This window comes from Herbidospora daliensis (assembly GCF_001570585.1).
Classification (GTDB): domain Bacteria; phylum Actinomycetota; class Actinomycetes; order Streptosporangiales; family Streptosporangiaceae; genus Herbidospora; species Herbidospora daliensis.
Genome location: NZ_BBXF01000004.1, coordinates 109341 through 221917 on the forward strand (window position 1 = coordinate 109341; position 112577 = coordinate 221917).

Annotated in this window: 114 protein-coding genes and 2 tRNA genes (2 of these 116 cut by a window edge); 62 read left to right on the forward strand and 54 right to left on the reverse strand. The window is 70.3% G+C overall.

All coding sequences use genetic code 11. The features are described from left to right. Positions 1–216, forward strand: the end of a protein-coding gene (locus AW274_RS20770; RefSeq protein WP_062435103.1) for a dihydrolipoyl dehydrogenase family protein. It extends 1116 nt beyond the left edge of the window; the window shows 216 of its 1332 coding nt (coding positions 1117–1332); its start codon lies beyond the left edge, outside the window; it ends in the stop codon at positions 214–216. A 4-nt stretch (positions 217–220) separates the two neighbouring features. On the opposite strand, the gene AW274_RS20775 is transcribed toward AW274_RS20770, so the two are convergent. Then, on the reverse strand, positions 221–1375 hold the full coding sequence (locus tag AW274_RS20775; protein WP_157520584.1) for a DUF3110 domain-containing protein: 1155 nt from the start codon (positions 1373–1375) through the stop codon (positions 221–223). A 77-nt stretch (positions 1376–1452) separates the two neighbouring features. Beyond that, entirely contained in the window at positions 1453–3459 is a 2007-nt protein-coding gene (locus AW274_RS20780) for a ScoMcrA-related endonuclease (protein ID WP_062435108.1), read from the reverse strand. A gap of 112 nt (positions 3460–3571) precedes the next feature. Here AW274_RS20780 and AW274_RS20785 point away from each other — a divergent pair, with 112 nt between their 5' ends. Both AW274_RS20785 and AW274_RS20790 read left to right on the forward strand, forming a co-directional pair. Next, complete coding sequence (locus AW274_RS20785; RefSeq protein ID WP_062435111.1) at positions 3572–4294, forward strand: DUF2071 domain-containing protein; 723 nt, start codon at positions 3572–3574, stop codon at positions 4292–4294. Continuing rightward, a complete protein-coding gene (locus AW274_RS20790; protein WP_062435114.1) occupies positions 4291–4668 on the forward strand; it encodes a hypothetical protein in 378 nt (125 codons plus the stop codon). Before AW274_RS20785 ends, AW274_RS20790 begins: the two co-directional genes overlap by 4 nt. On the opposite strand, the gene AW274_RS20795 is transcribed toward AW274_RS20790, so the two are convergent. The 4 genes from AW274_RS20795 to AW274_RS20810 form a co-directional block, all read right to left on the reverse strand. Next, entirely contained in the window at positions 4669–6306 is a 1638-nt protein-coding gene (locus AW274_RS20795; protein WP_062435117.1) for an alpha-amylase family protein, read from the reverse strand. It abuts the gene before it with no gap. Between the two features lie 86 nt (positions 6307–6392). Further along, positions 6393–6596 (reverse strand): cold-shock protein, encoded by a 204-nt coding sequence (locus tag AW274_RS20800; RefSeq protein WP_030455889.1) that lies wholly within the window; start codon positions 6594–6596, stop codon positions 6393–6395. Positions 6597–6757: 161 nt separating this feature from the next. Continuing rightward, complete coding sequence (locus AW274_RS20805) at positions 6758–7699, reverse strand: aminoglycoside phosphotransferase family protein (protein WP_232320206.1); 942 nt, start codon at positions 7697–7699, stop codon at positions 6758–6760. 11 nt (positions 7700–7710) lie between these two features. Further along, positions 7711–9072, reverse strand: coding sequence for an NsdA family TPR-like regulatory protein (locus AW274_RS20810; protein WP_232320207.1), 1362 nt, complete (start codon positions 9070–9072; stop codon positions 7711–7713). 345 nt (positions 9073–9417) lie between these two features. On the opposite strand from AW274_RS20810, the gene AW274_RS20815 reads away from it, so the two are divergent. From AW274_RS20815 to AW274_RS20825, 3 genes are all read left to right on the forward strand, one after another. After that, entirely contained in the window at positions 9418–9708 is a 291-nt protein-coding gene (locus AW274_RS20815; protein ID WP_231515630.1) for a hypothetical protein, read from the forward strand. A 330-nt stretch (positions 9709–10038) separates the two neighbouring features. Then, positions 10039–11379 (forward strand): cysteine--tRNA ligase, encoded by a 1341-nt coding sequence (cysS, locus tag AW274_RS20820; RefSeq protein ID WP_063813521.1) that lies wholly within the window; start codon positions 10039–10041, stop codon positions 11377–11379. A gap of 3 nt (positions 11380–11382) precedes the next feature. Then, a complete protein-coding gene (locus AW274_RS20825) occupies positions 11383–12318 on the forward strand; it encodes a nucleoside hydrolase (RefSeq protein ID WP_062435125.1) in 936 nt (311 codons plus the stop codon). Here the strand turns inward: AW274_RS20825 and AW274_RS20830 are convergent. Beyond that, the gene (locus AW274_RS20830; protein ID WP_062435129.1) at positions 12275–14386 is read right to left on the reverse strand and encodes an NACHT domain-containing protein; all 2112 of its coding nucleotides are present in this window, start codon (positions 14384–14386) and stop codon (positions 12275–12277) included. The genes AW274_RS20825 and AW274_RS20830 overlap by 44 nt on opposite strands. A 92-nt stretch (positions 14387–14478) precedes the next feature. Between AW274_RS20830 and atzF the strand changes: the two genes are divergently transcribed. The 4 genes from atzF to AW274_RS20850 are packed head-to-tail and all read left to right on the forward strand — an operon-like array spanning position 14479 to position 19516. Beyond that, a complete protein-coding gene (gene atzF, locus AW274_RS20835) occupies positions 14479–16152 on the forward strand; it encodes an allophanate hydrolase (protein ID WP_063813523.1) in 1674 nt (557 codons plus the stop codon). 45 nt (positions 16153–16197) lie between these two features. Then, positions 16198–17727: a circularly permuted type 2 ATP-grasp protein gene (locus AW274_RS20840; protein WP_083974598.1), complete on the forward strand. Its 1530-nt coding sequence runs from the start codon at positions 16198–16200 to the stop codon at positions 17725–17727. Next, positions 17724–18701, forward strand: coding sequence for an alpha-E domain-containing protein (locus tag AW274_RS20845; RefSeq protein WP_062435132.1), 978 nt, complete (start codon positions 17724–17726; stop codon positions 18699–18701). The genes AW274_RS20840 and AW274_RS20845 overlap by 4 nt, the downstream gene beginning before the upstream one ends. Beyond that, positions 18698–19516, forward strand: coding sequence for a transglutaminase family protein (locus tag AW274_RS20850; protein WP_232320208.1), 819 nt, complete (start codon positions 18698–18700; stop codon positions 19514–19516). The genes AW274_RS20845 and AW274_RS20850 overlap by 4 nt, the downstream gene beginning before the upstream one ends. A gap of 162 nt (positions 19517–19678) precedes the next feature. Here AW274_RS20850 and AW274_RS20855 read toward each other — a convergent pair whose 3' ends face one another. Then, the gene (locus AW274_RS20855) at positions 19679–20785 is read right to left on the reverse strand and encodes a glycosyltransferase family 4 protein (protein WP_062435137.1); all 1107 of its coding nucleotides are present in this window, start codon (positions 20783–20785) and stop codon (positions 19679–19681) included. Between the two features lie 67 nt (positions 20786–20852). Here AW274_RS20855 and AW274_RS20860 point away from each other — a divergent pair, with 67 nt between their 5' ends. Then, the gene (locus AW274_RS20860; RefSeq protein WP_232320209.1) at positions 20853–21647 is read left to right on the forward strand and encodes a PIG-L family deacetylase; all 795 of its coding nucleotides are present in this window, start codon (positions 20853–20855) and stop codon (positions 21645–21647) included. A 1-nt stretch (position 21648) separates the two neighbouring features. Here the strand turns inward: AW274_RS20860 and AW274_RS20865 are convergent, their stop codons facing one another. Next, positions 21649–21948 (reverse strand): helix-turn-helix domain-containing protein, encoded by a 300-nt coding sequence (locus AW274_RS20865; protein WP_062436162.1) that lies wholly within the window; start codon positions 21946–21948, stop codon positions 21649–21651. Continuing rightward, positions 21941–22282, reverse strand: coding sequence for a type II toxin-antitoxin system RelE/ParE family toxin (locus AW274_RS20870; RefSeq protein ID WP_083974600.1), 342 nt, complete (start codon positions 22280–22282; stop codon positions 21941–21943). Before AW274_RS20870 ends, AW274_RS20865 begins: the two co-directional genes overlap by 8 nt. A 137-nt stretch (positions 22283–22419) precedes the next feature. Between AW274_RS20870 and AW274_RS20875 the strand changes: the two genes are divergently transcribed. Together AW274_RS20875 and AW274_RS20880 are read left to right on the forward strand one after the other, a co-directional pair. Then, entirely contained in the window at positions 22420–23481 is a 1062-nt protein-coding gene (locus tag AW274_RS20875; protein WP_062435145.1) for a lysylphosphatidylglycerol synthase domain-containing protein, read from the forward strand. Positions 23482–23576: 95 nt separating this feature from the next. Beyond that, entirely contained in the window at positions 23577–26906 is a 3330-nt protein-coding gene (locus AW274_RS20880) for an ATP-binding protein (protein ID WP_062435148.1), read from the forward strand. Positions 26907–26910: 4 nt separating this feature from the next. On the opposite strand, the gene AW274_RS20885 is transcribed toward AW274_RS20880, so the two are convergent. The 3 genes from AW274_RS20885 to AW274_RS20895 all read right to left on the reverse strand — a co-directional run bounded on the left by AW274_RS20885 (position 26911) and on the right by AW274_RS20895 (position 28945). Next, positions 26911–27378: a hypothetical protein gene (locus AW274_RS20885; protein WP_157520590.1), complete on the reverse strand. Its 468-nt coding sequence runs from the start codon at positions 27376–27378 to the stop codon at positions 26911–26913. A 5-nt stretch (positions 27379–27383) separates the two neighbouring features. Further along, entirely contained in the window at positions 27384–28403 is a 1020-nt protein-coding gene (locus tag AW274_RS20890; RefSeq protein WP_062435154.1) for a DUF4331 family protein, read from the reverse strand. A 77-nt stretch (positions 28404–28480) separates the two neighbouring features. Next, positions 28481–28945, reverse strand: coding sequence for a hypothetical protein (locus AW274_RS20895; RefSeq protein WP_157520593.1), 465 nt, complete (start codon positions 28943–28945; stop codon positions 28481–28483). Positions 28946–29076: 131 nt separating this feature from the next. Here AW274_RS20895 and AW274_RS20900 point away from each other — a divergent pair, with 131 nt between their 5' ends. Then, positions 29077–29574, forward strand: a complete 498-nt coding sequence (locus tag AW274_RS20900; RefSeq protein WP_232320210.1) for a DedA family protein — start codon at positions 29077–29079, stop codon at positions 29572–29574. On the opposite strand, the gene AW274_RS20905 is transcribed toward AW274_RS20900, so the two are convergent. Next, a complete protein-coding gene (locus tag AW274_RS20905; RefSeq protein WP_062341358.1) occupies positions 29571–29753 on the reverse strand; it encodes a YegP family protein in 183 nt (60 codons plus the stop codon). The genes AW274_RS20900 and AW274_RS20905 overlap by 4 nt on opposite strands. A gap of 57 nt (positions 29754–29810) precedes the next feature. Here AW274_RS20905 and AW274_RS20910 point away from each other — a divergent pair, with 57 nt between their 5' ends. Continuing rightward, positions 29811–30620 carry a D-alanyl-D-alanine carboxypeptidase family protein gene (locus AW274_RS20910; RefSeq protein ID WP_062435163.1) on the forward strand — a complete coding sequence of 270 codons (810 nt, stop codon included), beginning with the start codon at positions 29811–29813 and terminating at the stop codon, positions 30618–30620. On the opposite strand, the gene AW274_RS20915 is transcribed toward AW274_RS20910, so the two are convergent. Beyond that, positions 30565–31386 (reverse strand): TrmH family RNA methyltransferase, encoded by an 822-nt coding sequence (locus tag AW274_RS20915; protein ID WP_062435165.1) that lies wholly within the window; start codon positions 31384–31386, stop codon positions 30565–30567. The genes AW274_RS20910 and AW274_RS20915 overlap by 56 nt on opposite strands. A 112-nt stretch (positions 31387–31498) precedes the next feature. Here AW274_RS20915 and AW274_RS20920 point away from each other — a divergent pair, with 112 nt between their 5' ends. The 8 genes from AW274_RS20920 (at position 31499) to AW274_RS20955 (ending at position 39913) form a co-directional block, all read left to right on the forward strand. After that, positions 31499–32137, forward strand: a complete 639-nt coding sequence (locus tag AW274_RS20920; RefSeq protein ID WP_062435167.1) for a cation efflux transmembrane domain-containing protein — start codon at positions 31499–31501, stop codon at positions 32135–32137. A 407-nt stretch (positions 32138–32544) separates the two neighbouring features. Then, positions 32545–34323, forward strand: coding sequence for a substrate-binding domain-containing protein (locus AW274_RS20925; protein ID WP_232320211.1), 1779 nt, complete (start codon positions 32545–32547; stop codon positions 34321–34323). 141 nt (positions 34324–34464) lie between these two features. Continuing rightward, the gene (locus tag AW274_RS20930; RefSeq protein ID WP_062435169.1) at positions 34465–36132 is read left to right on the forward strand and encodes a sigma factor-like helix-turn-helix DNA-binding protein; all 1668 of its coding nucleotides are present in this window, start codon (positions 34465–34467) and stop codon (positions 36130–36132) included. 133 nt (positions 36133–36265) lie between these two features. Further along, positions 36266–36631, forward strand: a complete 366-nt coding sequence (locus AW274_RS20935; RefSeq protein ID WP_062435171.1) for a hypothetical protein — start codon at positions 36266–36268, stop codon at positions 36629–36631. Between the two features lie 122 nt (positions 36632–36753). Then, complete coding sequence (locus AW274_RS20940; RefSeq protein WP_062435173.1) at positions 36754–37557, forward strand: glycosyltransferase family 2 protein; 804 nt, start codon at positions 36754–36756, stop codon at positions 37555–37557. Further along, entirely contained in the window at positions 37554–38459 is a 906-nt protein-coding gene (locus tag AW274_RS20945) for a glycosyltransferase family 2 protein (protein ID WP_062435176.1), read from the forward strand. Before AW274_RS20940 ends, AW274_RS20945 begins: the two co-directional genes overlap by 4 nt. Continuing rightward, positions 38456–39271, forward strand: coding sequence for a polysaccharide deacetylase family protein (locus AW274_RS20950; RefSeq protein WP_232320212.1), 816 nt, complete (start codon positions 38456–38458; stop codon positions 39269–39271). Before AW274_RS20945 ends, AW274_RS20950 begins: the two co-directional genes overlap by 4 nt. A gap of 171 nt (positions 39272–39442) precedes the next feature. Then, positions 39443–39913 (forward strand): hypothetical protein, encoded by a 471-nt coding sequence (locus tag AW274_RS20955; RefSeq protein WP_198169341.1) that lies wholly within the window; start codon positions 39443–39445, stop codon positions 39911–39913. On the opposite strand, the gene pdxR is transcribed toward AW274_RS20955, so the two are convergent. Continuing rightward, entirely contained in the window at positions 39887–41299 is a 1413-nt protein-coding gene (pdxR, locus tag AW274_RS20960) for a MocR-like pyridoxine biosynthesis transcription factor PdxR (RefSeq protein ID WP_232320213.1), read from the reverse strand. The two genes, AW274_RS20955 and pdxR, sit on opposite strands and share 27 nt — an antisense overlap. Before the next feature lie 53 nt (positions 41300–41352). On the opposite strand from pdxR, the gene AW274_RS20965 reads away from it, so the two are divergent. The 8 genes from AW274_RS20965 to AW274_RS21000 all read left to right on the forward strand — a co-directional run bounded on the left by AW274_RS20965 (position 41353) and on the right by AW274_RS21000 (position 48327). Then, positions 41353–41994: a pyridoxamine 5'-phosphate oxidase family protein gene (locus tag AW274_RS20965; protein ID WP_062435186.1), complete on the forward strand. Its 642-nt coding sequence runs from the start codon at positions 41353–41355 to the stop codon at positions 41992–41994. A gap of 448 nt (positions 41995–42442) precedes the next feature. Next, positions 42443–44191 (forward strand): serine/threonine-protein kinase, encoded by a 1749-nt coding sequence (locus AW274_RS20970; protein WP_062435189.1) that lies wholly within the window; start codon positions 42443–42445, stop codon positions 44189–44191. A gap of 2 nt (positions 44192–44193) precedes the next feature. Beyond that, a complete protein-coding gene (locus AW274_RS20975; protein ID WP_062435209.1) occupies positions 44194–45552 on the forward strand; it encodes a protein kinase family protein in 1359 nt (452 codons plus the stop codon). Between the two features lie 19 nt (positions 45553–45571). Then, on the forward strand, positions 45572–46672 hold the full coding sequence (locus AW274_RS41400) for a DUF2510 domain-containing protein (protein ID WP_062435212.1): 1101 nt from the start codon (positions 45572–45574) through the stop codon (positions 46670–46672). A 22-nt stretch (positions 46673–46694) separates the two neighbouring features. Further along, positions 46695–47291, forward strand: a complete 597-nt coding sequence (gene orn, locus AW274_RS20985; RefSeq protein ID WP_062435216.1) for an oligoribonuclease — start codon at positions 46695–46697, stop codon at positions 47289–47291. A 65-nt stretch (positions 47292–47356) separates the two neighbouring features. Further along, positions 47357–47429 (forward strand) — tRNA-His (locus AW274_RS20990). Between the two features lie 78 nt (positions 47430–47507). Continuing rightward, positions 47508–47969, forward strand: coding sequence for an NUDIX hydrolase (locus tag AW274_RS20995; protein ID WP_062435219.1), 462 nt, complete (start codon positions 47508–47510; stop codon positions 47967–47969). A 139-nt stretch (positions 47970–48108) separates the two neighbouring features. Then, complete coding sequence (locus tag AW274_RS21000) at positions 48109–48327, forward strand: response regulator transcription factor (RefSeq protein WP_030455926.1); 219 nt, start codon at positions 48109–48111, stop codon at positions 48325–48327. On the opposite strand, the gene lat is transcribed toward AW274_RS21000, so the two are convergent. From lat to AW274_RS21015, 3 genes are all read right to left on the reverse strand, one after another. Continuing rightward, positions 48304–49566, reverse strand: a complete 1263-nt coding sequence (lat, locus tag AW274_RS21005; protein ID WP_062435223.1) for an L-lysine 6-transaminase — start codon at positions 49564–49566, stop codon at positions 48304–48306. The two genes, AW274_RS21000 and lat, sit on opposite strands and share 24 nt — an antisense overlap. A 43-nt stretch (positions 49567–49609) precedes the next feature. Continuing rightward, positions 49610–50176, reverse strand: coding sequence for an HdeD family acid-resistance protein (locus AW274_RS21010; protein WP_062436170.1), 567 nt, complete (start codon positions 50174–50176; stop codon positions 49610–49612). A gap of 69 nt (positions 50177–50245) precedes the next feature. Then, the gene (locus AW274_RS21015; RefSeq protein ID WP_062435227.1) at positions 50246–51856 is read right to left on the reverse strand and encodes a penicillin-binding transpeptidase domain-containing protein; all 1611 of its coding nucleotides are present in this window, start codon (positions 51854–51856) and stop codon (positions 50246–50248) included. A gap of 71 nt (positions 51857–51927) precedes the next feature. On the opposite strand from AW274_RS21015, the gene AW274_RS21020 reads away from it, so the two are divergent. Then, positions 51928–52770 carry a spermidine synthase gene (locus AW274_RS21020; RefSeq protein ID WP_062435229.1) on the forward strand — a complete coding sequence of 281 codons (843 nt, stop codon included), beginning with the start codon at positions 51928–51930 and terminating at the stop codon, positions 52768–52770. Positions 52771–52779: 9 nt separating this feature from the next. Here AW274_RS21020 and AW274_RS21025 read toward each other — a convergent pair whose 3' ends face one another. Together AW274_RS21025 and AW274_RS21030 are read right to left on the reverse strand one after the other, a co-directional pair. Then, positions 52780–53025, reverse strand: a complete 246-nt coding sequence (locus AW274_RS21025) for a 4a-hydroxytetrahydrobiopterin dehydratase (RefSeq protein WP_062435232.1) — start codon at positions 53023–53025, stop codon at positions 52780–52782. Positions 53026–53037: 12 nt separating this feature from the next. Beyond that, entirely contained in the window at positions 53038–53628 is a 591-nt protein-coding gene (locus tag AW274_RS21030) for a hypothetical protein (RefSeq protein WP_062341338.1), read from the reverse strand. A 101-nt stretch (positions 53629–53729) separates the two neighbouring features. Here AW274_RS21030 and AW274_RS21035 point away from each other — a divergent pair, with 101 nt between their 5' ends. Then, positions 53730–56303, forward strand: coding sequence for an ATP-binding protein (locus tag AW274_RS21035; RefSeq protein WP_062435234.1), 2574 nt, complete (start codon positions 53730–53732; stop codon positions 56301–56303). A gap of 1 nt (position 56304) precedes the next feature. Here AW274_RS21035 and AW274_RS21040 read toward each other — a convergent pair whose 3' ends face one another. Genes AW274_RS21040 through ngcE form a run of 3 tightly spaced genes read right to left on the reverse strand, consistent with a single transcriptional unit; the run spans position 56305 to position 59545 of the window. Further along, entirely contained in the window at positions 56305–57156 is an 852-nt protein-coding gene (locus AW274_RS21040) for a carbohydrate ABC transporter permease (RefSeq protein ID WP_062435237.1), read from the reverse strand. After that, on the reverse strand, positions 57156–58091 hold the full coding sequence (locus AW274_RS21045) for a carbohydrate ABC transporter permease (RefSeq protein ID WP_062435240.1): 936 nt from the start codon (positions 58089–58091) through the stop codon (positions 57156–57158). Before AW274_RS21045 ends, AW274_RS21040 begins: the two co-directional genes overlap by 1 nt. Positions 58092–58093: 2 nt before the next feature. After that, positions 58094–59545: an N-acetylglucosamine/diacetylchitobiose ABC transporter substrate-binding protein gene (gene ngcE / locus AW274_RS21050; protein WP_062435242.1), complete on the reverse strand. Its 1452-nt coding sequence runs from the start codon at positions 59543–59545 to the stop codon at positions 58094–58096. Between the two features lie 273 nt (positions 59546–59818). Here ngcE and AW274_RS21055 point away from each other — a divergent pair, with 273 nt between their 5' ends. The 3 genes from AW274_RS21055 (at position 59819) to AW274_RS21065 (ending at position 63949) form a co-directional block, all read left to right on the forward strand. Next, positions 59819–60448: a class II aldolase/adducin family protein gene (locus AW274_RS21055; RefSeq protein WP_062435244.1), complete on the forward strand. Its 630-nt coding sequence runs from the start codon at positions 59819–59821 to the stop codon at positions 60446–60448. A gap of 72 nt (positions 60449–60520) precedes the next feature. Beyond that, complete coding sequence (locus AW274_RS21060) at positions 60521–61390, forward strand: hypothetical protein (RefSeq protein ID WP_062435246.1); 870 nt, start codon at positions 60521–60523, stop codon at positions 61388–61390. A 72-nt stretch (positions 61391–61462) separates the two neighbouring features. Beyond that, complete coding sequence (locus AW274_RS21065; protein WP_062435248.1) at positions 61463–63949, forward strand: hypothetical protein; 2487 nt, start codon at positions 61463–61465, stop codon at positions 63947–63949. Here the strand turns inward: AW274_RS21065 and AW274_RS21070 are convergent. Genes AW274_RS21070 through AW274_RS21085 form a run of 4 tightly spaced genes read right to left on the reverse strand, consistent with a single transcriptional unit; the run spans position 63936 to position 67795 of the window. Further along, positions 63936–64430: a DUF3592 domain-containing protein gene (locus AW274_RS21070; RefSeq protein ID WP_062435250.1), complete on the reverse strand. Its 495-nt coding sequence runs from the start codon at positions 64428–64430 to the stop codon at positions 63936–63938. The genes AW274_RS21065 and AW274_RS21070 overlap by 14 nt on opposite strands. Before the next feature lie 21 nt (positions 64431–64451). Beyond that, positions 64452–64949 carry a DUF3592 domain-containing protein gene (locus AW274_RS21075; RefSeq protein ID WP_062435252.1) on the reverse strand — a complete coding sequence of 166 codons (498 nt, stop codon included), beginning with the start codon at positions 64947–64949 and terminating at the stop codon, positions 64452–64454. 42 nt (positions 64950–64991) lie between these two features. Next, positions 64992–66185 carry a pyridoxal phosphate-dependent aminotransferase gene (locus AW274_RS21080; RefSeq protein WP_083974602.1) on the reverse strand — a complete coding sequence of 398 codons (1194 nt, stop codon included), beginning with the start codon at positions 66183–66185 and terminating at the stop codon, positions 64992–64994. 32 nt (positions 66186–66217) lie between these two features. Further along, on the reverse strand, positions 66218–67795 hold the full coding sequence (locus AW274_RS21085; RefSeq protein ID WP_062435254.1) for a DUF885 domain-containing protein: 1578 nt from the start codon (positions 67793–67795) through the stop codon (positions 66218–66220). A 91-nt stretch (positions 67796–67886) separates the two neighbouring features. On the opposite strand from AW274_RS21085, the gene AW274_RS21090 reads away from it, so the two are divergent. After that, entirely contained in the window at positions 67887–69101 is a 1215-nt protein-coding gene (locus tag AW274_RS21090) for a DUF4032 domain-containing protein (protein WP_198169342.1), read from the forward strand. Here AW274_RS21090 and AW274_RS21095 read toward each other — a convergent pair. Next, the gene (locus AW274_RS21095) at positions 69082–69567 is read right to left on the reverse strand and encodes a 2-thiouracil desulfurase family protein (protein ID WP_062435263.1); all 486 of its coding nucleotides are present in this window, start codon (positions 69565–69567) and stop codon (positions 69082–69084) included. The two genes, AW274_RS21090 and AW274_RS21095, sit on opposite strands and share 20 nt — an antisense overlap. Positions 69568–69734: 167 nt before the next feature. On the opposite strand from AW274_RS21095, the gene AW274_RS21100 reads away from it, so the two are divergent. From AW274_RS21100 to AW274_RS21115, 4 genes are read left to right on the forward strand one after another with little or no spacing between them, the layout of a single operon-like run. Next, the gene (locus AW274_RS21100) at positions 69735–70106 is read left to right on the forward strand and encodes a hypothetical protein (protein ID WP_062341328.1); all 372 of its coding nucleotides are present in this window, start codon (positions 69735–69737) and stop codon (positions 70104–70106) included. A gap of 3 nt (positions 70107–70109) precedes the next feature. Continuing rightward, entirely contained in the window at positions 70110–70946 is an 837-nt protein-coding gene (locus tag AW274_RS21105; RefSeq protein ID WP_062435266.1) for a MarR family transcriptional regulator, read from the forward strand. After that, complete coding sequence (locus tag AW274_RS21110) at positions 70943–71356, forward strand: roadblock/LC7 domain-containing protein (protein WP_232320214.1); 414 nt, start codon at positions 70943–70945, stop codon at positions 71354–71356. The genes AW274_RS21105 and AW274_RS21110 overlap by 4 nt, the downstream gene beginning before the upstream one ends. Before the next feature lie 16 nt (positions 71357–71372). Continuing rightward, entirely contained in the window at positions 71373–71744 is a 372-nt protein-coding gene (locus AW274_RS21115) for a hypothetical protein (protein ID WP_062435269.1), read from the forward strand. A gap of 21 nt (positions 71745–71765) precedes the next feature. Here AW274_RS21115 and AW274_RS21120 read toward each other — a convergent pair whose 3' ends face one another. Further along, positions 71766–72959, reverse strand: a complete 1194-nt coding sequence (locus tag AW274_RS21120; RefSeq protein WP_198169343.1) for a thioredoxin family protein — start codon at positions 72957–72959, stop codon at positions 71766–71768. A gap of 100 nt (positions 72960–73059) precedes the next feature. Here AW274_RS21120 and AW274_RS21125 point away from each other — a divergent pair, with 100 nt between their 5' ends. Together AW274_RS21125 and AW274_RS21130 are read left to right on the forward strand one after the other, a co-directional pair. Continuing rightward, entirely contained in the window at positions 73060–74718 is a 1659-nt protein-coding gene (locus AW274_RS21125; RefSeq protein WP_062435275.1) for an NAD(P)/FAD-dependent oxidoreductase, read from the forward strand. Further along, a complete protein-coding gene (locus AW274_RS21130) occupies positions 74715–76130 on the forward strand; it encodes an ATP-binding protein (RefSeq protein ID WP_062435278.1) in 1416 nt (471 codons plus the stop codon). Before AW274_RS21125 ends, AW274_RS21130 begins: the two co-directional genes overlap by 4 nt. On the opposite strand, the gene AW274_RS21135 is transcribed toward AW274_RS21130, so the two are convergent. From AW274_RS21135 to AW274_RS21150, 4 genes are read right to left on the reverse strand one after another with little or no spacing between them, the layout of a single operon-like run. Then, complete coding sequence (locus AW274_RS21135) at positions 76131–77810, reverse strand: DUF262 domain-containing protein (protein WP_062435281.1); 1680 nt, start codon at positions 77808–77810, stop codon at positions 76131–76133. Between the two features lie 10 nt (positions 77811–77820). Continuing rightward, a complete protein-coding gene (locus AW274_RS21140) occupies positions 77821–78750 on the reverse strand; it encodes a hypothetical protein (RefSeq protein ID WP_062435285.1) in 930 nt (309 codons plus the stop codon). An 8-nt stretch (positions 78751–78758) separates the two neighbouring features. Then, on the reverse strand, positions 78759–79949 hold the full coding sequence (locus AW274_RS21145; protein WP_062435288.1) for a DUF3696 domain-containing protein: 1191 nt from the start codon (positions 79947–79949) through the stop codon (positions 78759–78761). Positions 79950–79969: 20 nt separating this feature from the next. Further along, the gene (locus AW274_RS21150; protein ID WP_157520605.1) at positions 79970–80641 is read right to left on the reverse strand and encodes a hypothetical protein; all 672 of its coding nucleotides are present in this window, start codon (positions 80639–80641) and stop codon (positions 79970–79972) included. A gap of 101 nt (positions 80642–80742) precedes the next feature. Between AW274_RS21150 and AW274_RS21155 the strand changes: the two genes are divergently transcribed. Continuing rightward, the gene (locus AW274_RS21155) at positions 80743–81246 is read left to right on the forward strand and encodes a SigE family RNA polymerase sigma factor (protein WP_062435294.1); all 504 of its coding nucleotides are present in this window, start codon (positions 80743–80745) and stop codon (positions 81244–81246) included. A 23-nt stretch (positions 81247–81269) separates the two neighbouring features. After that, entirely contained in the window at positions 81270–82046 is a 777-nt protein-coding gene (locus AW274_RS21160; protein WP_062435298.1) for a LolA-like protein, read from the forward strand. Positions 82047–82055: 9 nt separating this feature from the next. On the opposite strand, the gene AW274_RS41405 is transcribed toward AW274_RS21160, so the two are convergent. Continuing rightward, the gene (locus AW274_RS41405; protein WP_062435301.1) at positions 82056–82799 is read right to left on the reverse strand and encodes a hypothetical protein; all 744 of its coding nucleotides are present in this window, start codon (positions 82797–82799) and stop codon (positions 82056–82058) included. 33 nt (positions 82800–82832) lie between these two features. Continuing rightward, the gene (locus AW274_RS21170; protein WP_062435304.1) at positions 82833–83405 is read right to left on the reverse strand and encodes a helix-turn-helix domain-containing protein; all 573 of its coding nucleotides are present in this window, start codon (positions 83403–83405) and stop codon (positions 82833–82835) included. Between the two features lie 96 nt (positions 83406–83501). Between AW274_RS21170 and AW274_RS21175 the strand changes: the two genes are divergently transcribed. The 6 genes from AW274_RS21175 (at position 83502) to AW274_RS21200 (ending at position 89279) form a co-directional block, all read left to right on the forward strand. Further along, entirely contained in the window at positions 83502–84956 is a 1455-nt protein-coding gene (locus tag AW274_RS21175; RefSeq protein ID WP_062435307.1) for an NCS1 family nucleobase:cation symporter-1, read from the forward strand. Continuing rightward, positions 84953–85672: an aspartate/glutamate racemase family protein gene (locus AW274_RS21180; RefSeq protein WP_232320215.1), complete on the forward strand. Its 720-nt coding sequence runs from the start codon at positions 84953–84955 to the stop codon at positions 85670–85672. The genes AW274_RS21175 and AW274_RS21180 overlap by 4 nt, the downstream gene beginning before the upstream one ends. Before the next feature lie 12 nt (positions 85673–85684). Continuing rightward, positions 85685–86266, forward strand: a complete 582-nt coding sequence (locus tag AW274_RS21185; RefSeq protein WP_062435310.1) for a DUF4291 domain-containing protein — start codon at positions 85685–85687, stop codon at positions 86264–86266. Positions 86267–86296: 30 nt separating this feature from the next. Continuing rightward, positions 86297–86929 carry an alpha-ketoglutarate-dependent dioxygenase AlkB gene (locus AW274_RS21190; RefSeq protein ID WP_062435314.1) on the forward strand — a complete coding sequence of 211 codons (633 nt, stop codon included), beginning with the start codon at positions 86297–86299 and terminating at the stop codon, positions 86927–86929. Between the two features lies 1 nt (position 86930). Continuing rightward, positions 86931–87374, forward strand: a complete 444-nt coding sequence (locus tag AW274_RS21195) for a VOC family protein (RefSeq protein ID WP_062435321.1) — start codon at positions 86931–86933, stop codon at positions 87372–87374. Between the two features lie 363 nt (positions 87375–87737). Then, complete coding sequence (locus AW274_RS21200; protein ID WP_157520611.1) at positions 87738–89279, forward strand: hypothetical protein; 1542 nt, start codon at positions 87738–87740, stop codon at positions 89277–89279. A 51-nt stretch (positions 89280–89330) separates the two neighbouring features. Here the strand turns inward: AW274_RS21200 and AW274_RS21205 are convergent, their stop codons facing one another. Genes AW274_RS21205 through AW274_RS21220 form a run of 4 tightly spaced genes read right to left on the reverse strand, consistent with a single transcriptional unit; the run spans position 89331 to position 93191 of the window. Beyond that, complete coding sequence (locus tag AW274_RS21205; protein WP_062435326.1) at positions 89331–90389, reverse strand: ABC transporter ATP-binding protein; 1059 nt, start codon at positions 90387–90389, stop codon at positions 89331–89333. Further along, complete coding sequence (locus tag AW274_RS21210) at positions 90386–91180, reverse strand: ABC transporter permease (RefSeq protein ID WP_062435329.1); 795 nt, start codon at positions 91178–91180, stop codon at positions 90386–90388. Before AW274_RS21210 ends, AW274_RS21205 begins: the two co-directional genes overlap by 4 nt. After that, positions 91168–92016 carry an ABC transporter permease gene (locus AW274_RS21215; RefSeq protein WP_062435332.1) on the reverse strand — a complete coding sequence of 283 codons (849 nt, stop codon included), beginning with the start codon at positions 92014–92016 and terminating at the stop codon, positions 91168–91170. The genes AW274_RS21210 and AW274_RS21215 overlap by 13 nt, the downstream gene beginning before the upstream one ends. Continuing rightward, positions 92016–93191, reverse strand: coding sequence for an ABC transporter substrate-binding protein (locus AW274_RS21220; protein WP_062435335.1), 1176 nt, complete (start codon positions 93189–93191; stop codon positions 92016–92018). The genes AW274_RS21215 and AW274_RS21220 overlap by 1 nt, the downstream gene beginning before the upstream one ends. Before the next feature lie 188 nt (positions 93192–93379). Here AW274_RS21220 and AW274_RS21225 point away from each other — a divergent pair, with 188 nt between their 5' ends. Continuing rightward, positions 93380–94114 carry a GntR family transcriptional regulator gene (locus AW274_RS21225; RefSeq protein ID WP_062435337.1) on the forward strand — a complete coding sequence of 245 codons (735 nt, stop codon included), beginning with the start codon at positions 93380–93382 and terminating at the stop codon, positions 94112–94114. Here the strand turns inward: AW274_RS21225 and AW274_RS21230 are convergent. The 7 genes from AW274_RS21230 to AW274_RS21260 form a co-directional block, all read right to left on the reverse strand. Continuing rightward, entirely contained in the window at positions 94111–94761 is a 651-nt protein-coding gene (locus AW274_RS21230; RefSeq protein WP_062435340.1) for an SRPBCC family protein, read from the reverse strand. The genes AW274_RS21225 and AW274_RS21230 overlap by 4 nt on opposite strands. A 57-nt stretch (positions 94762–94818) precedes the next feature. Continuing rightward, the gene (locus tag AW274_RS21235; protein ID WP_232320217.1) at positions 94819–95436 is read right to left on the reverse strand and encodes a response regulator transcription factor; all 618 of its coding nucleotides are present in this window, start codon (positions 95434–95436) and stop codon (positions 94819–94821) included. A 104-nt stretch (positions 95437–95540) separates the two neighbouring features. Continuing rightward, the gene (locus AW274_RS21240; protein ID WP_062435346.1) at positions 95541–96341 is read right to left on the reverse strand and encodes a family 1 encapsulin nanocompartment shell protein; all 801 of its coding nucleotides are present in this window, start codon (positions 96339–96341) and stop codon (positions 95541–95543) included. Then, entirely contained in the window at positions 96338–97348 is a 1011-nt protein-coding gene (locus tag AW274_RS21245) for a Dyp-type peroxidase (protein ID WP_083974611.1), read from the reverse strand. The genes AW274_RS21240 and AW274_RS21245 overlap by 4 nt, the downstream gene beginning before the upstream one ends. 34 nt (positions 97349–97382) lie before the next feature. Continuing rightward, positions 97383–97997, reverse strand: coding sequence for a class I SAM-dependent methyltransferase (locus AW274_RS21250; RefSeq protein WP_062435349.1), 615 nt, complete (start codon positions 97995–97997; stop codon positions 97383–97385). After that, positions 97994–98341: a hypothetical protein gene (locus AW274_RS21255; RefSeq protein WP_062435351.1), complete on the reverse strand. Its 348-nt coding sequence runs from the start codon at positions 98339–98341 to the stop codon at positions 97994–97996. The genes AW274_RS21250 and AW274_RS21255 overlap by 4 nt, the downstream gene beginning before the upstream one ends. A gap of 5 nt (positions 98342–98346) precedes the next feature. Further along, positions 98347–99051, reverse strand: coding sequence for a DUF72 domain-containing protein (locus AW274_RS21260; protein WP_062435352.1), 705 nt, complete (start codon positions 99049–99051; stop codon positions 98347–98349). A gap of 23 nt (positions 99052–99074) precedes the next feature. Between AW274_RS21260 and AW274_RS21265 the strand changes: the two genes are divergently transcribed. The 4 genes from AW274_RS21265 to AW274_RS21280 all read left to right on the forward strand — a co-directional run bounded on the left by AW274_RS21265 (position 99075) and on the right by AW274_RS21280 (position 101532). Further along, positions 99075–99446 (forward strand): nuclear transport factor 2 family protein, encoded by a 372-nt coding sequence (locus AW274_RS21265; protein WP_062435354.1) that lies wholly within the window; start codon positions 99075–99077, stop codon positions 99444–99446. 198 nt (positions 99447–99644) lie between these two features. After that, positions 99645–100316 (forward strand): hypothetical protein, encoded by a 672-nt coding sequence (locus AW274_RS21270; RefSeq protein WP_157520614.1) that lies wholly within the window; start codon positions 99645–99647, stop codon positions 100314–100316. Between the two features lie 9 nt (positions 100317–100325). Beyond that, entirely contained in the window at positions 100326–100862 is a 537-nt protein-coding gene (locus tag AW274_RS21275) for an NUDIX domain-containing protein (RefSeq protein WP_062435358.1), read from the forward strand. Next, complete coding sequence (locus tag AW274_RS21280) at positions 100816–101532, forward strand: maleylpyruvate isomerase family mycothiol-dependent enzyme (RefSeq protein WP_062435361.1); 717 nt, start codon at positions 100816–100818, stop codon at positions 101530–101532. The genes AW274_RS21275 and AW274_RS21280 overlap by 47 nt, the downstream gene beginning before the upstream one ends. Before the next feature lie 61 nt (positions 101533–101593). Here the strand turns inward: AW274_RS21280 and AW274_RS21285 are convergent. Further along, positions 101594–101667 (reverse strand) — tRNA-Lys (locus tag AW274_RS21285). A gap of 90 nt (positions 101668–101757) precedes the next feature. Here AW274_RS21285 and AW274_RS21290 point away from each other — a divergent pair. The 4 genes from AW274_RS21290 to AW274_RS21305 all read left to right on the forward strand — a co-directional run bounded on the left by AW274_RS21290 (position 101758) and on the right by AW274_RS21305 (position 105623). Beyond that, positions 101758–102600: an AAA family ATPase gene (locus AW274_RS21290; protein WP_062435364.1), complete on the forward strand. Its 843-nt coding sequence runs from the start codon at positions 101758–101760 to the stop codon at positions 102598–102600. Then, positions 102597–103916: a vWA domain-containing protein gene (locus AW274_RS21295; RefSeq protein ID WP_062435367.1), complete on the forward strand. Its 1320-nt coding sequence runs from the start codon at positions 102597–102599 to the stop codon at positions 103914–103916. Before AW274_RS21290 ends, AW274_RS21295 begins: the two co-directional genes overlap by 4 nt. Positions 103917–103918: 2 nt before the next feature. Continuing rightward, entirely contained in the window at positions 103919–104353 is a 435-nt protein-coding gene (locus AW274_RS21300; protein WP_062435370.1) for a hypothetical protein, read from the forward strand. A gap of 79 nt (positions 104354–104432) precedes the next feature. Then, a complete protein-coding gene (locus tag AW274_RS21305; RefSeq protein ID WP_198169344.1) occupies positions 104433–105623 on the forward strand; it encodes a low temperature requirement protein A in 1191 nt (396 codons plus the stop codon). Here AW274_RS21305 and AW274_RS21310 read toward each other — a convergent pair. Beyond that, positions 105579–106346, reverse strand: coding sequence for a nuclease-related domain-containing protein (locus AW274_RS21310; protein ID WP_062435375.1), 768 nt, complete (start codon positions 106344–106346; stop codon positions 105579–105581). The two genes, AW274_RS21305 and AW274_RS21310, sit on opposite strands and share 45 nt — an antisense overlap. 164 nt (positions 106347–106510) lie before the next feature. On the opposite strand from AW274_RS21310, the gene AW274_RS21315 reads away from it, so the two are divergent. Then, complete coding sequence (locus tag AW274_RS21315) at positions 106511–107104, forward strand: TetR/AcrR family transcriptional regulator (RefSeq protein WP_062435378.1); 594 nt, start codon at positions 106511–106513, stop codon at positions 107102–107104. A 103-nt stretch (positions 107105–107207) separates the two neighbouring features. On the opposite strand, the gene AW274_RS21320 is transcribed toward AW274_RS21315, so the two are convergent. From AW274_RS21320 to AW274_RS21335, 4 genes are all read right to left on the reverse strand, one after another. Then, positions 107208–108290 (reverse strand): acyl-CoA dehydrogenase family protein, encoded by a 1083-nt coding sequence (locus AW274_RS21320; protein ID WP_062435381.1) that lies wholly within the window; start codon positions 108288–108290, stop codon positions 107208–107210. After that, entirely contained in the window at positions 108287–109459 is a 1173-nt protein-coding gene (locus tag AW274_RS21325) for an acyl-CoA dehydrogenase family protein (protein ID WP_062435385.1), read from the reverse strand. Before AW274_RS21325 ends, AW274_RS21320 begins: the two co-directional genes overlap by 4 nt. Positions 109460–109527: 68 nt before the next feature. After that, a complete protein-coding gene (locus AW274_RS21330) occupies positions 109528–110721 on the reverse strand; it encodes an acyl-CoA dehydrogenase family protein (protein WP_062435388.1) in 1194 nt (397 codons plus the stop codon). A gap of 1 nt (position 110722) precedes the next feature. After that, positions 110723–111667 (reverse strand): phosphotransferase family protein, encoded by a 945-nt coding sequence (locus AW274_RS21335; RefSeq protein ID WP_062435391.1) that lies wholly within the window; start codon positions 111665–111667, stop codon positions 110723–110725. 129 nt (positions 111668–111796) lie between these two features. Here AW274_RS21335 and AW274_RS21340 point away from each other — a divergent pair, with 129 nt between their 5' ends. Next, complete coding sequence (locus AW274_RS21340; protein WP_062435394.1) at positions 111797–112372, forward strand: YdeI/OmpD-associated family protein; 576 nt, start codon at positions 111797–111799, stop codon at positions 112370–112372. Here AW274_RS21340 and AW274_RS21345 read toward each other — a convergent pair. Beyond that, positions 112350–112577: the 3' end of a TetR/AcrR family transcriptional regulator gene (locus AW274_RS21345; protein ID WP_062435397.1), read on the reverse strand. The gene runs 357 nt beyond the window's last position; only the last 228 of its 585 coding nucleotides appear in the window; the start codon falls outside the window, past its right edge — the gene reads right to left on this strand; it ends in the stop codon at positions 112350–112352. The two genes, AW274_RS21340 and AW274_RS21345, sit on opposite strands and share 23 nt — an antisense overlap.

A 112577-nucleotide genomic window follows, 5' to 3' on the forward strand; every position in this document is an offset into this window, starting at 1 on the left:
ATCCACGGGACCAAGGACATCCTGATCAAACTGGTCGCCTCCGACGACGTCCTGGTCGGCGCGACGGCGGTCGGCCCGACGGGCGGCGAGATCATGGGCGCCCTGGCGGTCGCGGTCCACGCCCGGGTCCCGGTCATGACCCTGCGCTCGATGATGTACGCCTACCCGACCTTCCACCGCGGCATCGAGGACGCCCTCAAGAACCTGCTGAAGTGAGAGATCAGACCACGATCTGCCGAACCGCCTGAGCCAAAGTGTCGGGGGTGCAGAGCACGATCTCCTCGTTCACCGCGGGATCAAGGCCCTCACCCCAGATGACGCCCAAGCCGTAGGGTGCTCGAACGGTGGCGAGCGCCGGATCGAAGACGCGCCGATATGTGAACAGGTCAGTAAGCGCGTCGCGGGCCACCTTTTGAGCTTGCCCACTGGTCTGCTTGCATTCGATGAGCAGCCAGCGCTCGTCCCCAGAAGGGCTGTCCCAATGAAGGACGAGGTCAGGCCGGAGGTCTCTAATACGGGCCACCCGATGAGAGGCGAGGATCTGCCGGTAGAGGTTGCCGCCGAGAAGCTGCTTGGGAGCCGACTGATACCAGAGTTGCAGCTGACGCCCATCGGGATGACGCCCCTCGCTCTTCACCTTCCCGCCAAAGGTGTAGAAGGGGTGCATCGTCCAGCTGTTCGTCCGCAGGCAATTGATCACTTGAAAAGTCACGAGCAACTCGAAAAGCGTCGAATCAATGCTGGTGACCAGCCCAGCATCTTCGATCGCTTCTCGGATGGACTCTCGGTCAACCTGCTCGACCAGCCGCACGAGCTTGTCGTAAGCCGCCAGCAAGCTGGCGAATCGCACGGCGTCACGGCCCGAGCGGATCTTGCTGATGACCCGGTCAGCCGGCCTGTTCCGCTCGATGCCCGCCAGAACAGAATGGCCCTGAAGGCGCTGTGCTGTATCAAGCCGGTTCCGAACCTGTACGCTCGCCCACCCACGCTGAACCTTGTCGGCCCAGCCGGTCTCCTGGGCCGTCCGGACGACTGAATCAAGAACGGCGACCATCAGTTCGCCTTCCGGCGCCTGGTAATTGCGTTGCGCCGACTCGGACACGTAGAGCCTTGAATTGCCAGACGACGCACGAGCAGCCGCCGTTGGCCCCCACTGAATAGCGCCATCGATCCGGTCCTCCGACCACCGCCGCTCCCGTGTCGTCACCGTCGGCAACCGCCGCAGCAGTTGCGGCAAGTCGTTGAGGAACGTCTTCACCTCAGGCGACAGCAGGAACTGCAGCTCTCCGAGACGCAGCGCCTCGGCCTCTGGCCATTTCAACAGGGCCGCGGCCGCCAGTACTCCAGAACCGGCAAGCTGTGACGACGGGGTCACATAAGACCATATGAGGCCTCGCACCTCGGCGATTCGGGACGCGCGGTCCCATGGAATGCTCCTCATCTGCCGAAACCCTATATGTCATCAGAATTGAAGTGGCCGAGCGGCAGGCCGAGGATGTCAGCCATCATACGTTCTATTCGGCTTCTGTTCTCCAAACCGATGAGTGGCTGCAATTCACGGTAGAGCGACTTGCCTTGCTCCAGAGTGACTCCCTCGAATTGGGGCAGGAGGAAGCTGTAGAAGAGCTGGAAGGCGAGTTCATGCTGTAATTCGGGCGTGACGTCCTCGCCGCTCACATATTCACGGGCGAAACGCGCCATGTCCTTGAAGGTCGCCGGGCCGATCTGCTTGATCTCGACGACCTTGAAAATTCCCCTGATGACGTCATCGATGAGCGCCGCTTGACGAGTTTCCAGTCCGTCGAGTTCGCGCTGCCACAGCTCTTCGAAGCCCTGCTGCTCGGGCAACGCGACTTCGATGAAGGCGAACCGTCGCATCAAAGCGAACGACATCTCGAAGAGAAGCGACTTGTCGAAGACGTTCATCGTGGCGACGATGCGCCAAGAGTCGGGGATCTCGACCACGTCGTATTCGTCCGGCGTATACCGCCCTTGGGCGCTTTCCGGGACGAGGGCTATCAGCTTGCCGCTTCTGCTCCGATGGCCGAGAACGACCGGCTGGTTCGACAACACGGTGAACATCTGGCCGAACGCCCGGTCGAACTGAGATCGATTGAGTTCGTCGATGATAAGCCAGTATCGCTTCCGGATGACCGTGAGGAAGAGGCCGTCGTGGAATTCCAGCGTCCCGGTGCTCCCGCTTGGCCGCAAGCCGCCGATGGTCTCGAAAGTGGTCCAGTCAGCCGTCGCCGTGGTGAGGGTGTATCCCTCGCACCTGCCAGAGTGCTCAGCCAGTTGGCAGACGATTTCCGCGAGCGTGGTCTTCGCAGTGCCGGGCGGGCCCGTCAGGATGACGTGCTTGCCACTGCGGATGGCAGACACGATCGACCGCAACGTCCGCGGAGCGATGTGAAGGCCTCGCTTGCGGGTCAGCTCTTCAAGCGAGGCAACGTCGAAGGTCGCCAGTGGTTCCATTTGTGTCATGACCTCGCCCGCATAGCAGTACTCGAAGAGAGGGGCAGCCGCGTTGGCCATGGTCAGGAACGTGCCGGCGATGTCGGCGCCTGCCGTCTCCAGCTCTTCCGGACCGAGATAGACGGACATGCTGGCTTGAGTCGCGCCCGGCCTGCCTGCGAAGGCCAGCCAGTTCTCCAGCGACCCCAGTTCGTCACCGCCTGGTTCCTTGAGCCACGAATCGCGGAACTCCACCCCTTCGGGAAGAGCGGTGGCGACCTGCTGAATGATGTCAGGCGGGACGGTGAGCAGCCGGTTACGGAGATGCTCCAGGGATCGCTCGGCAGCCTGCATTTTCTCGGGCTCTTTAACTTGAGAATTCCCTGCACCTAAGCAGATGCAGATCTCCGCACCTCTGGCAGAGATGATCAACGCGACTTGGAGTGCATACGACTTATTCGGCACTTCGGCGGGATAGATACAGCACCAGATCTCTCTGGCCGTCGTTGCATTTGCCTGATATCCGCTAGTCGTCGCCCGCATGTCAAGGTCGATGGCAGCATTCTCCTGCAGCCAGGAAGAGAGGATCTTCAGCCGCTCCCAAATACCCTTGAAGTACTTCTGGTCATCTTGCGGAACAGCGTCATTATTCCACCGGACCGGCTGGGAGTAGCGCTCGAATATACGGGTGTCCTCTTCGAAGAAGGACACGTCCACTGGCATCGCCCGGGGAGACCCAATCTCGAAGCCGAGATTTCGCAAGATTGCGGTGGTCTGCTGTCCGCCGCTGAACCTGTTTCCCAGCGGCTCACGGTCGGGGTGCTGGTAACCATAAGCAGCGGCCAGGAGCGGCTTGGAATCGTACTCCTTGCCGTCATGCTTGACGACGAATTTTCGAGATCTTCCGAAGCCATGCTTCTTGATGAACTTGTCGCGACCAATTCGGTCATACTCGGCGATCGCCGCCAAGACGGCTTCTGCGCTGGTCAGATCACCCGGTCCCATGGAGCAACTCTAACGGGATGGCTGTCCACCATCAGATGATATAGACGCCTATTTCAGACATCTGGTACCAGGAGTTCTGAGAACATGAGATGCCACCGGCAGGAGGCCCGCCATGGAATTCACTGGAACCCCCCGTCCCGCCCTGCGCTGGCACCACGCCGAGAGCGAGCTCGACGACTTCGTGATCGTCAGTTTCCGGGTGCCCCCCGAGCGGCTGGCCGCCCTGCTGCCGCGCGGCTTCGCGCCTATGCGTTTCGACTGGGCGGCTGGAGGGTCGGGCGCTCTCGTGTCAGCGGTCGGGTTCCGCGATCGCGACTTCCACTTCCGGTTCTGCCCCCGCGTCGCCATCGCCTGCGGCCAGATCAACTACCGCGCCTACGTCACCCGCGACGGCGAACCCGGGGTGTGGTTCTTCCGGACCGCCCTCGACCACCCGCTCGTCGCGGTGCCCCGGCACCTATGGGGCATGCCGTGGCGGCGTACCCGCATCAGGATCACCGGAGACTGGGGCGCCGAGCCCCGATGGGAGCTCGTCGCCGGCGACGCGGAGTGCCGGGCGGCGGGCGTGCAGCGGTACCGTCCCGATGGGCTGGGAGAGGGCTGGTTGCCGCTGCTCACCCACCCGACCACGGGGTGGTATCGGGGGCGGCGGTCGGTCGGGACCTACAGCGTGTGGCACCCCGTCATGGAGCCGGTGTTCCTGGCGGCGACGTACGCCCGGTTCCGGGTGTTCGAAGAGCTGGGGCTGGTCGAACCGGGGCAGGAGCCCCATTCGGTGCTCGGGCAGGCCTCGATCCACTTCGACGTCCACGTACCGCCTAGGGTGTCGGCATGACCCAGACGACCATCCTCGCCTTCGACGACCTCGACGTCCGGTTGCGGGTGCTGGTCGACGGATACGCCGACCAGCACCTGCTGGGCGATCTGGGCGATCGGGTCGTCATGTGCTGCCAGACCCGCGGCGCGAACCTGTCGGCCGGAGTGCTCACCCCGGCGCTGATCGTGATCGTGCTGGTCCGGCCCGACGGGGAGTCGGTCCGGCTGGGCGCGCGGCTGGCGGGGGTCGATCTGCGCGCGGCCGAGGGCGGCGTCTGGGTGCACGCCCCGTGGTTCGGGGCCGACCCGAGTTCCTACCTGCTGCCGCTCGAAGCGGGCAGCCCCTTCCTCGACGCCCTGCGCGCCCGGGTCATGGCCGCCCGCCACGCGTAGCTAGGGGGCGGTCTCCGGGTCGGAGACGCGGAACCAGCGGCAGCTGTAGCCTTCGACCTCCACCTGTGCCTGCCCGTCCTTGATCTCTATCTGGTCGTCGGAGAACAGGTCGGCCAGCACCTTGCCGTCGGCGTCGAGGCTCAGGGTCGCCTTCGCGTCCCGTCCGGCGAAGTTGTGCAGGGTCACGATGCCCTGGTTCCTGATCACCAGGACGGCGTCGTCTCCCCCGTCCATGACCTCGTAGGAGCCCCAGGCCAGCTCGGGCGCCTCGCGGTACTGCTCGACCAGGCGGCCGATCCACGAGAGCAGGGAGTCGGGGTCGCGCCGCTGGGCGCTGACGCTGATCTCGTCGGGGCCGAAGTCGCCGCCGGGCATCGGGATCGCCGGTTCGACCGTGCTGAAGCCGCCGTGGCGGCCGGACGTCCACTGCATCGGGGTGCGGACCGACTGGCGGCCCTCGATGGCGAGGTTCTCGCCCATGCCGATCTCCTCCCCGTAGAAGAGCACGGGGGTGCCGGGGAGCGCGAACAGCAGGCTGTAGACCATCCTGATGCGCCGCTGGTCGCCCTCCAGCATGGCGGGCAGCCGCCGGCGGATGCCGCGGTCGTAGATCCGCATGTCCTCGTCGGGCGCGAAGGCGGCGAAGACCTCCTCGCGTTCGGCGTCGGTCAGCTTGTCGAGGGTCAGTTCGTCGTGGTTGCGGACGAACGAGGCCCACTGGCTGTCCTTCGGCGGCGCGGGGCGCTCGCGCAGGGCCTCGGCGAGCGGGCGGGCGTCCTCCCGGGCCAGCGACAGGTACATGCGCTGCATGCCGATGAAGTCGAAGCACATGGTGATCTCGTTGCCGAGCGGGGTGTCGCCGAAATAGGCCATCAGGTCCTTGTACGGCAGGTTCACCTCCCCCAGCAGCATCGCGGTCCCGTCGCGGCGGTTCATGAACGCCCGCAGGTCGGCGAAGAACTCGTGGGGGTCGGGCAGCGCGTCGTCCTGTTCGAGCACCCGTTCGACCAGGAACGGGACGGCGTCGACGCGGAAGCCCGACAGGCCCAGCTCCATCCAGAATCCCAGGATGCGGGCGATCTCGTCTCGGACCTCGGGATTGGAGGTGTTGAGGTCGGGCTGGAACTTGTAGAAACGATGGAAGTAGTACTGCTCGGTCTGGGCGTCCCACTGCCAGAGGCTGTCCTCCTGGTCGGGGAACACCACGCCCTTGGGGTCGTCGGGCTCGGGCTTGTCCGACCAGATGTACCAGTCGCGGTGCTTGGAGTCGCGGGACGAACGGGCGTCCTGGAACCAGGGGTGCTGGTCGGAGGTGTGGTTCACGACCAGGTCGGCGATCACCCGGATGCCCCGGTCGCGGGCCACCCGCATGAACTCCACGAAGTCGCCCAGGGTGCCGAGGCGGGGGTCGACGCTGTAGAAGTCGACGATGTCGTAACCGTCGTCGCGGTCGGGGGTCGGGAAGAACGGCATGAGCCAGATGCAGGTCACGCCAAGGCGGTCGAGATGGTCGAGATGCTGGATCGCGCCGCGGAAGTCGCCGATCCCGTCGCCGTTGCCGTCGGCGAAGGTCTCGATGTCCAGGCAGTAGACGATGGCGTTCTTCCACCACAGTTCGGAGGTCTGGGTCAGCCGCATGGGCAGCGCCCCTACCCATTTCAAGCACGAGAAAGCCGACCGCTGCACGAGGCATCGGTCGGCTTCAGGTTGGTGCTGGATGGAACCTAGATCGGCGTCACGTTCTCGGCCTGCGGACCCTTCTGGCCCTGCACGGTCTGGAAGCTGACGCGCTGGTTCTCGTCCAGGCTGCGGTAGCCACCGCTGTTGATCGCCGAGTAGTGCACGAACACGTCAGGGGTGCCGTCGTCGGGAGCGATGAAGCCAAAGCCCTTTTCGGCGTTGAACCACTTGACGGTGCCTTCAGACAACTGCTTCTCCTTATGCGGAGCCTCACCGTCTCGTCAGGTCAACGAGACGGGCTGCTTAGCGGACCAGCCCTGCATCCGCCTACGTCGGAAAAGCAGTACGCCCGCTACCGGCCGGTTGGCCGGAGGCGTTCTTTACAAAACACCACTGCAACACGTCAAGCCTAGCGCACCCCGAGCGCGGGGGCAGCCATGTACCACCTCGCGTGCCCATCGCCTCTGGTCAGCGAGTCGAGACGGCGTGGAAGTTCTTGCCGGGAGAACGGATCGCCGAGGGCGTTGCGGATGTGGATGCCGACGGCGTACATGTCCCTGATCTCCATCAGGGTCGCGTAGCCGGGCCAATCTCGCAGGTCAGAGCCGTAGGCGTGGGCGAAGGCGTCGACGTCGCCGGCCGAGAGACCGAATCGGCGCTGTCCGTGGTAGGTGTGCACCAGGTCCCACTCACGGGGGCCCACCGCCACGCCGTCCCAATCGCAAAGAATCGCATTGCCGTCGCGGCAGCGGAGCAGGTTGTCGATCCAGGCGTCGCCGTGGAGCAGGACGGGCGGGCCGGAGTCGAGGGTGTGCCAGCGATCGGTCAGTTCTTCTATGCGGTCGCCGAGGAAGCGGCGCTGGTAGGCGGTGAGGACCTCGGACCGGTGCTCGACCGCGTGCCGGACCTCGGCCAGCGGGTCGGTGAGCCGCCGGAGCGGGATCGAGGTCGGCACCGGCTCGCGGTGGAGATCGCGCAGCACGTGGCCGAGCTCGGTGGTGGTCGGGGAGCCGTTGGAGCGGACGTACCGCCAGAAGGTGACCGCCCGGCCGCCGTGGACGATCGGCTGGTGCGGGATCTCGTCGACCGGGCGGACCGTCGGGAACCCCCGGTCGGCCAGCCAGCGGGCCACCGCCAGCACGGCCGGGAGCCGGGTGAGGGCGTCGGGGGCGGTGGCGATCCGGACCACCATGTCGCCCCGGAGCTTGAAGACGGCATTGCTGCGCAGCCGCATCAGCCTGGCCCCGCCGGCGTCGACGCCGATGCGGTCGCAGACCGCGCGCAGGACGGTGAACGCCTCGTCGGCGAGCGGACGGGCGGGCGTGGTGCGGGCGAGGTGCGTGATCGTCACGTGCGAGGCGCTCATATGGCCAGCCGGAGGGACGACTCCGACAGGACCTGGTTCAGGTTGCGGACGGCGGGGAGCCGCGGATCGGCCTCGTTCAGCAGCGCCTTCGCCCGGGTGATGACGATCGAGGTGCGGTGCTCGGCCGGGACCTGGCTGAGCGCCTGGGCGGCGAGGCGGCAGGCCTCCTCGTAGTCGCCGTGGCGGGCCAGGTGGGTGGCCTGGTCGAGCAGTATCAGCGCCGGGTCGATCGTCTGGAACCCCGAGTCGGTCTCCAGGTTCTGGAGCTGCGAGTCGTCGCCGAGTTCGATCAGGGTGCCGGTGCGGTAGAAGCTCATGCGCTTCTCGGTGAAGACGAAGGCGAGGTCGTCCTGGCTCATGCCGCGCATGCGGGCGAAGATCTGCTCCGCCTCGGCGAGGGCGATGCGGGCGGCCTTGCGGTCGCCCATCCGGGCGAGCGCCCGCGCCTCGGCCGCCGCCGCGAGGGCCGCCGGGGAACTGGGGGCCGAACCGGCCAGCATGCGGGCCTCGCGGGCCAGCCGGACGGTCTCGGTCAGGTCGCCGTAGTAGTAGGGGAGCATCGTCTGGTTGGCCCGCACCAGGGCGCGTAAGCGCAGGTCGCCGACGTCGTCGGCGGAGGTGCGGGCGGTGCCGTACCAGGCGTGGGCCTGGCGGGTGTCGCCGAGTTTCATCAGGGCGTCGGCCGACAGCAGGGCCAGCATCGTGGTGGCCGTCAGGAGGCGCCGCTGCACGCCGGCGGGCTGCCGGGCGCCGGTCAGTTTGCGTACGTCGGCCAGTTCGAGCATCACCCGGCACAACATGGGCGTGGGCGGGGTGGTCATGTATTCGCGCCGGTAGCGCAGCACCTGCTCGTCGAGCCGGTCGAGCTGGTCTTCGGTGACGGTCGTGGTGGCCAGGGATCGGTCCAAATCGTGCCGGGTGCCCTCGACCTCGGCGAAGAACCTGCCGTTGGGGGTGCCCATCAGCATCGCCTGGTGGAACAGGGCCCGCCGGTCGGTGTCGTCGTCGGCCAGGTCTTCGACGTGGACGGCGTCTTCGGAGGACCCGTTGGCCACGACCACGACCTTCTGGCTCACGCCGGGGTCGTCGCAGTAGTCGGCGGCGAGGCCGAGGCGTACGGCGTTGGCCTTGTAGAGCCGGGCCAGCAGGTCGATCGTCTGCGGGCGGGGTCGCGCCCGGTTGTTCTCCCACGCGTTGAGCAGGTCGATGCTGGCCCTGGGCAGGCCGAGCGACTGCTGCTCACAGAGGTATTCGAGTTCTTCGATCGCCTGTCGCGCGGACCATCCCCGGCCGAGCCGGTGCGCCTTCAGCATGCTGACCCCGCAGCAGCCGTGGATCGCCTGGACCGTCTGCCACATCGACCACTGTCGTGCCTCGGCCTGCTCGCGCCAGCGACGAGCACATGCCGGAGAGTGCTCTCCTCGGGCCATCCCGCCTGCCCTTCCGCTGCTGACATCCCGCCGCTCCCAGTCTGCCCTCAAGCAGGGGGTTCGGCGATTACGGGTGTTACCACCACGTTAATCGGCCAGCACTCAACCGCCAGCCCTGTTATGGGTTCGTAGCCCCGGAACCGTGTGTCTTCCACTTAATACCAGCCGGTTCCCTGGTTATTGCACGTATTCGGGTAGTACGCCCGATTGCCGGGCAGTCATCCCAGGTTCACCCTTTCCGGAGAAAGGTCGCAACGTCCCCTGGAGACCACCATGGCGATGAAGGCAGATCGCAGCGAGGCGATGGACCACCTCGAACGGCTCGCCGCCCAACTTGAGGCGCACTCGTTCCAGGTTCGCCTGTCGGCGCCGGCCGGCCTCTACCCCCGGCTGCGAGTGGTGAACCCGATGGCCCCCGCCATGGCCGAGGACGTGCTGGCGTCCAACGCCAACGACGGAGAGTGGTGGTACTGGCTCTCGTGGGCCGGCCGCATCGGGCACGCCTCCGACGTCGTGACCGCCGCCGAGCGCATCGCCTCGGTTCTGCACGTGATCCGCCGATAGTTTCGGACACCCCTTCAGCCGGTATGGCCCGCGCCTCCGGCGGCCGGCTGTCAGGCGGCACCCGCGCCTCGTCTCTCGTCAAAGAGAGGGGCGCGGCCCACAAGCCGAACCGGACCAGCTGTCGCCGGCCGCCCACGCCCACCCACCCCGGGGCGCGGGCCGTACCCCCACCCGACCGATTTGTCCATAGCCGATCCCTTAGCCATGACGCGTGGTTCATTACCCTGTCAACCCGTTTGACCTGTCTCACAATGTGGCATTCATGATGTGCGCGCCACGTCTGCCCGTTTCTATCGACAGGACGCGGATTTCTGGCTTACCCTCGGCTAGGTGGGACTTCGCCTTTACGATACTTTCAGCCGGTCGGTCCGCGATTTCTCCCCCCGAATTCCGGGAATCGCATCGATTTATCTCTGTGGTCCCACCGTCGTCGTCCCGCCCCATGTCGGGCAAATACGCTCGCAAGTGAACTTCGATATTCTGCACCGCTGGTTATCCTATTCCGGATATCGCGTTCTCTTCTGCCGCAACGTCACCGACATCGAAGACAAAATCATCGGCCGCTCGCTTTCCGAGGGCGTGCACTGGTGGCGGATCACCGACCCGGTCTACCGGTCCTTCGAGAGCACCTACGAGGCCCTCGGCTGCCTCCCGCCCAGCGTGGAGCCCCGGGCGACCGGCCACATCCCCGAGATGCTGGAGCTGATCGAGCAGCTGCTCTCCACCGGGCACGCGTACACCGCCGACGGCGACGTCTATTTCTCGGTCTCCTCCTTCCCCTCCTACGGCGAACTCTCCGGGCAGCGGCCGAGCCAGATGCGCGGCGGCGAGGAACCCGGCCACGGCAAACGCGACCCCCGCGATTTCGCGTTGTGGAAAAGGGGCCGCCCGGGAGAACCCGTCTGGCACGCGCGATGGGGAGACGGCCGGCCCGGATGGCACCTGGAATGTTCGGCGATGGCGCGTAAATATCTCGGCACCGAATTCGACATCCACGGCGGCGGGGCCAATCTCATTTTCCCGCACCACGAGAACGAGATCGCCCAGTCACGCGCCGCCGGCGACGGTTTCGCGCGGTTCTGGATTCACAACGGACCGGTCACCCACCGGGGCGAGAAGATTCGCAAGGCGGCCGAGAACCCGCTCGCGGTGCACACGCTGCTGCGGCGGATCAGGCCGGTCGAACTGCGCTTCTATCTGGCCGCCGCCCACTATCGCTCGCCGATGGAATTCTCGGTGGGGGCGGTGGAGGAGAGCGCGGTCGCCTACCGGCGCATCGAGCGTTTCGTTCACCGGGTGGCCGTGGGGGCGCCGGGCGCGCTTCCGCCGCAGTTCAGAGAGGCGATGGACCACGATCTGAACCTCCCGCAGGCCGTTTCGCTCATTCACGCGGCCGTCAATGAGGGGAACGCGGCCCTCGATTCCGGCGACGTTCTCAAAGCGGCGCGGAAATGCGCCGACGTGCGGGCGATGCTCGACGTACTGGGGCTCGATCCGATGAGCGCGCACTGGGCCAGGGAAACGCGGTTGCGGGAAGTCGCGGGGGCCGTGCTGGGGGTGGTGCGAAATCTCGCCGAGGCGAGCGCCGAGCGCGGCGAGTTCGAACGGGCCCGGATCATGCACCGGCAGATCGACACGGCTCTCAAGATTCGCCAGCGGGTTACGCTCTGAGGCGTGCCCGCACCAAAGAAGATCCTTCTCGACTGCGACCCGGGGATCGACGACGCACTGGCCATCGCCTTCGCCCACGGCTCCCCCGCGCTCGACCTCGTCGGCCTCACCACGGTGGGCGGCAACGTCTCCCTCGAACTGACGACGCTGAACGCGCGCAAACTGCGGGAGTTCCTGGGCTTCCCCGAGGTCCCCGTGGTGCCCGGCTCCGCCGGGGCGCTCGTCGCGAGCCGGATCGACGCCTCGGAGGTGCACGGCTTCGGCGGGCTGGGCGGGGCGGTGCTGCCGGAACCCCGGCTGCCGGCCGCCGGCGGGCACGCGGTCGACTTCATCGTCGACACGCTGGCGGCCTCCCCCGGCGAGATCTCCCTGGTCGCCGTCGGCCCGCTCACCAACATCGCCCTGGCGGTGCGCAAGGAGCCCCGGATCATGGAGTGGGCCCGCGACTTCACGATCCTCGGCGGGTCCTACACGCGCGGGAACCGCACCCCCGCGGCCGAGTTCAACATCGCGGCCGACCCCGAGGCGGCCGCGATCGTGTTCGGCGCGGGCTGGACGGTCAACCAGATCGGCCTCGACGTCAGCCTGACGGCCCTGGCCAGGGGCCCGGTCCTCGACCGGATGCGCGACCTGGGCCGGCTCGGCAGCGAACTGCTGATCCCCAGCCTGGAGTTCTACGGGATGACGACCGCCCACGACGGCCCGGCGGTCCACGACGCCCTGGCGGTCGCCTTCGTGGCCGATCCGAGCCTGTTCGAGTTCACCCCCGCCGTGGTCGACGTCGAGACGGCGGGCCGGTTCACCTCGGGCATGACGGTGATCGACTTCAACCTGCGCGGCCGCCTGCCGAACGCGAACGTGGCCCGGTCGATCGATGTGGCCCGGTTCTGGGAGCTCACGCTGGAGAGCTTCGCCGAGGTGGCCGATCGGCTTCCCTAGCCAGGTGCTCCGTGAGGATCAGGTGGGGGAACCGGTATCCCCTTCCGTCACGGCGGAGCAGCCCTAGGTCGGCGGTGTGCTCCATGAACCGCCGATGGCGGACCGGGAGCAGGCCGAACACGACGAGGAGGAGCCAGGCGACCAGCCCGCCGACGGCGGTCACGGGAAGCGCCGCCACGAAGGCCGTCCCCATGATCGACAGGAGCAGGACGGTCGGCGTCATGTACGAGCCCCCTTCTCCCGGCCCCCACAGGAGACCGGCCGGCAGGCCGATCGCCGCTCCCGTCAGGAGAGTCGGCAGCCCTGCGGTGAACCCCGTGACGCTCGGCTCCTGAACGGCCGCGTCGGTCGTCACCAGCAGCAGCGCGATGCAGAGCCCGAGCGCGATCCCCACGAAGACGGGCACGAGGTGCGTGCCCGACCAGGCGAAGTGGGCGGCCAGGCAGGCGCCGAAGAACGGGCTCCAGGTCGCCGTCTTGCGCAGCGCCCCGCCGACCCGCATGACGAGCATCAGCGCCGTGCCGAGCAGCAGGCAGAGTGCCGCCGTCCGGGCCGGCCACGGCACGGCGAGGCTCCCGGCCCAGCCCATGCCCACGATGAGGGCGGCTCCGGCCAGGCCGAGCAGCGCGCCGCACAACCGGCACCGGAGGCGGACCGGGCCCGGCAGGGGCGCCGGAGCGCGGTCGCCCAGCATCCACGCCCCCGCCGTCAGCCAGAACACGGCCACCAGCGCGGCCACCACCCCCCAGCCGACGCCCTCGGCCGCGACGAGGACGGCGGTGGCCGCCGCCGACCAGATGGCCATGGCCGTCGCCACCCCCTCGACCCCGAGGCCGGAGCGCAGGTCGGGCGGCAGCGCCCACCACCAGCCGAACGACCCGAGGCCGGGGCGGCGGCCGGGGAGGGTGCGGGTGTTCAGCGCCAGCTCGACGCGGGCGAGCTGGGGCATCCACCGGAGCACCTGCGCCTCGCGGAAGCGGTGCAGGGGCCGCCGCGGGCCGCGGAACACCTGCTGCACGTAGGAGGCGAGCAGGTCGTCCCGGTTCCAGCCGGCGGTCCCCGGGTTCGATTCTGCGACGGCCACGATCAGCACGAACAGCCAGAAGGGGGCGGTGATCAGGTCGAGCAGGCCGGGATCCCGCATGACGGCGTCTCGCGTGGGCCGCAGGCGGGGGCCGCCCTCGGCGAGGTAGCCGACCACCTGCGTGGCGGTGAGCGGGCGGATGGACACGGCGCCCCTCAGCCGGAAGCGCCGGGATTCCGGCAGTTCGTGATATTCGTCGGCGCGGCTGCCGATCACGAGGGAGAGCTGCGGATAGCTGTCGTAGAGGGCGTTGACCTCGGCCACGCAGCGGTTGCGGTGGTCGAGGGGGACCTCGTCGAAACCGTCGATCAGCAGGGCGAGCCGGCCGTCGGCCAGCCAGGCGTCGGCGAGCCCGTCGCCGATGCCGTAGAGCTTCTCGATCCGGCGGAACAGCCATTTCCGCAGGTCGTCAGGGGGGACGCGGCGGGAGAGCACCCGGCGGGGCCGGGCCCAGTCGGACAGTTCGAGCACGACCGGCAGCGGCGCGTCGGGCCGGTCGAGGAGGGCTTCGGCCAGTTCGAGGATCATCGTGGTCTTGCCCGCGCCGGGGGCGCCCAGGATGAGCATCGAACCGTCGAGGTGGTCGTAGACGTCGAGGGGCGTCGTGGCCGCCGACGAGGGCCAGGCGTCCTCGCCCCGTCTCACGTGCCACGAATGCGGCGGGGCGCCGACGGCGCCGGAGACCGCGTCGAGGTCGAGGCGGGCCCTGGCGATCCTGACCAGCGACTGGTCGAGGCGCTGGGTGACGTAGCGGCGGACGTTGCCGGACGCGCGTTCGTACTGGCCGGGCCGGACCCGGCCCGGCGCCTTCGGGCCGCCCCGCCTCAGGTGGTCGTGGACGCCGACACCGACGGCCACCGCGCCGAGGACGCCGACGAGAGGCCAGGTGTACGCGGGCGCGACCCCGCTGGTCGCGAAGTTGATCACGATCGGCAGGAGGATCAGGCCGACCGCCAGAACGATGATCCGCCCGATCTTCGGCACACTCGATTATCGCTACCTGGAATTAACACGTGACGGTATGCACGGAATCCGCCGTCGGTTATTTTGTCGACAATCGACGAAGGGCCTCCAGAGTGGATCTGCAGATTTCGGCGTTGAAGGCGGCGTACACGACCGGACTCCACCCCCGTGAGGTCGTCGCCGAGGTCTACCGCAGGATCAAGGCCAGGGGCGACGACGGCGTGTGGATCAGCCTCCGTCCTGAGGAGGAGACCCTCGCCGACCTGCCCGGCGACCCCGATCTGCCCCTCTACGGCATCCCCTTCGCCGTCAAGGACAACATCGACGTCGCGGGCCTGCCCACGACCGTCGCCTGCCCCGACTACGCCTACCGGCCCGCGCGGTCGGCCCCGATCGTCGACCGGCTGGTCGCGGCGGGCGCGATCCTGATCGGGAAGAACAACCTCGACCAGTTCGCCACGGGCCTGTCGGGCTCCCGCAGCCCCTACGGATCAGTGGAGTCGCCGCTGGTCGAGGGGCTGATCTCGGGGGGTTCGTCGTCGGGGTCGGCGGTGGCGGTGAGCGCGGGGCTGGTCGGCTTCTCGATCGGCACCGACACGGCGGGCTCGGGGCGGGTGCCGGCGGTGATGACCGGGACCGTGGGGCTCAAGCCGTCGAAGGGGCTGGTCAGCACGCTGGGCGTGGTGCCGGCGTGCGCGTCGCTCGACTGCCCGAGCGTGTTCGCGCTGAACGTCGCCGACGCCCGGACCGTCCTGGAGGTCATCCAGGGGTACGAGCCGGACGACCCCTGGTCGCGGGAGCTCACCCCCCGGACGGAGCCGATCAGGAGGATCGGCGTCATCCGGGGCGACGTCCACTGGGGCGAGGTGCTCACCCGGCTCGGCGACCTCGGCTACGAACTCGTCGACGTCGACCTCGAACCGTTCCTCGAAGCCGGGCGGCTGCTCTACGAGGGGCCGTGGGTGGCTGAACGCTGGAGCGTGCTCGGGCCGTTCGTCGAGAGCCACCCCGAATCCCTCCACCCGGTCACCGCGGCGGTGCTGAACAGCGGCAGCCGGGTCACCGGGGCGGACGCCTTCCGCGGCCTGCACCGGCTCAGGGAGCTGACGGCCCAAACCCGCCGCACCTGGGCCCAGGTCGACGCCATCGCCGTGCCGACCGTGCCGCGCACGTTCACGCTCGCCGAGATGGCCGAGGATCCGATCGGCCGCAACTCCGTCCTCGGCACCTACACGACCTTCGCCAACCTCCTCGATCTGGCCGGGATCGCCGTCCCGGCCGGCTTCACGTCCGCGGGCAGACCGCACGGCGTCACCCTGCTCGCCCCCGCAGGCGCCGACGGTCCGCTCGCGGACGCAGCCGAACGGTTCCAGACGGGGCGGGCGGGAGCCACCCCGTACCGGATCAGGAAGGGCGCGCCGCTGCTGGCGGTGGTGGGCGCGCACCGGACCGGCCACGCGCTGCATCCCGAGCTGGCCGCGCTCGGGGCCTATCCGGCCGGGATCGCCCACACGGCCGCCGCCTACCGCCTCTACGACCTCGGCGACCGGCCGGGGCTGGTGCGGACCGACGGCGGGGCGTCCATCGAGGTGGAGCTGCACCACGTCGAGACGGCGCGGCTGGGCGAGCTGCTCGCGAAGATCCCGCCGCCGCTCGGGCTCGGCTCCGTCGAGCTCGACGACGGGACCGTCGTCACCGGGTTCCTCTGCGAGGCCCACGCGGTCGCGGACGCCCTGGACATCACGGGTTACGGCTCCTGGCCGGGCTACGTGAACGCCCGGCCGTAACATCCGGCGGCATCGCGCGAAACATGGGTTTCCTACGCTCCGGACATGGCGGACATATTCGACTCATATGCCCTGGCCGACGCATGGGACGAGATGTTCGAGCGGCCGGGCACGCCCCGGCCGCCGTATCAAGGGCTCTTCGCGGCCCTGCAACCCCTCGGGGCCGACGAGCTCCGGTTCCGGGCCGACCAGCTGGCCCGGGTGTTCACCGACCGGGGGGTCACGTTCGACTACGCGGGCGAGGAACGCCCGTTCCCGCTCGACCTGATCCCCCGCGTCATCGACGCCGCCGAGTGGGACCTGATCTCCCGCGCGGTCCGGCAGCGGGTGCGCACGCTGGAGGCGTTCCTCGCCGACGTGTACGGCGGCCGCCAGATCTTCCACGACGGGGTCGTCCCGTGGGGGCTGCTGCACAGCTCCCCCCACTTCCACCGGATGGCCGACGGGATCAGGCCGGCGAACGGGGTGCGCGTCCACATCGCGGGGGTCGACATCATCCGCGACGAGGCGGGCGCCTTCCGGGTGCTGGAGGACAACGTCCGCACCCCGAGCGGCGTCAGCTACGTCCTGGAGAACCGGCTGGCGATGATGCGCACGCTCCCGGCGCTGTTCACCGAGCAGCGGGTGCGGGCGGTGGACGAGTACCCCTCCCGGCTGCTGGCCGCGCTCCGGCGGGCCGCCCCGGCGGCGATCACCGACCCGACGGTCGTCGTGCTCACGCCCGGGGTCTACAACGCCGCCTACTTCGAGCACGCCCTGCTCGCCCGGCTGATGGGCGTGGAGCTGGTCGAGGGACGTGACCTGGTCTGCGAGAACAACCGGGTCTACATGGTCACCACCCATGGCAAGCGGCCGGTGCACGTGATCTACCGGCGGGTCGACGACGACTACCTCGACCCGCTGCACTTCCGGCCCGACTCGACCCTCGGCTGCCCGGGGCTGCTGAACGCCGCCCGCGCCGGCACGGTCGCCATCGCGAACGCGGTCGGCAACGGGGTGGCCGACGACAAGCTGCTCTACACGTACGTGCCGGACCTGATGAAGTACTACCTCGGCGAGACGCCGCTCATCTCCAACGTGGAGACCTACCGGCTGGAGGACGCCGACACCCTCGAATGGGTGCTCGGCAACCTCGGCGACCTGGTGCTCAAGCCCGTCGACGGAGCCGGGGGCAAGGGCATCGTCATCGGCCCCCGGGCCGCCGACGAGACGCTGGGGCGGCTGCGGGAGAACGTGCAGAAAGATCCCCGAGGGTGGATCGCCCAGCGGCCGGTGGCGTTGTCGACCTCCCCGGCCCTGATCGGCGACCTGCCCCGGCCCCGGCACATCGACCTGCGGCCGTTCGCGGTCAACGACGGCGACGACGTCTGGCTGCTGCCGGGCGGCCTCACCCGGGTCGCGCTGCCGGAGGGCGAGCTGGTCGTCAACTCCAGCCAGGGCGGCGGTTCCAAGGACACCTGGGTGCTGTCGGAGCCCGGCCCGCGTATCCCGCACGTCGTCACCGGCGGCCACCTGCCGCCGGCCCATTGGCAACCGAGCCGCAACGCGGCCTGGGACGGGGAGACCGACCAGTGAGAGAACTCCTGAGCCGCATCGCCGAGACCCTCTACTGGATCGGCCGGTACGTCGAACGCTCCGACGACATCGCGCGCCTGCTCGACGTGTCCCTGCACCGCACCCTCGGCGACGACGAGGACTGGTCGACGGTGCTGGCCATCCTCGGCCACGAGGGCGGCGACAACCCGACGACCGAGACGATGATCCAGCGGCTGGCCTACGACTCGGCCACGCCGAGCTCGATCGCCGGGTGCGTCAGGGCCGCCCGCGAGAACGCGCGCGGGGTGCGGGAGATCATCTCCAGCGAGGTCTGGGAGTGCCTCAACGTCACCTGGAACGAGCTGCCGATCCGCCAGATCGGGGCCGAACGGCTCGGCCCGCACGGCTATCTCCGGTACGTCCGCGAGCGCGCCGCCCTGTTCTCGGGTCTGACCGACGCGACCATGAGCCGCGACGACGGCTGGTTGTTCATCGTGCTCGGCCGCAGCCTGGAGCGGGTCGACATGACCGCCCGCCTGCTGGCCGTGCACGGCGAGGTGCTGCCCAGCGAGTTCGCGCCGCACGCGGAGTCGATCGGCTGGAAGGCGCTGCTGGAGGCGTGCGGGGCCGACGAGTCGTTCACCCGCACCCACCGGGGCGACGCGAAACGGGTGCTGGAGTTCCTGCTGCTCGACCGGCTGTTCCCCCGTTCGGTCATGCACGCCCTCACCACGGCCGAGCAGTGCCTGGCCGAGCTCAGCCCCAACCAGGGCAGGGCGGGCATGAGCGACCCGGCGCGGGCGGCCGTCGGGCGGGTCAGGATGGCGCTCGAGTACGCCGACACGGCGGGCCTCGAGGAGCAGCTGCCCGAGCTGCTGATCACCCTCCAGGCGGCGTGCGTGATCGCCTCGGAGGGGCTGACGGAACGGTTCTTCCAGCACGCCTCGACGCTGCGCTGGGAGCTGGGCGTGCAGGCGCTGGGAGGTGCGGTGTGGAAACCGGCTGGCGTGTGAGGATCCGCCACTCGACGTTCGTGGAGTACGAGGGCGAGGCGGCGTCGTCGTACAACGAGGTCAGGATGACCCCGGTCGACGACCACCGGCAGGCGACGCTCGACTGGAGCCTGGTCGTCCGGCCGGCCACGCCGGTCTGGACCTACCGCGACTACTGGGGCACCCACGTCAGCGTCTTCGACGTGACCGGCGGCCACCGGACGCTCGCCATCGAGGCCGAGGCCCGGGTCGACACCTCACCCGTGCGGCCGCTGGCCAAGCCGCTGCCGTGGGAGGTGCTGCGGGCCGTCGGCGGCCCGGTCGCCGAGCTGCTGCGGCCGACCGAGCGGACCACGGTCAGCTGCGGCGAGGTCGGGCTCGTCCAGGCCCACGGCCGCGACCCCCATGAGACCGCCGAGGCCATCGCGTGGGCCGTGCACGAACGGGTGGAGTACGTGCCCGGCGCGACCGGGGTGCTCACAAGCGCGCAGGAGGCCTGGGACCAGGGGAAGGGCGTCTGCCAGGACATGGCGCACCTGACGGTGGCGCTGATGCGGGCGGCCGGGCTGCCGGCCCGTTACGTGTCGGGATACATCCATCCGGCGGCCGACGCGGTCGTCGGCGAGCCGGTCGCGGGGCAGTCGCACGCGTGGGTGGAGTACTGGGCCGGAGAGTGGAACGCGCTCGACCCGACAAATCGCTCAAAAGTAGGCGAAACACATGTAGTGGTAGCGCGCGGGAGAGACTACGCTGACGTACCCCCTTTGAAAGGTATTTACCAAGGACCACCTGCGGGAAGACAAGAAGTAAAGGTCGAAGTGACCCGGTTGGCGTGATCATTACGTATTACTGGGAAGGCTGAGACCAATACGAGAGAGGAGAGCCTCTTGTGAAAAGGGTCCAGATCGTCCAGCGCCCCCGTCCGCCCCGGCAGCCGCTGCCCATCGACCTACGCACTCCGTCGGGGCGGGTCCTCCCTTTTTGACCCGGCCCTTGTCTCACCGCCGGCCCGACGAAGCGTCGGCGGCCCGTTCATAACAACGCTCGAACCCTTCAAGGACCACCGGCCACGAGCATCTGACCGGCGACGTCGACCGATTGTGCTCGGCGATCGCCCCTCGTAGCGCAGGGTCCCCCGCGAGCCGGGCCACCGCACCGGCCAGCTCGTCGAAGGTGCGCCCCAGCAGGCCTTCCTTGCCCGGGCTCACGAAATCGGCCACACCGCTCTGCGACCGTGCCACCACCGGCACCCCCGCCGCGCGCGCCTCCAGCGCGGCCAGACCGAACGACTCCCGGGGCGCCGGGGCGACGAAGACGTCGGCCTCCGCCAGCAGCCCCCTGATCTGGTCCCGGGTGTACCTGCCCGGCATCTCGACCCAGTCGATCCGCTTCGCCTTCAGATGGCGCTCCATCTGGCCCCGTGCGGGCCCGTCGCCCACGATCGTGGCCCGCAGGGTGACGCCCCTGCGCGTTCTGGCCTTGGCGGCCTCCAGGAGCTTCAGGAGGCGCACGGGCTGCTTGCGCGGCGCCAGCCGCCCGACGGCGACCACGTGGACCTCGTCGGAGGGCACCCGGGCCGGGCCCTCGGGCCGCCAGCCCGACAGGTCGAGCCCGTTCGACACGACGTGGACGGGCGTCCGCGGCCCCGCCACCCGCCGGATGTGCCGCGCCGCCGCCTCGGAGACGGCCGTGCCGACCAGCCCCCACTCGCTCCAACTCGCGGCGTCGAGCGCGCGGTAGAGGCCGGCGGTCACCGGATCCCACATGCTGTGCACGGTCACCACCGTGGGCAGCCCCACCCGGTGGGCGGCCAGCACCCCCATCCACGCGAACGGCGACACCGCGCCCGTGTGGACGTGGACGACGTCGGGGTTCCGCTGCGTCATGATCCGGATCAGGTGGCCCGTGCCGCGCGGGTGGACCGGCAGGTCGAACGGCATGCGCGCGGTGGTCCGGTGGACGCCCGGCAGCGGCTCCCCCGGCGTGGCGGTGACCACCTCGACGTCGTGCCCGGCCTCGCGCTGGCTCCTGATCAGGTCGGCGACCTGCACCTCGATGCCGCCCAGCCGGGGCAGGTAGCAGTCGCTCACGTGAAGGATGCGCACCCGGTCAGCCTGACAGAGGTCCGGACCCGGCTCAAACGCGCGATCGGAGGGTGGGATCATGTGTCGGGTGAAGACAGCGGTGTTCTTTCACGCCCATCCCGACGACGAGGCGCTGCTGACGGCCGGGACCATGGCGATGCTCGCGGCCGAGGGCCACCGCGTGGTCCTGGTGGTGGCCACGGCGGGCGAGCACGGCCTGGCCGAACTCCCCCACGGCGACGAGCTCGGCGAGGCCCGCATGAACGAGCTCTACGACTCGGCCGCCCGCCTCGGCTGCGCCCGCGTGGTGCGCCTCGGCTACGCCGACTCGGGCCTGGAGGCCGGCGGCGGCGCCGAAGACCGCCCCGCCGACGCCTTCATGGACGCCGACATCGAAGAGGCAGCCACCCGCCTGGCCGCGATCCTCGACGAGGAGAAGGCCGAGCTCCTGACCATCTACGACCCTTCTGGCGGCTACGGCCACCCCGACCACGTGCAGGTCTACCGGGTCGGCACCCGCGCGGCGAAACTCGCCGCGATCCCGCCGATCCTCCTGGAGGCCACCGTCAACCGCGACCCCCTGCTGAAGGGCGTGCGGCTGGCCGCGAAGTTCTACCCCCAGCTCGACATCCGCTCGTTCGAGACCGCCTACTCCGCCTCGGCCGACATCACCCACCGGGTGAACGTCCGCAGGTGGACGTCGGTCAAGCGCCAGTCGATGGCCGCCCACGCGACCCAGGCCAGCGGCGGCGACGGCGACCGCACCCTGGCCGCCCTGCTGAAGATCCCGGCCCCGGTCTACCGCTACGTCTTCGGCACCGAGTGGTACGTCCGCCGCGACCTCCCCCCGGGCACCAAGATGACCCACCCGTTCGACGACTGACTCAGCCCGCCTCGCGGAGCGGCTGGAACTGAACGTCGAGACGCACTTCGAGCGCCTCGGCGAGACGTTCCAGCATGGGGATGGTGGGCATGGTGCCACCCGCCTCGAAGCGGGCGACCGCGGGCTGCTTGAGACCGGCCCGCTGCGCGAGTTCGGCCTGGGTGAGCCCGAGCTCCTCGCGGCGCCGGCGCACGGCCTCTCCCAACTCGAACCGGAGGCGGGCGGCTTCATGGGCTGCTCCGGCACCAGGACGTCCCATGATCTCGGCCCGCTTGTCGGCCCACGCCCTGCGCTCACCCATGGCCAGCACTCTCCTCCGCCGTGTGCGCCTCGGCGATACAGCGCTCCATGGCGCGCACCGCCCGCTCGATCTCACCGGGCTCGCGCATCCGCTGCTTCTTGAACACCGTGAGCAGGATGATCCTCCGGCCCGACGCGATCCAGTAGGTGATGCGCACCGCCTCGCGAGAGAGATGGAAACGGAGTTCCCGCAGCTTCCCGCGCAACTGCCTGGTGTACGGCTCTCCGAGCAGCACACCCCGCTCCGCCAGAAGATCGACGTAGAAGACGGCCGTCTCCTGATCGTCTTGGCTCAGCGAGTCGAGCCACTCGTCGATCTCGGGCTCCAGCTCCACCTCTCCCAAGTCATAACACGGACGTTATAAGGGAGGCAAGGGTGCCGTCCGGCGCACGACACATCAGACTTGGGGCCCTCACCTGGTTCGTACCAGAGGATGAGCGAAGCGGTCGTGGTGCCCGGCAGACTGGGCGCATGAACAGGTGGGTGCGGGTCGCCATGTCGGTCGCGTCGCTGGCGCTGGCCGCGGGGCTGATCGTCTACCTGCCCTCGATCATCGGGTCGCTCACCGGGGCGACGATGTCGTGGGGCCAGATCGGCGACCTGTTCGCCGCCGTCTCCTGGCAGATGGCCGCGCTGATGACCGTCGTGTGGCTGGCCAGCCTGCTCGCCTACACCTTCGTGCTCACCGGGTCGCTGCCCGGCCTCGGGCACACCCAGGCTCTCACCCTGAACGCCGCCGGGAGCGCGGTCAGCAACCTGCTGCCCTTCGGCGGGGCCGCCGGGGTGGCGCTGACCATGGCGATGACCAAGGGCTGGGGCTTCCCCGTCGGGGCCATCGTCGCCTCGACGCTGGTCAGCGGGGTCTGGAACATGATCTTCCGGTTCCTGCTGCCCGCCGTCGGGATCCTGGCCCTGCTGCTGTCGGGGACCGCGTTGTCCCCCACGGTCACCAAGGCCGGGTGGGCCGCCTCCGCGTCGCTGCTGGCGCTCGTCGTGATCGTCGGGGCGGCGCTGTTCTGGGACCGGGGGGCCCACGTCATCGGGCGCGGCGCCGACCGGCTCGTGGCGCTGTCGCCGAAGAAGATCCGGCCGGCCGAGCGGTGGGCCTCCGGCGCCATCCACAAGCTGCGCGCCGACATGGCCGGGGTGGTCCGGTCGGGCTGGCTGAAGATGTCGCTCGGCATGGTGTTCTTCCTCGGCTTCCAGTGGCTGATCCTGGCGCTCTGCATGGCCGGGACCGGCGCGTGGGTCGGGACCGCCCAGTCGATCGCGGTGTTCGCGCTGTCGCGGGTGCTGACGAGCGCGCTGGCCACGCCCAGCGGCGCGGGGTTCATGGAGGCCGGCACCGCGCTCGCGCTGATCGGGTTCGGCGCGGGCGAGGCGCAGGCGACCGCCGCCGCGATTCTGTTCGGTTTCTGGACGTACACGATCGAGATTCCGTGGGGCGGGCTCGCCCTCGGAGGTTGGGCGATTCTTCGCAAACGCGACGGGAAGCGGGAATCGGAACCGGTCACCCGCGAGAAAGCATCATGATCTTGCGCGACAATTGACCTCACTCTCCCCGAAGTGAGGATGACCGGTGAACGTCTTGTGTACCGTTTGGCGGCGCGCATAGCGTGGCGGCTGACATGAGCACGGTGGTCTTCCGGGTCCTGGGTCCGGTCGAAGCGTACGACGGCGAGAACGAGCTCGATCTCGGCGGCCTCCGCCAGCGGGCCGTCCTGGCCCGGCTTCTGGTCGCCCGGGGCCAGGTCGTACCCGTCGACACCCTCCTCTTCGACCTGTGGTCCGACGACGCCGCCAAGGGCGCGCAGTCGGGCCTCCAGGTGTACATCTCCCGGCTGCGCCGCGTGCTGGAGCCCAACCGTCCCCGTGGCGGGCCTAACCGGCTGCTGGTCACCGTCGCCTCCGGCTACGCCCTGCGGGCCGCGCCCGAGCAGATCGACGCCCTCCGGTTCGAGGCGACCGTACGGGCCGCCGGCGAGCGGCTCGACGACAATCCGCAGACCGCCAGGGCGCGGCTCGAGTCGGCCCTGGGGTTGTGGCAGGGCACTCCCTACAGCGACTTCCAGGATCAGCCCTGGGCCGAGGCCGAGGTGACCCGCCTGAGCGAGCTGCGGCTGGTGGCGCGCGAGCGCCACGCCGACGCCGGGCTGCGCCTCGGGCTCCACGCCGAGACCGTGCCCGACCTCGAGGCGCTCACCACCGAACACCCGCTGCGCGAGGAGGGCTGGCGGCTGCTGTCGCTCGGCCTCTACCGCTGCGGCCGGCAGGGCGACGCGCTGGCCGCGCTGCGCCGCGCCCGCACGATTCTCGACGACGAGCTCGGCATCGACCCGGGCCCGGCCCTGCGCAAGCTCGAAAGCGACATCCTGTCGCAGGCCCCGGCGCTCGACCTGACCCCGCTGCCGCGCCGGGCCGAGACCACCCCGACCTGGCCGCCGCGCCCGCTCGAAGTGAGCCCGCTGCCGCCGCTGGAGCCCGAGCCGTTCGTCGGCCGCGAGTCCGAGCTGACCACGCTGCTGGCCGCCGCTCCGCAGGCCAAGTCGGGCCGCCTCGCCATCGCGATGGTCGGCGGCGACCCGGGGTCGGGCAAGACCACGCTGCTGCGGCAGCTCTCCGGCCGCCTCGAAGGCCAGGGCTGGATCATCGCCGGGGGCGGCTGCCCCGACAGCGCGGCGACCCCGCCCGGCTGGGCCTGGGTCGAGGTGCTGCGGGCGCTGATCGCGCGGCGCGGCGCTGGTGAGTACGGCGCGCTGCTCGCACCGCTGCTCGACGACCACGCGCCGGTCCCCAACGACGACGACGCCTCCGGCGGCTTCCGCCTCCACCGGGCGGTCGGCGGATTCCTGTCGGGCGTGGCCCGCGAGGCGCCGCTGCTGATCACCCTCGAAGACCTCCACTGGGCCGACGACCAGACCCTCGCGCTGCTGCGCGCGCTGCCGAGCCTGCTGGCCGCCAGCCGGGTGCTGCTCGTGGTGACCTGCCGCGAGGGCGAGCTCAGCGACCCGCAGCAAGACGTGCTGGCCGCCCTGGCCCGCCTCGGCCCGGTCAGGGTCGAGCTCGACGGGCTGGCCCCGGCGCAGGCGGCCGAGCTCGTGCGGGCGACGTTCGTGCGCGGCGAGATCGACCACGACGTGGTCGCCGCGATCGTCGAGCGCACCGGCGGCAACCCGTTCTACGTGAAGGAGACGGTCCGCCTCTTCGAGGCGGAGGCCGACATCTCCCAGGTTCCTTCGGGTGTACGCGACGTGCTCCGCCGCCGCATCGCGCGCCTGCCCGAGAAGGCCCAGCAGATTTTGCTGCAGGCCGCCGTGATCGGCCGCGACGTCGACGTCGACGTGCTGGTCGACATCTCGGGCGAGGAGGACTCGGTCGTCGACGCCGTCGAGGCCGCCCTGCTCGCGGGCCTGGTCACCGAGCCCGGCGCGGGGCGGCTGCGCTTCGACCACGAGATGGTCCGCGACACCCTCTACTCCGACGCCTCCCGGCTGCGCCGCTCCCGCCTGCACGCGGCGGTCGCCTCGGTCATCGAGTCGCGCACCCCGGGCGACGTGGCCGCGCTGGCCCACCACTACGACCTGGCCGGCACCGCCGACACCGCCGCCAAGGCGGTGCGTTACGCGGGCCTGGCCGGCGAGCAGGCCGAACGCCGCTACGCCTACCGCGAGGCCGCCTCGCAGTGGGAACGCGCGATCAACGCCTACGACCGTTCCGGCGGCCGCCAGGTCAAGGAACGCATCGAACTCCAGGTCCGCACCATCCACGCGCTGGCGCTGGCCGGCGACATGACCGCCGCCCGCGCCCACCGGCGCGACGCGATGGACGTCGCACTCCCGCTCGGCGACCTCGAACTGACCGCCCGGGTGGCGGCCGCCCTGGCCGTGCCCCACAAGGGCATCGCGCGCGACTTCACCCGCACCGCGTGGGAGATCGTCGACGTCACCGAGAAGGCGCTGCTGGAGCTGCCGCCCAGTGAACACTCGCTGCGCGCCAGCCTGCTGGCCACCCTGGCCCTGGAGCTCGAAGGCTCCGCCACCCCGCGCGGCGAGCAGGCGTCGTTGGAGGCCGAGGAGCTGGCCCGCGCCAGCGGCGACCCCAACCTGCTGGCGATGGCGCTCAGCGGCCGCCTGCGGCAGTCCTACACGCTGGCCCAGGTCGACGAGCGCGAAGACATCGGCCGCGAACTGCTCCGGGTGGGCGCCGAGTCGGGCCAGATCTCCGTACAGACCCTCGCCCACCTGGTGCTGCTCGAATGCGCGGCCGCCCGGGGCGACTTCGCCGAAGCCGACCGCCAGCTGGCCCGCGCCGACCGCCTCGGCCAGCAGTACGGCCTGGCCGCCCCCGCCGCCGTGGGCGCCTGGTACGCCGGCCAGCGCCTCATGATCGCAGGCGACTACGCGGGCGCCGAGACCGCCTACCGCAACGCGGCCCGCCTGACCGCCCGCGCGGGCATGCTCGAAGGCCGCCAAGACCTGCCGCTGATCGCGACCTTCTGCCTCCACCTGGTGCAGGGCAAGGCCGACGAGATGGCCGACGCCCTCGGCGAGGCCCACACCCGCGGCGCGAAGTGGACCCTCGACGCCTACGCGGTCGCCCTGGCTGAAGCGGGCCACCTGCGCGACGCGCGGGCGGTGGCCGTGACGCGAGAGCCGGTCCGCGGCGACTTCCTCTACGAACTCGCGATGATCTGGCGAGCCCTGGCGGGCCTGCGCCTCGACGACGTCGACCGCATGACCGAGGCCTACACGGCCCTGCGCCCCTTCCACGACCGCATCGCGGGCGCGGGCACGGGCGTGGTGGCGTTGTGGCCGGTCGCCCGGACCTTGGGCGACCTGGCGGTCAAACTGGGCCACCCCGACGCCCGCGCCCACTACGAGAAGGCGCTGGCGGTGGCCCGACGGGTCGGCGTACAGAGATGGGTCGACGACGCGGAGATCGCCCTCGACCGCGCCTGAACCGTCAGCCGAACCAGGCGGTGACCAGCACGGTGTCGGGGTGACGCGCCATCTTCGTGACGAAGACCTCGACCAGGTGGTCGCCGGCGTGCTTTTCCACGCCGGCGACGAGGATGTCGCCCTCCACGGTCTCCTCGGCCACCCGGGCCGCCGAGACCGGGCTCCACCCCGTGGACCGGAACCGGCCGGTCAGTTGGCGGACGGACGCACCGTCGACGTGCACGGCTATCGACGGCCCGGATTCCGGCGGCGCGCAGCCGCTGTCGCCGTCGACCTGACTGCGGCCCTGCTGCGGCAGAACCGGCACGACGATCCGCGTCAACCGGTCGATCTCCACAGCGCTGTCGGCGACGCAGCCGGGGTCCTCCCGTTCGAAGAGGTACGCCACGTAGCGGTCGGCGGCGTAGAGCGCCGTCACTCCGGCCAGGACCACCGCGACCGCGATCGTCCCGACGAGGATCTTTAATCGCATGTCGATCATTGTCGTCCCGCCGGCGGGACGTACGGGAACTCGTTTCTCGGTTTCGGGGTGACCGACTCGCGGCCGATGCCCAGGGTCACCGGGGTGTTGGCCGCGAAGGAGAACATCACGTCCGGGGCGTTGTCGGTCAGGGCGCGGCCGTTCCAGCCCGCGAAGGTGAACGCCGCCTCGGTGCCGATCCGGTACGGCAGCAGGTTCGGGAGCATGCGTTCCATGACCGTCCGCGCGTAGGCGTCCGGGTCGGCGGCGGTGCCGTAGGCGCGGACGACCCCGGCGACCTTCGAGCGGATCGCCTCTCCGTGGACGCGGACGTCGTCGGCCGGATCGTTGGTGTTGAGGCGGTCGCCGAGGTCCTCGTCGTACTGGGTGAAGAGCGGGTGGATCATCGGGAGGCCGCAGCGGTTGATCGGGTGCCAGCCGCCGCTGTCGGTGGCGAGGTAGGTCTGGGCCCAGACGCCGATGTGGCCGTCGGGGCCGGCGACGGGGCGGAGTTCGTCGTCGGGGAGTTCCAGGACGATCGAGTAGACCGTGTGGCCGGCGAAGAGGTTGCCCGCCTTGTCGGGGTTCCAGCCGGTCAGGTCGACGGTGGTGCCGTGCTGGAAGGCCTGGCCGACGGCGTGCAGGACGTCGGGTTCGATCCAGAACGAGTCGCCCGCCTGGCCGATCCAGACGCGGCCGCCGCAGTCGAGTTCGACGGTCTCGCCCAGGCGGCCTTCGGCGATGAGCTTCTCCTCGCCGGCGGCCACGTGGTGGAGGCGGAAGGTCTGGCCGCCCTCGGCGTCGCGTGCGCCGAAGGTGAAGCGGAAGGTCACGTCCTCGACGGCGTCGCCGGTGCCGTCGATCTTGAATTCGTAGCGGCCCTCCGGGTGGAGGCCCTTCGGGGCGTCGGGGCCGGCGAAGGAGTGGCTGTGGTCGGCGGCGATGACGGTGCCGCGTTCCCCTCGGAAGACGTAGAGGTCGCAGACGTCCAGGCGCGGGTCCTGGCGGGCGAGGGGCGAGTCGAGGTGGTGGGACATGGGTGTGCTCCCCGGTCTCAGGGTGGGTCCTGACCTGACCCACCCTGCCTCTCGCCCGGAAGATCCCGGTCTATGAATCAGCAGTCGACCTGGAACTTCTCGCTGATGAGCCGGTTGTCCGCCACGTCGAGGACCGCCCGGTAGAGGCCGGGGTTGCCCGGGACGCGGACCCGCCAGTCGACGGTGCGGGCGGCGCCGTCGAAGCCGCCGGTGCCCGACAGGTAGTCCTGCCACGCCTCGGCCGCCGGGCTGTAGCGCTGGAGCGTCCAGGTGTAGGAGACGGCGCCCGAGTCGGCGACCGTGCGGACGCGGTAGGCGCAGTCGGCGAGGTCGTCCACGGTCAGCACGCCCGGTTCGGGGGCGGGGAGGCGCTTCTCGGCAGGCACCGACTGGGCCGACGACAGGGCGACGGAGCGGGCCGGTTCGTCGGTGACGGCGGTTCCGGTGAAGTAGGCTGCGGCGACCGCGAGGGTGGCGACGAGGAGCCGCAGCGCGGTTCCGCCGCCGCTCGCGACGACCGGGGCGAGGCTGCGGGATTTCATGCCTTTTTTGTAGAACGCCATGGTTGAGCGGTGGTTGCCGTCCGCTTGCAGGGGCGTGTGGTGCCTGGCGCGGTCCACGATGCGTCGCTTAAGGTAAGGCTGTCCTAATTCCCGGCAAGAGGCGGCACACGGTGGAGTTCGGGGACCCGTTGTTCGGGCTGCCCTACTGGCTCGTCGGCGCGATCCTCACGGTCGCGCTCTTCGGCGCCTTCCAGGTCTACTACTGGGTGGGCCACAAGGTCGGCGACGCCGTCTACGAGTCGCGGCTCGGGCGCAAGATCGGGCAGGAGCGCATCACCAAGGTCGAGAATGTCGTCCGCAAGTGGGGGGCGCTCGCGGTCTACGGGTGTTTCTTCGTGCCGGGCCTGCGGCACACGCTGCCCTGGGTGGCCGGGGTGCTGCGCATCAACTACCGCTGGTATCTGGTCGCCAGCGCGCTGGGCTGCCTGACCTGGGCGCCGCTGGTGTGGTTCGGCCTCTATTCGGTCATCTGGGCCTGGCTCGGGCTCGCCGCCGACTCGCCGGTGATCGCGGCCGTGCTCGCCGTCGTGGTACTGGCCCTCGTGGCCTTGTACGTCTGGCGGCGCCGCCGCGGCCGCGACACGCCGGCGGCCTCCCAGGCGGGTTAGAGCTCCGAGTCGTCGAGGACCGCCTCCGGCGCGGTGCGGCGTACCGACTCGATGCCGTTCACGCAGGCCGCGCGGCTGGTGAACGCCTCGCTGACCGCGATGGTCTGCCCGTTGCCCATGACGAGCCGGAACCGGTAGGCCCCCGCCGCGTCTCTGCTGATGACGAATCTGCTCGCCATGTGTTCCCCCCGAATGCCGTCCGGCCGTCGCAGGCCTACCCGTGCGATCATGCGGGCATGCGTGCCGCCGTTCTTCTCAGTGCCGTCCTCACCTGGGCAATCCTCCTTTCGTCGCCCGCCCACGCCGACCCTCGGGTGACCGCGAAGGAGGTCTACGTCGTGGATCTCACGACGGGAACGGTCCCGTTCGCCAAGCACGAGAACCGGCGGGTGCCCGTCGCCAGCCTGACGAAGGTGATGACGGCCTACGTGGTCAGGGAACAGGCCGACCTCGACGACCTGGTGACGATCACCGCCGCCGACGTGAGCCACGCCCACTCCAGCGGCGCCACCCACGCCGGGTTGCGGGCCGGGGAGCGGCTCACGGTCCGCCAGCTCCTCTACGCGCTGCTGCTGCCCTCGGCCGCCGACGCGTCGAACGCGCTGGCCCGCACCTACGGCCCCGGCAAGGGCCGCTTCGTCGGCCGGATGAACGCCGCCGCCCGCGACCTCGGCCTGGGCGACACCCGGTTCGTGAACGCCGACGGGCTGCCGGCGCCGGGGCAGTACTCGACCGCCCGCGACCAGCTGGAGCTGACCCGCGTGGTGCTGAAGGACCGGGTGCTGGCGCAGATCGCCCGGACCCGGGTCGCGCGGGCCGGCGGGCACACCTGGACCAACACCAACAAACTGCTCGGCACCACGCCCGGGGTCATCGGGCTGAAGACCGGTTTCACCAGGGCGGCGGGCTACTGCCTGGCGTTCGCGGCGCGGCGGGACGGACGCACCTACCTCGGGGTGATCCTGGGCGACACGGGAGACCTGCGGCGGTTCACGACGGCGCGGAACCTGCTGAGCTGGGCCGAACGAGTGAGTGACAGGCGATAGCGGCGGCCGCCACGACGTTGAGGGAGTCGACCCCGTTCTTCAGCGCGGCGGGGCTCATCGGGATGCGGACCCGCTCGGTCGCCTGGCCGAGCCAGCGCGACGACAGGCCGTCGCCCTCGGAGCCGAGCAGCAGCGCCGCCTTCTCGCCCAGCCTGACCTCGTCGATCGGCACGGCCGAGGCGTCGGGGGTGAGCGCGAGGGTGTCGTAGCCGTCGAGGGCGGCCAGGCCGCCGTGCCAGTCGTCCATGCGGGCCCACGGGATGGCGAAGACGGCGCCCATCGAGACCTTGATCGCCCGGCGGTAGAGGGGGTCGGCGCAGCGCGGCGACAGGATCACGGCGTCGACCCCGAGCGCCGCCGCCGACCGGAAGATCGCGCCGACGTTGGCGTGGTCGACCAGGTCTTCGAGGACGATGACCCGGCTGGACCGGCGGGCCAGCGCGGCGACCGAGGGCGGCGCCAGGCGTTCGAAGGAGGCCAGCGCGCCCCGGTGGACCGGGAAGCCGGTCACCTGCTCCATGAGGGAGTCGCTCACGACGTACACGACCTGGTTTTCGAGCACGTCGGCCAGGTGGGTGAGCCACTTGGGAGTGGTCAGGAAGGCCCGTGCGGGGTGGCCGGTCTGGAGGGCGCGGCGGATGACCTTCTCGCCTTCGGCCAGGAACAGGCCGTGCTCGGCCTCCAGGCTCTTGCGGAGCTCCACGTCACGCAGGTGGGTGAAGTCGGTCAAGCGCGGGTCAGCCGGGTCGTGGAGCTCGATGACCATCACGCAAGCCTACCCTTGCCACCCCTTGGCGACGGCAAACCGGCGTGACGGTCCGTGGCCGATAAAGTACTCAGCGCTGTATCCGGCGGTGCGAGGGCGATCGGGGGTCAAGGTGCCTGACCAGCGGACGCTCGCGCGCCCGGCCGTTTCGGCCGAGAGCTGGCTGAGGGACGCCCGCCGCGCGCGCCTGCTGTCGGTGGCGACCCTCGGCTGGCTCGGCGCCGAAAGCCTGGTCGGCGTGTACGCCGGCTGGACCGCCGACTCGGTCGCGCTGCTCGGCTGGGGCCTCTCGGCCCTGGTCGAGGCGCTGGCCAGCCTCATCGTGTTGTGGCGCTTCACCGGCGCCCGCCTGGTGTCGCCGCTGGCCGAGTTCCGCGCGACCCGGATGGTCGCGGTGAGCTTCTGGCTGCTGGCGCCCTATCTCGTCCTGCACGTGCTCCACGACCTGGAGAACGGTCACCGGGCCGCGCCGACCGCCCTCGGCGTCCTGGTCACCACGATCAGCCTGGTCAGCATGCCGGTCCTCGGATGGGCCAAACGGCGGGTCGGGGCCCGCCTGGCCTCGGCGGCGACGAGGGGCGAGGGCACCCAGAACGTGCTCTGCGGGCTGACCGCCGCCGGGGTGCTCGCCGGGTTCGCGGCGGGTTCGATCGGGTGGTGGTGGGCCGACCCGCTGGTGGCGCTCTCGCTCGCGGCGATCGCCGTCTTCGAGGGCGGCAGGGCCTGGCGCGGGCACGTCTGCGACCACTGAAGCGAGAGCACGGCGACGTCCATGCCGGCGTCGCGGAGGGCGTCGATCACCTCTGAGGCGCCGCCCGGGACCGTCCAGACCCGGCCGTGGCGGCCCGTCAGCTGGACCGCGCGCAGCCCCGGAACCGCCCGCATCGCCTCTCTGGCCGAGGGCGGCAGGCCGGGGCGGTTGAACTCCAGCAGGAGGAGATCTCCGTCACGCATCCCAGCCCCCCGGGTGCCTATTCGCCCGATTTGACGAACACGATACATCGCGAGATCGAGAAGTCAAGATGTATCGCGATGCCCATCATCGCAGTAAAAGGACCGTTTTGCCGGTCTAATGGTTGCCACTATGGTTCCGTAAGCATTACGGAGAATCTCCCTTTTGCCTGGCGGGGAGAGCAATCGACTGACGAAGAGGCCATCGTGGGACGTCACCGCACTGACGAGATCGAGGGCGGCTACCCCGCGTACGAGCAGCCCGCCACCCGCCGGAAGTCGGCAGGGCCGGGCAAGGTGCTCGTCCCGCTGGCGGGGGCCGTGGCCCTCGCGGTACTGCTGGGCGTGGCCGCGTACGTCGTGGTGAACAAGGACTCCGCCGGGTGCTCCGGCGAGAAGGTGTCGTTGTTCGTCGCCGTCGCCAAGGACATCGAACCGGCCGTGAGCGAGATCGCCGAGCGGTTCGTGAAGGCGGAGAAGACCGTCGACGGCAGCTGCATCGACGTGGCCGTGAAGGGGGCCGACTCCGACGGGGTCGCCGCCGCGCTGACCGGGACCGGCGGGGCCAGTTCCGCGCCCGACCTGTGGATCCCCGACTCGTCGTTGTGGTTGTCGCAGATGCCGGCCAAGTCGGCGCCCAAGGTGAGCGGCAACCTGGCGACCTCGCCGATCGTGCTGGCCGCGCCGAAGGCCGCCGCCGCGAAGCTGGCCGAGTCGCTGGAGCCGAGCTGGACCGGCATGATGACGGCCGCCAACGCCGCCAACCCCGACGGGCTCGCGAGCAAGGTGCGCGTGGTCGTGCTCGACCCCGCCAAGAACGCCGCCGGGCTCGGCGCGCTGCTGGCCGGGGCCGGGATCCTGCAGCAGAGCGGCGACGAGGGCTCCGAGGAGCTGCTGGTCGGCGTGCTGCGGCAGTTGTCGGAGTCGAAGGTGACCTCGCCCGACAACCTGTTCGCGACCCTGTCGAAGGCCGCCACCCGGGTGCCGATCGGGGTGACCTCCGAGCAGTCGGTGTGGGCGTTCAACAAGGCGAACAAGAACGCGGCCGTGGCGCTCTATCCGGCCGAGGGCACCGTCAACCTCGACTACCCGATCATCACCACGGCGAAGGACCCCGAGAGCGCCCAGGCCGCCAAGCTGTTCACCACCGAACTCGCCTCGGCCGCCTCCCGCAAGACCATCCAGGGCCTGGGCTTCCGCACCCCCGAGGGCCAGGGCAGCGTGCTGACCCCCGAGTCGGGCATGCGGGCCGAGGCCCCGACGGCCCTGCCGATCCCCGACGCCAAGACCGTCGTCAAGCTCGCGCAGTCGTGGAAGCGCGTCGGCCTGGGCACCAAGTTGCTGTCGCTCCTGGACGTCTCGGGCACGATGGCGCTGCCCGCCGACTCCTCCGGCATCACCCGCATGCAGGCCATCTCGCAGGTCAGTACCGAGGGCCTGAAGCTGTTCCCGGACAAGACCGAGATCGGGACCTGGATCTTCTCCGACAACCTCAACGGCGAGAAGGTCGACTGGAAGGAGACGGTCCCGGTCGGGCCGCTCGCCCAGCAGATCGACGGGGTGACCCGGCGCGAGGTGATCGCCCAGCAGATGACCCAGATCAAGGCGATCCCCACGGGCAACACCGGCCTCAACGACTCGCTCTGGGCGGCGTACCAGAAGATGACCGCCGAGTACGAGGCCGACAAGATCAACACGATCCTGCTGTTCACCGACGGCGTCGGCAACGACGACCCGAGCGGCGGCATCACCAACGGGGGCATCCTCAAGCGCCTCAAGTCGGCGTACGACCCCGCCAAGCCGGTGTCGGTGCTGGTCATCTCGTTCAACACCCAGGGCGACGAGAACCGCGCCCAGATGGAGAACATCGCCAAGGCGACCGGCGGCACGGCGTACTTCCCGGAGACGGTGCTGGAGATCAGGAACATCTTCCTGCAGGGCATCGCCCGCCGGTTGTGCGCGCCCAACTGCCCCAGCGCCAAATAATCTTCACCTGAGTCACAGGAGTCGCTGTCTTCCCAGGTCATGCCACTTGAGCATGGCCTGGAAGACGGTAAACGCGGCGCCGGAAAGGGGCGTCCTTCTCGTGTGGGGACCGGCAGGTCCTGTTCTCGGGGAGGAATTCCGTTGCCCGGATGGCCGACCGTCGGCCGAGCCGACGACAACCGTCTGCTCGACGCGTTGAAGCGCGACGACGCGCACGCACCAGCCAGCCTGTACGACGCGTACGCCGACCGGCTGAACGACTACGCCTACAGCCGCCTGCGCGACTTCGACCTGGCCGCGAGCGCCGTCCACGACGCCCTCGTGCTCGCGGTCGCCTCGGTGGGCCGGCTGGCGGAGACGCAGAAGCTGCGCGCCTGGCTCTACGCCCTGGTGCGCTTCCAGTGCGCGTCGCGGACGCCGGGCACGGCGACGACGCCGATCGACCTGGCCGACAGCCCCGACCCCGAGATGACCATGCTCGTCCACGAGGCGCTGGGCGAGCTGAGCGGGCCCGAGCGCGAGGTGCTGGAGCTGTCCTTACGCCACGACCTCACCCCGGCCGAGGCGGGCGCGGTGCTGGGGCTGACCTCCCGCCAGGCGGCGACGCGGCTGGATCGGGCCCGCGACCACCTGGAGAACTCGGCCGCCGCGGTGGTGCTGGCGCGCACCGGCCGGGCCCACTGCCCCGACCTGTCGGCGATGGTCGACTCGTGGGACGGCCCGCTGAGCACGCTGCTGCGCCAGCGGCTGAGCCGCCACATCGCGGGCTGCGAGGTCTGCGCCGAGGGCCGCGAGCGGCACGTCTCTGCGCCGAAGCTGCTGGAGATGGTGCCGGTGGCGTTCCCTCCGCTGTCGCTGCGCCGCCGGGTCGTGGACACCTGCGCCCACCCGGAACGAGACGAAACGAAGATCCTCATCGTGCGGGACGGGGATCACTTCGACCGGAACGGATTCCCCGTTCCGGTCGGGCGGCGGCCCCGAGTGAAGCGGGGCCGCCGGGCGGGGGGAGTGTCACGGCGGGCGGCGGGGAAGAAGAAGTCCCGGCGCGCGACGCCCGCCGTGGCCGCTCTCGGCGTGGCCCTGGTCGCGGGGGGCGGGGTGTTCTGGCTCAACGGGGCCGTCGCCGGCGCGCCGACCCGCATCGAGGCCATGCCGCAGCCCACGGACGACGTGGTCCAGGCCCCCCAGTACGAGACCACCGAGGAGGACACCGCGCCCCCGCCGCCGGAGGAGACCCCGGCGGCCGACCCGACGCCGGTGGAGGCCGAGCAGACCTCCTCCACGCAGGCCCCCGCCCCGGTCGCCACGGCGGCCGGGCAGCCCTCGGCGCGGCCCCGGCCGACCCGCACGCCCGCGAGGACCCCCAAGCCCACCCGGCGGCCGAACGCCGCCCCGGCCGCGCTGTCGATGACCTGCCCCGGAGACGTCGGCGACTCCTCCGGCGGGGTGCTCTACCTCACCGCCAGGAACGCTCCAATCGCCTGGAGCGCCCGCGCGGGCGACAACGTCTCGATCGCCCCGGCGCGCGGGGTGCTGAAGAAGGGCGCGAGCGGGCGCATGACGATCTCGATCGTCGACCCGAAGTCGGCCGGCGGCGCCACGATCGCGATCACCTCGCCCGGCGGCAACCCGTCGTGCCGGATCACCTGGCGCGGCGACGGCTACTCCCCGCCCGGCGGCGGGGTGCCCGACCCGACCAACCCGCCCCGGCCGACCCCGACGCCCCCGAAGACCGACGAGCCGACCTCGGCGCCCAGCGAGACCCCGGCGACCCAGGTGTCGGAGGGGCCCCAGCAACCTCTGCAATAACACGGGCGGTTGCCGAGTCGTTACCGATAGAGTCCTGGTCCTTTGTGAACCGGGCGCTGCGGAAGAGCGTCGCCATTGACGCGCGTGTCCCCGGTTGATCCTATGAAGTGCCTCCACCAGCCGGGAGAGTGACATGGGGACCAGTAAGACCGTCCTGATCGGTGTGGTCGGTGCGCTGTGCGTGGCGGGAGCCGTGCTCGCGCTGGCCGACGTGCAGACGCCCGCCAGGCTGATCTTGACGCCCCTGTTCCTGCTCCTGGCGCCCGGCGTGGCCATCGCCGGGTTGTTGCGTGATCGTGACCCCCTATCGGCACTAACCGTGGGACTGGCCGCCAGTCTGGCTGTCAACGTTCTTCTCGCCGAGGCGATGCTCCTCTTCGACGCATGGTCACCGCGTGCCGGCGTGGCCACCGTCGCGGTCGTGAGCGCGTTTCTGGTGATCCTGCGCCAGCTTCACCGCCCCCGCACTCGCGTCACCCCCGCCAGAACTCCCGGGTGACGACCCCACACCACCCTCTGCCCCACGACCGGGACGAGCCCCTGACCCATCTCGTCCAGTCGCGCCGGTCCGCTGGCAGTCTCCGCTCATGACAGACCGCCCGGAAGGACATTTCCGTCACCATGAGTCCCGAGATCACCGGCCTGCGGCCGCTTCCGCACGTCGAGCGATACACGCCCCTCGGCCCCCACCTCGCGGTCTCGCCGACCGTCAGCGTCGTCGTGCCGGCGATGAACGAGGCCGAGAACCTGCCCCACGTGTTCGCCACCCTGCCGACCTGGGTCCACGAGGTCGTCCTGGTCGACGGTCACTCGACCGACGACACCGTCGAGGTGGCCCGGCGGCTGCGGCCGGGGCTGCGCATCGTCCACCAGACCGGCCGGGGCAAGGGCGACGCCCTGGCCGCCGGGTTCGCGGCCTGCACGGGCGACATCATCGTGATGATCGACGCCGACGGCTCGACCGACGGCCGCGAGATCATCCACTTCGTCAGCGCCCTGGTCAGCGGGGCCGACTTCGCCAAGGGCTCGCGGTACGTGCCCGGCGGCGGCAGCGACGACCTCACGGTCACCCGGCGGGCCGGCAACAGCGTGCTGCGCACGATCGTCAACACGCTCTACCGCACCCGGTACACCGATCTCTGCTACGGCTACAACGCCTTCTGGGCCCGCCACCTGCCCGCGCTCGACCTCGACTGCGAGGGCTTCGAGGTCGAGACGCTGATGAACATCCGGGCGGCCAGGGCGGGGCTGCGGGTGCACGAGGTGCCCAGTCACGAACGCTGCCGCATCCACGGGGAGTCGAACCTGCGGGCGATCCGCGACGGGCTGCGGGTGCTGCGCACGATCGTGCGGGAGTGGCGCCGCCGCCGCGCCGCCCCCGCGCCGCTGCCGCAACCGGCCACGGCCGACCAGGGCGCGGCATGAACACCTCCGTGGTGATCTGCGCGTACACCGAGGACCGCTGGGACGACATCGCCGCCGCGGTCGCCTCGGTGCGGGCCCAGACGGTGCCCGCGCGCGAGCTGCTGCTGGTCGTCGACCACAACCCCGACCTGCACCTGCGGCTCAAGCGCGCCTACCCCGACGCGATCGTGCTGGAGAACGTGCACGACCGGGGGTTGTCGGGCGGCAAGAACACCGGTACCGAGGCGGCCACCGGCGCCTACGTCGCGTTCCTCGACGACGACGCGGTGGCCGACCCGGGCTGGATCGAGGGCCTGGAGTCGGCCATGGCGGAGCTGGGCGTCGTCGGCGCGGGCGGGGCCACCCGCCCGCTGTGGGCCACCCGGCGGCCCCGCTGGTTCCCGGTGGAGTTCGACTGGACGGTCGGCTGCACCTACCGGGGCATGCCGGAGACCCGCGCGCCGATCCGCAACGTGATGGGCGGCAACGCGATCTTCCGCCGCGACGTGATCGGGGCGGTCGGCGGGTTCTCCACCGGCATCGGCCGCAGCGTCGACGGCCGTGAGAGCAGGCCGCTGGGCTGCGAGGAGACCGAGTTCTGCATCCGGCTCACCCAGCGGCTGCCCGGCTCGGTGCTGCTGTTCGAGCCGTCGGCGGGCATCGGCCACCGGGTCCCGGCGGCGCGGGAGACCTTCGGCTACTTCCGGTCCCGCTGCTACGCCGAGGGGTTGTCCAAGGCCCTGGTCACCCGGAGCGTGGGCAGCGGCGACGGGCTGGCGAGCGAGCGGTCGTACACGTTCAGGACCCTGCCGCTCGGAGCGCTGAAGGGGCTGGTCACGCTGCGCTGGGGGACGAGCGCCGCCATCGTCGTCGGGCTGGCCTGGACGACCTGGGGTTACCTGGTCGGGAAGGCACGACGATGAACACCCCGATGAACCGGGTGCCGATCCTGATGTACCACTCGGTCACCGACCGGCCCAACGCGGAGACCCGGCCGCTCGCCGTGCGGCCGGGCGACTTCGCCGAGCAGCTGGCCTACCTGGCCGCGAACGGGTTCACCCCGATGACGTTCGCGAGCCTGATCGCGGCCGTGAACGGCACCGGCGCGACGCTCCCGGCCAAGCCGGTGGTGCTCACCTTCGACGACGGCTACGCCGACTTCCACACCGAGGCGATGCCGATCCTCGACCGCTACGGTTTCCCGGCCACCCTGTTCCTGACCACGGGCTGGGTGGCCGACGCTGGCGGCGAGGCGGCCGGCCGGCCGCTCGACCACATGGTCAGCTGGTCGCAGACCCGGGAGGCGGCGGCCCAGGGGCACGAGATCGCCGGGCACAGCCACAGCCATCCGCAGCTCGACCAGTTGCCCGACGCCGAACTCCGGCAGGAGCTCCGGCGCGGCAAGGCGGTCCTGGAGGACAGACTCGGACTCCCGGTGACGACGATGGCCTATCCCTACGGCTACTCCAGCGCCCGGGTCCGCCGGGAGGCCCGGCGGGCCGGGTTCTGGGCGGCGTGCGCGGTCGCCAACGACATGGCCGACCTGCCCGCCCCCGACATGCTGGCCGTTCCCCGCCTGACGGTGAGCCGGACCACCGGGCCGGGCCGGTTCGCCCGCGCCGTGGAAGGCCGGGCGCTCCCGCTGGTCTATCTCCGGGAGCGCGCGCTGACCCGTGGCTACGCCGTCGTCCGCCGGGGCAGGTACGGAATCGCGCGTTTCGCCCGAAGAGCATAAGGGGAGAAAACAGGGCGACCGAGGACATGAGGGGGCACAGTGGCCCAGGCATGGCTACCCGTCGCCAGTCGCATTCCCGCTCCCCAGGACGCCGGCCCCATGATCGGGGGCGCGCCCAGGGTGGTCTGGTTCATTTGGCCAGGAGACCCACAAGGGATCTCGGCCAAATCCGTGGCCCAGCGGCTCGTCCAGCTCAACCGCCCCGCCCACCTGGTGTGGAACCCGGTGACGGGGCAGATCATCCAGCAGTTGCCGCCGACCCGCGCGGCCTGCGGCCTCACCGGAGACCTCAACCGGCAGGGCCGGGTGTGCGTCCAGATCAGGGTCTTGGGGTCGGTGCACGAACCGTTCACCGACAGCAAGCTCGACGGTCTCGACGAGATCCTCGCCTGGCTCGACTCGTGGGAGGTTCCCCGGCGGTGGCCGGCCGGTCCGCCCCTACCCGTGCCCCATTCGCTGGTGCAGGACGGCAACCGCCGTCTCTGGGCCCGTGGGGGGCATTTCGGGCACTCACAGGTTCCGGGTTCCGCCGAGGGGGATCCGGGGGCCATCGACGTCGCCCGCATCATCGGAGACAGCGCGCCTCACTTAGAGGTGCCCCGTCCCCGTGAGGAGCTACGTCTCCTGGAGAGCGTGGTCTAGCAGGGTCCTGACGATCCCGCAGCCGTGGCGGACGTCGTGGAGCGCGGCCGAGCCGTAGCCGACGACCAGGCCGTGGACGCGGGGCGGGCCGTGGTGGTGGCGAATGGTCGTGTCGACCAGGACCCCCCGCTCACGGGCTCCGGCGACCACTTCCGGCACGACGTGTTCCGGAAGTTCCGCCAGGACGTGCAGACCGGCCGTGTCGCCCTTGGTCCACGGGCCGAGGGCGGCCACCACGGCCTCGCGCCTGCGGGCGTACTCCAATCGCATGCGTCTCAGGTGCCGGTCGAGGTCGCCGCGGTCGAGCAGGATCGCGACCGCCCGCTGGACCGGCCCCGACGTGCGGTCGGCGAGTTCCTTCCGCGTTCGCGCGATCCGGTCGAGCAGCGGCCGTCCGGCCACCAGCCAGCCGACGCCGACGTCGGGGCTGAGCGACTTCGACAACGTGCCGAGCAGCACCACGTTCTCGGGGCCGAGGCCGTAGAGGGCGGGGAGCGGGGCGACGTCGTAGCGGAACTCGGCGTCGTAGTCGTCTTCGACGACGAGCGCGCCGGTGGCGCGGGCCCAGGCGAGCAGGCGTTCGCGGCGCGGGATCGGCAGGCGCCCGCCGGTCGGGTACTGGTGGGCCGGGGTGGTGTAGATCATCCGCAGGCCGTCGGGCAGGTCGTCGACGATCAGGCCGTCGCCGTCGACCGGGCAGGGCACGATCTCGGCCCCCCGCGAGGCGAAGATGCGCCGGGCCGACCGGTAGCCCGGCTCCTCCACCCCGACCCGGTCGCCGGGCTTCAGCAGGGTGGCCGCCAGCAGGTCGAGGCCGTTGCCGGTGCCGCGGGTGATCAGCACGTCGTTCGGCCCGGCGGGCACCGCGCGGGCCCGGCGCAGGTGGTCGGCGAGCGCCTCGCGCAGCGGCGGGTCGCCGTAGAGGTCGGGCCACGCGCTCATCGGCAGGTCGCCGGCGGCCCGCCAGGCCCGCCGCCAGGCGGCGGTGTCGTAGGCCGTCACCCAGGGACGGCCCGGCCGCAGGTCGATCAGGCCGGGGTCGGGGGCGTGCGGCGGCGGATTGGACTCGGGGTCGGGCTCGGGCGGGCGGGCGGCACCGCCCTCGACGGCGTGGACGTCGGCCACGTAGGTGCCCGAGCCGTGTTTGCCGTCGAGCCAGCCTTCGGCGTAGAGCTGCTGGTAGGCCTCGGTGACCACGGTCCGGCTGACGCCGAGGAGACCGGCCAGGCTCCGGCTGGAGGGCAGCCGCTCCCCGGCCCGCAGCGCGCCGTCGCGCATGGCCGCGCGCAGCTGGTCGCTCACCTGGACGACGAGGGGGGTCGGGGCGGCCCGGTCGACGGCCACCGGCAGATCGACCTGCTGCTCCCGCAAAGTGGTCTCCCTCAACACCGCGAAAGTGGACGTGTTCCTCCAGGCCACTCGGCTCCTACGGTACCCGTATGACCGAGCTGTCCAGCACCCCTCGTACCGTCCTCGGCCGTTCCAAGGCCCGTGGCCGCACCGACCGCGCCGAGCTCCACGCCGTCCTCGACGCCGGCCTGATCTGCCACCTGGGTGTGATCGCCGACGGCTCCCCCATGGTCATCCCGACCGGGTACGGCCGCATCGGCGACACCCTCTACGTCCACGGCTCCACCGGCGCGCGGTCGCTGCGGATCGCCCCCGGTGACACGGTCTGCGTGACCGTCACCCACCTCGACGGCATCGTGCTGGCCCGGTCGGTCTTCCACCACTCGGTCAACTACCGCTCGGCGATGATCTACGGCGTGCCGCGCCTGGTCACCGACGAGGAGGAGCGCATGGCCGGGCTGGCCGCCATCACCGAGCAGCTCGCCCCCGGCCAGTGGGACTACGCGCGGCTGCCCAACCGCAAGGAGATGGCCGCCACCGCCGTGCTGGCGTTGTCGCTGGAGGAGGCGTCGGTCAAGATGCGCGCGGCCGGCCCGAGCGACGACGACGAGGACTACGACCTGCCGATCTGGGCGGGCGTGCTGCCCGTCGTCACCACGTGGGGCGTCCCGGAGACCGACCCCAGGATGACCCGGGACATTCCGGTTCCCGCCCATATCTCCGGTAGATGACCTTTGACAACCGGGTCGCCCGATCGGGCGTCTACTTAACGCAGCACGAGGCGACCGGCGCCCATGTGGCCATCGAGTACCCGCAAGGGACTCGCATGGGCGGCCGGGTCGCCTTTTTTCTTCTCCGTTACGCCTCCGGAGTGGCCGGCCGAAACCCGGAGCAGGCGTCCCCCGATGTGATCAGCGTCACCAAATCATGCCTTCGGGGCATCACCCGGCGCTCCGCGCAGTATTGGTTCCCGAATGGCGATGTCACACTATGCCCTGGTCAACGGGCCGAACAGAGCCCGGCTTCGGGACTCGGCGTCCCCGCACTACCCACCTGTACCACTAAAGTCACGTTTGACACTGAGTCACTACAATCTCATGACTTTTCCCATCACGAGGTAGACCCGCCGTTAGGCTCTGTGGTCGTCATGGTGGGGGCCCGGGCACATAAGGAGACCGCATGTACGGCCAGACCGGCGCCTGGCGGGTTCCCGGCTATACGGAGCTACGCGAGCTCGGCACCGGCGCAGCCGGACAGGTCGTGCTGGCCAGGCACGATGCCGATGGAACGCTAGTCGCGATCAAATACCTCTCCCAGGAACTCCGAGCCGACCTCAACTTCATCGCCCGGTTCCGGCACGAGGCACGTCTCCTCGCGCTGATGGACCGGAACCCGCACGCCGCCCGCTTCTACGAGTACGTCGAGCAGCCCCACGGCGCCGCGATCGTGATGGAGCTCGTCGACGGCGTCTCGTTGCGCGCGATGATCCGCTCCGAAGGCCCGACCGGGCCCGAGGCCGCCCTGGCGGTGCTCAAGGGCTCCCTGATCGGCCTCGCCATCGCCCACGACATGGGCGTGGTGCACCGGGACTTCAAGCCCGAGAACGTCATGGTCGACGGCGACGGCCACAGCAAGCTCGTCGACTTCGGCATCGCCGCCCGCGCGGGCGAGGGCATGCCGGCCTCGGGCACGCCGTCGTACATGGCCCCCGAGCAGTGGGCGGGCGCCCCGGCCGGGCCGACGACCGACGTCTACGCCGCCACCGTGGTGTTCTTCGAGTGCCTCACCGGGCAGCGCCCGTTCCAGGCGGGCAACCTGGCCGCGCTGGCCCACCAGCACCAGGCCGCCCCGGTCCCGCTCGACCAGATCCAGCCCCAGCTGCGCGGCCTCATCGAGCGCGGCATGTCCAAGCACCCGCAGGAGCGCCCCGCCTCGGCCCACGCCTTCCTCCAGGAACTGGAGTCGGTGGCGCTGGAGACGTACGGCCCGCAGTGGGAGGAGCGCGGACGCCGCCGCCTGGCGGCCCTCGCCGGTCTGCTGGCCGCCTTCTTCCCGCTCGCCGCGTCGGTGCCCCAGGCCAACACCAACCTCGCCGACACCCAGCTCGCCGCGGGCAGCGAGGACTTCGGCGACGAGGAGCGCAAGGGCGGCTTCTTCAGCAAGGCGTTCGTGAAGATCGGCCTGACCGTGGTCGGCATGGCGGTGATCGCGGGCGGCACGGCCGTGCTGGTCGGCTCGATCAGCGGCGCGACCCTGTCGGCCGGCACCACCCAGCTCACCCCGAGCCCGGTGAACACCTCCTCGACCCCCGACCCGCTGGTCGAGGAGGTCGACGACGGCCTGATCGAAGAGGTCCCGGTCACCGAGACCCCCGAGGTCACCGAGTCGCCGGAGGCCGACGGCAACCAGCCCCCGGTCACCCAGCCGACGTCGAACGTGCAGCCCAAGCCGACGCAGCAGCCGAAGCCGAAGCCGACGAAGAAGCCCACCAAGAAGCCGACCCCCAAGCCCACCAAGAAGCCGGGCGGCGGCGGTGGCGGCCTCGAGGAGCCGGGCGACCCGACGGCCACCAGCGAGCCGGGCGAGGAGACCCCGACCCCCTCCCCCTCGCCGACTCCGACGACCAACTCGCCGACGCCCACCACGCCGACGTCGCCCACCACGTCGTCCGAGCCCTCATCGCCGCCGCCTTCGAGCCCGTCGAACGACCCGACCATCACCCGCAACACCGGCTCCCCGGGCGGCGGCGGCCCCGGCTCCCCTTCGTCGGAGCCCACCCCTGAGGCCGAACCGACCGTCGAGCCGACCACCGGAGAGACGGCCGCCGCCGGATTCTTCGCCCTCGGCCTGATGACGACCGGCCTCGTGCCCGCCACACTTGCCGTGAAGCGGTCCATGGCGGGAAGGCACCGGCGGAGGCGTAAGTAGTCATGCATGACGGGGGCACTGTCGCGGGCCATCGGCTGACCGGCAGGACGCGGGTCAGCGAGGTCGGCACCTGGCACGACGCGGAAGGCCCCGGCGGCGCGCCGTCGGGGCTGCTCCGGTTCAACGATCACCTGCTGGCCGCCCCGGGCGCGCGTGAGCGCCTGGTGGCGGCCATTTCCGCTGATCGGCGGCTGGCCCAGTCGGGGCAGTACGGCCTGCTGCCGGTCGCCGACCTGGTGGCGGCCCACGGCGAGGTCTGGCTGATCGTCGGCCGCCGCACCGTGCCGACCGTGGCCGACCTGCTCACCGGCGGCGGCCAGCTGGGCTGGCAGCCCGACGCCGGCAGCGCCGCCACGATCCTGATCGAGACCGCCCAGACCCTGCTGGGCCTGCACGCCGCGGGCCTGGCCCACGGAGCGGTCCACCCCGGCACGGTCGTCATCGGCGAAGACGGCTCGGCCCTGCTGGCCGAACGCGGCCTGCTGGAGGCGCTGCGCACCGAGCCCGCCTCGCCGGAACGTGACATCGCCGCCTGGCAGGGCCTGGCCCGCACCCTGTCGGCGAGCTGGGCCACCGGCCAGCAGGCGCAGCTGCTCGACCACGCCGCCTCGACGGCCGCCTCCCGGGGGCTGGCGGCGGCCCGCGACGTCCTGACGAACGGCCGCGAGCTGCTCCCGGCCGGGTTCTCCACCCGCGAGTCGCTGGTGCGCACCCTGCACGCCTGGTCGGCGCTGCCGCCGGTGGCCGCGGCGCTGCCGCCCGCGCGGCTGCCCGAGACCGGCGAACTGCGGACCCTGCTCGACCCGGCCCGCCACCCGGGCGCGCCGCCCGCGGCGGAGTCGGGCGGCATGCGGTTCGGACCGGGCGTGCCCGCCGACACCTCGGCCGCCCAGATCTGGCGGCAGGGCGCCACCCAGCACGCCGACCCCACGGCCCAGAGCCGCCGCAAGGCCAGGCCGAAGCGCCGGGGCGCGTGGCTCAGCTCGCTGGTGGTCTGCCTGCTGATCGCCGGTTTCATCCTCTACCAGCGGATGCAGCCGCCCGCCGAGATCACGGTGTCCAAGGTCAGCGTCTCCGCCCCGAAGAAGACCCAGGGGTGCGACGCCAAGACCAAGATCATGGCGGTGGTCACCACCAACGGCGAGAGTGGAACTTTCACGTACGAGTGGGAGCAGAGCGACGGCCGGGTGACCGAGGGCACCCAGCGGGTCGAATCGGGTACGACTTCGGTAGATCTTCCGCTGATCTGGCAGGTGAGCGGTCCGGGCCGATTCAAGGGCACCGCAACGCTCCGCGTGCTCGACCACACCGCCGAGGGGAAGCCCATAGCCGCGAAGGCGAGCTTCTCGTACAAATGCTGACTTCACTAGGCTGCACGGCATGACGACGACCCCCGCCGGCTGGTACCCGGACCCCTACGGCTCGCCGCAGCTGCGGTGGTGGGACGGTTCGCAGTGGACCGACGCCACCCACGCCCTGGAAGGCCAGGACGCCCCGGAGACTCCGGAGCCCGCCGGACAGGAGACGCTGGCGACCACTCCCGCCGCGCCGGCCGCTGCCACCGCCCAGTTCGCCCCTCCGCCGGCCCCGCCGCAGCCGCAGTGGGCCGCGCCGTCGCAGGCGTGGGGCGCCACGAGCCAGTTGCCGATGCCCCAGTTCGGCGCGCCGCCGAAGCCGCCCTCGCCGTTGCCGTGGGTGCTCGGCGGGGTGGGCATCGTGCTCGTCATCGCGCTGGTCGTGGGCGGCGCGTTCGTGTTCCTGAACCAGGGCGCGAGCGAGCCCTCGATCGCCCGGCCCCCGGCGACCAACGAGCCGGCGCCGCCGCCGCAGACCGAGCAGGCGCCGCCGCAGGAGCAGGTGCCGGTCCCCGACCAGGAGCAGCCGCAGCCGCAGCAGCCCCCGCAGCCGTCGATCACGTCGTTCCCGCAGCCGGAGGACGGCCGCATCAACGACGCGGTGTCCGGCCTCAGCTACAAGTACCTGGGCCAGCCCTGGAAGGTCTCCGACCCGAAGGTCATGAACGCCCCCAGCGACCCGACCTACCCGCTGTTCACCAGCGGCTACGGCGCGGTCTCCCAGCCGGGCTTCAACGGCCAGGAGGGCGTCGACTGGATGGGCACGGTCGCGGCCGCCCAGCTTCCGCAGATGCTCCCCTACCGGGGCGTCGAAGACCTGGAAGTGGTCACCACGACCCTGCTGTCGGCGTACGAGCCGGTCTTCTACTCGCTCAAGCACGAACGCCAGGTGCTCCGGAACGAGGCGATCAAGGTCGGCGACCGGGACGCCTGGATCATCGAGTACAAAATGGACTTCAGCGCGGTGGCCAAGGAGAAGAAGTACGACTTCACCACCGAGACGGGCGCGTTCGTGCTGGTCGACATGGGCGAAGGGAAGCGGCCGTCGTTCTTCTACGTGTCGATCCCCGACAACCTGAAGTCCGAGCAGGTCGGTGATGTCCTGGACTCGCTCCAAACGCACTGAGCCGGAGCACTACGCTAAGGACATGAACGACCTGCTGGTCTGGATCGACTGCGAAATGACCGGGCTCGACCTCGGGCGCGACGCGCTGGTGGAGGTCGCCTGCGTCGTCACCGACGGTGAGCTGAACCAGTTGGACCACGGGGTCGACGTCGTCATCAAGCCCCCGCCGGAGGCGCTGGAGCAGATGTCGGAGATCGTGCGCACCATGCACACGGCCTCCGGCCTGCTCGAGGCCCTGGCGGGCGGTGTGACCCTCGCCGAGGCCGAGGCCATCGTCCTGGAATACATCCGGGGCCACCTCCCGGAGCCGAAGAAGGCTCCGCTGTGCGGCAACTCGATCGCCACCGACCGCTCGTTCCTGGCGCGGGACATGCCCGTGGTGGACAGCCACCTCCACTACCGGATGATCGACGTCTCCTCGATCAAGGAGCTGGCCCGCCGCTGGTATCCGCGCGTCTACTTCGCCTCACCCGAGAAGCAGGGCGGCCACCGCGCCCTCGCCGACATCACGGAGAGCATCCGGGAACTGCGCTACTACCGGGCCACCGTGTTCGTCCCGCAGCCCGGTCCCGACTCGGCGACGGCACGCGACACGGCGGAGGCCGTTAGTAGTTCGTAGTTGTCACGCGATACCGCTACACTCGTGCTTGTACGCGAGACCGGGTGAGCGGGATCGCGCACATGGTGGGTATAGCTCAGTTGGCAGAGCGCCAGGTTGTGGTCCTGGATGTCGTGGGTTCAAGTCCCATTACTCACCCAGCGTAAGGGCCGGTCCTTCGGGACCGGCCCTTCATCGTTTCCCCGCCTGTCACACCGGCACGTCACACTGGCACACATGACGAGCCCGCCCATCCGCACCGCCGTCCGTGTCGTCGCGCTCGACGGCGACGGGCGGGTGCTGTTGCTGCGCTACGAGGAGAACGGCGGGTTCTGGGCCACTCCGGGCGGCGCGCTCGACGGCGACGAAGACCATCTGGCCGCGTTGCGCCGGGAGATGCGCGAGGAGCTCGGGACCGGCGAGGTCCCGGTCGACGGGCCGGTGGCCGAGCGGGCCAAGGAGTTCCTGTTCGAGGGCGCGATGATCCGGCAGGTCGAGCGTTACTACCTGGCCCGGCTCTCCGCCGGCGATGTGGACCTCGCGCGGGCGACCCAGCCTGACACCATTCAGGAGTATCGGTGGTGGACGGCCGGCGAGCTGGAGACGACGCCGGAGACCGTCTACCCCGCCGACCTCGGTGATCTCGTCACGGAGATCGTCCGCAGCGGGGTGCCCGCGCGGCCGGTCGTGCTCCGGTGACGTAGCCGGGTGCGATTTGCCCACGAAGCAACCCCCACAGGGCTTTCACGCGAGTTAAACTCGCTCACAACCGCTACGCCGGACGCGGGGGCCCTCGGCGACTTAACTCTCTGCCATGGATCTCTGCCACGGAGGCCAGATGCGAGTCGACGACCCCACCGGAACGGCCCTCAGCAAGCGCGAGACAGAGGTCATGGACCTGATCGCCAACGGTCACTCCAACAACCAGATCGCACAGCGGCTGTTCCTCAGCGAGAAGACGGTCAAGAACCACGTCAACCGGATCTACGCCAAGCTCGGCGTCGCCTCCCGGGGGACGGCCATCGACCTGTGGTCAGGACGCGAGCCCTCGCCGTAGCCGGGACAGCCCCACTTCGATCTCCTCCGGGGTGACGTTGAGGGGTGGGCGGAGCCGTACAGTGCCCTCGGAGGCGGGCAGGACCAGCAGCGACTCACGCTCGCGCAACCGTGCGACGACCGCGTCGCGGTCGGGCACGTCGAAGGCGGCGAGCAGCCCGCGACCCCGCGCGTTGCGCAGCAGGCCCTCGGCCTCCAGGTCGCGGAGGGCGCCGAGCAGCTTGTCGCCCAGCACGCCGGCGTGCTCGATCAGGCCGTCGCGTTCGATGATCTCCATGATCCGGGTGGCGCGCACGATGTCGGTCAGGCCGCCGCCCCAGGTCGAGTTGATCCGGCCGCTGACGCGGAACACGTTGTCGGGCACCTGGTCGACCCTGCGCCCGGCTATCACCCCGCCGACCTGCATCTTCTTCGCGAACGCCACGACGTCGGGCCGCAGGCCCAGCCCCCGGTACGCCCACGCCGACCCCGTCACGCCCACCCCGGTCTGGACCTCGTCGAGCACGAACAGGGCCTCGTGCCGGTGGCACAGGTCCTGCATGGCGCGCAGGAACTCCGGGCGCAGATGGTTGTCGCCCCCCTCGCACTGGATGGGTTCGGCGATGAAGCAGGCGATGTCGTGGGGGTACCTGCGGAACGCGTCCTCGGCCTGGCCGAGCGCGTGCTCCTCGGCCGCCTCGACGTCTCCCAGGTGGACGGCGGGGGTGTCGATGCGGGGCCAGCCGAACTTGGGGAAGCGGTCGGTCTTGATCGGCTCGGTGTTGGTGAGCGAGAGCGTGTAGCCGCCCCGGCCGTGGAAGGCGCGGCTCAGGTGGAGGACCTGGGTGCCGAGGCCGGGATGGCGGCCGTTGGCCTCGTTCCAGCGGCTCTTCCAGTCGAAGGCGACCTTCAGCGCGTTCTCGACGGCCGCCGAGCCGCCCTCCACGAGGAACAGGTGGGGCAGTTCGGGGTCGCCGAGGACGCGGGTGAAGGTCTCGGTGAAATCGGCCAGTTCCTCGGTGTAGAGGTCGGAGTTGGCCGGTTTGTTGGCGGCCAGCCGCCCGAGGCGGGCGAGGAAGGCCGGGTCGTCGTCGAAGGGGTTGAACCCCAGCGGCGACGACGCGAACGAGGTGAAGAAGTCGAGGTGTCTCCGGCCGTCGCGGGCGTCGACGAGCCAGGAACCCGAGCTGCGCGCCAGATCGAGGACGACGGGCAGGCCGTCGACGAGCAGGTGCCGGGAGAGCCGCTCGTGAACCGTCATGATGAAGATATTCCCGGCCTATGGCGCTATACGCGGAAAATCTTCACGCAGGCATGTTCTTCACCCGAAACGCCAGGTAGAACAGCGAGAGCCCCAGGATGATCGCCAGCACCCCGATGAGCCAGGCGAGCGAGAGCGCGCCGGCGGCCGGCCAGATGACCAGCACGACGCCGAAGACCACCGACAACACCCCGGCGAGCATCAGGCCCCAGTCGCCGTCGATCCGCCTGCGGGCGTTCACCGCGGCGATGATCTCCAGCAGGCCGGTGACCACGAACCAGGCGCCGATCAGCCAGAGCAGCACGATCGCGGTGATCGCGGGCCAGGTGGCGACGACGATGCCGACGACCACCCCGACGACGCCGGAGAAGATCATCCAGCCCCGGGAGCCCTTGTTGACCTCGCGGAAGGCGCCCGCGATCGTGAACAGGCCGTTGACGATGGCGTACGCGGCGAAGACGTAGACGAGGGCGAGCAGGGTGATGCCCGGCCACGCCAGGGCGATGATGCCGAAGATCACCGCCAGCAGGCCCCGGACCGCCAGCACCCACCAGGTGTCCCGGCTGGCCGGGCGGAGGCCCGTGTTCAGGTCGGCGTTCAGATCATGCATGTGACCCACCTCCATCAGGAGGTATGTGTCCAGAAATATCCCGCTTTCAGACCATATGTGGGCCAAGGATCAGAGGGCGTTGAGGAACCGGGCCGCGACCGGGATCGCCACGTCGCGGCCGGTGCCGCCGTTCTTGACGAAGACCGCGAACGCCAGGTCGTCGTGGAAACCGACGAACCAGGCGTGGTCGTCCTGCCCGGCCTCCTCGGCGGTGCCGGTCTTGCCGCTCACCCCGGCGGGCAGGCCGGTGTTCTCGGCGGTGCCCTCCGACACCACCGACGACATCATCGTGCGCAGTCCCTCGGCCACGCCGGGGGCCAGCGGCGCCTCGGCCGGCTGGTCCGGCGCGTCGGCGAGCAGCCGGGGCGCCCGCCATACCCCGCTCTGCACCGCCGCCGCCACGCTCGCCATGCACAACGGCGTGGCCACCACGGTGCCCTGGCCGAACGACGCCTCGGCCAGCGCGTCGTGGTTGTGCGGCTCGGTCAGCGACCCGCAGGAGCCGCCCGCACCGGTCGACAGGGTCGCGCCGAACCCGAAGGCCGTCGCCTGGGCGGTCAGCGTCGCGGCCGGCACCCGTTCGACGGCCAGCTGGGCGAAGGTGGTGTTGCACGACTCGGCGAACGCCTGCCGGAAGGTCACCGTGCCGAAGTCGTGGGCCTGGAAGTTGTTGATGACCCGCCCGAACGGGATCTGGTAAGTCGCCGGGCAGCTCACCTGCTGGTCGGGGGTGACCCCGGCCGCGAGCAGCGCCGCCGCGGTGACGATCTTGAAGGTCGAGCCGGGCGGGAAGGCCGAGGAGAAGGCGCCCTTGCCGCCGAGCCGGTCGGCCACCGCGAGCACCTCGCCGGTCGAGGGCCTGATCGCCACGATCGCGGCCGGCTTCTGCACCGGGTCGAGGGCGCGGGCGGCGGCCATCTGGACGTACTTGTCGATCGTGGTGGCGAAGGCCGGGCCCTCGGTGACCGGCTGGTCGTGGCGGTAGACCTCCTCGACCTCGCCGTCGAAGGGCTTGTCGATGACCACGCGCCAGCCGCCCTTCGACGGGTTGGGCGGGGCGTGCGCGGCCAGGTCGTCGACGTAGGAGTCGGCGTAGCTGTTCGGCGGCAGGGCCTCGCCCTCGCGGGTGGCCAGCCGGTAGGGGGCGCCGGGCAGGTTGCGGCGTTCGATGGTGTCGCCGTGTTCGAGGTCGGGGTGGATGGTGTCGGGCGTCCAGTCGACCTGCCACTCGCGTTTGACCACGATGAGGCGGACCGTCGAGGTCAGCTTCATCGGGGGGCCGTCGGCCATCGTCCACTCCCCCGTGAACGACAGGTCGGCGGTGACGTCGTCGATCTCGTCGACGGAAAGGGGGGTGAAGACCCGGCTCACCGGCTGGAGGGCGGTGTCGGCGGCCTGGTGGAGCGTGGTGAAATCCTCCGGGGGGTCGTGGACGAGCGCGCGCATCGCCGCGAGGTCGCCCTTCTCCCACTCCTTGAGGTAGGCGGTCCCGGCGTCCCAGGGGGTGTTGCGGTTGGGGTTCTCGGGCTCGACGAGCTCGTCGGGCACGCTCTCAGGCGTCGCGGTGGTCACCGGGTCGGGGGGCGGCACGCTCCGGCCACTCACGATCAGCCCGGCCACCCCTGCGACGAACATGGTGACGACCGCCGCGACGAGAACGAGCAGGGGCCGCCTGCGCATTAGGTTCTCCTGGGAGGTCGGAGTGCACTCCTGGATATACCACGCGAAGACGACAGGCAGAGAGATGTGTGATGGCGAAGTCCACGAACCCGGTACCGGGCCGATACCTCGTCGTGTTCGGGGAGGTCGAACTGCTGCGTGACCTCGACAACCCGGCGGGGTGGATGCTGCTCATGGACGGGGTGCCCCAGTCGTACGTCGACCTCGCCGACCCGACCCATCTCGACTTCGAGTACGTCCAGCTCATGGGCATCGCGATCGACTGTCTGCCCGAGGGGCCGCTCGACGTGACCCACGTGGGTGGGGGCGGGTTCACGCTGCCCCGCTACGTCGCGGCGACGCGGCCGGGCTCGCGCCAGATCGCCATCGAGCCCGACCACGCGCTCGTGCAATTGGTCAGGGACCAGCTCGCCCTCAAGACGGTGCCCCGGCTCAAGGTGCGCACGACCGGCGGCCGGGAGGGCGTCACCACCCTCGACGACGCCTCGGCCGACCTCGTCGTCCTCGACGCCTTCTCGGGCGCGGTGATGCCGATCGAGCTGGCCACCGCCGAGTACATGGGCGACCTGGCGCGGGTCCTGCGGCCCGACGGCACGCTGCTGGTCAACGTGGCCGACGGCAAGGGGCTGCGGTTCGCCCGGCGGCTGCTGTCGACCGTGCGCGGGGTGTTCCGGCACGTGACCCTGCTGGCCGAGCCCGGCGTCCTGCGCGGACGCCGGTTCGGCAACCTGATCGTCGTCGCCTCCAACCGCGACCTGCCGCTCGACCGGCTGGTGCGGGCGGCCGCGGGCGGGCTCACGCAGGCGCGCTGCGTGGCCGGCGAGGACCTGGTGAAGTTCGTCGCGGGCGCCAAGCCCATCCACGACGGAGACCCGGTGGCGGCGCCGGTGCCGCCACCTGCGGTCTTCGGCTGACGTGCCCGCTCAGGCCCCGTGGGAGCGGGCGATCTCGTCGATGCGCTCGGCCAGCCGGTAGTCGAGGTCGGTCAGGCCGCCCGCGTCATGGGTGGTGAGCGTGAAGTGCAGGGTGCGCCAGCGGATGTCGATGTCGGGATGGTGGTTCATCTTCTCGGCCTCCTCGGCCACCCGGTCGACGATCATGATCGCGGTCGGGAAGTCGGGGGCGTCGATGGAGCGCCGGAGCGTCTCGCCGTCTTTCGTCCATGCCATGGACTCACCGTCTCACAAGCGCGGCCAGCTCCCCCCGGGCGTCGGCGCGGCCTTGGCGCGGGCGCGGCGGGCCATCGACATGATGCCGCGCACCATGTGGGTGGCGTGGGTCTGCTGCCGGGTGGCGATCGACTTGGCCAGGATCGGCTCCAGGTCGGCCATCAGGCGCGGCAGCTGGGTGACGCTCCAGTCGTGCCAGCGGGAGAACTGGGTGCCGCCGCTGTCGCCGTCCTCCTGCCGGTAGGCGACCATGACGGGACAGTGGTCGTTGGCGTAGGCCAGCCACGACTCGATGGCCGAGTTGAACCGTTCCACCCGCGAGTGGGCGGCGTAGAACCAGCCGTCGTCGCCCAGGTAGTCGTCGTCGCCGGGTTTGGCCGGGTAGGCGCGGGCCAGCGCGCCGTGCAGGAACAGGCCCGACGCGACCATGAGCTGGCGGCCGTCGGCCCAGTCGATGGTGTCCTGGAGCGGTCCAGGGCAGCTGGACTCGATCGCCGAACGCTGATAACTCGAGGGTTCGCGCTCGAACCGCACGTGGACCTCGGCCCACATGTAGTACTTCGCCTCTCCCGCCCCGAAGAAGGGGAAGGGAAACTCGTTCATCAACTCAAACTCCCGGAGGGGGCCGTCGAATGGCGGATTACCACCGTGCCATCCGGTCAATCTCCTAGCATCCGTAGGATTGCGGGGTTTTACTGTCTTTCGTGTTCGTGGGACGTGAAGCGGAGTCAACCGCGCTGGCCGAGGCCCTGGAGACCGGCGGGCTGGCCGAGGTGACCGGGGAGCCCGGCATCGGCAAGACCCATCTGCTGACCGAGTTCGCCCGCGAGGCGGGCGGGCGCGGGGTCAAGGTGCTGCGGGGGGTGGCCACCGAGTTCGAACGCGACCTCCCCCACCGCGTCTTCGAGGACGCCATCGGCCCGCTGGGCGGCGGCGACCGGCTGGCGCTGGCCCGGACCGTCCGCGAGCACCTGGCCGAGCTCGGCCGGGTGGCGCTGGTGCTCGACGACCTCCACTGGGCCGACCCGGCGTCCTGCGAGCTGCTGGCCTCCCTCGTGCGGCGGCCCGCCGACGAGCTGCTCGTCGTCTGCGCCTACCGCGACCGGCAGGCCGGCCACCGGCTGCTCGGCGCGCTGGCCGAGGCCGGGCCGGCCGCGATCCCGCACGTCCGGGTCAGGCTCGGGCCGCTGTCGCTGGGCGAGGCGCGCGAGCTGGTCGGCGACCGGCCGGAGCTGCGCGACCTGCACGACGAGAGCGGCGGCAACCCGCTCTACCTGAAGGGCCTGGCGGGCGGCGCGGCCGGGACCACGCTGACCGGGCTGCTGGCCGGGGAACTGGCCCGCCTGTCGGACATGGAGTTACGGGCCGCCCAGGCCGGGGCGGTGCTCGGCGACGCCTTCACCCCCGACGACGTGGCGATGCTCGGGCCGGTCCCGGCCGTGCTCGGCGAGCTCGCCGCCCGCGACCTCATCCGCGACACCGGCGACGGCCGGTTCCGGTTCCGCCACCCCCTCCTGCGGCAGCTCGTGTACGAGGGCGCCGACCCCGCCTGGCGCATGCTGGCCCACCGGCTCGCGGCCCGCGAGTTGTCGGCCCTGGGCGCGCCGGTGAGAGAGGTGGCCCACCACGTCTCCCGTACCGCCAGCAGGCACGAGCCCGGCGACCTGCCGACGCTGATGGCGGCGGCCCGCGAGGCCGTCAACATCGCGCCCGCCGCCGCGGTCGAGTGGCTGAAGGCGGCCCAGCCGCTGGTCGGCGACCTGACCGACCCGGTCTCCGTCGAGCTGCACGTGCTGCTCGCCCAGGCGCTCATCTACGACGGCCGCCTCGAAGACGCCCGCGCGGCCCTGCACGAACTGCTCCCGCACCTGCCGGTCGGCCACCGCAGCGAGCTCGTCGCCGCCTGCGCCGTCGTCGAACGCCTGCTCGGCCGGTACGCCGAAGCCGCCTCCCTGCTCACCAACGAGGCCGCCAAGGGGGGCAGGGGCGCCTGGCTGCACCGCGAGCTGGCCACCCTGCGGCTGCACCTGGGCGACGTGCCCGCCGCGATGGCCGACATCGCGGCCGCCGTCGAGGCCGCGGAGAACCCCGAGGAGGAGGCGGCCGGCCATTCGCTGCTCGCCTTCGCGGCGGCGTACGAGGGCGAGCCGGGCCCGGCGGCGCGGGCCGTCGACACCGCCGCGCACGCCGCCGACGCGCTGACCGACGCCGCCGCCACCCGCGAGCTGACCGCGCTGACCCGGCTGGTGTGGGCCGAGTCGTTCGTCGAACGGCAGGCCGACGCCGAACGCCACGCCCGCCGCGCGCTGACGCTGGTCAGGTCGCTCTCGCGCAGCGGGCTGCTGGCCGACGTGCTGATGGCGCTGACCCAGCTCTGCGGCCGGACCGGCCGGCTGGAGGAGGCGATCAGGTTCGGCGAGGAGGCCGAGGACGTCGCCTGCCAGTCGGGCAGCCCGATCCTGCTGGCGCTGGTGCGGTCGATCCTGGCCGAGTCGGTGGTCTACACCGACGTGCAGCGGGCCGTCGGCCTCGCCACGTGGGCGGCCGACTCGGTGACCGGGGTCGACGGCTGGTGGTCGGCGAGCACGGTCTGCCTGTCGGCGCAGGTGCTGCTGTCGGCCGGGGAGCCCGACCGGGCCCGCTGGATGCTGCTCGGCATCGGCGGCGGCGTCGGCATGCCGCAGTGCCAGCCGGGTTACCGGCCGATGTGGCTGGAGACCCTCACCCAGGCGCTGCTCGGCTGCGACGAGGTGGCCTGGGCCAGCGCCGCCGCCAATGCGGCGCTGGCCGCCGCCGGGTCGCTCGCGCTCCCGGCCCAGCACGCGTTCGCCTCGCGCGCGCTGGCGTGTGTGCGGGCCGCCGAGGGCGACCTCGCCGGGGCGGCGGAGTTCGCGGCCCGGTCGGCGGAGCTGTTCGGCGCCGCCGGGTTCCGGCCCCACGTCGCCCGTACGCTGATCATGACCGCGTCCTTCAGCGACGACGGCCACAAGGAGCTCGCGACGGCGAAGGCCATCGCGGCCGAGGTCGGGGCGAGCGTGCTGGCCGAGGAGGCCGAACGCGAGCAGCGCCGCCTGGCCGCGCGGGGCCCCCGCAGGGGCGACCTGCTGACCAAGCGGGAGCGGCAGATCGCCGAGCTGGCCAAGACCGGCCTGACCAGCAAGGAGATCGCCGCCCGCCTGATGCTGAGCAGCCGTACGGTCGACGACCACCTCGCGCACGTCTACCGCAAGCTCGGGGTCTCCTCGCGTACGGCACTCGCCAACGTGCTCGGCGTGTGAGCTACTTGCCCACCCCAGCGGTAAGCCCGGTCTGGATCTGGCGCTGGAAGATCACGTAGACGATCAGGATCGGGATGATCGCCATCGACAGGGCGGCGAACAGGCCGGCCCAGTCGGCCTCGTAGCCGGCGCTGGTCGAGATGTTGGCGATGCCCTGGGTGATCAGCCACTTGTCCTGCTTGTCGCCCGGGAGCAGCGCGATCGGCAGCAGGTACTGGTTCCACTGGCCGATCACGTTGAAGATCGTGATGCTGATCAGGCCGGGTTTGGCCATCGGCAGCATGATCTGGAAGAAGGTGCGGGCGTGCCCGCAGCCGTCCATCATCGCGGCCTCGGCGACCGTCGTCGGCAGCGTCTTGAAGAACGCCGCCAGGAAGAACACCGTGAACGGCATCGAGTAGGCGACGTAGACCAGCACGACCCCGGTGTGGGTGCCGAGCAGGCCGACGTTGTCGACGACCTTGTAGAGGGCCGACAGCGCGAGGAAGGGCGGGATCGACAACCCGGCCACGAACAGGGTGTAGATGAGGCGGTTGCCGCGGAAGTCGTACCGCGACAACACGTAGGCGGCCATCGAGCCCAGCAGCATCGTGAAGAACGTGGAGAAGGCCACCACGATGACGGTGTTGACCAGGTATTCGCCGATGCGCGAGGTCTCCCACGCGCGGCCCCACGCCCCCCAGCCCCACTGCTGCGGCAGCGCCAGCGGGCTGTCGCCGAAGATCTCGGTGTTGGTCTTGAACGAGTTGAGGAACGTGTAGAGGATCGGGGTCACCGTCAGGATCGTCCAGAGCACGAGCATGACGTGGGAGACGCCGCCGAGCAGCCCGGCCGACTGCTTCCGGGTCTTCATCAGTACTCGATCCTCTCGCGCCGGGTGACCCGCAGGGTGAGGGCCGCGAACGTGAGCACCAGGAAGACCAGCGCGACGCCCATCGCGGACGCGTAGCCGAACCGGTAGTAGGTGAAGGTCTGCCGGAAGATCTCCAGCGGCAGCACGGTCGTGGCGTTGTCGGGCCCGCCGCGGTCGATCGAGAGCACCTGGACGAGCGCGAAGGCGTCGAACGCCGCGATGCCCAGGTAGACCCAGCCGACCTGGACGGTGTTCCACACCAGCGGCAGGGTGATCTTGAAGAACAGCGTGAGCCGGTTGGCGCCGTCGAGCGCCGCCGCCTCGAAGATCTCCTTGGGCACCCCGGCCATGCCGGCGCTGAACAGCACGACGTAGAAGCCGACGCCCTGCCAGACCATCACGCCGATGATCGTCCAGAGCGCGAGGTCGGGCTTGATCAGCCAGCCGACCGGGTCGATCCCGAACCAGCCCAGGACGCTGTTGAGGATGCCCGACTTCTGCGGGTTGAGCACCGCCTGGAACAACACGCCGACGATGACGACGGCGAGGACCTGCGGGAAGAAGAAGACGACCTTGTAGAAGGACGACCCCCACACGCCGCTCAGCTGCCCGTTCTTCTGCCCGCCCCCGAGGTTGAGCAGGAACGAGAAGAACAGCGCGATCGCGATCGTGACCAGCGGCATGACCAGCAGGATCAGCCCGTGGTGCCGGACCGCGGCCCAGAAGACGTCGTCCTCGAACAGCCGGGTGAAGTTCTCCAGCCCGACGTACTGGAAGTCCGGGGAGATTCCGCGCGAGTTCGTCAACGCGAGCTGCAGGGCCTGCAGGTTGGGACTCACGAAGAAGATGATGTAGATCGCCAGCGGCGCGGCCAGGAAGGAGGCGATGAAGCCCCACTTCCTGACCGCGCCCGGCGTCAGCCGGCCACGCCGCATCGTCACACGTTCCGGGTCTGCTTGATGATCGAGGAGTCGGCCTTGGTCTTGTCGGCCGCCGCCTGCATCTTGGTGGCGAACTCCTCGGCGCTGATGCGGCCGAACATCAGGGCGTTGGTCTGCTTGCGCAGCTCGGTCTCGAGCTCCTTGTACCAGCCCTCGAACGAGGAGAAGGTGACCACGTTGGTGCCCGCCGCCGTCTGCGCGGCGGCGACCGAGGTCAGGCCGGGCGACAGGGTCAGGCCCTCGGTGGCGCCGATGACGACGGTCAGCGACTTGGTCTTCTCGGTGAAGTCGCGGGCGCCCTGCTTCGAGAGCATCTGGCGCAGGTACTCCAGGCCGCCGGCCGCGTTCTTGGCCTTCGAGGGCACGATGAAGCCCTCGGCGGCGGCGGCGCGGATCGCCTCGTAGGGCATCTGGTCGGCGGCGGTGACCGAGGGGGTCGGGACCATGCCGTACTCGAAGCCCTCGGGGGTGTCCTTGGCCTGCTCGGCCTCCAGCCAGGAGCCCGACGGGTAGAACGCGATCTTGCCCTGGTTCTGCTGGGTCTGGACCTCGGTGTGGATCAGGCCCTCGTACGCCGGGTCCATGAACTTGCCGATCTCGGCCCACGCGGCGGCGGCCTGCTTGACGGCGTCGTTGTTCCAGGCGTTGTCGGCCAGGTTGTCGATGTCGAGGAGGATCTTGTTGCCGCCGATCTTCGCGGCCGAGATCAGGATCATCCAGTAGGCGTAGTAGGACGCGTTCTTGCCGGCGTAGCCGAACGGCACGATGTTCTTGGCCTTGGCGGCCTCGGCGAAGGTCTTGAACTCGTCGAAGGTCTTCGGCGGGGTCCAGCCCTCCTTCTCGAAGAGCTTGGCGTCGTACCAGAGGCCGTAGGCGGTGTAGACGTAGTTCAGCGTGTACGGCTTGGCGGGGTCGCCGCCCAGGCCCGACTCGATCGTGCCGGGCACGATGACGTCCTTGACCTTCTTGGTGGGGTCGTCGACGCTCGGGGCCTCGAACAGCGGGGTGAGGTCGAGCAGCTGACCGGCGTTGATCAGGGCGCCGCCGTCGAGGTTGTCGGTGCCGGAGTTGTTGACCACGTCGGGCACGTCGCCGCCGGCGAAGCGCGGGGTGAGGGTCTGCCCGATCGTCTGGATGCCCTGGTGCTTGATCGTCGCGCCCGGGAACGCCTTCTTGTAGAGGGGTTCGTGCGACTGGGTGGCGTACTCGTCGCTGTAGCCGCCCTTGAAGATGACGACTTCGAGCGGGGCGTCGGCCTTGACGTTGAAGGGGTTGTTCGCCGAGGCGCTCGCGCCGCCGGCCGAGGGGGCCGGGGCCGAGGGGGCGGCCGCCTCGGAGCCACCGCCGCCGGTGGCACAGGCGCTCAGAAAAGGACCGGCGACGAGGGCGGTCAGTCCGACGCGGGCCAGCAGCTGACGGCGCGTGATGTCACGGGGCGTGATGGTCATCCAACTCTCCTGATACCGGGGGGATCAATTAGGAAAGTTTCCTAAACGTTCGTGAACGTACGAGCGAGGCCCAAGCATCGTCAAGGTGTCGGGGTCGGTCTAGACCAACCTGTGACGTGACCGCGATGGTTCGTGAGCCGATCGCGGCGTTTTGCCTGCTTATGGGGGATATTAAACATGGGACGATCCCCTCTTTACACCCGAGCTTTACCGCATCTTATGCCCTATAAGGGGGCTACTGGTATAGACCGGCTGCCAGATAATGTGATCGCCATGAAGGAGCTCCAAGAGGAGTTGTGCCGGTACGGCCACCGCGCCGCCTCCCTCGGCCTGGTCATCGGCACCTCGGGAAACCTCAGCGTGCGCGCCGGCGACCTGGTCGCGGTCACCCCGTCGGGCGTCGCCCTCGACGCGCTCACCCCCGGCGACTGCCCGGTCGTGACCCTCGACGGCGAGATCGTCTCGGGTTCGCGCGCGCCGTCGTCGGAGACCCCCATGCACCTGGCGCTCTACCGGGCGACCGGCGCGGCGGCGGTGGTCCATACCCATGCCGTGTTCGGGACGGTCGTCGCCACCACCCTGACCGAACTGCCGGCCATCCACTACAACGCCCTGCTGCTCGGCGGCACGGTCAGAGTCGCCGAGTACGCCACCTACGGCACCCCCGAGCTGGCCGCCAACGTGGTCCGCGCCCTGGAGGGCCGGCAGGCGGCGCTGATGGCCAACCACGGGAGCGTGTCGATCGGCCGCACCCTGGAGGAGGCGTTCGAGGCGACCCGGCTGCTGGAGTGGTTGTGCGAGGTGTACGTCCGCGCCCTCGGCGTCGGCGCCCCGCGCGTGCTCACCGAGGACGAACTGGTCGCGGTGATCGCAAGGGCGAGTAAGGGTTCGGGAAACGCCTGATCGTCGTCCCTTCGAGGCGGGATCCCGATTGGTCGAATGACCTCCGGATCTTCTCGCCAATAGGGGGACACGATGAGGTTGCTCGTCAATGCCGCGATCATCGCCGGGGTGGCGGTCTCGGCCGCGCAGACGCCCGCCGCCGCCGCGCCGAACCCGATCAACACGATCAAGGTTCCGTGCAGCGTCAGCGCGCTGCACAACGCCGTCACGGCGGCCAACACGAACACGGCGGTGCTGAAGCTGGCGCCGAGCTGCTCGTACAACCTGACCACGCCGCTCCCGGCGATCAGCGGCCGGATCACGCTGAAGGGCGCCAACACCTCGATCAGGCGCGCCCTGGCGGCCGCGCCGTTCCGGATCCTGGACGTGCTCGCCACCGGCGACCTGACCGTCGAGGACGTTTTCATCATGAACGGCCTGATCGGCAGCGGCGACGGCGCCGGCATCAGGAACGCCGGCCGGCTCAACCTGCGCCGCGTCACCGTGGCGGGCAACCTCGCCCAGCTCGGCAACGGCGCGGGCCTGGCCAACACCGGCCGCGCCACGGTCCGCAACTCCATCTTCGCCACCAACCTGGCCCTGGGCGGCGACGGCGCCGGCATCCACAACGCCGGCGACCTGCACCTCATCGACAGCACCGTGGTCGGCAACGTCCTCAACAACCGGGGCGCGGGCCTCTTCACCGCCGCCGGCCACACCTCCCGCGTGGTCCGCAGCTCCGTCAACGGCAACCTGAGCGCCTCCCTGACGGGCGGCGGCGTCGCCAGCGCCGGCACCACCACGCTGCGCGACACCTGGGTCAGGCTGAACAAGTCGATCGGCGCGGGCGGCGGCGTCCTCGTGCTGCCGGGCGGCTCCGTGACGCTCGACCGCTCGGGCGTCCGCGACAACAACCCCGACAACTGCGCCGGCCCGACCGCGATCCCGGGCTGCGCCGGCTAGGGACACGCCCAGGCTCCTCCCCGGGGCGCCCGGCGCGGGCGCCGTGTCACGGTTGCCCCGGGAGGGTGTTTCATGGTGTCGATTCACGTGGGCGGCTACGCCCGGGTACCGGTTGACCTGGGCGGGCTCGCCCGGCAGGACGTGCGGTTACGCGTCGCCGAGGGGCCCGCGTTCGCGGCCGTCTCCGCGTCGGCGGACGCCGGAGCCGACCCGGCCGAGGCGATGCTGCTCGCGGGGCCGCATCCGGGCACGTACACGCTGGAGGTCAGGGACCTCGGCGGCGGCCTGGTCTCCTCGACCGCCTTCGCCGTCACCGAGGACCCGCCCCCGCACGACGGGCCACCGACGGCCTTCACCGGGGCCAACCCGATGTACCCGCGCTCCGGCGCGTGGGGCTCGGTGCTCAACCCGATGTGGCCTGCCGGCTTCACCTACGGCCCGTCCCCCGTGTCGGGGCCGCGCAGAGTCGCGATCGTGTACGTCGGCACGAGGGACTCGGCCTCCGCGCCCGCCACCCCGGCGACCTACCGGACCGCGCTGGAGACCACGCGCGACTACTTCCGCGAGATCTCCCACGGCGCGCTGGAGATCGTGCCGGCGGGCGAGGCGACGGTCCGGCTGCCGCGCCGGTGGAACCGCTACCACGAGCCGTTCGGTCCGGCCGACGGACGCCAGGCCGCCACCCACGAACTGATCGGCGAGGCCATGCGGCGGGCCCAGGCCGACCTCGACCTCGGCGGGGTCGACACCTGCGTGTTCGTGGTCGCCCCGCCCGGCCGGGGCCGGTTCAGCTGGCCCATCGCCTCCGGCGGCACGTACCAGCTCCCGCTCGGGCCCCTCGGCTGGTCCTGGAAGTCGCTGCCCTGGGTGGTGATGCCGGCGAACTGGGAGGCGGTGGGCACCCGCCGCGCCTTCCAGACCCTCACCCACGAGATCGGCCACACCATCGGCCTCGGCGACATGTACGGCGCCGACCCCCGCGACATCGGCGGCTGGGACGTCATGAGCGACGAGGCCCGCTATTCGGGCCTGTCGCTGCCGCACCGCGTCGTGCTCGGCTGGACCGACCGGGCCTGGTTGCGCCGCTACGACTTCACCCGGGAGCACCCGGTCGACGAGGAGGTCGTGCTCACGGCCGCCGGGCTCACCGGGGGCGGCCCGCCGCCGGGCGAGCGCGCGGGGCTGGAGGTCGAGGTCGCCGACGGCTGGCGCTACTACTTCGAGTACCGCTCTCGGCAGCACCCCGACGGCGCCGACCCCGGCCCGGCCCAGCTCGCCGACCAGAACCTGCCGGCCGACCGGGTGGTCCTGGGCACCGACGTCGTGGCCGGGTGGTACCGCCCGCCGGTGGTCCGCCGCCCGATCCGGCTGCTGGCCGACGACGGCGACGGCGAGGGCGCGGCCCTGCCCGCCGGCGCCGACTACGAGGAGTCCGACGGCGACGCCTCCTTCCGGGTCCACGTGCTGGCCGCCGACGACGACCGGGCGCGGGTGCGGGTGACGTACCGGCCGACCCCCGGCGTGGTCCCGCGGCCGGACGGGCCCGACCCGTCGATCCGCCCCTGGCCGGGCGGCGGCGACTGGCGCAGCCCCGACGTGACGATCTCCAACGCGACCGGGTTGCCGTTCCCGTGGGCCGGCCACGACAACGTGATCGTCGCGACCGTGCGCAACCGGGGCGCCGTGGACGCGACCGGGGTCAAGGTGGGGTTCTGGGTCAAGGACTTCAGCGTGTCGGCCACGGGGCCCGAGACCTTCCTCGGTTGGGACCGGGGCGACGTGCCGGCGGGCGGCGAGCGGGCGTTCCGGATGGACTGGCGGCCGCCGGCCGCGCGGAGCGGCCTGTGGTTCCTGCCGCTCACGTTCGCCCACTACTGCGTCGTGGTCCGGATCGAGCCGGTGCCCGGCGAGCGAAGCACGGCCGACAACGAGGCCCAGACCAACTTCACGCTGGTGTGGACGGCGGCGGCCTCGCCCTACGACCGGCAGGCCGTCCCGGTGACGGTGAGCAACCCCTACCCCGACCGCCCGGTGCGGGTGAACCTGCACGCCGAGCAGACCCTCGACGGGTTCCGCACCTACCTGGAGCACACCTGGGTGCGGCTGGCGCCGGGCGAGACCCGCGCGGTCGAGGTGATGGTCGAGTGCGTCGCCCGCGAACCCGCCTTCGCCGACCGGGTGCGGGAGGCCGAGCTCTGGCGCACCCCCAACGTCGTCACCGTCGTCGCGACGGTCGCCGACCCGGGCTCCGACGTGCTGACCCCGATCGGCGGCGGCACGATCGAGGTCCGCGCCGGCCTGGCTACCGGGCTGACCGAGCTCGACGTGAGCGAGACGAGCGCGTCGGGACGCCTCACGACGGCCGAGGGCGACCCGGTCGCGGGCGCGACCGTACTGCTCACCTCCCGGGACGCCGGCCGGGCGGAACTCGTCGAACGCGCCACGACCGACGTGTCGGGCCGTTTTTCGACTCTCGTCCGCCGCCGCCCGGCGGAGATCGCCTACCCGGGCGACCTCATGGGCTACGCACCCTGCTCGGCGAAGCTCAGCCCGGTTTGACGGGCCGGGCGCGGACCACGGGCCAGATCCAGACCACGTTGATCACGACCGCGGCCAGGGACACCAGGCCGATCACCAAGAGGAAGATGCTGACCAGGTTGGGTATCGGCCACGTCGGCAGCCCTTCGGCCGAGGAGAGCACGGCCCTGCCCGGCTGCTGCGGGTCGTAGGCCACCGTGACGACGGAGCCGGGCTGAGGCGGGTCGCACCGGGTGGTCGAGCAGTATTCGAGCCTCATCCGGCTCACGACCTCGACGCCGTCGACCATGTAGCTCACGCGGCCGTGGTACTCCATGCCCGGCTGCCCGTCATGGCTGTACTGCACCCCGCCGCGCTGGAGCTCGGTCACCTTGCCCGCGGCGACGACCGCCCGGCGGCTGAACGCGGTCTGGTCGGCGTACAACCAGGCGGCGAGGCCGAGCAGGGCCAGGCCGCCGAGCGTCCACGGCAGCACGTGCTGCCGGAAGAACGTGGCGATCATTCCCTGATGACGCGACACCGTTCACGCCCCCCTGCGCGGCCGGGTGCGCAGCACCGGCCAGATCCAGGCCACGTTGATCGCGACCGCCGCCAGGAAGGCCAGGCCCAGCACTCCGCACACTAAGACGATCACGTTGGGCATCGGCCAGTGCGGGAGCCCTCCGGGCCCCGAGCGTACGGCCCGGTTGAAGTTGTGCGTGTCGTAGGCGACCGTCACGGTCTGGCCCGCCGTCGGCACCGGGCAGCTCGGCAGGGAGCAGGAGACCAGCTTCAGCCGGTTGCTGAGGACGTCGGCGCCCTTCACCTGGTAGTGCACCCGGCCGCTGTAGTCGGTGATGGCCGGGCCGTCGTCCTGGTAGAACACACCGCTCCGGATGACGTCCGCCACCGTGCCCGTGGTGACCACGGAGCGGCGGGCGAAGGACGTCTGGTCGGCGTACCGCCACCCGGCGACCACGAGGAGCACGGCCGCGGCGCAGAACAGCCACAGCACGTATTTCACGAAATACCGGGTGGTCATGCCTCGATGATGCGGCTCCGCCGGGCCGGGCGCATTGCCGTTTTACGCCACGCTGCCCGGCAGGCGGTAGATCGGGGCGGGCTCGATCTCCGGGGCCCGTCTCCGGCCCCTGCGCGGGGGTTCCTGGTCGGCGCAGAGGTAGGCGTACATGCCCGAGAGAAGGCGTTGCACGTCGGCGTGGGGGCGCACGACCAGGCGCAGGAAGCGGCTGTTGAAGCCCAGTTTGTTGCCGCACTCGCGGATGTAGACGCCGTGCTCGCGGATCAGGTAGTCGCGCAGTTCGCGGCCGTCGCGGCCCTCGGGGAGCTTGCACAACACGAAGTTGCCCTGCGACGGGAAGACGGTCAGGCCGGTGAGGGAGGCGAGCTGGCGGATCATCATCTCGCGGTCGTGGGCGACCAGGCGCAGGCTGTGCCGGTATTCGTTCATGTGGGCCTTCAGCATGAAGACCACGACCTCGGCGAAGGAGTTGAGGTTCCACTTCGGCAGCACGCGCCGGACCAGCCCGGCGATCTGCGGGTTGGCGACCAGGTAGCCGAAGCGCACGCCGTGCAGGCCGAAGTTCTTGCCGAGGCTCTTCAGCACCACCACGTTGGGCCGGATGACGGCCTCGTCGGCGACGCTGGCCGACGGTTCGGCGTCCACGAACTCGATGAACGACTCGTCGACGACGATCAGGTCGAGGTCGGTCAGCCGGTCGAGCATGCGCACGACCTCGTGGCGGGGCAGGTAGCCGCCGTCGGGGTTGTTCGGGTTGCAGATCACCGCCACCCGCGACCCGCGTTCGCGGACGAACCTGATGTAGCTCTCCACGTCGAGCCGGAACCGCTGCGACTCCAGCAGCGGGAACATGTCGCAGCGTTTGCCGGTCTCCAGCGGCTGGTCGGTCCAGCGGCCGAAGGTGGGCACCGGCACGGCCAGGCTCTCGCGGACCAGCAGGTGGTCGAGCCAGGTGATCAGCTCGGTCGAGCCGTTGCCCATCGCGATCGTGGAGGGGTTCAGGTCGAGGGTGTCGCACAGCTCCTTGGTGATCGTCTCGGCGTCGCTCGGGTAGTACTTGAGCACGTCGACCAGGTTGGTCCGCAGGTCGTCGAACATCGCCGTGGTCGGGAAGTACGGATTGCACGGGATGCAGAAGTCGACCAGGTCGTCACCTGCGGCCCCGCGCCGCAGGGCGAAGTACGACGGGCTGTGGGCGTCGCTCCGCAGCAACGCGAGGTCTACGGATGCTGTCACGCCGGAGGGTACGCGCCACGCCGTCGCCGCGTTCAGCCGAGCACGGCTTTGCGGGCCAGCCCGAGGGGCAGGCCGCCGCTTCCGGCGAGCCGGTCGTGGAAGCTCTTCAGGTCGCCGGTGTACTCGTCTCTGATCTTCTCGATCTCGATCGCGCCGGTCAGGTAGCTGGGCGCCTGGGTCGGCCAGGCGCAGTAGCGGTTCACCTCGCCCTTGGCGGTGCCGGGCGACAACGACGCCTTGGTGGCCATGTACGTCTCGGCCTCGTCGATCGACATCTCGCCGCAGTGCAGGGCGGTGTCGACGACGATGCGGGCGGCCCGCCAGATGCGGCAGTCGAGGTGGGCCAGCTCGGTCTCGGGGGTGTCGTAGTAGCCCTGCTCCCACATGAGCTTCTCGACGTAGAGGCCCCAGCCCTCGACGAAGTAGGGGGTGCGGAACACCTTGCGGATGCGCCGCGAGCTCTCGCCGATGTGCGCCAGGTGCCAGTGGTGCCCGGGGTAGGCCTCGTGGACGGCGATCGAGGGCATCTGCGGCCGCGAGTTGGTGCGCAGCCGCTGCCTGACCTGCTCCTCGGTGAAGTCGTCGGGGGTGTACGGCACGAAGAACACCCCCTCGCGGGCGGTGCTCAGCGGCGGGGGCGCCAGGTAGTTGGCGACCGCGATGATCGGCCGCTGGAACTCCGGCGAGGGCAGCACCTGGCAGTGTTCGCCCGCCGGGAAGGTGACCAGGTCGCGGTCGCGCACGTAGCGGCGGGCGCGTTCGGTCTCGGCCTCGTATTCGGCGCGCATCGCTTCGAGGGTGGGCGGGTGGTCGTTCATGATCGACTCCATGGCGGGCCGCCAGGCGTCGAAGCCGAGCTTGCCGGCCACCTCGTTCATGCGGGCGTTCAGCGCCTCCCACTCGGCGACGCCCTTGGCGTGGAGTTCGGTCGCGCCGTAGCCGAGCAGCTCGCGTTCGCGCAGCAGGCCCGAGTAGAGCTCCTCGCCCATCCGCCAGCTGCCGCGGGCGGTGAAGCCCTCCAGGAAGGCGACCAGTTCGTCGAACGCCTGCGCGGCCGGTTCGGCCGCCGCCGCCAGGCGGGCGCGCAGCGCGGGGTCGCCGACCTGCGCGGGCAGCGTCTCGGTGAGGAACCGCCGGCCGGTACGGGCCTGGCCCAGCCCCCGGGTGACGAGGAGTTCGGCGGCGAGGTCGGGCGACAGGTTGGCCCGGCAGGCGGCCAGCACGGCGGGCACCTCGCCCAGCCGCGCGACCGCCGCTTCGACGAGTTCGGGTTCGGGTGACAACCGCTGCTGGAACGGGGTGAACATGGCCGCGAAGATCGCGTCGAGGTAGGGCGCGGGCGTGCGCCGCCACTCGGGCCAGCGGGCGCTGAGCACGTCGCCGCGCAGGTGGGCCAGGGCGAGTTCGTGGTCGATCCGGTCGTCGGGCGAGGGCCCGGGATCGGCGTTGGAGAGGCGGTCGAGCCACAACTCGGCGGCGCGCTCGCGGCGGATGAACCCCTCTTCGCTGAAGTCGCCCAGAGTGTGGTCGAACCCGGGGGCCCCGAGGAGGGTCGCCCGCACCGGATTGTCCTTCAGATACCAGTCGACGAACTCGTCCAGCAGCGTCATGCGGCGACCCTACCCCCGACCCCGGTCGCCACAAATGACTGACATCCGCGACACTTATTCGCATAGGTCCCCCCAAAGTAGGAGCAACCAGGTGCCACTTCAGATGACCGGCGCCCCTTCGGATCCCGATCTCATCCGGCTCCCCTGGGACGTCCCCCTCGAAGAGTGGCCCGAGCACCGCCTGGTCGCCCTCCCCCGGGGCATCTCCCGCCACGTCGTCCGGTTCACCCGCATCAACGGCACCGTGTACGCCATCAAGGAGATCAGCGAGCGGTACGCCAAACGCGAATACCGCCTGCTCTGGGACCTCAACCGGCTCGACACCCCGTCGGTCGAACCGGTGGCCGTGGTGACCGGCCGCGAGAGCAAGACCGGCGAACGCCTCGACTCGGCCCTCATCACCAGCCACCTGCAGTACTCCCTGCCGTACCGGGCGGTCCTGTCGGGCGCGCTGCGCCCGGAGACCCTGGAGCGGCTGCTCGACGCCCTGGCCGTGCTGATCGTCCGGCTGCACCTGACCGGCTTCTACTGGGGCGACTGCTCGTTGTCGAACACCCTGTTCCGCCGCGACGCGGGCGCGTTCGCCGCCTACCTCGTCGACGCCGAGACCGGCGAGCTGCACCCGATGATCAGCGAGGGCCAGCGCCACCACGACATCGAGGTCGCCCACGTCAACATCTACGGCGAACTGCTCGACCTGGAGGCCGGCGACCTGCTGCACCCGTCGATCGACCCGCTGGTGTTCGCCGAGCAGATCGTCGAGCGCTACCACCGCCTGTGGGACGAGCTCAACTCCGACGAGATCATCGAGGAGGTCGACTGGCACAAGGTCGACCAGCGCATCCGCCGCCTCAACACCCTCGGCTTCGACGTCGCCGAGATGATGGTCCGCCGCAAGGCCGGCACCGGCCGCCTGATCGTCCGCCCCAAGGTCGTCGACGCGGGCCACCACCAGCGCCGCCTCCTGCGCCTGACCGGCCTGGACGTCGAGGAGAACCAGGCCCGCCGCCTGCTCAACGACCTCGACTCGTTCACCGTCACCCACGGCCTGCGCCACGAGGACGAGGCGATAGTGGCCCACCGCTGGCTCGCCGAGGTCTACCAGCCGGTGATAAACGCGATCCCGCCGGAGCTGCACCGCAAGCTGGAGCGCGCCCAGCTGTACCACGAGGTGCTGGAGCACCGCTGGTTCCTGTCGGAGGCGGCCGGCAAGGACGTCGGCCTCGCGGCGGCCGTCCGCAGCTACATCGACAACGTGCTGGTCCACCGCCCCGACGAGAAGGCCATCATCGGCGCAGAGCTCTAGCCGCGTCGGCGATGCGGTCCTCGCCGAAGACCTCGATGCCGTTGGCGACCAGCAGGGCCGCCGTGACGCCCTCGCCGGGGAGCATGCGGCCGCGGAAGGTGCCGTCGTAGATCCGCAGGGAGCCGCACGACGGGCTGCCCTCCTTGAGGATCGCGATCCGGACGCCGAAGGAGCGGGCGACCGCGAGGCACTGGCGGGCGCCTTCGAGGAAGTGCGCCGTCACGTCGGCGCCCTCGGGGGTGAGGATGCGGGCCGCTCCGGCGAGCACCGCCGCGCCGCCGGCGCCGCCCTCGATCTCGGCCGGGGGGCGGGGCACGGGGAGGCCGCCCTCGACCTCGGGGCAGAACGGGACCAGCCGCCCTTCGGCGCGCCAGGCTGCGAGGATCGTGTCGTCGCTGGTCTTGGCGCGGCCGTCGAAGCGCACGCGGCGGCCCATCAGGCAGGCGCTGACGAGAATTCGTTCCACCTCATCAATTTTGCAACACGGTTTGCACCGGGTATCAGATTCCTCCTTCCACTGACAAAGTCTCTATGTCAGGAAACAAGACAACACATGGTGTTTCGCTGAGTGATTCTCCGATTTCTCTAAGGTTTGAACCCACCACTTGGCGGGGGTAACCGGAGGAGTTGCGGGTGATCGGCATCGAAGACTGCCTGTCCGAGGCGATGGCCATCCCGGGAGCGCTCGGCGCCATCCTGGTCGACCACACCAGCGGGACGGCGCTCGCGATGGAGGGCCTGCCCGACCCGGAGCGGTCGGCGGTCGGGCTGAGCGAGACCTTCCGCGCCACGCTCGACGGACTGGCCCTGTCGTCCCCCGATGGAACGGTCCGGATCGACGATCTGATCATCACCACCGACCACGGCTACCAGCTCATCAAGCCGATGGAGACGATGTGGGACGGGCCGCTGCTGATCTGCGTGCGGCTCGACCGCGACCGGGCGAACCTGGCCCTGGCGCGGCGGCGCCTCGACAGCATCTCCCACGAACTGATCGCGTCGTGACCGGTGCCGATCGACGAGATGCTCTCCGACCTGGCGGAGAGCAGGGCGACCGGCGCCCTGAAAGCGGGCCGGAGCGGCACCGTCTACCTGAGCAAGGGCCGGATCTGTTACGTCGAGTGCGCGCGGACCCCGAGCGTCGAGGAACTGCTGACGGCCTCCGGCCGGCTCACCCTCACCGGGGTGCGGACGGCCCGCCAGACCGCGGCGGCCACCGCCGACGGCGGCGACATGCTGGTCCGGCGGGGCGTGCTCAGCCGGGGCGAGCTGCAGCTGTGCGTTCTCGGGGCGACCCTGGACGCCTCCTTCTTCCTGTTCGGCGCGACCGTGCCGAAGCCCAAGTTCCGCGAGGGCGACCGGCACTGGCTGGGGATCCACTGGTTCTTCGACGTGCCGGGCCTCTTCCGGGAATGTCACCGCAGGAGGGCCCGGTTGGACCGCGCCTGGCCATCGGCCGAACTCGACAGCCGCCCGGTGGTGCCGGTGCGGCGCATCCGCTCGCACCACGTGGTGCTGACCGCCCTCCAGTGGGAGATCCTGCTCAACGCGGACGCCGAGACCACGCCCGCCGAGCTGGCGAAACGGATCGGGCGGCCGGCGTACACGACGCTCCTCGCGGTCCGCGAGATGGCCGCGGCGGGTCTCCTGGAGTGTCCGGGGCCGCCGCCGCCCCCGGAGAAGCCGCCGGATCTCCCCAAGCGCGTGGCGGGTTCGGCTCCCCGCGCGATGCCCGGAGACGGGGGTGGCCGGCGGGCGCAGTCGTCCTACCCCGAGATCAGCGGAGACCCGACGGACGTGAATCTGCTCATCAGGCTGCGCAACGCGCTGGAGGCATTCCAGTGATCACCCGCCCGTGGCTCAAACGGGCCGGAAGGGGCATCCCGATGGACCTGCGCCGCGAGATCCACGAGGAGATGCTGCTCCTCAGAGGTCGCACGAACGAGATCACCGGCGTCCTCACCTGCACCGTCGACGGCATGCTGGTCTCCGCCGACCTGGCGGAGAACGTCGACCAGACCGCGGCGCTCACCTCGGCCGTGCTCTCGATGAGCCGCCGGATGACCGACCTGACCAGGATCGGCGAACTCGAGGAGACCCTGATCTCCGCCACCCGCGGCTTCACCGCCCACTACGCCGCGGGTCCCAAACTCGTCCTCACCGTGCTGGCCGTCCCGGGGGCCAACCTCGGGCTGCTGCGGATCGAGGGCAGGAAGACGGCGGCGAAGATCGCCGCCATCGTCGAACGCGAATGACAGGAGAAGACCCGACATGGCGAACATGGACATCTCCCTCAAGGAGATGATGGCGATCGACGGCGCTATCGGCGCCGCCGTGGTCGACTACAACAGCGGCATGAGCCTGGGCGTGCTGGGCGGGTCGAAGGACCTCGACCTGCAGATCGCCGGGGCCGGCAACACCGAGGTCGTGAAGGCCAAGCTGCGCACGATGGACAGCCTGGGCCTGAAGGACGCGATCGAGGACATCCTCATCACCCTGTCCGGCCAGTACCACATCATCCGCCCGATCACCGGCCGGGGCGGCAAGGGCCTGTTCCTCTACCTCGCCCTCGACCGCGGCCGGGCCAACCTCGCGATGGCCCGGCACCACCTGCGGGCCATCGAGGACAAGATGGAGATCTGATCGCGTACCGGCGTGAGCCGCTCAGGCGGAGCCCAGGAGCGGCTCACGGTTCTCCTTCGGGAACAGCTTCTCGCCCGGCATGGGCAGCCCGAGGGTGTCGGTCACCCGGCGGATCAGTTCGGCGTGCGACCTGATCCCGGGCAGCCGCAGCAGTTCCTCGCCCTTGCGGGTGAGCAGCACGGTCGGGGTCCGGTCGACGCCGACCGAGGCGGCCGCGCCGATCGCGGTCTCGACGTCGACGACCGCGCCGATCAGCTCGTCGTCGTACTCGGCGACGATGCGGTCGATCACGGGAGTGATCCACTCGCTGGCCAGGCAGTCGGTTCCGGTGAAGGTGAGGAGCACCGGAGCCGGCCCCATGACCAGTGAGGCGAGGTCGCGTTCCCCGGTGACGATCCGGCGCCGGGGCGCGACCCGCGACGGCCGGTCGGGGCCGGTGAGCATGCGCGCGTACGCGTCGGCGAGCCGGGGCGGGCCCGACAGGCCGTTGACGGCCAGGCCGTGGAAGAGCAGGCGGGCGCAGTCAGACCGGGAGACGTGGTCGAGGTCGATCTCCTTCAGCGGCGGCGCGAACGACAACACCGCCTCGCAGTCGACCGGCCCGGCCAGCGACAGGATGGCCAGCGACTCGGTCGAGCCGAGCCGCCACAGGCAGCCCTTCTCCATGTTCTCGGTGCCGAGCCGCAGGTAGCGCAGCCCGGCCATGCTGCCCAGCGCGCCGAGGCCGTGGCCGCGTACCTCACCCCCGGAGACGGCGACCACCGCGGCCGAGGTGCGGGCGATGTGACCGAACGAGGCGTCGGTGATCGACGATCCGCCGAGCTTCACCTTGATCAGCGGGCTGTTCTCCGGCAGCGGCACGTCGCCGGTGATGTTGGGCGACCACAACTCCAGGCTTTCGAGGGTGGTCAGCCCCTGGATCGCGCGCACCCCCTCGTCGGTGAACTTCCCGGTCACCGCCAGGTCGCGCAGCTCCGAGCGCTTGGCGATCAGCCGCAGGTCGTCGTCGCAGACGCCGCTCAGCCGCAGTCCGGTCGTCTCGGGCGCCTCGGCCAGCCGTTCGGTCGTCGCGGCGACGTAAGCCAGCTCGACGTCCTCGGGGACGGGGATCTCCCCCGTGGGCCGGAACTCCCCCATGGTCTGCCCGACCGGTCGATCACCGACCACGACGAAGTGGACCTCGCCCGGCAAGGGCGTCTCAGGGAATCTCAGCACACGCTCCATTCGCGAAGAATCCCCAGGTCAGCGCCCTTACCAAACGCCCTGGAAGGTACGTTGGAAGCAATGACCCTCCGAGCGTGTTTTTATGGGGCATATGGCGAATCCGGCGATCCTGACGGTGGACGACGACCCCGCGGTGTCCCGCGCGGTCTCCCGTGACCTGCGGCGGCGCTACGGCGACCGCTACCGCGTCGTGCGGGCCGACTCCGGCGAGTCGGCCCTTGAGGCGTTGCGGGAGATCAAGCTGCGCGGGGAGCAGGTCGCGGTCCTGGTGGCCGACTACCGGATGCCCCAGATGAACGGCATCCAGTTCCTCGAAGCGGCCATGGATCTCTTTCCGCTGGCGCGGCGCATTCTTTTGACCGCCTATGCCGACACCGAGGCGGCGATCGACGCGATCAACCTGGTCGACGTCGACCACTACCTGCTGAAGCCGTGGAACCCGCCGGAGGAGAAGCTCTACCCGGTCATCGACGCGCTGCTCGACGCCTGGGTCGCCACCCCCGACCGTCCGGCGACCGAGATCCGCGTGGTCGGGCACCGGTGGTCGGCCGAGTCGTGGGCGGTGCGCGACTTCCTGGCCCGGAACCTGGTGTCCTACCGGTGGCTGCTGGCCGACGACCCCGAGGGCCGCCGCCTGCTGACCGCCGCCGGGCTGACCGAGAACGACGTGCCGCTGGTGGTGACGCCCGACGGCAAGTCGCTGGTGCAGCCGTCGGAGATCGACCTGGCCCCCCACGTGGGCCTGACGACCACGCCGGCCAGCGACTTCTACGACCTGGTGGTCGTCGGGGCCGGCCCGGCCGGGCTGGGCGCGGCGGTCTACGGGGCGTCCGAAGGGCTGCGTACCGTGCTGATCGAGCAGCGGGCCACCGGCGGGCAGGCCGGGCAGAGCAGCCGCATCGAGAACTACCTGGGCTTCCCCGACGGCGTGAGCGGCGCGCAGCTGACCGAGCGGGCCCGCAGGCAGGCGCTGAAGTTCGGCACCGAACTGCTGAGCGCCCGCGAGGCGGTCGCGCTGGAGGCGGGCGGGTCGACGCGGGTGCTGCGCTTCGACGACGGCACCTCGATCGCCGCCCACACGGTGGTGCTGGCGACCGGCGTCTCCTACCGGATGCTGCAGGCCCCCGGCCTCGACGGCTTCACCGGCCGGGGCGTCTTCTACGGCTCGGCGTCCACCGAGGCCCCTTCGTGCCTCGACCAGGACGTCTACATCGTCGGCGGCGCCAACTCGGCCGGGCAGGCGGCGGTCTACTTCTCCCGGTACGCCGCCCGCGTCCACATCCTGATCCGCGGCGACAGCCTCGAACGGTCGATGTCGAACTACCTGATCAAGCAGATCGCCGCCCACCCGACGATCCAGGTCCACCCGAACACCGAGATCTGCCAGGCCGAGGGCGACGAGCACCTCGAACGGCTGACGCTGCGCGACACCCGCACCGGTCAGATCCGGGTGGCCGACACGACGTGGTGCTTCATCTTCATCGGCGCCGAGCCCCGCACCGCCTGGCTCGACTCCGTCGTCCAGCGTGACCAGCACGGCTTCGTGCTGACCGGCCCCGACCTGCTGAGCGGCGGGCAGCGGCCCGCCGGGTGGGCGCTGCCGCGCGACCCCTATCACCTGGAGAGCAGCATGCCCGGCGTCTTCGCGGCGGGCGACGTGCGCTCCGAATCGGTCAAACGCGTCGCCTCCGCCGTGGGCGAGGGCGCCATGGCCGTCTCCCTCATCCACCGTTATCTGGAGGCGCAATGAGCGACCTTCTGACCCCGGACGATCTCCGCGGCCTGTTCCTCTTCGAGTCGCTCAACGACGAGCAGCTCCGGCTGATCGCCGACTGCGGCGTCGTGGTCCGCTACTCCGCCGGCTCGCTCGTGTACGAGGAGGGCGGCCCCGCGACCTGCTTCGTCGTCCTCCTCGACGGCACGGTCACGCTGAGCCGGCGCGTGCGCGGCGACGACGTCGAGTTCCTCCGCAGCGACCAGCGCGGCGCCTACGGCGGGGCGACCCAGGCCTACATGGGCACGCCGGGCGAGCAGACGTACAACAACTCGATGCTCGCGCTGACCGACGTGACCATGTACGAGATCCCGGCCGACTCCTTCGCCCAGTGGACCCGCTCGTGGTTCCCGATGGCGATGCACCTGCTGGAGGGCCTGTTCGTCGGCATGCAGACCACGCAGACCGTGGTCGGGGAGCGCGAGCGGCTGCTCGCCCTGGGCGCGTTGTCGGCGGGGCTGACCCACGAGCTGAACAACCCGGCCGCCGCGGCGGTCCGGGCCACCTCGATCCTGCGCGAACGCGTGGCCGGCATGCGCCACAAGCTGGGCATGATCGCCGACGGGAAGATCGACGGCGGCCGTCTGCACAAGCTGGTCGAGCTGCAGGAGATCGCGGTCAAGCGGGCCGCCTCGACGCCCGAGTTGTCGGCCCTGCAGACCTCCGACGCCGAGAGCGAGCTGGAGGACTGGCTCGACGACCACGACATCGCCGGGTCGTGGGACATCGCGCCCACCCTGGTCGCGGGCGGGATCGACACCGAGTGGCTGCAGACCGTCGAGTCGTGCGTCGGCGAGGGCAACCTCGAAGGGGCGATCCGGTGGCTGACGTACACCATAGACACCGAGCTGCTGATGGACGAGATCGACGACGCCGTCACCCGCATCTCGGGCCTGGTCTCGGCCGCCAAGCAGTACTCCCAGCTCGACCGCGCCCCGCACCAGACGGTCGACGTGCACGACCTGCTCGACGCGACGCTGACCATGCTCCAGGCGAAGATCCCCGAAGGGGTGCGCCTGGTGAAGAACTACGACCGCGCGCTGCCGCCCATCCCGGCCTACGCCGCCGAGCTGAACCAGGTGTGGACCAACCTGATCGACAACGCGATCGGCGCCATGGACGGCTCCGGCACGCTGACGATCTCGACCTGCCGCGACGGCGACAACGTGGCCGTCGACGTCGAGGACACCGGCCACGGCATCCCGCCGGAGGTCCGCCCGCACATCTTCGAACCCTTCTTCACCACCAAGGCGGTCGGCGAGGGGACGGGGCTGGGCCTCGACATCTCCTACCGGATCGTGGTGAAGAAGCACCACGGCGACATCCGGGTCGACTCGCAGCCGGGGCGCACCAACTTCCGGGTCCTGCTGCCGCTGGAAGACGTTTGATCAGTCGGTGTCGATCGCGGCCTCAGCGATGAAGTAGGGCTCGATGACGGATGTTATCGACTCAATGAACCGGCGTTCGGCCTGAGCCAGGTCGTTGGCGCGGGTCTTGACGAAGGCCTCGTCGTCTCCGGAGGCGAGATGCCGCAACGCCTCCGGAGAGATGCCCACTTGGGCTCCGTCGAGGATCGCGTTCCGCACGCTCACACCGATAGGGGTTTCGAGCATGACGCGGTTGCCCGGGCTCGACCCGTTCGGCAGACCCACGCGGTTGGACACCCGCCGAAAGGCATTGCCCTCAAGCGCCCTGATCTGGTCGACGGCCCAAGCGTGGCCGTCGGGACGCCTCCGCAACTCCCACAAGATGTAGGCGCGAACCCGGGCGCTGCGCATGTCGAACTTCTCCGGAAACGGCCTGGCTCGCTGGTCGGTGAAGTCAAACATGCCCTGTCCGCCGACGAAATCAGACGGTGACTTCACCTCCGTCGCCAGATCGACCATGTCCCTGATCGACTGGCGGCTGCTAGAGGAGTTGATGCTCGCGAAGAATCCGCTCCACGAGGTGATCCAGAACCAGCGTTCCAGGGTGTCCACCTGCTCGGCGGATGGCGCCGGGCGAAGGTGGAAAAACAGGGCCAGCAGAATGAGCTGGTTGTTGTACGGCACCAGCCGCGCCAGCGGCGCCCCGATCCGGTCGCGTAGAAATGCCACCGCCAAGGTCAGCGCTCTGTCCATCTGAGCGACCGCACGGGAGACCCGTCCTTCCAGCCGTCGGGCCAGAACGTCCCACCGGGCTCCGGTGACCTCCGTTTCCCCGGCTACCGCCAGCACTGCCCGGAAAGCGGCGGTGGAATCGACCTGTCCGAACCCTTCGGCGGCGATGCGTTCCAAGACCGTCGCAATCCCGTCGGCCAGGCTTTCCTCTTCGCCGCCCTTGTAGGTGAGCGCAGAGACCATCTGGTCGGGGGTCATCGACTGGCCCTTGCTGTTGATCCGGGCGAAAACCTCAACGGCCTGGGCCAGAGTGCCGCCCAACAGGGTAACCACGGAGACCTTGTAGGACTTGATGCGCTGGGCGACGCGCTCGGCCTCCTCGACGAGGTCATCTGACCGCTCCCCGTGGCTCGAACTGTGCATGAGTTTGCGTGCGTAGGCGAGGAAATCGAGGGTCTTCAAAACCGACCGGACCGGCAGGTAGTTGGCCGGTGGCGGGCCGCCCTGCTTCCAATGGGCGTAGCGGTTGCCATGGGAGTCGTTGGATCCCAGCACCCGGTAGACGCGCCAGATCCATTCGTTCTCAGCGCCCAGTTCGACATAGTCGGGGCGGTAGAGGCAGCCGTAGAGGGTCGACAGGCGCTGATGACCGTCAAGGATATACGTGGCGGTCCGGCCGGCCGGGGGGTCGGGAACGGTCAGTCCGCCGACCTCGCCGAGGCTTTCGAGCGGCGAGGGCGTCTCCCACAGCAGCATGCTGCCGATGGGATAGCCGCGTTCGATGCTGTCGAAGAGGTCGAGCATCTGATCGGGCCGCCAGACGAACGGGCGCTGGAATTTCGGCACCCTAAGGCGGCCGTCGCTCACGAGGCGCAAATAGTCTTCGAGAAGGCTTACGTCGGGGCGGACACCGATCTCCCCCTGCTCCGTCTTAAGTTCCGCCGGAGCGTCCAGCCCTGACTCTTCCATGTCCCGCTTCCTAGATGATCGTCTGTAACAGTTCGAGCATTAACCGCAGGTCAGCAGTCGCTTCGGGACCGAGATCGGCCTCGGTCAGCGCACCCGCTTCGGCCAGTCGCTCGAACAGAGCACACAGTCCTTCGCCGAACCCCTGGCCCAAGCCCTCTATCACCTTAGGCTCCAGCGAGTCGTAGAGATCCACCTGCTCGGGCAGAACGGCGAATCGCTTCTCCTTTCCGTTCCAGAACGCCTTCTTGACGTCGAGATGCGCCCGCTGATCGGGAGTGAGCCGCTTTAGGTGCCCCAGCTTCTTCGATTTCTCCGAAGGAGCCCCGCTGCTAGCCGCCAGCACCTTCGTCGGCAGGTAGTTCTCCGCCTCACGGAACTGCAGCAGGTGGCCCGGCACGCCCTCTTTGATCAGCGTCGCGATCTTGCCCTCGTGCTTGGAGGCCCCGTCGGGCGTGAGCCGATCGCTGTCAAGGACGAAGGTCACCCGGAACAGCCTTCTGAATCGCCCCCGCTCAGCTCGCACGATCTTGGCCAGTTCACCGCTCCCGCCGCCTTGGGAGAACTCCAGCCAGCCCATCCGATGGGCGTCGAGCAGGCGGCGATCCCCCAAGATGTGCGCCACGGCCACGACAAAACACCGATCGCTTTCCTGGTTCTCCACGACGACTTTCGCGGGGCGAGCGAGATCGTGCGTATGATCGGAAAGACTGTCGCGCGTGATCACCACTGCCGCAGGCCCAGACCACGTGGCGCTGACCATCGCCTTGCGGGCCATCAACTCGTATGTCTTGGCCATCTTCGGCACATGGGACTGGAAGTAGCCTTCGATCGCTCCGACGTCGCGGATGTCGACCATCCATTCATGGCGACCTTCGATGAAATGCCCCATGAGCTGGATGATCTCGTGGAACCCTTCAAGGGTGAAGGCGTCGCCCGCCACCCGGACCCTCATTCGCCCTCCCGCGCCATTTGGGCCTCGGCAAGCTTCTTGGTTTCCTCGAAATCCTCTGAGAAAACTCCATCGGGCCAGTAGCCGACGTTACCGAACTCGTCAATCGAGATCTGTCTAACCCGAGAGGCGCCGTTCGCGTGTTCCACATAGTGAATCGCCACGTCGTCATGGCTGATCACGCCCTCGGCGATTCTGCGGCGCAGGCGGAGGAGCATGGTCTCGCTGTGGGTCTCGATGAGGAACCGGCCGGAATTGAGATTCATGCCATGGATGAACAGGTCGGCGAGCATCGCGTGAAAGGCCGGATGTAGGTGGAGTTCCGGCTCCTCGACGACCTGCAGCCCTTCTGCGGGCTGGAGCAACTGGATCAACAGCGGAAGCACCTGCGTCACGCCGGTGCCCGCATCGGGCAAGTGCGCGATTACTCCGGGGTCAGTCGTCGAACGCAGGATGACGGAATAGACCGGCCCATGTGACTCGACGGCGAGCTGCCAGCCGGCGAGGCCGTCACCCAGGAGTTCGTTGACGCCCTCGATGAGTAGACCGCCGCCGCGCACATGATCGCTGACGAGCATGCCGGCGGCATGCTCCCCCATGGGACCGACGCCGGTGATCGGGCGCGCGGGAAGCCGGATCATTCTCTGCGGACGGTGCCGAAACGGGCCAAGATAGGACGGCGCCGGCAGGCTGTGCACGATGTCCCAAACCGGCCTCTCGTTCCTCGGCAGAATGCCGAGGAAGAACGCTTGGCCGTCGGTGTCCGGCTCGCCGTTCCGGATCGTGCGATGAGAGATCGGCCCGGTGTTCTGCTGCCAGAGCACCCGCAAAGACTCATCGGCGAACTCGGCCGCAAACTCGGAGACCACCTGAGTGTGGAGTTCGGCGATGTTCTGGATCGTCACCGTTACATCGGCCACCTCGGTGCTGAATTCGATCCGCAGCGGCCGGTGAGGGCTGTTGCCATAGACCAGATCGAGAAAGTCCGGAGGGTCGTCGCCCAGCCGGTCGAGGTCGAGCGGAAGCGACGAATCGCTGTTGATGCCGGTCTCAAGAAGGAGTGGCAGGCGGGTCAGCGCACTCTTACCGGAGTTGTTCTTTCCGAGGATGACGGTGATGGGCCGGAGCTCGATCTCCTGACGTTCTTTAAAACACCGGTAGTTCTCGACAGCCATGCGGAGCAACGACATGGCAGAACTCTAGGACAGAGTCATCTCCCAGAATCTCCGACAATGAAAATCGCCTCTGGACGGGCCTGCCGGACGTCACGGCGCTTGGACCGTGCCCTTGCGAGCAGCACCAACCCGCCCGCGACCACCAGCCCTCCCATGGTGTAAGGCCATCCCGCGAATTCCGACCCTGAAGAAGCCCTAGGCATGGTCGTCGGGATCGGGGTCACCCCCGCGACCGGCCGGAACGGGGTGCCCCACGGGTGGCCCGGCGGTTTGATCGCACCCCACGGGTCGGGCATGCCGGCGACCCGCATCGGGTCGTACTCCGGCATCGAGGGCGCCAGGCCGCCCGGCACGGTCAGGGTGCCGATCTCGTCGTGCCCGTAGTAGTCGAGCAGCGCCTCGACCTTCCACTCGCCGGCGGGCAGGATGATCGACGTGGCGTAGTGGGAGGGCTCGGCGAGCCGGACGCCGGTGAAGTCGTGGCGCTCCCCGCTGCGGCTGAAGCGGAGCGTGGTCTCGCCGAACGCCTCGTCCGTGATGGGCTCGGTGCCCAGTGCCAGCACCCAGTAGCCGATCGTGTAGGCGACGCCGGGCCGGATCTCGGGGATCGGGTCGAGTTCGGTCGACGCGAACCCGCCGGCGGCGGCCGGGAGGGGTGCGTACAGCAGCGACAGCGCGCCCAGCAGCACGGCGATTCTTCGGATCATGTCCCTGATACCCGCGTTCGGACCGGAAGGTTCCGGTGTCAACCTGAGGGCGGCCTCGCGGCGTGTCCCGGCAGACAACCGGAGAAACGAAGGGAGCGCGGGTGGATGCGGATTTCGCGGACTTCGTCCGCCGCCGGGGCGATCACCACCTGAGGACCGCCGTGCTGCTCACCGGCGACTGGCACGCGGCCGAGGATCTCGTGCAGACCTCGCTCGGGAAGCTCCTGGCGGTGTGGGACCGGCTCGACACCACGGCCGGGCCCGACGCGTACCTGCGCAAGATCATGGTCAACACGCACCGGTCGTGGTGGCGGGCCCGCTGGCGGCGGGAGATCCCCCGGGCCGAGCTGCCCGACGCGCCCGTGCCCGGCGACCTGTCGGAGGCGCGGGCGGTGGCCGAGGAGGTGCGGGCGGCGCTCCGGCGGTTGCCGGCGCGGCAGCGGACCGCGCTGGTGTTGCGGTTCTTCGCCGACCTCCCCGAGGCGGAGGTGGCCGAGCTCATGGGCTGCTCGGCCGGGAGCGTCAAGGCGCACGTGCACAGAGGGCTGAAGGCGATGCGGCGGCTGGTCAACCGGACCGAGGACGACGGGAGTGTGCTCCGGTGAACGCTCGACACGAGGAGGCTGCGATGCCGGAGAACGAACTGCGCACCCTGCTGGCCGAAGCCAGCGCCGACCGTCCGCCGGGGCTCCGGCTGCTGCCGGTCGCCCCCCGCCCGCGCCGGATGTGGTTGCCGCTCGCCGCGGCGGCGGCCGCCGCGACCGCCGTGGTCCTCATGCTGCCGGGGACGACGCCGTCGGCCGAGGCCCAGGTGGCGGCGGCGGTCGACACGACGTCGGCCGAGAGCTACCGGATCGACACGGTGTCCGGGGAGAAGACCTTCACCGGGGCCTTCGACCCCGAGCGGCGGGTGGGGGTCATCGTCAGGAACGACGGCGCCGAGACCCGCTTCGTCGGCGACACGGTGTACGGGAAGGACCCCGGCGAGACGACGTGGTTCACCGGGCCGCGCCCCGACGAGGAGCTGGCGAACGCTCCGGCCGCCATCGGGCTGGTGAAGCTGATGCCGCTCGACCCGCCCGCGGCGCTGCGCAAACTGCGCGCGGCGACCGAGGTGACCGAGCAGGGCCCGGCGACCGGGGACGGGTGGACCGGCACCCGGTTCGCCTTCACCCTGCCCGACAAGATCTCCGGCCTGGTCGACGTCGACGACCAGGACCGGATCAGGCGCCTGGAGGTGACCTTCCTGAGCGAGGGCCACACGAACGTGCTGGAGTTCAGCGGCTTCGGCACGCCCGTGACGGTCGAGGCCCCGCCCGCGGACCAGATCTCGACCGAGCCGAGGGACAAGCCCGCCGGCGAGGTCCCCAAGCCCGTCGGCACCGCGTCGGCCGTGCGGCCGTGATCTGACCGGTCAGCTCCGGGAGACGACGAACGTGTCCTCCTGGTCGCCGGCCGGCGGAACCGGTTCCCGCCGCCGCAGCCGCCCGGCCAGGAAGACCGCGACCGCGCCCACGGCCGCGCCGCCGAGCGCCCAGCCCCACGGCGGGCCCTCGTCGGCGCGGTCCGCCGGGACGGGAGCCGTCGCGGCGGCCGGGGCCGGGGCGGTGGCCGGGGCCGGGGCGGGATCGGCCGAGCGCGAGGGGGCGGGCGCCATCGCGGTGGTGCCCGCCTTCACGACGTGCTCGGCGTCCCACGGGAAGCCCGGCGGCTTCACCGGCCCCCAGTAGTCGGTGGCCGTCCCGCCGGTGCTGGTCGGGAACGGCGGCGGCGCGACCGCGAGGCCGCCCGGCACGGTGAGCAGGCCGAGGTTGTACGGCTCGAAGATGCCCTGCACCCCTTCGAGCTTCCACGTGCCCTCGGGCACCTGGATCGTGGCGGCGTAGTGGGCGGGCTCGGCCAGCCGCGTGCCGGGGAAGTCGAGCACCTTCGCCCCGTCGGTCAGCCGCAGCCCCGTCTCCATGTCGGACGCGGGTCCCTCGAAGGGGTGGGTGCCGTGCTGGAGGACCCAGTAGCCGATCGTGTACGTCGTCCCCGGCGTGATCTCCCGGGGGAACGTGTCGAGTTCCGTCACCGCCCACGCTCCGGCGTTCGCGGGAACGGCCGGGAGGAACACCGCGGCGACGACCGCCAGGGCGGCCAGAATTCGTCGTGTCATACCCCTGCTACCGGCCCGCGCCGGAAAAGGTTCTCAGCGGTGCACGATCAGCCACGTCGCCACGGCGGTGACCTCGGCCGACCGGTTGCCGATCAGGTGGGGGCGGTCGCACGGGAAGGTGACCGAGTCGCCGGGGCCGAGGGTCACGGTCTCCGACTCGAACTCGACGGTCAGCTCCCCGGCCGTGACGGTGCCGACCTCGTAGCCGTCGTGCTTGAGGAACCGCCCGTGGGCGCTGGAGACCGACAGCGGCGGATAGGTCGACTCGAAGAACTCGACGTCGGGGGTGGGCGAGGGCGACAACCGCCGGAAGGTGACGCCGCCGTCGAGCAGCAGGGGCGCGACCTCCCCGGCCCGCCGCACGGCGAAGGCCACCGGTTCGACGTCGGCGGGGTCGAACACCTCCGCGAGCGGGACGCCGATCGCGGTCACGTAGGCGATCAGGCGGGACACCGACGGGCGCATGAGGCCGCGTTCGATCTGCGAGACGGCCGACGGGGAGATGCCGAGCTCCCTGGCGACGGCGCGCAGCGACAGGCCCGATCGACGGCGCAGCTCACGTAGCCGGGCCCCGAGCTGTTCGGTTCCGAGGGCCTCGGCGTCCATGGCTCCTTACCGATTGTCACGCGCGGTTAACAGGTGCGAAACGGGTCGAGCGTTAAGTGATTACTTAACATCAGGATACCCCCCGAGGAAGCCGCGATGACCGACGTCCGAACAGGCCTCATCAAACCCGGCTACGACCCCCGCCTCGCCAACGAGGACCTCGCTCCGCTGAAGCAGCAGACCTGGTCGTCCTACAACATCTTCGCCTTCTGGATGTCCGACGTGCACAGCGTCGGCGGTTACGTCACCGCCGGCTCGTTGTTCGCGCTCGGCCTCGCGTCGTGGCAGGTGCTGCTCGCCCTGCTCGTCGGCATCGTGATCGTCCAGGTCTTCTGCAACCTGGTCGCCAAGCCCAGCCAGGTGACGGGCGTGCCCTATCCGGTCATCAACCGGGCGATCTTCGGGGTGCTCGGCGCGAACATCCCCGCGATCGTGCGCGGCGCGATCGCCATCGCCTGGTACGGCGTGCAGACCTACCTCGCCTCCCAGTCGCTCCTGATCATCTTCCTCAAGTTCTGGCCGTCGACGGCCTCCCTCAACGAGACGACCTTCCTCGGCCTCTCGCCGCTCGGGTACATCTGCTACGCCATCCTCTGGGTCGCCCAGGCCGCCGTGTTCTGGAAGGGCATGGAGGCGATCCGCCGGTTCATCGACTGGGCCGGTCCCGCCGTGTACGTCGTCATGGTCGTGCTGGCCGTCTACCTGGTCAGCGAGGCCGGGTGGGAGAACATCTCGCTCGACCTGAGCGCGGGCGAGAGCCTCGGGTTCGCCGAGTCGATCCCGGTCATGCTGGGCGCGATCGCGCTGGTGGTGTCGTACTTCTCGGGGCCGATGCTGAACTTCGGCGACTTCTCCCGGTACGGCCGGTCGTTCGACGCCGTCAAGCGCGGCAACCTGCTCGGGCTCCCGGTGAACTTCCTGTTCTTCTCGATCCTGACCGTCATCACCGCCTCGGCGACGGTGCCGGTGTTCGGCGAGCTGATCACCGATCCGATCCACACGGTCGAGCGCATCGACACGCCGTTCGCGATCCTGCTCGGCGGGCTGACCTTCGTCATCGCCACGATCGGGATCAACATCGTGGCCAACTTCATCTCCCCGGCGTTCGACTTCTCCAACGTGTCGCCGCAGAAGATCTCGTGGCGGATGGGCGGCATGATCGCCGCGGTCGGGTCGGTGCTGCTGACACCCTGGAACTGGTACAGCAATCCCGACGCCATCCACTACACGCTCGGCGTGCTCGGCGCGCTGATCGGGCCGCTGTTCGGCATCCTGATCGCCGGCTACTACGTGATCAGCAAGCAGTTCGTGGACGTCGACGCCATGTTCACCATGTCGCCGACCGGCCGCTACTTCTTCAGCGGCGGCTACAACCCGAACGCGATCTACGCCATGCTGGCGAGCGGACTGCCGGCCATCGCGTCGGTGATCGTGCCGAAGCTGATCGGGTCGGGCCTGTGGATCGCCGACTACTCGTGGTTCATCGGGTGCGGGCTCGGCTTCGTCGCCTTCATCGTGTTCGAGCGGCGCAACCCCCGGATCCACGTGTGATCCACGTCAAGGTGATCAACCCCAACACCTCCCGGGACATGACCGAGGTCATCGGCGCGTGCGCCCGGGAGGTGGCGGAGCACGTCACCGCGGTCAGCCCCGCCATGGGCCCGGCCTCGATCGAGAGCCACTACGACGAGGCGCTGGCCGTGCCCGGCATCCTGACCGAACTGCACGGCGCCGACGCCTACGTGATCGCCTGCTTCGGCGATCCCGGCCTGGACGCCGCCCGCGAGGTCGCCGACGGCCCGGTGGTCGGCGTGGCCGAGGCCGCCATGCACGTCGCCACCCTGGTCAGCCGCGGCTTCAGCGTGGTCACCACCCTGGGCCGGACCGTCCAGCGCGCCCTCGACCTGGCCGGCCGCTACGGCTGCGCGGCGGCCTGCCGGGGCGTGCACGCCTGCGAGATCCCGGTCCTCGACCTCGACGACGCGGCGTGCGACCTGGTCGCCGAGGTCGCCGGGGCGGCTCTCCGGCACGACCGTTCTGAGGCGATCGTGCTCGGGTGCGCGGGGATGGGGGCGTACACGGAGAAGATCGCGCGCCGGATCGACGCCCCGGTCATCGACGGGGTGCGGGCGGCGGTGACGCTGGCCGAGTCGCTCGTGCGGCTCGGGCTCACCACCAGCAGACGGGGCGAGTACGCCGCTCCCCCGCCGAAGCCCTACGCCGGCCTGCTGCGCGATTTCCGATTGCGGGCGGAAGATCCGTTATGAAGACTGTGCCGCATGATTCCGCCGCGGCAGATCCGGGCCCGCCACGACGAGCACACGATCACCGTCTACCAGGCGTACAACCCCGAGATCGGCGGGTACGCCGCGACCCACGGCCGGTTCGCGCCCACCTATCACCGGAACCGGATGACCTGGGTGAAGCCGTCGTTCCTGTGGATGATGCACCGCTCCGGCTGGGCGACCAAGCCCGGCCAGGAGCGGGTGCTGGCCATCCGGATCACGCGTGCGGGGTTCGCATGGGCGCTGGCCCATTCCGGGCTCAGCCACTTCGACTCGGCCGTCCACCCCGACCGCGCGGCGTGGACGGCGACCCGGCACCGGCCGGTCAGGATCCAGTGGGACCCGGAACGCTCGCCCGCCCTGCACGCGCTGCCGCACCGCTCGCTCCAGATGGGCCTGTCGGGCGAGGCGGTGGACCGCTACCTGGACGAGTGGATCGTCGGCATCGACGACGTGACCGCCCTCGCCCACCGGATCCGCGCCCTCGACCCCGGCGCCCGCGCCGCTGAGCTCCCGGAGGAGCGCCCCTACCCGCTCCCGCCCGACCTGGCCGCCACCTGCGGGCTCTCCTCATGATCGAACAGGTGTTTGATAGCCTGACGAGTTATGAGCGTTGTGTTCCAGCCGTCGCTGCTCGACGCGACGGCCGACCACGAAGGGCCGGGGCCGCTCGGCGGCCACGTCCACCGCACCCTTCTGTCTGACGGCGCCTGGATCGACGTCCGCCCCGGCTGGATCTCGGGGGCCGACGCCCTCTTCACCCGCCTCGCCGAGACCGTCCCCTGGCGCGCCGAACGCCGCCGCATGTACGACAACGTCGTCGACGTCCCCCGGTTGCTCAGCTTCTACGACGAGGGCGACCCGCTGCCCGACCCGCTGCTCGACCAGGCCAAGGCGATGCTCGACGCCCACTACCGCGAGGAGCTCGGCGAGCCGTTCCGCACGGCCGGCCTGTGCCTCTACCGCGACGGCCGCGACAGCGTCGCCTGGCACGGCGACCGCATCGGCAGGAGCTCGACCGAGGACACGATGGTCGCCATCGTCTCGGTCGGCACCCCCAGGGCGCTGCTGCTGCGCCCCATGGGCGGCGGCCCGACCATCCGCCACGACCTGGGCCACGGCGACCTGATCGTGATGGGCGGCAGCTGCCAGCGCACGTGGGAACACGCCATCCCGAAGTCGGCGAAGGCGCTGGGCCCGCGCATCAGCATCCAGTTCCGGGTGAGAGGAGTCCGCTGACATGGACATGAGACTCGAAGTCGTGGTCCTGCCCGTCGCCGACGTCGACCGGGCGAAGAAGTTCTACGGGGGTCTGGGCTGGCGCGAAGACGCCGACCTGGCCACGGGAGACGACTTCCGCGTCGTCCAGTTCACCCCGCCCGGCTCCCCCTGCTCGATCATCTTCGGCACGGGCGTCACCTCGGCCCCGCCGGGCTCGGCGAGGGGCCTGCACCTGATCGTCGACGACATCGAGGCCGCCCGCGCGGAGCTGACCGAACGGGGCGCCGACCCGAGCGAGGTCTTCCACGACGAGGGCGGCATCTTCCACCACGGCGGCGGCCGGGCCAGGGTCTCAGGCCCGGCCCCCGACCGCGCCACCTACGGCTCGTTCCTGTCCTTCGACGACCCTGACGGGAACGGCTGGTACCTCCAGGAGATCACCACCCGCCTACCGGGCCGCTGACGGCCAACCGACCACCCGGCCTGAACGCCGGCCACAGGGGCCTTTCCTGCCGCATGGATTTCACCGCCGACGGCAGGGGCCGCCCCTGGCCGCATCGAGCTCACCGTGGTCCGCAGTGGCCCCGCCCTTGACCGCGCCGAGTTCACCACCTGCCACCCGTGGCCGACTGGGATCCTCCGTCGCGACGGTTGGAAAATGGGCGGGCGGATCGTGTCGTTTTCTCCGTCCGCATTCGCGGGCCGTTTCAATTCGCGGCATTCGTCCAGATAAATTCGCGCTACGATCGTCGCCCTGCTGCCGACATTTGGGAATGACGTGTCGAATCGTATTGCGACGGTTATTGTCGGCATTTATTTCGTCGCCATGGCCGGTGCTCTCGTGTGGGCGATGGTCACCGGGGAATGGCACGTCTTCTTCCTCGCGACCGTCTGGCACCACCACGACTCCGCCGATCCGGTGCTGGTGCTCCTCACCCTGGTCGCGGCGGGCTTACGCGGCTGGCTCATCTGGATGATCCTGGTGCGGACTCCCTACAGCGGGCCCGCGTGGGTTCGGCTGTTGCGGTTCCTGCTCTACCTGAGTGCCGTGTTCTTCCTGCTGGGCCCGCTGATGGCGGCGGTGTCGGAGGCGGGCGTCTACGTCGGCTATCTGGTGACCCTGCCGGTGTTCGTGCTGCTGCCCCTGGTGTTCCGGCAGGCGCCGCTGGTGATCCGGGTGATCGTGGCGGCGGTCGGGGTCTCCGTATGCCTCCTGCCGTTCGTGGTGCCGATGCCCCCGGGGGTGACGGTCTTCTGGCCCGTCGCGGTCGTGCTGCTCCAGGTGTTCTGTCGCTGGAGCCCGGTCACCCGGTGGCTCGGCCTGATCGCGCTCGTGTACGTCGGCGTGATGAGCGTGCTGCCCGGCCAGTTCGTCACGTACTCGGACCTGAGCCCGGTCTGGCTCCTGACCGACGCCTTCGCGGTGACCCAGGCGTTGTGGCTGGCGCGCACCGCCGCCGACCTGGGCCGCGACCACGCGGCCGGGCCCGCCGCGCCGATCGTGTTCCGGGTGGCGGCGGTCGTGCTGGCGTCGACGGTGGCCGGGCTGGCGGCCTCGGTGGTGCTGAGTCCCCCGTTGACGGTCGTCAACGAGATCGTGTCCGGCGACGAGCTGGTGGCGACGATCGGCGAAGAGGTCGCCGGCGAGTTCGACGATCCGATGCCCGGCTGCGAGCGCTGGACGGCGCTCGGGGAGGAGTACGTCACCACCCCGCCGCACGAACGGGAGAAGGCCTACCTGTGCCTGGCCCGCTGGGGCGACGAACGGCCCGGCGTCACCGACGCGACACTCCTGGCGGAGGGCCGCGCGCGTTGTGCCGCCGACCCGATCTACGGCCACGAGGTGGGGAGACTGGTCTACCTGTGTCCCGAGACGGCGGGCGTGGTCGACCCGGAGCTGCTGTTCGGCCGGACCGTGGTGGACGCGATGCACGCGGCGTGCCAGGACCCGTGGCCGGGGGTCGGGCCGCGCAAGGGCTTCCCCACCGTGCCCTACCTGCTGGAGAAGCCCGGCGAGGGCTATCGGGTCGTCACCCACCGCCTGCGCGACGGGACGCCCGGCTGGCTCGACGAGGTGCCGGTCGCCGTCGGAGCGGGGGTGCAGGGGGTGTGCCTGACGCACAAGACGCTGAAGCGGCCGCCGCCGCTGCGGGCGGACGGATGGCGGAGCGTCGTGGAGGTCCCGCTGCTCTCCCACGGTTCCGTGATGCTGCGCGGGCTCGACCCGAACTTCCTGGACTCGACCGGCGAGGGCCGGCAGCGCATGCGCGTCTACACCCGCGACCTGACCGTCGAGGGCCTGCGCGCCGAGCAGCACCTGCTCGTCACCTTCCCCGGCCGCAGCACGAGGATGGTCGTGCACAAGTGACGCGGACCGCCCGGGAGGCCGATCGCCGTGTGGGCGATCGGCCTCTTCGGGTCAGGAGACCGGTTCGACCGGGGCGGCCACCGCGGTGCGGGGAGCCGTCAGGACCGGGCGTTCGACCAGGGTGACGTCGACCTTCAGGCCCGGGGACAGGCGGACCGCCTCGTGGCCCGGGACGTCGGCCAGCACTTCGCCGCCGCCGTCGAGCTGGACGCGCAGCCGGGCGATGGAGCCGCGGAACGACGACGCGAGGATGAAGCCCCGGCCGTCGTCGGCGGGGGCGACCCGGACGGCCTCCGGGCGGACCAGCACGTCGACCTCCTCGCCGGGGGCGGTGCCGTCGAGCGGGAGGAACTGGCCGAAGACCTCGACCGTCTCCCCCGACACGCGGCCCGGCAGGTGGTTCATCGTGCCGACGAACTCCGCCACGAAGGGGGTCGCCGGGCGGTCGTACACCTCCGCCGGAGGCGCCACCTGCTCCAGGCGGCCCGACTTCAGGACCGCGACCCGGTCGGCGACCGAGAGGGCCTCCTCCTGGTCGTGGGTGACGAAGATGGTGGTGATGCCGAGTTCGAGCTGGAGGCGGCGGATCTCCTCGCGGAGGTTCACCCGCACCTTGGCGTCGAGCGCCGACAGCGGTTCGTCGAGCAGCAGCACCTTCGGCTGGAGGGCCAGCGCGCGGGCCAGGGCGACACGCTGCTGCTGGCCGCCCGACAGCTGGTGCGGGTAGCGCTCGCCGAAGCCGCCGAGGCCGACGAGTTCCAGCAGCTCGGCGGCGCGGTCGTGGCGTTCGGCGGTGGGCCGCCGCCGGACCCGGAGGCCGAACGCGACGTTGTCGCGCACGTTCAGGTTCGGGAACAGCGAGTAGCTCTGGAACACCATCCCGGCGTCGCGCCGGTTGGCGGGGACGCGGGTGACGTCGGCGCCGTCGATGAACACGGCGCCGGTGTCGGGGCGCTCGAAACCGGCGACGCAGCGCAGCGCGGTCGTCTTGCCGCAGCCCGACGGGCCGAGGAAGGCGATCAGCTCGCCCTGTTCGATGGTGAGGCTGAGGCCGTCGAGGGCGACCGTGCCGCCGAACGAGCGGCGCAGCTCACGGAGTTCCACGGTCATTTCGACTTCCTTCCCGCCCCCGAGAGGGTGAGCAACAACAACCAGATCAGGCCGAGGCTGAGCACCGACAGCGCCACCGAGAGCTGGCCGTCGTTGCCGGAGACGGTGACGATCCACACCGGGAAGGTGCGGTAGCCCATCAGGGCCGCGATCGTGTACTCGCCCATGACGAGCGCCAGGCTGAGGAACGAGGCGCCGGCCACGGCCGAGCGCAGGTTCGGCAGGATCACCCGGAACAGCACGTACGGCCACGAGGCGCCCAGGTTCCGGGCCGCCTCCACGAGGGTGCGCACGTCGATGGCCCGCAGGCCGGTGTCCAGCGAACGGTAGGCGAACGGCAGCGCGAGCATGACGTACGCGAGCACCAGGACGACGGGGAAGTTCTCGTCCTGGATGGAGATGATGGTCTGCCAGAACGGCGTGGCCGCCAGGGCGTCGGTGCCGCCGCGCAGCGCGTTGGCGATGCCGACCACGTAGGTGATCGGCGGCACGATCAGCGGCAGCGTCGTGATGGTCTCCAGCACCGGACGCAGGCCGGGGGCCCCGAGACGTACCGCCAGCAGCGCGGGCAGGGCCAGGAGCAGGACCAGCACGATGACCGCGACCCCGAGCAGCAGCGACTTGAGCAGGCTCTCGGTGAAGCCGGGGGCCGACACGATCCGGCCGTAGGCGCCGAGCGAGAAGCCCTGCGTGTCGTTGTAGACGGTGAACCAGACCGCGATCGCCAGCGGCACCAGGAAGTAGACCCCGGCGACGCCGAGCGTCACCCGACGCCACGTCACGCCAGCCATCGGGAGCTCCTCTTCTGCATCGGGAGGTAGACGGCCATCACCAGCAGCGCGATCACGATCATGTCGAGGGACAGCGCGAGGGCGATGTTCTCGTACCCGATGAGGACGTTGCCCGTGAGGGCGTCGGCGATCTGGAGCGTCACCAGCGGCACCGACGCGCCGACCATCGCGGCGGCGGTCGCGTAGGCGGCGAAGGCGCCGCCGAACAGCAGCACCGCGCCGCCGAGCAGCGACGGGCCGAGCACCGGGATGCCGACCATGCGCCAGAACTGCCAGGTCGACGCGCCGTTGTTCTGCGCGGCCTCGCGCCACTGCGGCTTGAGGCCGTCGAGCGCGGGGGCGATGACGAGCACCATCAGCGGTACGGAGAAGTACATGTAGACCAGGGCCAGGCCCCAGAAGTTGTAGAGCGCGCCCGAACCGAGGCCGAGGGCGGCGGTGACCACGCCGGAGTTGCCCAGCGTGGCGATCCAGATGAAGGCCAGCGGCACGCCGCCGAAGTTGGCCAGCACTCCGGAGGCGGTCAGCACCGCCTCACGCAGCAGGCCCGACCGCGAGGTCAGCACCGCCTGCGCGAGGAACGCGCCGAGCACGGTGCCGCCGAGCGCGACGACCGCCGACAGCTTGAGGCTGGACCCCAGCGCCCCGATGTACGGCTGCTTCATCGTCGCCGTCAGGTTGTCGAACCCCAGGCCGCCGCCCTTGACCGAGAAGGCGCCGACGACCAGCACCACCACGGGGATGCCGAACGCGACCAGGGTGACCAGCAGCAGCGGCGCCGCGGCCAGCCACCCGGCGCCGCCACCGCGACGCCGGGAAGACGAGAGACCGGACATCAGCCGGCGACCGCTGCGCCCCAGCCGGAGGCCAGGACTTCGTTGGCCTTGGTGACCTGGTCGGCGGTCGGGAACGACGGCTCGCCGTCGACGGGCGGCAGGGCGGCGGAGGCGGTCTGGTCGACCGACCCGTCGGCGATCATCGCGGGGAGCAGGACCGGACGGGCGAAGCCCTTCAGGTACAGGTTCTGGCCCTCGGTGCTGTAGATGAACTCCTGCCAGAGCCGCGCGGCGGCCGGGTGGGGGGCGTCCTTGTTGATGGCCTGGGCGTACAGGGAGATGTACTTGCCGTCGGTGGGGATGACGGTCTTCCAGTCGAGGCCCTTCGGCGCCATGATCGGCGCGTAGGCGGCGTTGTTGTAGTCCCAGTCGATCGAGATCTGGGTCTCGCCCTTCTCGATGGTCGCCGGGGTGGTCTCGACCGGGTTGAAGTTGCCGGCGTCCTTGAGCTTCTTGAAGAAGTCGATGCCGGGCTGGATGTCGTCGAACGAACCGCCGTTGGCGAGGGCGGCGGCGTACACGCCGGCGAAGGCCGAGCCCGACTTGGTCGGGTTGCCGTTCATCGCGACCTTGCCCTTGTACTCGGGCTTGAGCAGGTCGGCGAAGGTCTGCGGGCAGGTCGCGATCTTCTTGGCGTCGCAGGCGATGGAGACGTAGCCGCCGTAGTCGTTCACCCAGAGGCCGTTCGCGTCCTTCTGCGCGGTGGGGATCTTGTCCCAGGTCGCGACCTTGTACGGCGCGAACAGGCCCTCGGTCGCGCCGGAGTAGGCGAACGACTGGCCGATGTCCAGCACGTCGGGGGCGCGGTCCTGGCCCTTGCGGGTCTTCACCGCGTTGATCTCGTCGGCGGAGGAGGCGTCGGGGGTCTCCTCCTCGATCTCGATGCCGGGGTACTTGGCCTTGAACGCGGCCAGGATCTCGCCGTAGTTGGCCCAGTCGGGCGGCAGCGCGATGACGTGCAGTTTGCCCTCGGCCTTGGCCGCCTCGTACAGCTTGTCGATTCCGCCGAAGTCGGCGGCCGAGGTGGCGGTACGGGCGTCGACCGCGGCGGCGCCACCGGGGGCGGCGGCGGAGGACGTGGAGGTTGCCTCGGTGCCCGGCGCGGACCCACAGGCCGCGACGGCGATCAGCAGACCGGCGGTGAGGCCGGTGAGACGGACTCGGGAAGAGACCACGGTGAACTCCCAATGGAGCGGATTGCCCAGAACTTGTTCAAACAAGCTAGGGACACCAGATCGCCCGCCACCGACCTGCCGGTGAACAGTCGGAGGCCATTCGTCAAATGGCTAAACACCTACTTTTGCGGACGATTCGCGGACCGTACGGTGAGCCCGGACCTGTACACAAGAACTGGGAGCCGCCCGTGCACCCGCGTTACGCGCGCATCGCCGACGAACTCCGGGCGGCCATCCTCGGCGGTGAACTCCCGGTCGGCGCGCCCCTGCCCTCGGAGACGGTGCTGGCCGCCCGGCACCAGGTCGCGCGGGGGACGATCCGCCAGGCCGTCGCGGTGCTGACCGCCGAAGGGCTGGTGGGCTCCCGCCAGGGTGCCAGACGGATCGTGCTGGGCCGCGAACGCAGCCAGAACTTCGCGGTGCTGAACAGTTTCGCGGAGTGGGCGCGGGCCGCCGGGCACGAGGTGACCGGCCAGGTGATCGAGCAGCGCCACCGCACCGCGGGCGCGGCCGAGGCGGCCCGTCTCGGGCTGGCGGTCGGCGACCCGGTGCTCCAGGTGCTGCGGCTGCGCCGCCTCGACGGCGTCGCGGTCCTGCTCGAACGCACCGTGTACGCCGGCTGGCTCGCCCCGGCGGTCGAGCGGTTACCCGCCGACTGCGACTCGGTCACGCAGGCCCTCTACGAGTCGCGCGGGCTGGTGTTCGCGTACGGGGAGCACCTGATCGACGCCGTCGCGGCCGGGACGGACGACGCCCGCCTGCTCGGCGTGCGGCGCGGCGGGCCGCTGCTGCGGCAGCGGCGGGTGACGACGACGCGCGAAGGGCGCCCGGCGGAGTGGTCGGACGACCGCTACCGGGCCGGCAGCGTGACGTTCGCGATCCGCAACGCGGCGGGCGCCCTCGCGGTACACCCGCAGGACTAGCTGTAGAAACCGTTCTCGATGCGGTCCTTGAACACCGACTGGATGCCCTGGTGCGCCATCACGCCCTGCGAGACGGTGTAGTCGATCAGCAGGATGCTGGCCTCGAACGTCAGGTTCTCGGTCACCCGGGTCCCGGCCGCGCCGAGGTCCTCGAAGGTGATCGTCTGGTGGGTGATGACGTTGGGCAGCGTCCACGAGTCGACCTCGTAGAAGTACCCCGCCGCGTTGATGCGCTGCTGGGCGTGGGTGTTGATCGGCGTCGCGGGCAGCCCCGGCTGGAGCGGCGTGTTCTCGATCGCCGTCTGGTTGATCGTCCGGACCCCGCCCGAGGTGGTGTCGGCGTGCACGACCACCCGCTGGAGCAGCGGGTTGGCCCCGATGTGGTTCTCGAAGTTCGAGTAGATCCCGAAGACCTCGTCGCGCGGGGCGGCGATGTCGACCGAGATGCTCTGCGACCGGGCGGCCCGGCCGAGCGCGGGGTTGGGGTGGTTCAGGGCCTCGATCAGGTTGTACGTCGTGCGGGCCAGCTCCCACTGGACGGCGACCAGCGGGTCGGAGTCGGCCCTGGCGGGCGAGCTCATGACGGAGAGGACCATCGCGAGGGCGAGCAGTGGAGCGCTTAACAGCCGGAACGGCTTCTTTCTCATGGGCACATCACACCCCATTGGCCGTTGGAACGCTCCTGGCAACTCCTGCCAGTCTTTTCAGGGCACCAGCTTGTAACCCACGCCGCGCACCGTTTCCACGACATTCGGCTCGCCGAGTTTCGCGCGCAGATGCGCGATGTGGACGTCGAGAGTACGCGCCGCCGACCGGCTCAGGTCCTTCCAGTTCTCCAGCAATAGCGTCTGCTTGGTGACGACCTCGCCGGGCGTCTGCACGAGACGCCGCAGTAACGCGAACTCCTTCGGCGTGAGCGGCACATTCCGGCCGTCGCGCCAGACCAGATAACGCCGCGCGTCGATCTGGATGTCGCCCGCCTGCAGCACGTCGGTCTTGCCGCCCCGGGTGCGCCGCAGGACCGCCTCCAGCCGGGCCTCCAGTTCGTCCATGCAGACGGGTTTGACCAGGTAGTCGTCGGCGCCGGCACGCAGCCCGCGGACCCGCTCGGCCCGGTCGTCGCGGGCCGACAACACGATGATCGGCACGTCGCTGACCCGCCGGATCTCGCGGCACGCCTCGGTCCCGTCGTCGCCCCGGACGCCGAGAAAGACGACGTCATATCCGAGAGTGGCCGTCCGGTCGGAACCGACCGTGACCGAATATCCGCTTTTCGCCAGCGCCGCCTCGATCTCGGCCGCCGTCTGAGTATCTTCGTCCACGACGAATACCCGCATGTCTCCCCGTGTTAAAGCTGTGGCCCCCGCCCCGTCCGGGCAATACTGGTGGGTATCCGTTGAGCTGTCAATAATTGCCGAAGAACCAATTACGGGCTCGTCAAATGAATGGCCGCCTCCGCCGTGAACGGCAGGAAGGTGAACGACTCCTGGAGATAGAGCGTCACCGTGGTGTCGGTATGGCTGAGATATCCGATGGAGACGTCCTGGCCGAGGTGCAGGTCGAAGTCGCCGCCCCGGGTGGTGAGCACGACCGCCCCGCTGATCGCCGGAGCCCACACGATGTCGCCGCTCACGAACCGACGGAGGTGCTCGATCACGGGGTAGCCGTGGTCGGCCGTCTCTGCCACCCCGGTGTAGGCGTCGGCCGACAGCAGCACCGAATAGGGGCCGTCGACCCCGGCCATGCGCAGGATGCCGAGTGCCTGCGCGATGGCGTCGGGATAACCGCGCACGTCGGCCGGGAGCACCAGCGGCGCATGGGCGCTGAGCGGGATGACGCCGGAGACGTCGCCGGGGCCGTACCCCTCGAAGACGGCCTGATCCTCGGCGATGGCCAGCGCGGCGGCGGCGTCCTTGACCGGCTGCCAGTCGGAGTCGTTCGACCCGCGCTCGACGTCGTCGATCGCCTCGCGGTCGAGCTCGAACGGCCGGCGCAGCTCGACCAGCCGCGACACCTCCCGCCGCCGCGCCTGCACGCCGGTCGCGGGCGGCTGGATCGGCGTGGTGTGCCCGGTCGACACGGCCGACAGTTCGGTCCCCTCGGGGCCGTGCACGTCGACCACCCGGCGTCCGGCGATGTGCCGTTTGAAGGTGCGGGCGGCCTCCTCCTCGATCTGCGCCCAGGCGGCGTCGGAGATCGGGGCCAGCTCCCGATGGAGGTTGTTCATGTTTGCGGCACTCCCTTGAGGTCACCGATGATCAACCGGCCCGTTTGCACGGGCTCCGGCGGGTCTTCCAGGAAGGCTCCTGAGGGGACGAAGTAGAGGGAACCGGTCAGCGCGGTGGAGAAGTCGAGGATCCGGTCGTAGTTGCCGGGCGGGTCTCCGATGAACATGTTGGTCAGCATGCGTTCGAGCAGGCCGGAGGTGCGGGCGTACCCGATGAAGTAGGTGCCGAACTCCCCCGCCGAGGCGTTGCCGAACGGCATGTTGTCGCGCAGGATCTTCAGCTCCTTGCCGTCCTCCTCGATGACGGTGAGCGCGTTGTGCGCGTTCGGGGGCTTCACGTCGTCGTCGAGCTCGACGTTGGAGAGCTTGTGGCGGCCGATGACCTTCTCCTGGTCCTCGGTCGCGAGCCCGTTCCAGGTGGCCAGGTCGTGGACGTACTTCTGGACCAGGACGTAGGAGCCGCCCGCGTAGTCGGGGTCCTCGTCGCCGATGAGCACCGACTGGTAGGCCAGGTCGCCGGTCGGGTTCTCGGTGCCGTCGACGAAGCCGAGCAGGTCACGAGCGTCGAAGTAGCGGAAGCCGTGCACCTCGTCGGCGCTCGCGACCGCGTCGCGCAGCCGGTCCATGATCAGCCCGGCCAGCTCGAAGCAGAGGTCGTGCCGGTTGGCCCGGATGTGGATCAGCAGGTCGCCCGGGGTCGAGGGGGCGTAGTGGGCGCCGCGGATCTCCTGGAGCGGGTGCAGCCCCGCGGGCTTCGGCAACCCGGGGTAGAGCCGGTCCCAGAACTGCGACCCGAACCCCAGCACGCACGACAACCCGGGGTCGAGCGACCGGAAGCCGACCGTGCGCAGCAGCCCCGCGAGGTCTTCGCCCAGGTCCCTGACCGCCTGGTGCCCGGTGGGCTTGATCGTGGCCACGATGAAGATGGCCGCCGGGCTCAACGAGCCCAGCACCGCCTGCACACCGCTGCGATGATCCTCCACCCCGTAAGGCGTCGCCGCTGACATGGTCGATGAACCTCCTGATCCGGTACGGGTTCGTCTATGCCCGGTAGTGGGAGACGACGGCCGGCTGGCCGGTGTAGTTGGGCCCGGCGGTGTCGTCGGCGCCCAGGTATTCGTAGGGGAACTCGATCGTCGCCGGGCCGGTGCGCGAGACGCGTTTGTTCCTCGGGTCGTAGGCGAAGCCGCGGCTTCTCAGCGTGGCCAGCAGCTTTCTGCGCGATCCGGCCTCGACGGAGGCGATGTCGAAGTTGGCCACGAATCTGCCGTTCTCCGTGAGCCATCCGGCGACGTCGGTGAGTGTTTTCAGCTTGTCGCCGAGGTAGTGGAGTCCGTGGACGACGGTGATCAGGTCGTATCGCCGCTCCGGCCGCCAGCCGGGGATCGACGCCACGACCAGCTCCAGGCCCTTTCCCTGCGGCACGGCGAAATGGCCGACCAGGTCGACTCCGGTGACGTCGGAGCCGAGCATCGCGGCCTCGGCCAGGGCGTGGCCCTCACCGCAGCACAGGTCGAGCCACGATCTGCCTCTCACTGCCTCGGCCAGGTCGAAGCCCAGCTCGCGGGAGTAGCCGCGCAGGCGGCGGCCCCGGTTCATGGCGTTGTTGGCGACGACCGAGGAGGCGTCCAGCTCGGCCGGGCCCAGCAGCCTCATTCGGGCCGGAACTCGTGCACGACCTCGATCAGGCCGACGATGTGCCGGTTGAACTCGTCGAGGTCCTCGGCCGGGACCCACAGTTCGAGGATGGTCTCGCCGCCTGCTTGCTGGACGGGGTAGCGCCCGGCGAACTCGGCGTCCACCTCGAACCGGGTGACGTAGCCGACGCCGGAGGCCGGGACGTTCCAGTCGCGGGCGATCTTGACGGCGTAGTCCTCGTTCAGGACCGGGTAGAAGATCGGCTGCTCGGGCAGCCTCGGGGGCCACGCGGTGAAGCCCGACCTTCTGACCAGCTCCAGCTCCTCGGGGCCGGTGGGACGCCACAGCGTCATCGTGCGCATATGCCCTATTTTGTCGCCAGCTGGCGAAATCGGCGGGCGTTTCGCACCGCCGCGCCGGTGGGGTCGTTGTTGAAGTAGACGTATCCCTCGCCGGGAAGTCGTTCGAGCCAGGTCTTCATCGCCCGGTCGCCGTATTCGGGCGGGTGCTTCTTCGACGTTCCCTCGTGGAAACGCAGATAGGTCCACGTCGTCGTCTGCCAGAGCGGGCTCATGAGCCGCCCGCGCCGGTCGCTCCACACCAGAGCGGCACGATGGCTTTCGAGAGTTCTACGGGTGGCGTCGTTCCACCACGATTCATGGCGCGGTTCGACGGCCAGCTCGACGCCTTTCGGGAAACACCGCAGGCAGCCGTCGAGCACGTCCTCCGCATAACGGAGGGTGGGCGGCAACTGGATGAGGATCGGCCCGAGTTTCTCCCCCAGCCCTTCGGCCACCCCCATCAGCCGGGCGACCGGTTCCTTCGGGTCGGTGAGCCGTCTGACGTGGGTGAGATATCGGCTCGCCTTGACCGCCATGACGAAATCATCGGGGGTCCGGTCGTGCCATTCCTCGAAGGTCTCGCGCCGGGGCAGCCGATAGAACGCGCCGTTGTTCTCGACGGTGCCGAATTCCTCGCCGTAGCGCTCCAGCCAGCGTTTCTGCGGCACGCCGGGCGGATAGAGCACCCCGCGCCAGTCGGCGTACTGCCACCCGGACGTTCCCACCCGCATTACCCCAGCCTAGGCTTCGGCGGGTGAACACCAGGGAGATCGCCCGCCGTTTCGCCCAGACCTGGCAGTCAGGCTGGGCCGCCCACGACGTCGACCTTCTTCTTTCCCTGTACGACCCGGGCATCGTCCACCACTCGATGCCCTTCCGCGAGCCCCACCGGGGCCTCGACGCGCTGAGGGAGTATCTGACGTGGTCGTTCTCCGAAGAGAACGTGCTCGACGTGCGATTCGGGGAACCGCTGGTCGACGGCGACACGGCGGCGATCGAGTTCCGGGTGCGGGCCCGTGAAGGGGACCTGGCGGGGTGCGTTTTCGTGACGTTCGACGCGGCGGGATTGGCCATCGCGACCCGCGACTATTGGCACATGTCAGATAATCCCGAAGAACCACGGTGACCAGGGCTGTTCGTGCAACGGGATTCCGATTCCGATTTCGCCCACAGAGTCGCACTGCTCTCCCGCGTGGGCGTGCATTTCGAACGGGCCCGGTCACCGTCCCCGCACTCGGCGAGTTCCGAGCAGCCGTTCCGGGCGGATGCCAGAAATCTGGAGCGAACCAGCGTCCGCGCCCATCCCGGATACGTCTAGAACGTCATGAAGCGAATTCTGCCGCTCATACTGTTGGTCGCCTCCTGCGCCGACCCCGGCCCCGCCCATGTCTACGCGTGCAACCAAGAGCCCGTCCCGCTGGCCGGTCTGACCGGCCCGCCGGCGACGCGGCTTGGCCCCGACGGCCAGGCCGCGCTGAAAGGGGAGGAGGTCGAAGGGCGGATCGAGGAGCTCGAGAAGTGGCACGTCGTCGAGGAGAGCGCCGACCGGGTGGCGCTGATCCGCGAGCTCGATGAGCCCGTCCCTCAGGACCACGGCGAGAGCACCCACCATTACGTGCTGATCGAGCGCTGGCTCCCGGGTGACGCGTGGGGGCTGCGCACCTCCACCCGCTGCGATCTGAAGCGGTCCGTCCCCGGCCTCGGTCCCGCCGAGGTCGCCCTCGGGTCGGCGTCGGGCACCCGCCTGAACCTGCTGGTCACCGAACGCGACTGCGCGAGCGGCCAGCCTGCGGGAGACCGGGTCGAGCTGGTCGAACTGGAGGAGACCGATCAGGAGGTCCGGCTGGTCGTGGCGGTCCAGCCGCAACGTGGACGAGAGGGATCGGTCCTGACCTGCCAGGGCAACCCGCCCACGCCCTTCACCGTCGAACTCTCCGAACCGTTGGGCGGCAGGTCGGTCGTGAACGTCGGCGTGTACCCCGCCCGGCGGCTGTAGCATCGCCCGGTGAATCTCCCCGCGTGGTACGCCGCCCTCCCGGTCGCCATCTCCGCCGCCGGTGTGCTGTTCACCGACGAAGACGGCCGGGTGCTGCTGGTGCGGACGACGTACAAGAACGATTGGGACCTCCCCGGAGGGGTGATCGAGGTCGGCGGCGGCGAGACGCCCGCGGCGGCGGCCCGCCGGGAACTGCGGGAGGAGCTCGGCCTCGACCGGCCGGTGGGCGACCTGCTGAGCATCGACGTCCGGCCGGCCCGGCCCGACCGCCGCGCGCTGCTGGCCTTCCTCTTCGACGGCGGGCGGCTGGGCGCCGACGACCTGGCCGAGATCCGGTTCCTCGACGGGGAGATCGCCGAGGTGCGCTTCGTCGCCCTCGACGAGGTCGGCGGCCTGGCCGAGGCGGCGCTGACCCGCCGTATCCGCGCCACGCTGCGGCATCCCGGTCCGGGCCTGCTGTTCCTGTCGGACGGCGACCCGACCGGGGATGATCGTGCCCATGGACCACATGAGCGCCCTGATCGACCAGAACACCCGCTTCGCTGACCTGCTCGCCGGCGCCGACGAGACGACCGAAGTGCCGACCTGCCCCGGCTGGACCCTGAAGCAGCTCTTCCGCCACGTCGGCCGGGGCGACCGCTGGTCGGCCCAGATCATCGGCGACCGGATCGGCGAATACCTCGACCCGCGCGAGGTCCGCGACGGCAAACCCCCGGCCGACGTCGAAGGCGCCCTGGCCTGGTTCCGCGAAGGCCCGGCCATCCTCCGGAACGCCGTCGAGGAGATCGGCCCGGAGACGTATGTGTGGACGTTCTCGGGCCCCCGCCCGGCCGAGTGGTGGGTCCGCCGCCGCCTCCACGAGGCGACGATGCACCGCGCCGACGCGTCCTTCGCCCTCGGCCGCCCCTACGACCTGGCCCCGGACCTGGCCGCCGACGGCATCGAGGAGTGGATCGACACCGTCGCCTCCTCCCGCCCGACCCTCGACCCCGAGGTGACCGTCCACCTGCACACCACCGACACCGAGGGCGAGTGGATGCTGCGCGGCGAGGAGGACAGGGTGGTGTGGGAACTCGGCCACGGGAAGGGCGACCTGGCGGTCAGGGGCCCGGCGACCGACCTGTTCCTGGCGCTGCTGAACCGGCGCGAGGGCGACCTGGAGATCTTCGGCGACGCGGCGATCTGGACGTCGTGGCGCGAGAAGGCCCGCTTCTGAGGGGGTCGGGCAAACAGAAAATCCCAGGCCGGAACGGTGTTCCGATCTGGGATTCTCGCTGTGCGCCGCCAGGGACTCGAACCCCGGACCCGCTGATTAAGAGTCAGCTGCTCTAACCAACTGAGCTAGCGGCGCTTGAAGCCCTTGTAGGTTACCGCGACTCCGAACCCCCACCAAATCGGGCTACAGTAGAACATCATTCGGTACGCCCAAGGGGAAGCCCACGTGACCTGGTTCGCCTCACCGTCGGAAGCCGTCACCCGTCTCCGCCAGACCGGATACCTCTCCGACGACGCCATCGCCACCTCGGTCTTCCTGGCCGGCGTACTGGAGAAGCCCCTGCTGGCCGAGGGCCCGGCCGGGGTGGGGAAGACCCAGCTCGCGAAGGCGATAGCCGAGGCGACGGGCGCAGACCTGGTCAGGCTCCAGTGTTACGAGGGGCTCGACGAGGCCAGGGCCCTCTACGAGTGGAACTACAAGAAGCAGCTGCTCCGCATCCAGGCCGACGACGACGCCTGGGACGACATCTTCGCCGAGGAGTTCCTCCTGGAGAGGCCGCTGCTCAAGGCGATCAGGTCGGAGCGGCCCACCGTCCTGCTGATCGACGAGACCGACAAGGCCGACGTCGAGGTCGAGGGCCTGCTGCTGGAGATCCTCTCCGACTTCCAGATCACCATCCCCGAGCTCGGCACCATCACCGCCACGCGGCGGCCGTTCGTCGTCCTCACCTCGAACGCGACCCGTGAGCTCAGCGAGGCGCTCAAACGCCGCTGCCTCTACCTCCACCTCGACTATCCGACCCCGGAACGCGAGCGCGACATCGTCCTGGCGCAGGTGCCGGGCATCGCCGAGACGGTCGCCGAGCAGCTCGCCAGAACCGCGGCCACGCTGCGCGCGCTGGAGTTGAAGAAGTCGCCGAGCATCGCCGAGACCGTCGACTGGGCGCACACCCTGCTCGCGCTGGGCCGCGAGGTGCTCGACGAGCAGACCGTCGCCGAGACGCTGGGCGTCGTCCTGAAGCACCACTCCGACCAGCAGCGGGCGGCCAAGGAACTGGGCCTGCGGTGATCGACCGGCACATCGGCTTCGTGCACGCCCTGCGGGAGACCGGGCTGCCGGTCTCGCTGGCCGAGGGGCTCGACGCCGCCCACGCCCTGCGGCACATCGACCTCGCCGACCGGGAGACCCTCCGCGCGGCCTACGCGGCCACGCTCGTGAAGCGGCCGCAGCACCGGGAGGGCTTCGACGTCCTGTTCGACCTGTGGTTTCCGTCCACGACGCAGGGCCCGCGCAAGCACCGGGGCGAGGACCCCGAAGACCTGCGCGACGAACTCGCCGAACTCCTCAACGGCGATCCCGCCGAGTTGCGGGCGTTCGCGCAGGCCATGGTCGAGCGGTTCGGCCAGGTGCAGGCCGGGCCCGGACGCCAGTCGTGGTTCTCCTATCCGGTCATGCGCGCCCTCTCCCCGCAGACCCTGATCGCCCGCCTGCTCGGCGAACGCGGCGGGCTGCCCGAGAAGGTGGCCCGCCGGCGCATCGCCACGAACATCGCCGCCTTCGAGGCCGAGGTCGCCACCGACGTCAGGCGCAGGATCGCGGAGGAACAGGGCCGCGAACGCATCACCAGATCGGCGGTGCGGCCGCCGATCGACCGCCGCGACTTCCTGCGGGTCACCAAGGCGGAGCTCGCGGAGATGCGGCGGGAGATCCATCCCCTGGCCCGCAGGCTGGCGACCCGGTTGTCGATGAAGCACAAGAAGGGCGACCGGGGGCGGCTCGACTTCCGCCGGACGGTCCGGGCGTCGTTGCAGTCGGGCGGGGTGCCGCTGACCACCCACCTGAAGCCCCGCCGCCCGCACAAGCCGGAGCTGGTCGTCGTCACCGACGCCAGCGACTCGGTGTCGGGCTTCGCGCAGTTCACCCTGCTGCTGACGTTCGCGTTGCGGGAGCAGTTCACCAAGGTCAGGGCGTTCGCCTTCGTCGACACCGTCGACGAGATCACCAAGTATTTCGCTCCGGGCGCCGACGTCCTCGACGCCATCACCCGCATGACCACCGAAGCCGACATATCCAGATTCGGCCGCACCGACTACGGCCACGTGCTCAGGACCTTCGAAGAACGGCACGCCGACGCCCTCACCCCGAAGACGAGCCTGCTCATCCTCGGCGACGCCCGCTCCAACTACCAGCAGCCGAACACCGAGACCCTGAAACGCCTCACGGGCAAGGTCCGGCACGCCTACTGGCTCAATCCCGAGCCGCGAGACCAGTGGGACACGGGCGACTCAGTGGCGAGCGGCTACGCCGCGATAATCCCGATGTACGAATGCAGAAACGTCCGCCAACTAGCCGCGTTCATCGAAGAGACCGACGTCGGAGGCTGAACGTGCGGGACGAGCTCAGGCTGGTGATCCCCATCTGGAACGGCACGCTCCTCCTGGCGGACACGCAAGGCCCTTTCAAGGAGGCGTTCGTCGCCCCCGGCGAATTCGCGGGCGCGACCGACGGCAACCTCACGGTGCTGAGCAATTTCAACACCCGCGATTCCGAGGTCATCCTGCAGCGCTGGGACGAGACCCCGCCCGCCGACACCAGCCTCGACGCGGACATCGCCGAACTGTCCGTCAGGTTGGCCTCCGGAAAGGTCGCGCCCTACCTCCTCATCAGCGGCGAGGTCTACGAGCACCTCGATCTGGGCCATCGCGACCTCACCTGGCGACTGCGCGTCCTCCGGTCTCCCACAGGTGTCCCGGATGATTACGACGACGAAGAAGACGACCCGATAGACGAGACGTTCGTCTTCCAGTTCTGGCCCGCCTGACCGCGCCCGGCGTTGACCGGTCGTGACCGGTCGACGTCAGCGCGCATCAGGCCGGACGACCGTGGCTACTATGCGGTCCATGCCCTGGAAGACCGGGATGGTCGCGCGCGACCCGTCCGAACCGCACCGTACCGCCACGCCCCTTGAGCTGCTCTTCGACCTGGTCTTCGTCACCGCCGTCGCGCAGGTCGCGGCGCAGCTCGACCATGCCCTGCTCGAAGGGCACACCGCCGAGGGGATCGTCAGCTATCTGATGATCTTCGCGGCGATCTGGTGGGCCTGGATCTCGTTCACGTGGTTCGCCAGCGCCTTCGACTGCGACGACGGGCCCTACCGGATCATGGCCTTCGTGCAGATCGCCGGGTCGCTCGTGCTGGCCGCCGGGGTGCCCGCGGCGTTCAACGATCTGGACTTCCGGTGGACGGTCCTCGGCTACGTCATCATGCGGATCGCCTACGTGGCGCAGTGGTTGCGGGCCGGGCGGGAGCATCCGACGGTCCGGCTGCTGGCGATCAAGCTGGCGGCGGGGACCACGGCCGTGCAGGTCCTGTGGGTGCTGCAGCTGCTGCTGCCGGACGACTACCGGATCCTGGCGTTCATCGTGTTGTTCCTGGTCGACCTGTCGGTGCCGTGGTTCGCCGGGTGGAACGCCGAGCAGGGCGGGTTCCACGCCCATCACATCGCCGAGCGGTTCGGCCTGTTCACCCTGATCGTCATCGGCGAGTCGATCACGGCGGCGACGCTGGCCATCCAGGGGGCGTTCCAGGCGCAGGGGCACGTGCTCGAACTGATCGTGCTGGCCGTGGCGGCGTTGCTGATCTCGTTGTCGATCTGGTGGCTCTACTTCGGCTACATGGACCACAAGGCGCTGACGACCAACCCGCGCACGACCTACATCTGGTCGTACGGCCACTACTTCATCCTGGCCGCCATCGCGGCCGGCGGGGCGGGGGTCGCGGTGGTCGCCGGGTCGGTCGGCGGGCACGGCGTGCACCTGCCCGAGTGGGGGGTCGCGCTGGCGGTCGCCGTTCCGGTGGCGGTGTTCCTGTTCGCGTACGCCGCCATCGACGCGCTGGCGAACGGCAGGCGCGACCTGAAGCCGGTCGTGTTCGCCGGCACCGGGGTGCTCGTGCTGGCGCTGACGCCGCTGGCGACGGTGATCGGGGGGCCGTGGACGACGCTGGTCACGGCCCTGATCGTGGTCGCCCTGCTGGCGAAGGAGCTGCTAGCGCATCCGGCGGAGGATGCGCGCAGCCGTGCGACCGAGTAGCTCGACCTGCTCGGCCGTCAGTTCCGCCGTGGGGTTGCGCCGGATGAAGCCGGGGATGCGCCTGGGGTAGGCCACGGTCAAGCCCTCGCCGCTGACCACGCCTGCCCTGTTGGCGATCGTGCACCCGTGCAACGCGAGCACCGGGCTGATGGTGACCGGGATGCCGGTCTCCTTCGACAGCACCTCGGCCAGGTCGGTCGCGGCCCCGATGAGGCCCTTGGCGACGCTGGTGCCGTACTTCTCGTCGAAGAAGAGGCGCTTGCCGTGCTTGGCGACGATCGTGTCGGGTGAGTAGGCCTCGTTGTCGACGATCCACAGGCCGCCGGGCCCGATGATCAGATGGTCGACCGAGGCCTTGCCGGGCACGGCGCGGCCGTCCATCACGTGGTAGCCGCGGCGGCGGAGCATCGCCCGGAGGAGGCGGCCGGTGCGGACCTCTCCCCTGCGTTTCCCGCGCCAGACGGCGGTGCGTTCGTGGGACCGCCAGGCGATGAAGGCGTCGGTGCCGCCGGCCAGACCGGCGAGGACGATCCCGGTGGCGACGACGTTCCAGCCGAATCTGCTGGCGAGGAGGCTTCCGACGATGAGACCCGCGACCGCGTAGGCGGCGCGGAGCCGGAGGCGGTTCTTCCGGCCGGCGAGCCAGAAGGTCAAGTACAGGTTCTGCGGCGACGAACCGGTGAACTTGTCGTCGCGCGGGACATAGATGGACCCGTTGGGCACCCTGCACTCCCGGTTAGTTAGGACTGCTTTGCCTAAGGCGTACCCGATCAGGAATCCCAGATCCCCGATGGTGATGGAACTAGCACACTTACGCCACCACCGGGGAAACACCCTCTTCTTGACCGACCAGTCGGTATGCTGGTCGTCGATCAGAGGAGGCCGGTATGGCGCGTTTGAGCACGTCCGTCGAAGAGCCGGTACGCCAGCGGTTGTTGTCGGCGGCGACGCGCCTGTTCGCCGAGAAGGGCTTCGAGAGCACGTCCGTCCAGGAAATCGTAGCCGCCGCCGGCGTCACAAAAGGGGCGATGTACCACTATTTCGACTCGAAAGATGATCTTCTTCAGGAGATCTACGGACGGGTCCTGCGTATGCAGATGGACCGCCTGCGGCGTTTCGCCGACGGTGAGGGAACCGTCGCGGAGCGCCTGCACGCCGCGGCCGCCGATGTGATCAACACCACAGTCGACAACCTCGACGATTCGAAGATCTTTTTCAGGTCGAATCATCAGCTGGCCCCCGACACCCGCAAGATCGTGCGCGCCGAGCGCCGCCGCTACCACGAACGGTTCCGCGACCTCGTGATCGAGGGCCAGCAGGAGGGCGTCTTCCGGAGCGACGTGCCCGCCGAGATGGTGGTCGACTTCTTCTTCGGCTCCGTCCACCACCTCGGCACCTGGTACCACCCCGACGGCCCGCTCACCGGCGTCGAGGTCGGCCGCTACTTCGCCGACCTCCTCCTCCGCTCGCTCACCCCTTAAATACTTTTTCCGTTACGGCTCCGCCCACCCCGGCCCCGCCCGCCGCCCCCGCCCCGCGCCGCACCCGGCGCCGACCGGCCGCTCCCGGCACGCCGGGCGACGGCTACTCCGGGGCCGGCAGGCCGACCAGGGGGGCCAGCGCGTTGCGATGGTCGCCGGGGGTCCCGAAGGCGATCGCGTCGGCCTTGGCCCGCTTCAGGTAGAGGTGGATGGGATGTTCCCAGGTCATCCCGATGCCTCCATGCAGCTGGAGGGCCTCCTCGGCGGCCCGTACCGCGACCTCACCGCAGTGCGCGGCGGCGACCGCCACGGCCACCCGGGCATCGGCCCCTGCGGCGAGCTGATCGGCGGCGTTGCGCGCCGCCGCCCTCGCCCCCGCGACCTCCAGCCACAGATCGGCGAGCCGGTGCTTGAGCGCCTGGAACGACCCCACCGGCCGCGCGAACTGCCGCCGCTCCTTCAGATAGCCGACCGTGGCGGCGAGGCACCACTCCGCGATCCCCACCTGCTCCGACGCGAGCAACCCGGCCGCGAACAGCAGCGCGTCGGGCACCGACCCCCCGTCGAGCACCAGGGCGGGGGCCCGCTCGAACGTGACCGTGGCCAGCGGCCGCGTCACGTCGAGCGACACCACCGGCTCGACCCGGGCCCGGTCACCCTCCACCACGGCGACCCGGCCCCCGTCGAGCGGCACCACGAAGAGATCCGCGCCGACGGCGCCGGCGACCCCGGTGAACCGCCCGCTCACCCTTTCGTCCTCCAGGATCACCGCGGCGTTGGCGACCGCCGGCTGTCCTGCCGCCCGATCGGCGTCGACCACCGCGACCGGAACGGCGCGATAAGGCGAGGCCGCCAGCGACACGCACAGGGCCGCCGTCGCCTCCCCCGACGCCAGTCGGGAGATGTCGGCGTATCCCGCGTCCACCAGCACCCGGGTCGCCAGCACCGACGAGGTCAGGAACGGCGACGGGGTGACCGCGCGGCCGAGTTCCTCCAGCACGACCGCGGCCTCGCGGGCCGAGCCGCCCTCGCCCGGCGCCAGCAGGCCGGCCACGCCGATGTCGCGGGCCAGGCCGTGCCAGGCCGCGGCGTTCTCGCCTTCGGCGGCGGCGGGGGCCTTGTCGGCGAGGAGGTCGCGGACGGCGGTCCGGAGTTCCTCCTCGACCTCGGTGTAGAGCAGGGTCATCGAGGCAGGTCCTTCCAGGGCGCGGCGACGTCGGTTCGGGTTTCCGCCGGCAGTCCGAGCACCCGCTCGGCCACGATGTTGCGGAGGATCTCGGAGGTGCCGCCCTCGATCGAGTTGCCCTTGGCGCGCAGGTAGCGGTAGCCCGCGCCCCGGCCGAGGAAGTCGACGCCGTCGGGGCGGCGGAAGGTCCAGTCGTCGTAGACCAGGCCGTCTTCGCGCAGGAACTCGACCTCCAGGGCCGAGACCTCCTGGTGGTGGCGGGCGAACAGCAGCTTCATGCCCGACCCCTCGGGGCCGGGCTCGCCCGCGAGGAGCTGCTCGCGCAGGCGCTGGCCGGTCAGCCGCATCACCTCGCCCTGCACCCACAACTCCAGGGCCCGCTGGTGGAGGTCGTGGCCGCGCAGCTCGGGCCGGGCCTGCCACGCCTCGGTGAAGACGCCCATCATGGTGCGGCGCGGCGACCCCGACGCCCCGATGGCGACACGTTCGTTCATCAGCGTCGTCTGGGCCACCCGCCAGCCTTCGCCGACCTCGCCGAGGCGCAGGTCGTCGCCGAGCCGGACGCCGGTCAGGAAGACCTCGTTGAACTCGGCCTCGCCGGTGATCTGGCGCAGCGGCCTGACCTCGACCCCGGGGGCCTCCATGTCACACACGAAGTAGGTCAGGCCCCGGTGTTTGGGCAGGTCGGGGTCGTGCCGGGCGACCAGGATGCCCCAGCGGGCATGGTGGGCGCTGGACGTCCAGACCTTCTGGCCGTCGACCACCCACTCGTCGCCGTCGCGGACCGCGCGGGTGGCGAGCCCGGCCAGGTCAGACCCGGCGCCGGGCTCGGAGAAGAGCTGGCACCAGACCTCCTCGCCGGTCCAGAGCGGGCGCAGGAACCGGCGTTTCTGCTCCTCGGTGCCGTAGGCGAGGATCGTCGGCGCGGCCATGCCGAGGCCGATGCCGATGCGGCCGGGGTGGTTGTCGGGCGTGCCCCGGAAGACCTGTTCGACGACCCCCTGCAGGTCGCGCGGGGCGCCGAGGCCGCCCAGCCCTTCGGGAAAGTGCACCCAGGCCAGCCCGGCGTCGAACCTGGCCCGCAGCCAGTCGAGCGGGCTCAGCCCGGAAGGGTCGTGCCCGGCCAGGAACGCCTCCGCGCGCTGCCTGACCGTCGTCGCGTCCACCACGTGGTTCCCCTGTCTGACGTCGTGCCAAAGTCGTACCGCACCGGCTCTCGCGTCCGGTATCGGTGGAATCACGTGTGCTTCTTCAGCTCCCGGTAGGCCAGGGAGCGTTTGTGGACCTCGTCGGGGCCGTCGGCGAAGCGCAGGCTGCGGGCGCCCGCCCAGAGGGCGGCCAGCGGGAAGTCCTGGCTGACGCCGCCCGCCCCGTGGACCTGGATGGCCTTGTCGAGGATCCACTCGACGGCGACCGGGGTGGCGATCTTGATGGCCTGGATCTCGGTGTGCGCGCCCTGGTTGCCCACGGTGTCCATGAGCCAGGCGGTCTTCAGCACCAGCAGCCGCAACTGCTCGACCTTGACCCGCGACTCGGCGATCCAATCTTGCACGACCCCCTGCTGGGCCACCTGCTTGCCGAACGCGGTGCGGGCCAGCGCTCTCTGGCACATCATCTCGATGGCGCGTTCGGCCATGCCGATGAGGCGCATGCAGTGGTGGATGCGGCCCGGCCCGAGCCGCGCCTGGGCGATGGCGAAGCCGCCGCCCTCCTCGCCGACAAGGTTGGCGGCCGGGACCCGGACGTCCTCGAAGATCACTTCGGCGTGGCCGCCGTGGTCGCCGTCGGTGTAGCCGAAGACCGACATGCCGCGTTTGACGGTCAGGCCGGGGGTGTCGCGCGGGACCAGGATCTGGCTCTGCTGGCGGTGCTTGGCCGCCTCGGGGTCGGTCTTGCCCATCACGATGAAGACGGCGCAGTCGGGGTTCATCGCGCCGGTGATGAACCATTTGCGGCCGTTGACCACGTACTCGTCGCCGTCGCGGACGATCGAGGTGGCGATGTTGGTCGCGTCGGAGGAGGCCACGTCGGGCTCGGTCATCGCGAACGCCGAGCGGATCTCGCCGTCCAGCAGCGGTTCGAGCCAGCGCTTCTTCTGGTCGTCGGTGCCGAACTGGTGCAGCACCTCCATGTTCCCCGTGTCGGGGGCGGCGCAGTTGGTCGCGACCGGGGCGATGGCCGGGGAGCGGCCCATGATCTCGGCGAGGGGGGCGTACTGGAGGTTGGAGAGGCCCTCGCCCGGCAGGAACAGGTTCCACAGGCCGCGTCTGCGGGCCTCGGCCTTCAGCTCCCCGACGATCGGCGGCGCGCTCCAGCCGCTCTCCCGCGCCTGCTCCTCGAAGACCGGTTCGGCCGGGTAGACGTGCTCGGCCATGAAGGCTTCGAGCTTCTCGCGGTAGTCGCGTGTGGTCGCGTCGAAGGCGAAATCCATGTCAGACCTCCCGAAGGCCGCGCTCGACGAGCGGCGCGACGATGTCCCCGATGTCCTCGAACCCGGCGCCGACGGTCAGCCCCTGGGTGAAGCGGAAGTAGATGCCCTCGGTGATGACCGCGAGCTTGAAGCAGGCCAGCCCGACGTACCAGCCCAGCCGGGCGGTGTCGCGGCCCGACCGCGCCGCGTAGTGGGCGGCCAGCGCGGCGCTGTCGACCTCGCCGCCGAGGGCGCCGATGTCGAGGTGCGGGAAATCGGCGTACAGGAGGAAGAGCGCCACGTCGGTGAGGGGGTCGCCGAGCGTCGACATCTCCCAGTCGAGCACCGCCGCGACCCGCCCGTCGCGGATCAGCGTGTTGCCGAGCTTGAAGTCGCCGTGGACGATCGCCGGCGGGCCCGACGCCGGCACGTCGGCGGCCAGCCGGGCGAACAGGTCGTCGATGCCGGCGACCTCGCGGCTGCGCGAGGCGTCGAGCTGCCGCTTCCAGCGTTTGACCTGCCGGTCGAGGAAGCCCTCTGGCCGCCCGAAGTCGCCCAGGCCCACCTCGGCCGGGTCGATCAGGTGCAGGCGCGCCAGGACGTCGGCCAGGTGCTCCCCCACCTCGGGGCTGAGCGGGGTGGGCGTGCCCTCGACGTACTCCATGACGTAGAAGGGGGCGCCGACCACCTCGGCGTCGTCGCAGAAGTGGTACATGCGCGGCACCGGCACGCCGGTGTCCTGCAGCGCGCCCATCACGCGGAACTCCCGGCCCATGTCGTGGGCGGTGGCCAGCACGTGGCCGAGCGGCGGGCGGCGCACTACGACCGTGCGGTCGGCGTCGCGGACGATGTAGGTGAGGTTCGACTTGCCGCCCTCGATCAGTTCGGCGGTCAGCGGGCCGCGCGTGACACCTGCCTCGGAGAGGCGGGCGGCGAGACGGTCGAGATCGAGTCCGGGCACTGTCACAGCTCGCGAGCATACCGACCAGCCGGTATGAGTGTCGACGACACTCGGGGGTGACAGCCGCAGTGGAGAGGACTTTTCTGGATATATCAGGACATGTGCCTAGCCCCCGCGACCCTAGGGTGACTCCCCATGGAACCGACGTTCTTCGAAAACCCCGACGAGTTCTACGCCTGGCTGGCCGCCAACCACGCCGCCGAGACGGAGTTGTGGGTCGGCTTCCACAAGCGGTCGACCGGCAGGCCGAGCCTCACCTGGCCCGAGTCGGTCGACCAGGCGCTCTGCTTCGGCTGGATCGACGGCGTGCGCAAGAGCCTCGGCCCCGAGTCCTATGTCATCCGCTTCACCCCCAGGAAACCCCGCAGCACCTGGAGCTCGGTGAACATCAACCGCATCCGTGAGCTGATCGACCTGGGGGTCGTCCACCAGGCGGGCCTGGCGGCCTTCGAGTCGCGCAGCGAGGACCGTTCGGAGATCTACAGCTACGAGCAGCGCCAGGCCGCCGAACTCCCCGAGGAGTACGCCGCCCGGTTCCAGGAGGACAAGGCCGCCTGGGACTGGTTCGAGGGCCAGGCCCCCTGGTATCGCCGGACCGCCATCTACTGGGTGATCAGCGCCAAGAAGGAGGAGACCCGGCTGCGCCGCCTGGCCACCCTGATCGAGGACTCCGGGGCCGGCCGCCGCATCAGGTCGGTGACGCGTCCCTGAACACCGCCGACAGGTATTCGGCGAAGGCGGCCCGCAGGTCGTCGAGCGTGGGCACGCCCCCGGCGCCGACGACGGCGTCGAACAGCAGCCCCTCGGTGAACGCGACCAGCTGGCGCCCCTGCCGCGCCGGGTCGGCGGTGCCGGCCTCGGTGAACATCGCGACGCCCTGGTCGCGGTAGCGGCGGCCGATGTCGTCGTAGACGGC

Coding starts and splice junctions, on each gene's coding strand:
- AW274_RS20780 (WP_062435108.1), bottom strand. CDS start 3,459: ATGGGACCGGGTGATCTGACCAGCGCAGAAGCCGTCTTGGCGGCGATC.
- AW274_RS20785 (WP_062435111.1), top strand. CDS start 3,572: ATGGAATTCACTGGAACCCCCCGTCCCGCCCTGCGCTGGCACCACGCC.
- AW274_RS20790 (WP_062435114.1), top strand. CDS start 4,291: ATGACCCAGACGACCATCCTCGCCTTCGACGACCTCGACGTCCGGTTG.
- AW274_RS20795 (WP_062435117.1), bottom strand. CDS start 6,306: ATGCGGCTGACCCAGACCTCCGAACTGTGGTGGAAGAACGCCATCGTC.
- AW274_RS20810 (WP_232320207.1), bottom strand. CDS start 9,072: ATGTGGCAGACGGTCCAGGCGATCCACGGCTGCTGCGGGGTCAGCATG.
- AW274_RS20815 (WP_231515630.1), top strand. CDS start 9,418: ATGGCGATGAAGGCAGATCGCAGCGAGGCGATGGACCACCTCGAACGG.
- AW274_RS20840 (WP_083974598.1), top strand. CDS start 16,198: ATGGCGGACATATTCGACTCATATGCCCTGGCCGACGCATGGGACGAG.
- AW274_RS20865 (WP_062436162.1), bottom strand. CDS start 21,948: ATGGGTGAGCGCAGGGCGTGGGCCGACAAGCGGGCCGAGATCATGGGA.
- AW274_RS20875 (WP_062435145.1), top strand. CDS start 22,420: ATGAACAGGTGGGTGCGGGTCGCCATGTCGGTCGCGTCGCTGGCGCTG.
- AW274_RS20880 (WP_062435148.1), top strand. CDS start 23,577: ATGAGCACGGTGGTCTTCCGGGTCCTGGGTCCGGTCGAAGCGTACGAC.
- AW274_RS20885 (WP_157520590.1), bottom strand. CDS start 27,378: ATGCGATTAAAGATCCTCGTCGGGACGATCGCGGTCGCGGTGGTCCTG.
- AW274_RS20890 (WP_062435154.1), bottom strand. CDS start 28,403: ATGTCCCACCACCTCGACTCGCCCCTCGCCCGCCAGGACCCGCGCCTG.
- AW274_RS20895 (WP_157520593.1), bottom strand. CDS start 28,945: ATGAAATCCCGCAGCCTCGCCCCGGTCGTCGCGAGCGGCGGCGGAACC.
- AW274_RS20905 (WP_062341358.1), bottom strand. CDS start 29,753: ATGGCGAGCAGATTCGTCATCAGCAGAGACGCGGCGGGGGCCTACCGG.
- AW274_RS20910 (WP_062435163.1), top strand. CDS start 29,811: ATGCGTGCCGCCGTTCTTCTCAGTGCCGTCCTCACCTGGGCAATCCTC.
- AW274_RS20915 (WP_062435165.1), bottom strand. CDS start 31,386: ATGGTCATCGAGCTCCACGACCCGGCTGACCCGCGCTTGACCGACTTC.
- AW274_RS20935 (WP_062435171.1), top strand. CDS start 36,266: ATGGGGACCAGTAAGACCGTCCTGATCGGTGTGGTCGGTGCGCTGTGC.
- AW274_RS20940 (WP_062435173.1), top strand. CDS start 36,754: ATGAGTCCCGAGATCACCGGCCTGCGGCCGCTTCCGCACGTCGAGCGA.
- AW274_RS20945 (WP_062435176.1), top strand. CDS start 37,554: ATGAACACCTCCGTGGTGATCTGCGCGTACACCGAGGACCGCTGGGAC.
- AW274_RS20950 (WP_232320212.1), top strand. CDS start 38,456: ATGAACACCCCGATGAACCGGGTGCCGATCCTGATGTACCACTCGGTC.
- AW274_RS20965 (WP_062435186.1), top strand. CDS start 41,353: ATGACCGAGCTGTCCAGCACCCCTCGTACCGTCCTCGGCCGTTCCAAG.
- AW274_RS20970 (WP_062435189.1), top strand. CDS start 42,443: ATGTACGGCCAGACCGGCGCCTGGCGGGTTCCCGGCTATACGGAGCTA.
- AW274_RS20975 (WP_062435209.1), top strand. CDS start 44,194: ATGCATGACGGGGGCACTGTCGCGGGCCATCGGCTGACCGGCAGGACG.
- AW274_RS41400 (WP_062435212.1), top strand. CDS start 45,572: ATGACGACGACCCCCGCCGGCTGGTACCCGGACCCCTACGGCTCGCCG.
- orn (WP_062435216.1), top strand. CDS start 46,695: ATGAACGACCTGCTGGTCTGGATCGACTGCGAAATGACCGGGCTCGAC.
- AW274_RS20995 (WP_062435219.1), top strand. CDS start 47,508: ATGACGAGCCCGCCCATCCGCACCGCCGTCCGTGTCGTCGCGCTCGAC.
- AW274_RS21000 (WP_030455926.1), top strand. CDS start 48,109: ATGCGAGTCGACGACCCCACCGGAACGGCCCTCAGCAAGCGCGAGACA.
- lat (WP_062435223.1), bottom strand. CDS start 49,566: ATGACGGTTCACGAGCGGCTCTCCCGGCACCTGCTCGTCGACGGCCTG.
- AW274_RS21010 (WP_062436170.1), bottom strand. CDS start 50,176: ATGCATGATCTGAACGCCGACCTGAACACGGGCCTCCGCCCGGCCAGC.
- AW274_RS21015 (WP_062435227.1), bottom strand. CDS start 51,856: ATGCGCAGGCGGCCCCTGCTCGTTCTCGTCGCGGCGGTCGTCACCATG.
- AW274_RS21020 (WP_062435229.1), top strand. CDS start 51,928: ATGGCGAAGTCCACGAACCCGGTACCGGGCCGATACCTCGTCGTGTTC.
- AW274_RS21025 (WP_062435232.1), bottom strand. CDS start 53,025: ATGGCATGGACGAAAGACGGCGAGACGCTCCGGCGCTCCATCGACGCC.
- AW274_RS21030 (WP_062341338.1), bottom strand. CDS start 53,628: ATGAACGAGTTTCCCTTCCCCTTCTTCGGGGCGGGAGAGGCGAAGTAC.
- AW274_RS21040 (WP_062435237.1), bottom strand. CDS start 57,156: ATGAAGACCCGGAAGCAGTCGGCCGGGCTGCTCGGCGGCGTCTCCCAC.
- AW274_RS21045 (WP_062435240.1), bottom strand. CDS start 58,091: ATGCGGCGTGGCCGGCTGACGCCGGGCGCGGTCAGGAAGTGGGGCTTC.
- ngcE (WP_062435242.1), bottom strand. CDS start 59,545: ATGACCATCACGCCCCGTGACATCACGCGCCGTCAGCTGCTGGCCCGC.
- AW274_RS21055 (WP_062435244.1), top strand. CDS start 59,819: ATGAAGGAGCTCCAAGAGGAGTTGTGCCGGTACGGCCACCGCGCCGCC.
- AW274_RS21060 (WP_062435246.1), top strand. CDS start 60,521: ATGAGGTTGCTCGTCAATGCCGCGATCATCGCCGGGGTGGCGGTCTCG.
- AW274_RS21065 (WP_062435248.1), top strand. CDS start 61,463: ATGGTGTCGATTCACGTGGGCGGCTACGCCCGGGTACCGGTTGACCTG.
- AW274_RS21070 (WP_062435250.1), bottom strand. CDS start 64,430: ATGATCGCCACGTTCTTCCGGCAGCACGTGCTGCCGTGGACGCTCGGC.
- AW274_RS21075 (WP_062435252.1), bottom strand. CDS start 64,949: ATGACCACCCGGTATTTCGTGAAATACGTGCTGTGGCTGTTCTGCGCC.
- AW274_RS21085 (WP_062435254.1), bottom strand. CDS start 67,795: ATGACGCTGCTGGACGAGTTCGTCGACTGGTATCTGAAGGACAATCCG.
- AW274_RS21115 (WP_062435269.1), top strand. CDS start 71,373: ATGGCGAACATGGACATCTCCCTCAAGGAGATGATGGCGATCGACGGC.
- AW274_RS21125 (WP_062435275.1), top strand. CDS start 73,060: ATGGCGAATCCGGCGATCCTGACGGTGGACGACGACCCCGCGGTGTCC.
- AW274_RS21130 (WP_062435278.1), top strand. CDS start 74,715: ATGAGCGACCTTCTGACCCCGGACGATCTCCGCGGCCTGTTCCTCTTC.
- AW274_RS21135 (WP_062435281.1), bottom strand. CDS start 77,810: ATGGAAGAGTCAGGGCTGGACGCTCCGGCGGAACTTAAGACGGAGCAG.
- AW274_RS21145 (WP_062435288.1), bottom strand. CDS start 79,949: ATGTCGTTGCTCCGCATGGCTGTCGAGAACTACCGGTGTTTTAAAGAA.
- AW274_RS21150 (WP_157520605.1), bottom strand. CDS start 80,641: ATGATCCGAAGAATCGCCGTGCTGCTGGGCGCGCTGTCGCTGCTGTAC.
- AW274_RS21160 (WP_062435298.1), top strand. CDS start 81,270: ATGCCGGAGAACGAACTGCGCACCCTGCTGGCCGAAGCCAGCGCCGAC.
- AW274_RS41405 (WP_062435301.1), bottom strand. CDS start 82,799: ATGACACGACGAATTCTGGCCGCCCTGGCGGTCGTCGCCGCGGTGTTC.
- AW274_RS21170 (WP_062435304.1), bottom strand. CDS start 83,405: ATGGACGCCGAGGCCCTCGGAACCGAACAGCTCGGGGCCCGGCTACGT.
- AW274_RS21175 (WP_062435307.1), top strand. CDS start 83,502: ATGACCGACGTCCGAACAGGCCTCATCAAACCCGGCTACGACCCCCGC.
- AW274_RS21185 (WP_062435310.1), top strand. CDS start 85,685: ATGATTCCGCCGCGGCAGATCCGGGCCCGCCACGACGAGCACACGATC.
- AW274_RS21190 (WP_062435314.1), top strand. CDS start 86,297: ATGAGCGTTGTGTTCCAGCCGTCGCTGCTCGACGCGACGGCCGACCAC.
- AW274_RS21195 (WP_062435321.1), top strand. CDS start 86,931: ATGGACATGAGACTCGAAGTCGTGGTCCTGCCCGTCGCCGACGTCGAC.
- AW274_RS21200 (WP_157520611.1), top strand. CDS start 87,738: ATGGCCGGTGCTCTCGTGTGGGCGATGGTCACCGGGGAATGGCACGTC.
- AW274_RS21205 (WP_062435326.1), bottom strand. CDS start 90,389: ATGACCGTGGAACTCCGTGAGCTGCGCCGCTCGTTCGGCGGCACGGTC.
- AW274_RS21210 (WP_062435329.1), bottom strand. CDS start 91,180: ATGGCTGGCGTGACGTGGCGTCGGGTGACGCTCGGCGTCGCCGGGGTC.
- AW274_RS21215 (WP_062435332.1), bottom strand. CDS start 92,016: ATGTCCGGTCTCTCGTCTTCCCGGCGTCGCGGTGGCGGCGCCGGGTGG.
- AW274_RS21230 (WP_062435340.1), bottom strand. CDS start 94,761: ATGAGAAAGAAGCCGTTCCGGCTGTTAAGCGCTCCACTGCTCGCCCTC.
- AW274_RS21240 (WP_062435346.1), bottom strand. CDS start 96,341: ATGAACAACCTCCATCGGGAGCTGGCCCCGATCTCCGACGCCGCCTGG.
- AW274_RS21245 (WP_083974611.1), bottom strand. CDS start 97,348: ATGTCAGCGGCGACGCCTTACGGGGTGGAGGATCATCGCAGCGGTGTG.
- AW274_RS21250 (WP_062435349.1), bottom strand. CDS start 97,997: ATGAGGCTGCTGGGCCCGGCCGAGCTGGACGCCTCCTCGGTCGTCGCC.
- AW274_RS21255 (WP_062435351.1), bottom strand. CDS start 98,341: ATGCGCACGATGACGCTGTGGCGTCCCACCGGCCCCGAGGAGCTGGAG.
- AW274_RS21260 (WP_062435352.1), bottom strand. CDS start 99,051: ATGCGGGTGGGAACGTCCGGGTGGCAGTACGCCGACTGGCGCGGGGTG.
- AW274_RS21270 (WP_157520614.1), top strand. CDS start 99,645: ATGAAGCGAATTCTGCCGCTCATACTGTTGGTCGCCTCCTGCGCCGAC.
- AW274_RS21280 (WP_062435361.1), top strand. CDS start 100,816: ATGGACCACATGAGCGCCCTGATCGACCAGAACACCCGCTTCGCTGAC.
- AW274_RS21305 (WP_198169344.1), top strand. CDS start 104,433: ATGCCCTGGAAGACCGGGATGGTCGCGCGCGACCCGTCCGAACCGCAC.
- AW274_RS21315 (WP_062435378.1), top strand. CDS start 106,511: ATGGCGCGTTTGAGCACGTCCGTCGAAGAGCCGGTACGCCAGCGGTTG.
- AW274_RS21320 (WP_062435381.1), bottom strand. CDS start 108,290: ATGACCCTGCTCTACACCGAGGTCGAGGAGGAACTCCGGACCGCCGTC.
- AW274_RS21330 (WP_062435388.1), bottom strand. CDS start 110,721: ATGGATTTCGCCTTCGACGCGACCACACGCGACTACCGCGAGAAGCTC.
- AW274_RS21340 (WP_062435394.1), top strand. CDS start 111,797: ATGGAACCGACGTTCTTCGAAAACCCCGACGAGTTCTACGCCTGGCTG.